The sequence below is a fragment of the Cytobacillus oceanisediminis 2691 genome (assembly GCF_007678455.1).
In the GTDB taxonomy this organism is placed as follows: Bacteria; Bacillota; Bacilli; order Bacillales; family Cytobacillaceae; genus Mesobacillus; species Mesobacillus oceanisediminis_A.
The window spans coordinates 230687-345010 of the sequence record NZ_VEEP01000004.1; the positions used below are offsets into that span (position 1 = coordinate 230687).

Below are 114324 nucleotides of genomic sequence, written 5' to 3' on the forward strand. Positions count from 1 at the left end.
AGGAATGTTTAAGTCTCAGAATAAGAACTCCTTTTCTCTCCTCTTAGCCATAACCGCAAGCAGAGCCATGCAAGGAGACTTAATAAGACCAGCAAACTTTCCAGGGAAAAAATATACCATGGATAGGGACCGAGTAAATCCATGAAACTGGGGCTATCAGGTTTATGGCGCAAAAACCAATAGTTCCCGTCAGCGGTTTTATTAATTAACAGGATTACGGGCAGAAGCAGATTGATGAATAGAATGACCTTTAAAACTGAACTGAATGTAGGGTGAAATCCCTTTGCCAGAGTGAAATAAAGGGTCACCCATACAATCATCATATGGGCATAGAAAAAGTGGAAAAAGCGAAAATGAGGGAAGCCATAGGTTAAAGCAGGTGTGATGATCGCCTGGGTCGCACCCAATAAGGCAATGAAAAACAATAGCTCAAAAAAGAGTTTCTTTCTGGTTAACAGTAAACCAATAGCCAGGAAGAGACCTATATTACATAGTTCCAAGGGCATGGAGCGTCCTAGCTTCCAGACAGCATGTTTATACATCCAGTAATGATTGAAGAGCTCGATCAATATTAATGAGAATGCTGTCAGCAGCTCAGCTTTCCGCCACTTTTCATTACTTAATTTCCGCCTGTTTAAAAAAATTGCCGTATTTACAAATATGAAGATCGCTAAAATGGCAAGATGGCTCTCTGAAAACATGGCAAAGCTGAATGTCTTGTTGCTGTGTCCGAACCATCCCATACCTTTCACCTCTGTTTAGTTAATAAGACAAATATAAGTTTTCCTTTTCAGGATTTTTTTATGTGAAAAGGTGAAACCAATCTTTGGCAGATACGTAAAAGAAGTATAGTTAAAAAAAGGGAGTTGGAAGACAATGACCGACAAAGGGTGCATAAAATGCGGGAGCACGGACGCAGCACAGAAGGATGTCGCGATGACTGGTACGGGATTATCCAAGATGTTTGATATCCAGAATAACCAGTTTACTGTTGTGTATTGCAAGAAGTGCGGATACTCCGAGTTCTATAACAAAGAGGTATCTGCAGGCTCGAATATCCTTGATTTCTTTTTTGGAGGTTAAACAAAAGGCCCGCCATGTAACAGGCGGGCCTTTTTGATCAGCAATTTTCTACATCGATTTCGGTGATTGGCCACCAGAAGAATCCATCTTTTTCGAGCAGCTTGTCTGCTGCATCAGGACCCATTAAGCCAGATTCATAGTTCGGGAAGGTCGGTTCTTTCGTGTTTTCCCATACTTCTGAGATGTTATCGACGAAACTCCAGGAGAGTGCCACTTCATCCCAATGAGTAAAGTTTGTTGCGTCACCGCGCAATGAATCATACAGAAGCTTCTCATATGCTTCCGGTGTATTCAGTCCATCGATCCCTTTATTGGCATAATTCAGTTTCACAGGTGTAGCATCTGTCCCCTGGCCGGATTTCTTGGCGTTCAAATGAAGCGTGATTCCTTCTTCAGGCTGGATATGGATCACAAGCAGATTTGGGTTGACCGTTTTTTCTGGTTTGTAATACAAATCCATCGGGATATCTTTGAATTGAATCACGATTTTTGTTGATTTTGCCTTCATTCTTTTGCCTGTCCGGATATAGAAAGGTACTCCAGCCCAGCGGAAGTTATCAATCATCAGCTTGCCAGCTACGAACGTCTCGGTATTGGAATCAGGGTCAACCATTTCCTCCTGACGGTAAGCAGGAACATCTTTCTCATTCATCGTGCCTTTACCATATTGGCCACGGACAAAATAGTCGTTTACTGCCTCTCCCGTGATCGGTCGGAGTGCACGGAACACTCTTACTTTTTCGGAACGGATTTCATCCGTTGTCAGCTTGATAGGCGGTTCCATCGCCAGCAAAGAGACCATCTGAAGCATATGGTTCTGGACCATGTCCCGGAGTGCACCGCTCTTTTCATAATAGCGGCCGCGTTCTTCTACTCCAAGTGTTTCACTGGATGTTACCTGGATGTTGGAAATGTAACGGTTATTCCAGAGTGGCTCGAACATCGCGTTCGCAAAACGGATGACTTCGATATTTTGAACCATTTCCTTTCCGAGGTAATGGTCGATCCTGTAGATTTCATCCTCGGAAAAAGCAGTTCGGATTTGCTTGTTCAGCACTTTTGCCGATTCAAGGTCATGTCCGAATGGCTTCTCGATGACGAGTCTCTTGAAACCAGGAACATTCGTCAGGTTGTCATTCTTTAAATGTTCAGCAATCGTTCCGAAGAATTCGGGTGCCATTGCCAGGTAGAAAATTCTATTGCCATCAAGTCCGTAATGTCCGTCGAGCTCTTCTGCCAGCTTGCCAAGTGCGATATAGGAGCTTGAGTCAGTAACATCATGGGAATGATAATAAAACTTGGAGACGAACTCATCAAGATTTGCTTCTGATTTTCCATGTTCAGTTACAGACTCTTTTACCCTAAGCTGAAATTCTTCATTTGTCAGTGAACGACGGGCAACGCCAACGACCGCGAACTTGTCCAGTTTCCCTTTTGCATACAAATTGTAAAGGGAAGGAAATAGTTTTCGGTTTGCCAGGTCTCCTGTAGCCCCGAAGATCATGATTAAAGCTGTTGGTTTTTCGGTGTGTGCCACAATATAGAACCTCTCTTTTATGTGAATTTAGAAATATGTAGAAGGCTTTTTCTGTTAACTTTTCCGCTTTCTCGCCTGGAAAATGGAAAGCAACAATCTCTGAGAATAAAAAACACTTTACAAATACAAAATTGTATCGGTTTCGAGAACAATTAGCAACTCTTTTGGCCTGTATTAGTTTCTGCAAATTGTATCGGACTATCCCATTCTCATCAAATCAACGATCTGTTTAGATGGACGCTGATACATATGATATATTGAAAGGAATAATGAAATGGATTTGCGTTTGCAAGCGTATTGACAGGAGGATGTAAGGGATATGGATGTTTTTTTTCTGGGGACAGGTGCAGGGGTTCCAGCAAAATTAAGGAATGTGACTTCAATTGCACTGAAGTTACTCGAGGAACGGGGAGTTGTCTGGCTGTTTGACTGTGGGGAAGCAACCCAGCACCAGATTTTACATACAAGCATAAAGCCGAGAAGAATCGAGAAAATTTTTATCACCCATTTGCATGGTGATCATATCTATGGATTGCCGGGCTTGCTGTCCAGCCGTTCCTTCCAGGGAGGGGACTCATTGGTTACTGTATACGGGCCGCCGGGGATCAAGGAGTATATTGAAGTATCCCTGAAGATTAGCAAATCGTATTTGAAGTATCCTATCGAAATTATTAAACTGGAAGAAGGAATCATATTCGAGGATGATCAGTTTATTGTGGAAGCAAGGCTGCTTGAGCATGGAATTCCTTCATATGGGTATAGAATCATTGAAAAGGACCGACCGGGCACCCTCCTTGCAGATAAGCTTCAGGCTGCAGGTGTAAAGCCTGGACCTGATTACAGGAAAATCAAAAATGGCGAAGAGGTCATATTGGACAACGGTACGGTGATTGACCCTGCTGAATTCGTCGGTCCCCCGCAGAAAGGCCGAATAATCTCCATTTTAGGAGACACAAGAGTTTGCCAAAATGCTCAATTACTTGCCCATAAGGCGGATTTACTTGTCCATGAGGCCACTTTTTCAGCAGGTGAAGAGTCGCTTGCTCATGAGTATTTCCATTCCTCTACACTGCAGGCAGCTGAAACTGCCTTGAATGCGGATGCAAAAAAACTGTGTCTTACCCATATAAGTTCGAGATATGACCGCAATGACTGGCAGCAGTTAGAAGCGGAAGCCAAGACGATTTTTGCCAATACTGTCATATCAGAGGACTTCATGGAAATCACGGTTCCGTATGACCACGACTGAATAAAAGGGGTGTGACGATTGAAAACAATCTATCTAGTACGTCATGCTAGTGCAGCTGGACAGCCAGTAGACTCGCCATTGACCGAACATGGCCGGAAGCAGGCGCTGGCGCTGGTTGACTTTTTTAAACATAAGGAAATAGATAGCATCTATTCAAGTCCATTTAAAAGAGCGATCGATACAATAAAGCCTTTGGCCAATTCCAAAGGAATAGAGGTTCTTGAGGATGAAAGACTTGGTGAAAGAGTGCTGAGCACAGTGAATCTGGAAGACTGGCGGGAAAAGCTGAAACAAACCTTCGAAGACTTCGAGCTTGTTTTTGAGGGTGGAGAGTCTACTTCTGCCGCGATGAAACGGGCTAAATCCCTGATTGAAGACTTACTATGTTCGGACGATGGTCATATCCTCCTTGTCAGCCATGGAAACATGACCACATTGCTCATGAGATATTTCAACGAAAGTTTCGGATACGATTGCCTGATGGAAATGACCAATCCAGATGTTTTTGAACTGGTTGTTTCAAGTGAAAGCACACTCCTGAATCGAATATGGGATGACCGGATTTAAAACCGTTTAAAAAATGACCCAGAGGGAAATGGAAGGTGATGGAACTATTTCCATCCATTCTTTCTATACGAAACTGGGGGAGTACGCTTGGAATTCTTACTTTTATTCGGTCTTCATTTTTTCATTATGGGTTCACTGGTCATGTTGTTTAGCGGGATTATCACTTTTCTCCTGCCGAGAATGCATTTCCTGATCACTATTTCCTTATTCGGGATTGTTGGGTTACTGTATGCTGTCATTTTTGAAGTGATGGATCTTGCAATATTCGCGGTTTTCTACAATATGATCTTTTCCCTGATCGCGGTTGGTCTCGTTAAATTAGGATTTTATTTTAAAAAGGTTGCTGACCGGCAGAGAGAAAAAATAGCCTAATCTTTAAAACCAGGAGAGAATCCTGGTTTTTTTATTGACATTCAAACGGCGGTTTGAATATTATATACTCAAATGATTATTTGAATGAGGTGGATGATAAGTTGAAGGAGCAGGATGTCTGTCAGGTCAATTGTGTCCATAGTGATAAGGTTGAAGAGGTAGCTGGGAAGTTTAAGGAACAAAATACTGCAGATTGTTATTCCTGGAGAAAAGATTGCTCTGGATGGAGAAGTGGTTGCTGGCTGCTGGGCTGCTTTTAGAGTCAAAAGTAATTAGAACTTTGCATTTGGGATCAGATTGGGGTGGACGCTATTAATAATTCCTGGAATAAGATCATTTACAAAGGCTGGGCGCCGATTTATGATGCGATTTTCAATGCCGGCCCTTTTTCCAAGGCGAGAGAGAAACTTTTTAAAGACTTACACTTGCAGCCTGGGGACAAAGTGCTTTTTGTTGGTGCAGGCACAGGAGCAGACATCGAGCGCTTGCCCTATGAACAGCTGGATATCACTGCAATCGATTATTCAGAGGATATGCTTCAGAAAGCAAAGGATAAATTCCAGGGCTCAAAGATTACTTTTTTAAAAATGGATGCCCAGCAGCTGGACTTTGCTGATGATGCCTTTGATTATGTTGTGGGAAGTTTAATTTTATCCGTCGTCCCCGACCATAGAAGGGCGTTTGCCGAGATGGTAAGAGTATGCCGGGAGGATGGCCTGGTGCTGGTCTTCGATAAGTTTGCTCAGCCAGGGAAAGGACTTTCCTTCGTCAAGAAAGCCTTCAGGCATGTGATCAAGCTGCTTGGGACCGACATCGGCGTATCCTTTGAGGAAGCCTGCTCAACAGAAAAAGACAGAATCCGATTGATTGCTGATGAAGGCGTTATGTTCGGGGATATGTACCGCAGGATTTTGCTGGTGAAGGGCAGTTAAATAAATGATTTCATGGAAAGAGGGGCTGTTTTGATGACAGTCTCTTTTTCTATGGGGTTACTGTATTAGTAAACTGATCTAAGACATATGACGGACAGAAATTCATGAAAAGCGCACGAAAGTGTCCGTCATCAAGGCTATGACGGACAGAAATTGGTGAAAAGCGCAGGAAAGTGTCCGTCATTCATATTAAACTCGTTTTAAGCAAAAAGAGGCATCCAGAGTATTATTCTGGATGCCTCTTTAGACACAATGATTATTTTAGTTTTGCTTAAAATATCCATCCTCGTTCATATTGCTTAGGCGATTCGATGCTTGTTCCAAGCTCTTTGGCCGCAGTTCTTGGCCAATATGGATCGCGAAGCAGTTCTCGGGCTATGAAAATCAGATCGGAGCGATCATTCTGCAGGATTTCTTCAGCCTGGATACCGGTTGTGATCAACCCGACAGCTCCGGTAGCCACATCGGCTCCATGTTTGATTTTTTCAGCAAACTTGACCTGGTAGCCTGGGTAGGCGTGGATTCTTGCTGGCACAACCGCGCCGGAGCTGACATCAATTAAATCAACCCCAAATTCTTTCATGGATGCACCAATTTTTACATAATCATCGGCAGTCAGGCCATCTTCCTGATAATCGCATGCAGAAACACGGACAAACAGAGGGCCGTCCCACACTGTTTTTACCTCTTCAAGGATTTCGCTAAGGAAGCGGAAACGGTTCTCGTCAGTGCCGCCGTATTCGTCTTCCCGTTTGTTTGTAAGAGGGGAGAGGAACTGGTTGATCAAATACCCGTGTGCCGCATGAATTTCTATCACATCGAAGCCTGCACGCTTAGCTCTTTCAGCAGCCTTCCTGAATGCCTCGACAGTTTCCTTGATTTCTTCCGCCGTCATTTCCTTTGGTTCCTTATACTTTTCATCAAAAGCGATTGCAGAAGGGGCGATGATTTCATCACGCAATGCTGCTTTTCGGCCGGCATGTGCCAGCTGGATACCAGCTGCGGCGCCGTTCTGCTTGATTTGTTCAGTCAGTCTTGTAAGCCCGGGAACATGCTCATCGCTCCAGATACCCAGGTCCTGATGCGAAATCCGGCCCTGCGGTGTGACTGCAGTTGCTTCGAGAATGACCAAGCCTACCTGGCCGACAGCACGGCTTACATAGTGAGTCATATGGAAGTCTGTGACGGTCCCGTCTTCTTTTTCACATGAATACATGCACATCGGTGCCATGACAATCCTGTTTTTCAGGGTTAAATCTTTGATTTTATAAGGGGAAAATAATTTCTTTTCCAATCCAGCAGCCTCCTTTTATTTCGCTATCCAAAATATATTTTTAGTATAACAGGGCTTTAAGAGGAAAGGAAAAATTGTACTCACCGTAATGTGTTTTTTCTTAATTCCGCCAGCGTATATTTCGTTCCGCGCCAGATGATGCCGCCTCTTTTCATAGTCAGGTAGCTTGCTCTTAAGATGGAGAAAATGAACAGCAGGGCCGTAAAGGGCAGGACAAGGAACAGCCATGGTGAAAATTGGGTCATTTTCTTGGTTACCATCACATACAGAACAGCCAAGAATGCGAGATTAACAGCACTAAGGATTGCAACAGACTGGTTACCCGAAAAAACAGTGAAGAACGGTAAGACCTGTGAAACAAAGACACCGAACACCGAAAACAGCACCATGCTGATCCTGTAGTGAAGGCCGGCGAAGGTGTTTTTCTCCAGCCCGCCTAAAGCCTCGCCGAGGGTTTGGTACCATTCCACTTCAATTAACGTCATAGCCGTGACAATCCGCTGCTTAAGACCCTGGCGCTTTACCATCATCCCCAGCTGCAAATCATCATCAGGCCGCATTTTTATATATTCATGGGTACCGACTTTTTCATAAGCCGACCGGGTGATCATATTGAATGCACCGATGCCGACTCCCGTTTTCGACCGGGGGTTATTGCCGAGCCACGGTCGCTTGTAATAAGAAAAGCCAAATAAGAAAAACGCTACGAAGGCCTTCAGCCAGAAGGGCTTTGCACTAAGGTTCGGGGCGGCGGTCAAATGATCGAGGCTATGTTCCTCAAAATAACCGACCGCTCTTGAAAAAGCCTCGGGATGATACATGACATCAGCGTCGGTAAATAAGATCAGGCGGCCCGACGCGAGCTGAAACCCTTTATAGAGAGCGTGGTTCTTGCCGAGCCACCCTTCTGGCAGACTCTCGATATGAATCACTTGAATTCTTGAATCCGAGCCTTTCAGGTTTTCCATCACATTTCCGGTACCATCCTCGGATCGGTCATTGACGAGGATCCACTCGGTATTTTTATAGGTTTGCGCCAGCTGGGTGAGGACGCTTTGTGTAATATGTTCTTCTTCATTCCTGGCAGCCACGATTACGCTGAGGAGCGGTTCTTGGTCAGCACCCCCTGCTTTTTCGAGTGAATCCAATTTCCTGAAGCCAATCAAGGCATCGATTGTTGCCAATATCCAGATGACTAAAGTTAAAGACAGTAAAATTAAAAGCACCATTCACACGTCCCTGTGTTTTTTCTCCATTGTAGAGAAACAGGGGACCGGTTTGCAATTTTAAAGAGGCCGGTTTGCGGCTGCCAGTTCATTGCCCAGCAGACGGCCAAGCTTTTTTGATTGGGAGGTGGCTTCCTTGATGCAGGATACAAAAGCGGACTGTACTCCGTGCTGTTCAAGTACCTTGATGCCTGCCTCAGTCGTTCCACCTGGGCTGGTTACCTCAAAGCGGAGCTGTGCAGGTTCCTTATCAGAGTGTGTCAGCATTTCCGCTGCGCCCAGCAGCGTCTGGATAATCAGCTGCTTTGCTGTCTGTTTTTCAAGACCTATTTCGGCAGCGCTTTTTTCCATTGCTTCGACAAGGTAATATATATAGGCTGGCCCGCTGCCAGATAATCCTGTAACGGCGTCCAGCTGATATTCCTCAACGATTGTCGTCAGGCCGATTGTGTTAAAAAGCTCCTGAACAAGCGTCTTCTGTACTTCACTTACACCGGAATTCACGGCCAGGGCTGTTGCCGATTTGCCAATCGCAGCTGAGGTGTTTGGCATTGCCCTGACCACGGCAAGGGACTTTTCGGCAGCCGTTTCAATGGCGTCAATCGAAACGCCAGCTAGGACGGAAATGATCAGCATCCCTTCAGATAAATATGGCTTAATCTCCTCTATCGCTCCTGCTGCATCCTTTGGCTTCATTGCCAGGACAATAGCATCCGCGTCCTTAAAAAGAATTCCACTATCATATGTCGCCTTTATTCCATATTTCTGCTCCAATGTTTTCAATCTGTCACTATCTTGTTTGTTTGTAACCCATATTTGCTCTCCCGGAAGAAGCCCGCTTGCCCCTATCCCGGAAATCATTGCTTCCGCCATCGATCCTGCTCCAACAAAAACAAGCTTCTTCATCAGATTCGCCTCCATAAGTTTATGTTTTCGGTTATTGAAATACAAAAAGGCCCTTCATCCATAAAAGGACGAAAGGCCATGCTTCCGTGGTACCACCTTCATTCACTTTTTCGGCGTTTGCCGAATAAGTGCAGCTCAACATCCGTTAACGCCGGTATACGTCCAGGTTTGCCTGGCAGCTCGCAAGGTAGGTTTCAACATGAAGAGGGCCGCGGAGCCTTTCAGCCGGTGGACTCCACTCTCTAACACCATTCCTGTCTACTCGTCTTGCTCAAGTGCTTTTGAAAAGTTTACGAAATTTTAATAGTGATTATGCAAGAAAGACAACCTCTGTGTCAAGAGAAAATTAAAAAGTTTTTAGTTTTTTCTGAAAGTAAAAGTTGAAAATAATGACTTTTGTTCATTTTAAAGGTAAACTTTATTTTATATTGAAAAAATACCAGGACCAATAAAGTTGAATGATTTCTTGAACAAACAATCACTTTACCTTATAGAAAAATAATGTTTTGGGGTGTATAGATAATATGGCTGAATGGAAAGATGGAATTGCCAAACTGACTTTGCCGACTCCTTTCCCGGTCGGTGATGTGAACGCATATTTAGTAAAAGGGGACAGGTTGACACTTGTTGATGCGGGTACAAAAACGGAAGAGTCCTGGGAGTCGTTCAAATCCCAGCTGGCTGATTTGAAACTGAAGCCGGAAGATATCGAGCAGGTCATCCTGACACATGATCATCCGGACCATGTTGGAATGCTGGACTACCTTTCACAAGATCTTGAGGTCTATGGACATCATCTGAATGAAAGGTGGATTAACAGGACTTCGGAATTCGAGAAGAAACATCAGGAATTCTATGAGAATTTCTTCTTGCAGTCGGCAATACCTGATCATTTTTTTGTGCCATCGATGAAAATCATGAAAAAGACATTAGTATTTTCTTGCAATCGCTCGTTGACCGGGACTATTTCAGAAAATGACATTCCCCCGGCACTGCCGGGATGGAGGGTGATCGAGACACCGGGACATGCACAGAGCCATATTGTGCTGCTGCGTGAAAAAGACGGCACAATGATTGCTGGTGATACGATTCTTGCCGGAATTTCGCCAAATCCATTGCTCGAACCGCCGCTGCCAGGTGAAACAGAAAGACCGAAGCCGCTGGTCCAATATAATGCAACCTTGAAAAAACTGCAGCAGTACCCGATAGGACTGGTATACACTGGTCATGGAACGGAGATAACGGATTTGCACAACTTGATTGAAAAGAGGCTCGCCCGCCAGCACGACCGTGCCATGCAGGTCAGAGGAATGCTCGGGGGCAGGGAGCTTACTGTTTTTGAGATCTGCAAATTGCTTTTCCCGACGGTATATGAACGTGAACTGAACCTGACGATTTCGGAAACCGTCGGACAACTTGATTATTTACAATCCCTGGATGCCATTTCAGCCAGGGAAGAAGGAACCTCCTTCGTTTATACAGCAAAATGAGGTGAAAGTGGATGCAATCTTTAAAAGGGAAAAATATTATTATCACCGGTGCCTCGGGCGGAATCGGGGCTGAGATTGCCAGGCTTTGCGCTGCGCGTGGAGCGAATCTTGTCCTTTTGGCCCGGAGTATCGATAAACTGGAAATATTAAAAAAAGAATTGCAATCGAAGTACGCCATTAATATCCATGCACGGCAGCTGGATGTTTCAGACCCAGAAGCAGTCAAGAAAGTTTTTTTTGAGGTGCTTTCTGACATCCGCTATGTCGACATATTGGTCAATAATGCAGGGTTCGGCGTTTTTGATTTTGCCCACGAAGTGAAAATGGATGAAATAAAATCGATGTTCGATGTCAATGTGGTCGGCTTGATTGCATGCACTTCCATGGTTCTTCCAGGCATGAAGCAGCGGCAGAGCGGCCATATCATCAACATCGCTTCCCAGGCAGGCAAAATAGCTACGCCAAAATCGAGTGTCTACTCGGCAACAAAGCATGCGGTGCTCGGCTACACGAACAGTCTTCGCATGGAGGTTGCTGATGACCGAATCTTTGTCACTTCTGTCAATCCGGGACCGATTGAGACCAACTTCTTTAATATTGCGGATAAGCAGGGGACGTATGTGAAAAGTGTCAAAAGGTTCATGCTCAAGCCGGAATATGTGGCGAAGCAGGTAGTCGACCGGATGATGACAAAGACAAGGGAAATCAATCTGCCGCGATGGATGAACGCAGGCAGCAAATTCTATGCCCTGTTTCCCCGGACTTTTGAATTATTTGGCAAAAATATCTTCAATAAAAAGTAAACTTCCAGACCGCCAGATTTTTTGGCGGTTTTTTAAATTGATGAACGGACGGTATTAAAGATTAATCTATTCTATGTTGGCCCTATTTTAGGTAACAATAAATTCATAAACCGCATCATTGATGATGTCATGTAAATCCGCCTCGGGATCCTCGTTTTTCATTCCAGCGATCTTTTCATATATTTCTTCGAATTCAGCTTCTCCAAATGGGAGCGATTCATCATGCCGATACTGCACAAAGCACTTTTGGACCATTTTGCGAATGAGTTTTTTATCCATCGTCATACACCTCTTTCCCTGATTATAATCGGAAATCCTCATGGGAAACACCCTTCGCAAAAATCTCCAATCCTGGGACGACTCCCCATTTTCACCTTAATTAAGTCAGTCACCCGGAAAATTTCCATTGAAACCGAACGCATATTCGCTTAATATAATGGGTATAACGATACGGAACAAACGTTCTTATTTTTTGAAAACTTGCCGAAAGGAGAGGGAAGACATGCTCGATTACAGCGAAATGCCGCAAAACAAAATTTTATGTGTGGATATGAAAAGCTTCTATGCGAGCTGTTCTGCCGTGATGCTCGGCCTTGATCCTCTTGATTGTTACCTGGCTGTCGTCGGGAATCTCGATCGTCCCGGGAGTGTCGTCCTCGCAGCCTCACCTCGTTTGAAAAAGGAGTTTGGCATCAAGACCGGATCACGCAAGTTTGAAATTCCCGACGATCCGCGAATTGTCGTCGTTGATCCGCAAATGTCAACATACCTGCGAATCTCCACTGAAATCTCCCGCGTATTCAATCGCTATGTCCCAAAGGAAGCGATCCATACCTACAGTGTCGATGAAAGCTTCATAAAAGTGGACGGTGCCTCTAAGCTTTGGGGTGACGCTGCTTCCATCGCAAAAAAAATCAAAGATGATATCGAGCGCGAGTTCCAGCTTCCGTGCGCAGTCGGGATCGGCCCGAATATGCTGATGTCGAAATTATGCCTTGACCTTGATGCCAAGCACAAAGGGATTGCTGAATGGACCTATGATGATGTCCAGACAAAGCTGTGGAATGTCTCACCGCTGAGGGATATGTGGGGAATTGGCCGCCGCGTCGAAAAAACACTGAACAGCATGGGGATTTTCACAGTCGGCCAGCTCGCCCGTTATGACCTTGAAATCCTGGAGAAAAAATTCGGCATCATGGGCAACCAGATGTACTGGCATGCATGGGGAATCGATTTTTCCGATATTGGCGCTCCGATCATGGAAGGGCAGATCAGCTTCGGGAAAAGCCAAATCCTGCTTCGGGATTACAAAGAAGAGGAAGAAATCAAGCATGTCATCCTCGAAATGTGTGAAGAAGTCGCACGCAGGGCCAGAAGCCATGGAAAAGCAGGCCGGACAATCAGCTTCGGGGTCGGCTACAGCCAGGATGAATTTGGCGGCGGCTTCCACCGGTCAAGGACGATTGAGGAGCCGACCAATATTACGATGGACGTGTATCGTGTCTGCCTTGAACTTTTTGCAGAGAACTACGTTGGAAAAACGGTGCGGAGCATCTCGATATCGATTGGGAATCTCGTTACGGACAGTGAGTTCCAGCTCGATTTATTCGAGAAGAATGGCTGGAAAAAGAAAGAACTTGGCTATGCGATGGACCGGATCCGCAGCCGTTATGGATCCACGGCTCTCCTGAGGGCGGTTTCCTATACGGCAGCCGGAACAGCAAGGCACCGGGCTGCACTCGTTGGCGGACATAAGGGCTGATAATTTGAAGGAGGAGAAAAGATGATACGTGACCGCGGAAGAATCAAGTGGACATCGATGATGCTGCCTGAACATGTGAAAATGCTCCGTGACTGGGCCCAGGAAGATCAATATGAAAAAGAGAAGCAGCTGGATGAACAGCAGCTTGAACAATTGAATGAAACGATTCTCGAAGCGATGGAATATAACCGGCCCGTCAGCATCACTTATTTACGCCACCGCAAGTATGAACTGGTGATCGGGAAAATCCATTACTGGAACGAGCTTGGGCAGAAACTCCATATTATCGATCGTTTTGAGGAGATTCATCGCATTGGAATCTCGGCAATTGCGGATGTCAGGCTTGCAGACGAATGGTAGCCAGCAACCCACCCCACAAAAAAGAGCAATGGATGTCCATTGCCCTCAGTACATTATTCCGTTTCTTCAGCTTGCGGCGCGCGCACAGCCGACTCGAATTTCCCTTTATGAGAAGCATCGCAGAACGGCATATTTTTGCTCATACCGCAGCGGCAAAGCGAGAACGCCGGCTTTGTCTCATACTTATTTCCGGCTCCATCCAGCAGCTCTACATCGCCGGAAATCCTTAAAGATCCATTATCATTCACCTTAATTGTCACTTTTGACAAAAAAAAGCACCCCTTTCAAGTTGTCAGAATTATCTTTGATACTAAAAGTTAAACAGAAAAATTGCAAGACATTTTCACATAAGGGCTGTGAAACGTAAAAAAGTCACCTGTATGGTAAAATGAAATCTCGGAAAGGGAGTGCAATCATGAAATTGAAAATCACCGAAGCAGCATCAAATAAACTGAGCGAAAAAATCGCAGACAAAAAAGGGTATGTGAAATTAAAATACGATATAGACGGATGCGGCTGTGCAGTGAATGGCGTGGCTGCCCTCTGGTTTGAAAGTGAAAAAGAAGGGGAAGAGCACCGAATAGAAACAGGAGGTATCCCAATCTATATCGAAAAAGCGAAGGAAGTCTTCTTTGCTGAGGAAATGACGCTGGACTTCAAAGAAACCAACGGATGCTTCCAGTTGAAAAGCCCGAACGAGTATCTGAATCCAAGAATGAGTTTTTATGATAAAACAAAACTATAAGTTTACAAAAAATTGAAAAAAAGGGTAAAATAGAGAGAGAGTTGTAGAATTACATAGAAGTTTGGTGCAAAGGCAGGGGAGAGAGATGAGGAGATTGTGGAAAGCAGCCATGATCATGATCTGCACGTTTGTACTGTCAGCGTGTGCTTATAAAACTGCAGGAGAAGCAATCGAAAACGATATTCCGTTCAACATCAAACAAATCATCCACAAAGAAGAAGTGGAGGATGGCTGGCTCCTCTTTTACACAACAGAACAAAAAGAGGGCTCAAAAACATTCGATGCGCTGGCCGTCGCCTATATCAAGGGCAGCGAAAAAGAAGGCTGGGAAAATGCAGGGCACAACCACTGGACTTATTATAAAAATGATTTCATGCTCCTGTATGTCGATGCCTTCACGGTTTTTAAAGAAGATGGCAATTTGGATGTAAAAATTCCGGTTATTTTCGGGAAAGTATTGAATCCGGATATCAAAGCAATTGAAGCTGCAGGACCAGACGGCAAATTCACCAAAATAGAAATCGTTGAAAAAGAAAACGAACGCTACTATTACGCCATTGGCGACTATAAAGAAGTCAGGGCATTGAACGCTGAAGGCAAAGAAATCGACCGCCAGGGAGAAAAGCAGTAAAAGATTGGCTCCAGTTGAGCCAGTCTTTTTTTATCGGCCAAACGGAAGCCAGAACGAGAGAAAAGTGTCCGATAGAAGGGCTCTAACGGCCAAACGGAAGCCGGAACGAGAGAAAAGAGTCCGATAAAAGGGCTCTATCGGACAAATGGAAGCCGGAACGAGAGAAAAATGTCCGATAGAACAGAGCTATCGGACATACAGAACCCGAAAACGAACAAAAGTGTCCGAGACAGGCGAGTTATATCATGTTATCAGTCCGCAGCAACAATTCCATCACCCGCAAAGACGTATTCCTCAAGGAATTCATCGAGTACCTTTTCGTATTGGTCCCGATTTTGGCTGTAGGATTGGGCATGGAGGCCGTTTTCGGCCATGAACAGCTTCTTTGGTCCTTGTTTCTGTTCAAACAAAGCCTCGGTCATGGATGGCAGAATGAAATCGTCCATGCGGCTGTGGATGAACAGGATTGGGTTCTTGATATTTTCGATAACCGCAATCGGCGATACCTCACTCAAGGAGTATTTATCACGGATGCGGACAAACAGATTGGCAACCGGCAGCAATAGTTTTGGCGGCAGCAGCTTGACTTCTTCCTTGATGCGGTAGGCGAGCTGTTCGCTGAAGTCGGAAAATGGGCAATCAGCTACATAGAAATCGGCACCATCCTCAAGCATCCCGGCATACAGAAGCAAGGTCGCAGCACCCATGGATTCTCCATGAATGCCAAGCAGGAGGTCCGGTCCTTTTTCTTTTCTTAGCCAGTTTACCACTGATTGTAAGTCGAATTTCTCGTAATAGCCATAGCTTGTGGTTTTTCCGCCGGATTCACCGTGGCGGCGATGGTCGTAAATAACCGCGTTGAAGCCTCTGTTCAAGAACAAATTCATATATTTTACGGAATTCGTCTTGCTCTGGGTAACACCGTGGGCAATGATAATATAACGGTTTGTGTCATGCGGTTCAACAAGGACAGCCTTCAATGCATAGCCAAAGGATGAAGGGATGGTAACTTCCCTTTTTGGCAGGGCATCGTACTCGTCAGGCACCAAATGGCCGGCCTCCGTTTCCCGGTTGAAAATCTCCTCGTCATCCTTCTTTTTTAAAAACATGACTTTATTTGATATGAATACGCCAAGTGAGGCAAGTAACAGTAAAAATGAAAATAACACACGGAACGCCTTCTTCATGCTAACCCCTCCGATCAACGGATATTCCCAGATGAACCAATGCCGATAAAGGCAGGCATTCCTGTTGTTTCGACTTTAAAAGGAACACTTCTTTATTTTACCATTATATGTGAAATACAAACATGAAAAAACCGCCGGCCAGGGCGGTCAGAAAAATCTTATTAATTACGCTTATTGCTGGGAATTTTGTCCCTTTGTCGGATGGATGGCTTTTTCGAGATCCTCAGCAGCAATTTGCTGCTTGACTGTGTCAGCATTTGGTTTGCCTTGCTGGCTGTAACCCTTGTCACGTTTTTGGCTCATGTTAAAGGCTCCCTTCATCAAAATGACTTCATCTAATAAGATGGATTCAGGGACAGGAGCTTATGCAAAAAAGTTAAACATTGACGGAATTGAGCTTGAAATAACTGCTTTCGATCGGCCTCGATATATGAGGCTGAATGACTTCTATTGCCTGGGTGAGTTTATCAAGATCAACACCGGTTTGGATGCCCATCCTTTGAAGCATATAGACAACATCTTCCGTCGCAGCATTTCCGGCAGCGCCAGGGGCGAACGGACAGCCGCCAAGTCCCCCGGCAGACGTATCAAAACGAGTGACACCAGCCTGAAGTGCGGCCAGGATATTGGACAGCGCGAGTTTCCTTGTATCATGGAAATGCGCGGTCATGAGCACATCCGGATACACATCAATCAATTTGGAAAATAAAGAATAAGACTCGTGGGGAGCCGCCATGCCAATCGTGTCGGCAACACTCAGTTCATCCACTCCAGCTTTAACGAATTCGCCGCACAGTGCGAGAACTTCTTCTTCAGCAATCTTGCCTTCATATGGACAATAAAAGGCGGTAGAGATGCAGGCGCGTACAAAATAATCCTTTGCTTTCAGCTCAGAAATCAGCGGGAGCACTTCGGCAAGGCTTTCGGCCGTTGTTTTATTGATATTCTTTTGATTGAAAGTGTTGCTGACACCGACGAATACAGCAACGGCTTTGCAATCCGTCATATAGACACGTTCAATTCCCTTTTTATTTGGAGCGAGCACAATATTCCTGGTGTTTTCATCAAGGCAATCTGCGACAATCTCCGCCGCATCCCCCATTTGCGGTACCCATTTGGGAGATACAAAGGATGTAAGCTCCATTTCTTTGATTCCGGCATCCTTCAAGGAACCGATAAATACTTTTTTAACTTCAGTCGGAACGAAATTCTTCTCATTTTGCAGCCCGTCTCTTGGGCCGACTTCAATAATTTCTACCTTCTTGGGAAGCTGCAGCATTAGACATACCCTCCTCTTAAGATATCTTAATTGTAAATAGAATATTTTTAAAAATGCAAGAATAAATAAAATTTTGATAAAATAAAAGGGATTTGATTCAAATCAATCGAAGTAATAAAAATGTGAAGATCTGAGAAAGGGTGAGCACTTTGAGCAAGACTGAAGCAGTAATCGTGGCTGCAGTAAGAACAGCAATTGGCAGCTTTAATGGAAGCTTGAAAAATATCTCCGCTCCGGAGCTAGGGGCTGCGGTCATCAAAGACGCATTGAAGCAGGCAGGAGTCAAACCGGAACAGGTAGATGAAATCATCATGGGTAACGTGCTCCAGGCTGGACTTGGACAAAACCCTGCGAGACAGGCAGCCATTAAGGCGGGAGTTCCTGAGAGCGCTTCCTCTATGACCATCAATAAAGTCTGTGGTTCAGGCTTGAAGGCTGTCCATCTGGCTGCACAGGCGATTATCGCCGGAGATGCTGATGTTGTCGTAGCCGGCGGTATGGAGAATATGAGCCAGGCGCCTTATTTACTGAAAAATGCCCGGGATGGGTTCAAGATGGGCGACCAGAAGCTCGTGGACAGCATGATTTCCGATGGTCTGTGGTGTGCGTTCAATGACTACCATATGGGGGTTACAGCTGAAAACCTTTGTGCCAAGTATGAGATTGGCAGGGGAGAGCAGGACGAGTTTGCCGCTTCCAGCCAGGAAAAGGCAGCCAAGGCCATTGAGGAAGGCAAATTTAAGGACGAGATTGTCCCGATAGAAATTCCGCAGCGAAAAGGCGATCCAGTCGTATTTGACACAGATGAATATCCGAAAAAGGGGACAACGGCCGAAAAGCTTGGCGGACTGCGTCCTGCATTCAAAAAAGATGGCAGCGTAACAGCAGGTAACGCGTCAGGAATCAATGATGGAGCTGCTGCTCTGGTTGTCATGAGCCGGGCAAAGGCGGATGAACTTGGACTTAAACCGCTTGTCGTGATCAAAGGGAACGCAAGCGCGGGTGTCGACCCAAGCATCATGGGGATCGGTCCGGTTGAAGCGGTAAAGAAAGCATTGAAGAAATCGGGCATGACAATGGACCAGATGGAGCTGATTGAAGCGAATGAAGCGTTCGCTGCCCAGTCACTTGCAGTTGACCGCGAACTGAATTTCAATAAGGAAATTTTAAATGTCAACGGAGGCGCAATCGCATTGGGCCACCCAATTGGGGCGAGCGGCGCGAGGATCCTTGTTACGCTGATTCATGAAATGAAACGCAGACAGGCAAAGACTGGCCTTGCGACACTATGCATTGGCGGCGGACAGGGTGTCGCTACTGTAGTGGAACTCGTCTGATTCTATCACTTTTTAAAAGATTAATAGTCATTCCGGCACGAAAATAGTGCAGGTGCGAACATAGTCAAAAGGGGGAAGAACGATGAAAAAAATTTGTGCATCCTTTCAAGACGCCATAGCGGATATCCATGATGGTGCAACCTTAATGGTTGGCGGCTTTGGTCTCTGCGGGATTCCTGAGAACGCAATCCTCGCGCTTGTTGAAAAAGGGGTAAAAGACCTGACCGTCATTTCGAATAACTGCGGAGTTGACGATTGGGGGCTTGGACTGCTCCTTAAAAATAAGCAGATCAAAAAAATGGTAGGTTCATATGTTGGCGAAAACAAAGAATTCGAGCGTCAGGTGCTGTCTGGCGAAATCGAGGTCGAATTGATTCCGCAGGGTACGCTTGCTGAGAAAATCAGGGCCGGCGGTGCCGGTATACCTGCTTTTTATACGCCGGCTGGTGTGGGAACGCCAATCGCTGAAGGAAAAGAAACCCGCATGTTCAATGGCAAGGAATACCTCCTTGAAGAAGCGCTGACAGCGGATTTCAGCATTGTACGTGCCTGGAAGGGCGATAAAATGGGCAACCTCGTCTACCATAAAACCGCTAGGAACTTTAATCCGATGATCGCTGCTGCCGGCAGAGTCACGATTGCCGAGGTAGAGAACCTGTATGAAGTGGGCGAATTGGACCCAAACAGTATCCATACTCCAAGCATTTATGTCCAGACACTGATTGAGGGCAATCAGGAGAAAAGGATTGAAAGGCTGACAGTGAGAAGTTAAATCTGGCTGATCATGAAAGGAGAAGGCATATGATTAAAAATAAAGGGAATGTCCGGGAAAAAATCGCGCGCCGGGCTGAAAAAGAAATCGAGAATGGTTTTTACGTAAACCTCGGGATCGGGATGCCGACATTGGTGGCAAACTTCATTTCTGACGATAAACAGGTTGTGCTCCAGTCCGAAAACGGACTGCTTGGAATCGGGCCTTATCCGTCAGAAGAAAGCGTTGATCCCGATCTGATCAACGCTGGAAAAGAAACGGTCACAGCCATTCCAGGATCAGCTTATTTTGATTCTGCAGAGTCCTTTGCGATGATCCGCGGAGGGCACATCAATATTGCCATCCTTGGCGGCATGGAAGTTTCTGAAGCTGGTGACCTCGCGAACTGGATGATTCCGGGGAAGATGATCAAGGGAATGGGAGGCGCCATGGATCTGGTCCACGGTGCACAGAAGATCATCGTGATCATGGAACATGTCAACAAAAATGGGGACGCGAAAATCCTCAAGGAATGCAGCTTGCCGTTAACAGGCAAAAACGTGGTGAACCGCATCATCACCGATATGGCGGTCATCGATGTGACGCCATTCGGGCTGAAACTCGTTGAGGTAGCAACAGGATACACAGTGGAGGATGTTATTAAATCAACTGGACCAGAACTGCAGGTGGATGATGCGGTAAAACTGGACGCATACTGATTATCGGGAACGCCCTTTAATATAAAGGGGCGTTCCTTCTTTATTAGCGGCAGCTGATTTCAAAAATGAGCTTCCGGTGGTATAATCTTTTAACAAAACGGCTTTGCCAAATGAGCCGAACTCAGTAAATGCATAGAACCGGGGGATCAATCATGAAGAAAAAACAAAAACGCCAGCAGCCAGTAAAAAAAGACGAGAAACCGGCAACATTAGGTGACCTGCTGAATCAGGATATCATGCAAAAACTAAAAGCTCAGCAGCAAGAGCTGAAAGAAGAAGAAGAAAAGAAAAAGCAGGCCGACTTGCAGCGGAAAAAAGAAGAACAACGGTTAAAAGAGAAGAACAAGTCCTTTGAAGAACTGCTTTCCGAAAGTGATATGGATTGGAAAAAGTTCAAATGAAAAAACGAAGGGTAGAAGTTGTCCCGTATCGTGCCGAATGGAAAACTCTTTTTGAGAAAGAGAAAAACCTGATTGCCGAAGTTTTTAACCAGACAGAGGCTGAAATCCACCATATTGGCAGTACCTCTGTCCCCGGGCTGAGCGCCAAGCCAATCATTGACATCATGCTAGCTGCAGAAAGCCTCGAATCAGTAGAAAAGGCCACCCCTGCACTTGAGACTGCCGGATACGATGCCCGGGGAGAAAATGGCATTCCAGGCCGGCGATATTTTCAAAAATGTGATGAAAAAGGGATTCGAAAAGTGCATCTGCATGCGTTTGAAAAAGGCAGCCATCAACTATACAGGCATTTAGTTTTCCGTGATTACTTGAGGTCCCATCCAGAAGAAGCAGCCAGGTACGCAAGTGTGAAGGAAGAAGCAGCCCGTCAATATGAATATGAGATTGAATCCTATATTGCTGCAAAGTCTCCAACTGTATTGGAGATAGAGGAAAAAGCGAGACTCTGGAAACCCTTGTAAAGAACATGTTTTGCTTCCAATGCTAAAGGGCAACTAAATAAAAAGCGGCAAAGGAGCAATAACATGATTTTTACAACTTTCATCCTGGCAGCAGGTTTTGTTGCCGTTCATCTATTTTCTAGATATTTACCATTTCTTGATAACGTACCGAGAAGCAGGCTGCTGTCAGCAGCCGGCGGCATTTCGGTGGCGTACGTCTTCATCCACTTGCTTCCTGAACTGAATAAGCATAATGAGATACTGGATCGTAATATTCAGTCACAAGCCCTCATGTTCTTTGAGAACCATACATATATTGTCGCAATGCTTGGTTTGGCTTTTTTTTATGGACTGGAGCGCATGGTTAAAACATCAAAGAAAAAACAGCAGGAAGAGAATAATCTGAACCGGACATCAAAGGGTGTGTTCTGGATTCATATAACCTCCTTTTTCCTTTACAACGGATTGATTGGATATCTATTGCTGCATGGAGAACAAGAGTCCATCAAAGGGCTGGTTTTGTACTTCATCTCCCTTGCGGTACACTTCATCACAAGTGATCATGCTCTCAGGGAGGCACATAAGGAGATTTATGATAGGATTGGAAGATGGCTGCTGGCTGGTGCAATCATAACTGGATGGGCGATTGGCGTAATGGTGGAAGTGCATGAAAATATCATTGCCGTCCTCTTCGCATTGCTGGCCGGCGGTGTCATTCTGAATGTCATGAAGGAAGAGCTGCCGGAAGAGAGGGAAAGCAACTTTTGGTCCTTTGCGGCAGGCCTGGCAGCTTATACAATCTTGCTGCTGCTGGCTTAAAGAAAAGCTAGAATTTAAAAAGGACATACTCGCCGAAAAGACGAATATGTCCAAAACTTTATTGTTTATCTATGCTGATCATACTGGTTTGCTTTCGTAAGCGATTTGATTAAACGGATTTCTTCCGGAGAAAGTGGATTAGCTCTTGCTGCCCGGGCGTTTTCTCTTATTTGCCCGGGGCTGCTTGCGCCGGCGACAATCGAAGCAACAGCGGGGTCTGCCAGGTTATACTGAATCGCTGCTTCTGTAAGAGAATGGGAAGATGCCAGTTTTTCCTTCAATAACGGCAATACTTCCTGCAATTCATCATAGCTGTAATCAAGAAATCCTTTGGGAGGGGCCTTTTCAAGCAGCCTGTCGCTGAGCATCCCTTTTGCGACGGTTCCTCGGGTTACAACGCTGATCCCTTTTTCATCAAGAAGCGGAAGTGCTTCTTCTTCCGGACGTCTGTCGAGCATGCTGTATTGCATCATGACAGAGACAATATTGGATTTTTGTGCATATTCGCGGATGACATTGGGTCTGATCGAGGAAATGCCATAATGCTTTATAAAGCCCTCAGCTTTTAACTCTTCAAAAGCCTCGATCGTTTCGTCAATAGGATCCTCAATCGTCCCGCCATGAAGCTGATAAAGGTCAATATAATCGGTATCCAATCTTTTCAGACTTTGTTTGACAGCCTCTTTGATATGGCTTTTTGAGGGGTCCCAGGTCCAGCTGTCCTTCGTCTCGGTCCAGCGATTGCCGGCTTTCGTTGCAATGACAACCTGGTCCCTGACACTCCTCAGTGCCTGTCCGACAATCCTTTCATTTTCTCCAAAGTCATATAAATCGGCGGTATCGAAATAATTGATCCCTTCCTCGAGGGCAGCTTCGACCACTGCCTGTGCCTTGGAATAATCTGTACCAAGCGACATGCAGCCAAGACCAATTTCACTAACAAATAATCCAGAAGACCCTAATTGCCTTTTTTTCATTCCATCACTCCGTTCCACAATAATATCTCCATTTTATCGGAATGGAAGGAGCGGGTTCAACTAATCTGGACGGCCCACCGACTGACTGACTGCTTCAACCCAGTCTTTCACAAGATGATGCTTTTTGCCATACTCTTTTAAAATCGCTTTGATTTCCCACGCTTTGCCAGCAATCGTGAAGCCTTGACCATGCACGTACACTTTCATCGCCATACCCCTTTCAGATAAGTATGGTAAAATGTATGAGCATTTGATCTCGGATTAGAACAGGAGTGGACATGTATGAAATCTCTTGAAGAAAAAACATTGAAGACAGAACAGATTTTCACAGGAAAAGTCATCAGCCTGCAGGTAGACGAGGTGGAATTGCCGAACGGGAAAACTTCTAAACGGGAAATCATCAAGCATCCCGGTGCAGTGGCGGTGATTCCGGTTACTGATGACAATAAAATCATCATGGTCGAACAATACAGAAAGGCGCTTGAAAGGACCATCGTCGAAATACCGGCAGGAAAGCTCGAGGCTGGTGAAAAGCCGGAAATATGCGCTGCCCGTGAGCTTGAAGAAGAAACCGGTTATGAATGCGCCAGCATGGAGTGGATGATCTCCTTCTATACGTCTCCAGGGTTCGCAGATGAAATCATCCATGTCTATAAAGCAACCGGACTTGCGAAAAAAGCCAACCCGGCAGCAGCAGACGAAGACGAATTTGTCAATTTGATTGAAGTAAGTCTTGAAGAAGCCATCCAACTGGTAAAAGAACAAAAAATATATGATGCAAAAACGGCATATGCTGTACAGCATTTGCAATTGCAAGAGGCATTGGGTAAATAAATGCGGGAATACTTTGTCGATCTTCATATCCATATAGGCAGGACGAAATCGGGCAGGGCAGTGAAAATCACCGGAGCAAAGTCATTGACCTTCAGCAATATTATCCGGCATGCCAGGGATTATAAAGGGATGGACATGATCGGGATCATTGACAGCCATTCACCTGAGGTACTTGATGAAATGCAGAATTTGCTAATCGCAGGTGAACTTGAGGAACATCCCGATGGCGGCTTGAACTATGGCGGGATGAGCATCATCCTCGGGTCGGAACTTGAGATCAATGATGAGAGCACACAGGGGCCACTCCATGTCCTGTGCTACCTGCCAACCCTAAAAACCATGAGGATGTTTTCGATGTGGCTGGAGAATCACTTGAAAAACATTACCTTAAGCTCGCAGAGAATATATGTTACCGGGCGTGAATTGCAGAGGAAAGTAAAGGAACTTGGGGGGATTTTCATCCCTGCACATGTTTTTACTCCTTTTAAAAGCTTGTATGGAAAAGGTGTAAAACATTCTTTAACAGAAGTATTTGATCCCGAGATGATTGATGGCATCGAGCTGGGGTTAAGCTCAGATACAATGATGGCCGATCAGCTTTCCGAAATCCATCGTTATCCTTTTGTCACGAACTCGGATGCCCATTCCCTAGCGAAAATCGCTAGAGAATACCAGAAGATTGAAATGAAAGAGCCTTCTTTTGGCGAATTGGCACTAGCACTAAAGGAATCTGCAGGAAGACGGATAAAAGCAAATTACGGCCTGGATCCGCAACTCGGAAAATACCATCGTACCGTCTGTGCAAACTGCCTGACTCCTATTCCGACCATTGATGAGGTCTGCAGGCAATGTGGCTCTGGCAAAATCGTCAAAGGGGTTGCTGACAGGATACGCGAACTCAAGACAGCAGATGGGAATAAGCCTGGGAGGCCGCCATATATCCATCAGGTTCCACTAGAGTTCATTCCTGGTCTTGGGCCGAAAATGCTGGAAAAGCTAATGGATCATTTCGGAACAGAAATGGCAGTCCTTCACTCTGTCCCTCTAGACTCCTTGAAACAGCTGATTCCTGAAAAGACGGCAATCACAATAGACAAGGCAAGAAAAGGACAACTTGGCTTCCTGGCTGGGGGCGGAGGAAAGTATGGGAAAATAGCAGATATGTAAATCCGGTCCAGACAGGCCGGATTTTTGTTTCTATTAAATAAAGCGAAAATTCTTCTTCCAGAGTCATAGACTTCCCGTCCAAGCATATGATGGTAGTAACCAATATGCAGGAGGAAAAGAGATGAAGAAACGAAGGTACCAGGACGTCGCAGTAAGCCATTTACGAGAATATTCCTCAATCTATCTTTTTGTCGTTGTCCTTTTTCTGATGGGCGTCATCTTTGGGGCAGTAATTGTGAATAGCCTCAGTTTCACTCAAAAGGAAGATTTATTCTATTATCTATCACAATTTTTTGGCCAGGCTGCTTCCAGTAAAGTAGCTGATGGACAGGATTTGTTTTTGCAAAGCTTTATGCATAATGGAAAGTTCATAGGCCTGATCTGGATTTTGGGGGTTTCCATCATCGGGCTTCCGGTTATCCTGGTTCTTTTATTCATGAAAGGAATGGTGGTCGGTTTTACAGTCGGCTTTCTTGTGAACCAGATGCAGTGGGACGGTTTCATGCTGTCATTTGTATCCATCCTGCCGCAAAACTTCATCATCATTCCTGTTTTCATCATTACTGCAGCGATGGCAGTCACATTTTCCTTGAAAATGATCAGGAATCAGTTCATGAAAAAAATCAGCCAGCCGATCATGCCTCAATTTTTTAGATATATCTTTTCTTTTTTAGCCGCACTTGTGTTTCTGGCAGTGGCAGCCGGAATCGAAGCATATTTATCCCCGTCATTATTGAAGGCTGTTATCAACTCGCTAAATTAAAATTATTATCAGTTTAAAATAACTGTTGTTTCTTATTTGTAATAATTTTATTTTGAATCTCATTTCCGTTCTGATATAATAAAAGAACAGTGGCGGGGGAGTGAGTACTATCGAAATGGAAAACAGGATCGAGAGAATTAAGAAACAGCTGCATTCGTCCAGCTATAAATTAACGCCGCAGCGCGAGGCTACCGTCCGCGTATTGCTTGAACATGAAGAAGACCACTTAAGTGCTGAAGATGTTTATTTGCTTGTCAAAGAGAAATCTCCTGAAATCGGACTGGCGACAGTTTACCGGACACTTGAACTGCTGACTGAACTGAAAATTGTTGATAAAATCAATTTCGGGGATGGTGTGTCCCGATATGATCTCCGCCAGGAAGGCGCTGCCCATTTCCATCATCACCTTGTCTGCATTGAGTGCGGAGCTGTAGATGAAATCCAGGACGATCTTCTGGAGGATGTTGAAGAAATCGTTGAAAGAGACTGGAAATTCAAGATTAAAGACCACCGCCTTACTTTCCACGGCATTTGTCACAGATGCCAGGAGAAAGATACGGCAGAAACAGAATAATTCGAGGCCCTTTTTCCGAATGGAGAAAGGGCTTTTTATTTATAATGGGAGCTGTTTCGCATGTTATGCGCTTGATCCTAACTAACCGCCTGCTTAATGGTATCAAGAAGGCTTACGAATCAGATAAGCCAAAGGTCCGTATTGTTTGATACTGAACGCAAAGAGCCACAATTATCCACTTATCTCAGGTATAATTCTTGTCCAAATTGGCATACAGATTAATAAATAAGTATAGCCGTGTGGACAGGGAATCTCTCTGTTACAACGAGTATGGAGGCAAGAAGATGAAATCGTGGTTCGGAATGGTCATGCATACATTAAAGGTGTTCATTTTGTTCACTGGATGCACAATTCTATTTTATTATGGTATCATGTGGATTAACGAAGAATATGAAAGTTATCATCGGTATGATGCACCTGAAGGGGCAGCCATCAAGGTGTCAGGAACCTTTGATGAAAAAGAAGGAAGCATGCTTGAAAGGCTGATACTGTTTTATCTGAATGGAGAGTAATAGAAATGGAAGACAGGCTTGACGACTTTATCCACTTTCTGGTTGTTGAAAAGGGACTATCAAAGAATACGATTGTCTCCTATAAACGCGATTTGAATAGTTATATTCACTATCTGAAAAATGTTGAACAGCTTGGGGAATTAAATGGAGTCCAGCGGCCGCAAATTGTACACTTCCTTAAGTTTTTAAAAGACTCGGGTAAATCCTCGAAGACCCTGGCCAGGCATATTGCCTCCATCCGGGCTTTTCATCATTTTCTCCTGCGGGAAAAGGCGGTCGACCATGATCCAACCGTCCATATTGAAAGTCCACAGCATGAGCGTTCTTTGCCTAAGGTGCTGAGCATGGAAGAGGTCGAGACGCTTTTAGAAAGCCCGAAACTTTCCGACCCTTTTGGGTATCGGGACAAAGCGATGCTTGAGATGATGTATGCTACGGGTATCCGTGTCAGTGAACTGATCGGACTAAAGCTGTCCGATGTGCACCTGACGATGGGATTTGTCCGCTGCATGGGCAAAGGGAGCAAGGAAAGGATCATTCCGATAGGGAAGACGGCTTCAGATGCGATCGAAGAGTACCTCGAAAAAGGAAGGCCAAAACTGGCTTCGAAAAAACATAAGGATGACTCTTTATTCTTAAATCATCATGGAAAAGGGTTGTCACGACAAGGGTTCTGGAAAATCCTCAAGCGGCTGACAGCAGACGCAGGAATCGAAAAAGAATTGACACCGCATACGCTGAGGCATTCATTTGCAACCCACCTGCTTGAAAATGGAGCAGATCTTCGCGCAGTCCAGGAAATGCTGGGACATGCAGACATATCAACGACGCAAATCTATACCCATGTTACAAAGACAAGGTTGAAGGATGTTTATACGAAGTTCCATCCCCGAGCATAGTTTGGGTTATTGGACGTGATTTTAAAGAGAACAGACAGATAGTTTCATAGAATTGTCAAAAAAGCCGCCGGAAAAGCCGGCTTTTTTTCTTGTGTTTTTAGATATATCTAGTAAAATGGAGATGTCAGACTTCTGACAAATGTAAACGCACGCATCCGATTATCATAAGCAAAAAAGGGTAACATAAAATTGTAAAATTGTAAGTAACGCATTCATACTTTTTAAGGAGGAGAAAGAATGTCGAATACATATAAAAGAGTATTTTTGATTGTGATGGATTCAGTCGGGATCGGAGAGGCTCCTGACGCAGAGAAGTTTGGAGACAAAGGTTCCCATACACTTGGCCATATCGGAGAGAAAATGAACGGACTGAACATGCCGAATATGGGCAAGCTGGGCCTTAGCAATATCGAAGAAATTAAAGGTATCAGCCCTGCTGCGAAGACAATGGCGTTCTATACAAAGATGCAAGAGGCATCGAACGGCAAGGATACCATGACAGGACATTGGGAAATCATGGGCTTGAACATCCAGACTCCTTTCCAGGTTTTCCCTGATGGTTTTCCTGGTGAACTGATTTCCGAACTGGAATCACGCACTGGCAGAAAGGTCATCGGAAACAAGCCGGCAAGCGGAACCGAGATCCTTGTTGAACTAGGTGAGGAGCATATGAAGACAGGAGCTTTGATAGTGTACACGTCCGCAGATTCAGTGTTGCAGATTGCGGCACACGAAGAGATTGTCCCGATCGAAGAACTGTATGATATTTGCAAGATCGCCCGGGAACTGACACTCGATGAAAAGTACATGGTAGGCAGAGTCATCGCAAGACCTTTCCTTGGTCAGCCAGGTGATTTCAAACGTACTTCCAATCGCCATGATTATGCGCTCAAGCCATTTGGCAGAACGGTCATGAATGAGTTGAAGGATGAAGGTCTTGATGTGCTGGCGATTGGTAAAATTTCCGATATCTATGATGGTGAAGGTGTAACAGAATCCCTTCGTACAGTTTCAAATATGGACGGAATGGATAAGCTGCTCCAGACTTTGGACCAGGACTTCACTGGACTGAGCTTCCTGAACCTTGTTGATTTCGACGCGCTGTTCGGACATCGCCGCGACCCGGAAGGTTATGGTAAAGCGCTTGAAGAATATGATGCACGACTTCCTGAAGTCTTTGAAAAATTGAAAGAGGATGACTTGCTCATCATCACCGCAGATCACGGTAATGATCCTGTTCACCACGGAACAGACCACACGCGCGAATATGTGCCGCTCCTTGTTTATTCAAAGGGAATGAAAGAAGGAAAAGAACTGCCGGTACGTAAGACCTTTGCTGACATTGGAGCGACGGTTGCGGAAAACTTTAACGTAAAAATGCCTGAGCACGGAACTAGCTTCCTGAAGGAATTGAACTAAGGAGTGGAATTCATGGATTATAATCAAATTCAAACAGCAGCATCGTATATCAATGAGAAATTAACTCAGCAGCCTAAAATCGGTTTGATTCTTGGCTCGGGGCTGGGAGTCCTGGCTGAAGACATTGGGAACCCGGTCAAGATTCCTTACAACGAAATCCCGGGATTCCCGGTTTCGACAGTTGAGGGGCATGCAGGACAGTTGGTTTGCGGACAGCTTAGCGGCGTTGAAGTTATCGCAATGCAGGGGCGCTTCCATTATTATGAAGGCTACAGCATGGATAAGGTCACATTCCCAGTCCGTGTGATGAAGGAACTAGGGATAGAAAAGCTCATTGTTACAAACGCAGCTGGAGGAGTGAATGAAAGCTTCGAACCAGGAGATTTGATGATCATTACTGACCATATTAACAATATGGGGACTAACCCACTGATCGGGCCAAATGATTCGCGATTCGGCGTGCGCTTCCCTGATATGAGTGAAGCCTATTCTAAGAATTTAAGAGCGGTTGCGAAAGAAGTCGCTGAAAAGAACAATCTTACAATCAAAGAGGGGGTATATCTTGGAAACCCTGGACCAGTCTATGAAACGCCTGCCGAAGTAAGGATGATCCGTACGCTGGGTGGAGACGCAGTCGGAATGTCCACAGTGCCTGAAGTCATTGTGGCAAAGCATTCTGGACTTGAGGTACTTGGCATTTCCTGCATTTCGAACATGGCAGCAGGAATCCTTGATCAGCCATTAAGCCATGATGAAGTAATTGAAACAACTGAAAAAGTGAAGTCCAGCTTTCTTTTGCTTGTGAATGAAATTGTAAAAACAGTAGGGGAAAAATAATCCATAGCTCTCCAGCTAAATAATGATAAGTGGTGATAATGATGAGAATGGTCGATGTGATAGAGAAAAAACGTGACGGACATGAGTTATCAACGGAAGAAATCCAGTTTTTCATTGACGGCTATACAGATGGCAGCATTCCTGACTACCAGGTAAGCGCGCTGACAATGGCGATTTTCTTTCAGGGAATGACTGAAAAAGAACGCGCAGACTTAACGATGGCAATGGTGAAGTCTGGAGACCAGATTGATCTTTCTGCGATCGAAGGTGTGAAAGTCGATAAGCACTCTACAGGGGGTGTAGGTGATACAACGACACTGGTACTGGGCCCATTAGTAGCGGCTTTAGGTGTGCCGGTAGCAAAAATGTCAGGGCGCGGGCTCGGACATACAGGCGGAACCATCGACAAGCTGGAAGCAGTAGAAGGTTTCCATGTCGAGATTGATAATGAGGAATTCATCAATCTTGTGAATAAAAATAAAATTGCGGTCATCGGTCAGAGCGGGAATCTGACTCCAGCTGATAAAAAGCTCTATTCATTACGTGATGTAACTGCAACTGTGGACAGCATCCCATTGATTGCCAGCTCGATCATGAGCAAAAAAATCGCTGCTGGTGCAGATGCAATCGTCCTCGATGTAAAAACAGGAGCAGGCGCATTCATGAAGACGCTTGAAGATTCTCGTGAACTGGCAAAAGCAATGGTTAGAATCGGGAACAATGTCGGCCGCAGGACGATGGCTGTCATTTCTGATATGAGCCAGCCGCTGGGCTTTGCAATCGGGAATGCCCTTGAGGTCAAGGAAGCAATCGATACCCTGAAGGGAGAGGGTCCTGAAGATTTAACTGAACTTTGCCTGACACTTGGAAGCCACATGGTCTTCCTGGCCGGAAAGGCAGAGTCCCTTGGAGACGCACGAAGCAAGCTTGAAGAAGTCATCAAGAACGGCACTGCTCTCGAAACCTTCAAAGTATTCCTTGCATCCCAGGGCGGAGATGCATCGGTCGTCGATCATCCCGAAAACCTGCCACAGGCGAAATACAAGTTTGAACTTGAAGCGAAAGAGGCAGGCTATGTATCCGAAATCGTCGCTGATGAAGTAGGAACAGCCGCCATGCTTCTTGGAGCAGGAAGGGCAACGAAGGAATCCGAAATCGATCTGGCAGTAGGGCTTATGCTGCACAAAAAAATTGGCGACAAGGTAGAAAAGGGAGAATCCCTTCTCACCATCTACAGTAACTTTGAAGATGTGAATGAAGTAAGAGAAATGCTGTATGAGAACATCAAAATCTCGAGTGAACATGTTGAAGCACCAATCCTCGTACATGGAGAAATAACAGAATAAAATCTTTGAACGAAAGCGGAGAGCTGACTCTCCGCTTTTTTATATGCAAAAAATACCGGTTTTATCTGCCTTACCTGTATAAAAGTGGATTGGTTGGATAAAAATAGAGCCTATAAAGATAGGAGGGTTATGGCCATGAATCTAAAAAAGTTTACGAGTTTACTGCTTGTTTTTATGCTGGGTGCAGCATTTATATCCCCTAAAGGATATGCCAATGAAGGAGACAAAGGACTGGCCAATGATGCCAGTTCAGCTATTCTGATTGAGCGTGATACAGGGCAGGTACTGTTTGATAAAAACAGCCATGAAAAGCTTCCGCCGGCAAGCATGACAAAAATCATGACAATGCTATTGATCATGGAAGCTTTGGATGAAGGAAGGCTGAAGCTCGACGAAAAAGTCCGCGCAAGTGAATATGCTGCTTCGATGGGAGGATCCCAGATATTCCTGGAGCCAGGAGAAGAGATGACAGTTGAGCAATTGCTAAAAGGAATCGCTATCGGGTCAGGTAATGATGCAGCAGTGGCAATGGCTGAGCGTATCGGTGGATCTGAAGAGGCATTTGTGAAAATGATGAACAAGAAGGTAAAGGAACTTGGCTTGAAGGATACCTTTTTTAAAAATACTACTGGCCTGCCTGTAGATGGACATTATAGCTCGTCATATGATATGGCCATGATGGCAAAAGAGTTGCTTAAGTACGAAAAAATAACCAAATACACGGGTACGTATGAAGATTACCTCCGTGAGGATTCGGAAAAGAAATTCTGGCTTGTGAATACGAATAAGCTTGTTCGTTTTTACCCGGGAGTGGATGGCCTAAAGACCGGCTTTACTAATGAAGCAAAATATTGTTTGACAGCTACTGCTCAAAAGGATGGCATGCGTGCGATCGCGGTCGTGTTTGGAGCACCGACATCCAAGGCGAGGAATGCGCAGGTAACGAAGATGCTCGACTATGCTTTCAGCCAGTATCAGACGCATCCAATGTTCAAAAAAGGGCATCCGCTCGGTAAAGCAGTCATCAGCAAGGGTGACAAAAAGTCAATCAACGCGGTCACCTCTGAAAGTGTTTCCCTCCTTACAAAAAAAGGAGTTGACATCAAGGATGTCAAACAGAAGATCACACTGAACAAAAGCCTTAAGGCTCCTGTCGAAAAAGGGGACAAGGTAGGAACTCTTAAGCTTGTGAAAGACGGCAAAACCGTAGCGGAAACCACACTTGTTGCGGATGCAAAGGTTAAAGAAGCAAGCTGGTGGATCCTGTATAAGCGCTCATTCGGAATGTTCACCAGGGCTGGAAGCCAAAAATAATGTCAGCCAGGTTCATGATTGTGTCGAAAACTCTGCCATTCCATCTAGTTTTAGCGAATTGGCACTAGTTTTGTTCTGAAGAAGGAATTGGCTGATTCAATGGAGAATTTGACTCACTATACCAGATAAGGAGGCTTTGGATAGTGAGTCTTAACATTGATATGGAAGTGAAGCATGACGTCTTATTGATAAGAATCAGTGGTGAATTGGATCACCACACTGCAGACCAGCTTCGCGAGCAGGCAACAAAAGCCATTGAGAACGAAGGAATCCGCCACATTGTCATGAACCTCGAACATCTCACCTTTATGGATAGTTCGGGACTCGGTGTAGTTTTGGGAAGATATAAACAAATCAAACAGCTTCATGGAGAAATGGTTGTTTGCGCAATCTCGCCGCCAATCAAACGGTTATTTGATATGTCGGGCTTATTCAAGATCATCCGTCTTGATCCGACGGAAGAATTTGCATTAGAGAGATTGGGGGTTGCATGATCCATGAAGAATGAAATGAATCTTCATTTTAGCGCGTTAAGTCAAAACGAATCATTCGCCCGCGTTACCGTTGCTGCCTTCATTGCGCAGCTGGATCCAACGATGGACGAATTGACGGAAATCAAAACCGTTGTATCCGAAGCGGTGACAAATGCGATTATCCATGGATATGAAAGCAATCCGGACGGAAAAGTGTTCATTTCCGTATTGCTCCAGGATGGGATGATCGAAATGCTCATTAAAGATGAAGGAATAGGCATTCCTGATATCGATGAAGCCATGCAGCCACTTTATACTTCAAAGCCAGAGCTGGAACGGTCCGGTATGGGCTTTACGATTATGGAAAATTTCATGGACGAAGTACAAGTGAGATCAGAGCCCGGCTTTGGGACAGAGATTCGTTTGAAAAAGCACCTGTCAAAGAGCAAAGCGCTGTGCAATTAAGGGAGTTCTGCCGATGGATGTGGAGGTAAAAAAGGATAATAGCCAAACGTATCTTAAGGACCATGAAGTCAAAGAACTGATTTTGAGAAGCCAGCAGGGAGACCAGGCTGCCAGGGATTTGATTGTCCAGAAGAACATGCGTCTCGTCTGGTCCGTCGTCCAGCGTTTCCTCAACAGAGGATATGAGCCAGACGACCTGTTTCAAATTGGCAGCATCGGCCTCTTAAAATCAGTTGATAAATTTGACCTCTCGTACGACGTAAAATTTTCAACATATGCCGTTCCAATGATCATTGGTGAAATCCAGCGTTTCATCAGGGATGACGGGACCGTGAAAGTCAGCAGGTCGCTGAAGGAGACTGGCAATAAAATCAGGAAGGCAAAAGACGAACTTTCCAAAACCCTGGGCAGGGTGCCGACTGTCAATGAAATTGCCGAATATCTTGAATTATCGCCTGAAGATGTAATCATGGCCCAGGAGGCAAGCCGAAGCCCGGCCTCCATCCATGAAACCGTCTATGAGAATGATGGCGATCCAATTACTCTGCTGGACCAAATCGATAATGGCGAAGAAGGACGCTGGTTCGATAAAATCGCCTTGAAAGAGGCTATCAACGAACTGGAAGAACGGGAAAAACTGATCGTTTATTTGAGGTATTATAAAGATCAAACCCAATCAGAAGTCGCAGCCCGGCTTGGCATCTCCCAGGTCCAGGTCTCGCGCCTCGAAAAGAAAATACTTCAGCAAATGAAAGGCCGTATGGATCTTTGAATCCATACGGCTTTTTGTTTTTCTGAAAATCTTGTAGGTGGGGACGAATTGGTGCCCTAAACACGGGAATTCGAAAAAAAGAGGTCACCCTTAGAGCTGATTGGTGCCCTGAAACACCAGAAACTGGGAATGTATTGCACCAATAAAGCCGATTGGAGCCCTGAAATACCAGAAACTAGGAAAGTGGTACACCAATAAAGCTGATTGGAGCCCTGAAACACCAGAAACTGGAAAAGTGGTACACCAATAAAGCCGATTGGAGCCCTGAAACACCAGAAACTGGGAAAACAGTGCATCAATTAAGCTAATTGGGACTCTGAAATACCAGAAACTGGAAAATTAGTACACCAATAAAGCCGATCGGTGCCCCGAAACACCATTAACTGGGAAACCAGTACACCAATAAAGCCGATTGGAGCCGTAAAAAACCAGTAACTGGGAAACCAGTGCACCAATAATGCTTATAGGCGCTCTGGTACACCAGTAACTGGAAAATTAGTGCGCCAATAAAGCTGATTGGTACCTTAAAACACCAGTAACTGGGAAAACGTGATACCAATAAAGCCAGTTGAAGCCCTAATACACCTGTAACTGGAAAAAGTACACCGATGAGTCCGTTAAATTCCCCAAATAAATCAACATCCCGGATCTATAAAGCACTCCATCTTAACCAATTATTGGACTTCATGAAAAGCACATAGCAATACATACTAAATATACGAGGAAAACACTGTGTTGGAAGTGAATCTGATGGAAAAAACGATTTATATCCGCATGCGGAATCGCGTACAGGTCAAGCCTGAGGAATCACTTTTATTGAAGGATATTGCCCAAATTATTGCCAGCGAAGAAATATACCAAGACCTGGCATCGCTTGAAGTAAAAAGAATTTCTCCAAAGGACCATATCCATATCATCGATGTCATGAAGGTCATTCATTTCATTACAGGGATATATCCGGATCATGAAGTCCAGGCTGTTGGACCGGCTCAAACGATTATTGAGGTGATCTACAAGAAAAAAGGAATGTCGATACCATTTTTTATCCTTGTGTGGTTTTTGCTATTTTTCGGTGCAGCATTAACCATCATGAACTTCCACGAGGATGTCAGCATGCAAACGGTGCATGAGCGGCTCTATTTTATCATGACGGGAAAAGAAGTCGCAAAGCCGCTGTTATTCCAGATACCTTATTCAATCGGCATTGGTGTTGGCATGATCTTATTTTTTAACCATGTATTCAAAAAGCGGCTTAATGAAGAGCCGAGCCCGCTTGAGGTTGAAATGTTCAATTATCAGCAATCACTTGATCAATATGTCATTCTGCATGAAAACAAGGAAAGTGTGAAACATCTCGATGACGATTAACATCTTGTTCATTATCCTTATTGGGCTGGCTAGCGGGCTTGCAGTAGGATCGGGTTTTGTAGCATTCTTATCGGTTCTGGGCGTGATTCCCAGGCTGACCCAGCTCACAAAGACAATGAAGCTGATTTCCTGGTATGAATGGGCTGTTGTCCTCGGTGCTTTGCTGGGAACTGCGGGAAGTTTGAGGGATCCCGTATTGAGCTTTTCTCCATACGTCACCATTCCTCTTGGACTCGCTGGCGGCATATTTGTCGGGATGCTGGCAGCTGCGTTAACAGAAGTATTGAATGTACTGCCTATCCTGGCAAAAAGGGTGCGGGTTGATGACAAGCTTGAAACATTGCTGATGGCCATTGTGCTCGGAAAAGTATTCGGGTCATTGTTTCACTGGATTTATTTTGTAGGGCAATAAAAATGAGGGAAGAGAAAGGACGGCAAATAATGGCCGAAAAAAGGAAGGTAATCCTAATTACAGATGGTGATGACTATGCACGGCGAGCTGTTGAGCGTGTTGCTGCCGATATTGGCGGACGGTGCATCTCTCTTTCTCACGGGAACCCTTCCGTCCTTTCTGGGCCCCACCTTGTTAAGTTAATCAAAAAAGCCACAAAGGATCCGGTGTTGGTCATGTTTGATGATAGTGGTTTTCTTGGAGAAGGAGCAGGAGAAAAGGCACTGAAATACGTAGCTGAGCATGAGGACATCCAGGTTCTCGGCGTTATCGCGGTTGCCTCGAAAACGCATATGGAAGAATGGAGCCGGGTGGATTTCTGCATCGACCGGGATGGTGAACTCACTCCCTATGGTGTCGATAAACATGGCCTTCCAGAGTTGGAAATGGGAAGGATCAATGGTGATACAGTTTATTGTCTGGACACGCTTGATGTCCCGTTGATCATCGGGATAGGTGATATCGGCAAAATGGCCAGGCGTGACCATTATAAAATAGGATCACCCATCACGAAGAAAGCAGTGGAAATCATCCTTGAAAGGAGCGGATTCTATGCCAAAGAAGAATGACAAACAGCCAATCCCGCTATCGTTGGACGAAGCTGAAAAGTACATGAAAGAGAAGGTTGGCCTGGGGGATAGTTTTGATCTGGGTGTCAGGAAGCTGAAGATCCTGAAAAAGGATGTTCACTTTTACTATGTAAATGGGTTGTGTGATACTAGCTTCATCGTACATATCGTTGAAGAGTTGGTGGATATCAATGATAATGAAAAACTTTCGACCCATTTGCAGGCTATTGTAGAAAACAGGATAACCCATCAATCTGTTGAAAAAATCAAAACAATGGATGAGCTCGTCGACCAGGTCCTTTCAGGTCTTATTGTCATCGTAGTGGAAGGGGAAGCGTCCGGATTAGTTGTGGACGTACGGAGCTATCCGGGAAGGCAGCCTCAGGAGCCAGATACTGAAAAAGTAGTGCGCGGGTCACGTGATGGCTTTGTCGAAAATATCATCGTCAATACGGCGTTGACCCGACGAAGAATCAGGGATGAGAATCTTCGTTTTGAGATGATGAAGATAGGCGAAAGGTCTAAGGCGGATGTTGCCCTTGGCTATATTAAAGATATTGCAAATCCAGGAATGATTGAGGTCATCAAAAAAGAACTTAATTCGATAAAAATCGATGGAATCACGATGGCCGATAAAACAATTGAAGAATTTTTGGTCAAGCAAGGATATAATCCATATCCGCTCGTCAGGTACACAGAACGTGCCGACGTCGCCGCTACCCACTTGCTAGAAGGACATATCCTTATATATGTTGACACTTCCCCAAGTGTCATCATCACACCAACGACCTATTTCCATCATCTTCAGCATGCTGAAGAGTACAGGCAGTCACCGGCCGTCGGAACAATGGTCCGATGGGTGCGATTCCTGGGGGTCCTTGCCTCACTGCTGCTTTTGCCTTTATGGTATTTATTTGTGCAGAACCCTGACTTGCTCCCTGAAAAAATATCTTTCATTGGACCCAATGAAAAATCCAATATACCGGTCTTCCTGCAAATCATGATGGCGGATGGCGGCATCGAGTTCCTGAGGATGGCGGCCATCCATACACCGACACCGCTCTCTACAGCGATGGGTTTGATCGCTGCCGTCCTGATTGGACAAATCGCCATCGATGTTGGAATGTTCGTGCCTGAAGTCATACTTTATGTCGCTGTGGCTGCAATCGGTACTTATGCGACGCCAAGTTATGAATTGAGTGTAGCAAACAAAATAGGAAGAGTATTTTTGCTGATTGTAACTGCCATATTCCATGTCCCAGGGTTTATGATTGGTACAACCATTTGGCTGTTGTTTCTGGCACATATAAAATCATTGAACACTCCATATCTGTGGCCATTTATTCCTTTCCATCCTGTTGCTTTTATGCAGATTCTGATTAGAAGGACCGTTCCTGGCTCAAAAATCCGTCCAAGTATTGTGCATGCAAGGAATCGCTTCAAACAGCCTTCGAACTCTTGACGAGATTACGATTGCGCGTTGCCAGGAATTGTGGTAAAGTGTTTTTAATTTACTAAAGTCTTAAAGCGAAAAATAAATAGACAGTTCATCAAATGAACTGTCTTTTTATTTATTAGATGCCCGAAAAGTGCAGGCTTCTTTTGAAAAAATGTGAAAATATTGTACCAGGGAATTGAATATTTTGGCAAGGGATGAGGGGACAACATGGAATTTCATGGAACGGCAAAAACTAACCGACTGGGACATTTGGAGATAGGCGGTGTAGATACAGTCCAATTGGCTGAAAAATATGGGACCCCGCTATATGTTTATGATGTAGCTTTAATCCGGGAACGGGCAAAAGCTTTTAAAAGAACTTTTGAAAATGCTGGAATCACCGCACAAGTAGCATATGCCAGCAAAGCTTTTTCAACGGTGGCGATGGTTCAATTGGCCGCTGAGGAAGGTCTCTCGCTTGATGTTGTTTCTGGCGGGGAGCTGTACACGGCACTTGTAGCCGGATTTCCAACAGAAAAAATCCACTTTCATGGAAATAATAAAAGCTATGAAGAGCTGGTCATGGCTATAGAGCACAATATTGGCTGCATTGTGGTTGATAATTTTTATGAACTTGACATGCTGAAGGATATTTGCAAGGAAAAGAACACGCCCACCAAGGTTTTATTAAGAGTTACACCTGGAATTGAAGCACATACTCATGATTATATTTTAACAGGCCAGGAAGACTCTAAATTTGGCTTCGATTTACAGAATGGACAGGCTGACGAGGCGATGCGCATTTCCCTGGAAGAAAAACTGATCGATGTGCTGGGATTGCATTGCCACATAGGTTCACAAATTTTTGAAACGACAGGATTCATCCTAGCTGCCCAAAAAATCTTTGAAAAATTGCATCAATGGAAGAATGAATTGTCCTTCGAATCCACTGTCCTTAATCTTGGCGGTGGTTTTGGGATTCGTTATACAGATGAAGATGATCCGATTCCAGCAGCGCAATATGTGGAAGAAATAATTGCTGAGGTGAAAAAGCAGGCTTCCCGATATTCAATGAAAACGCCTGAAATCTGGATCGAGCCGGGACGTTCGCTTGTAGGAGATGCTGGTACTACACTTTACCGCATAGGCTCCAGGAAGGATGTTCCAAATGTCCGCAAGTATGTCGCGGTTGACGGCGGGATGAGTGACAATATCCGGCCAGCTTTGTATCAGGCTAAGTACGAAGCAGTCCTTGCAAATAGAGTAATGGATAAACCTGAGGAGACGGTTTCGATCGCCGGGAAATGCTGTGAATCAGGGGATATGCTAATCTGGGACCTTCCGCTGCCAAAGACTGGCAACCACGACATCCTCGCAGTATTTTGTACGGGAGCATACGGCTATTCAATGGCAAACAACTATAACCGCCTTCCAAGGCCTGCAGTCGTATTTCTTGAAAATTCAAAAGATACGCTGGTTGTCCGCCGTGAAACATACGAGGATATGGTGAAATTAGACCTTCCGCTTAAAGAAAAGGTTAACAGTTAAAGCTGCATTTCCGCAGCTTTTTTAGCTGTTCATAGGGTGTTATTTAAAAATTGGCTAAAACCCCGGTCTTATTGTAGAATAACAGATTGGAGGGATTCTGTATGAAAAAGAATAACTGGCTATTGTTTCTGTTATTGCTATTGATGTCTGTTGGATGGGGAGCCTACTACTGGTTTTTTATTGTGCCAGGACAATAGAGCACAGATAAAATTTGAAGTATCTGCCCGGATTATGTATGATTATATCAATTCAATTTATATATGAACCAGAAAATGCAGAAAAACATATAATATCAAAATGGTGAATAGCATTTGATTACTGCGGTACTCGGTCTTGAGTAGCGAAGGTTTAAATTAGAAGGAAAATGGAAAAAATGGTGTTGGTATCATTCCGTTTATTACTGTCAAACCACGATGAGGGATATTTATGTTAATTCGATATAAAAAGGCATTCGAAAAGATTGCAATGGGCTTGTTATCTTTCATGCCAAATGAGAAGGATTTAAAAAAACTTCAGCAGACGATGAGGAATTACGAAACAGATGATTCATGGCAGCTGTTTTTATGGAAGGAAGGTGAAGATATCATCGGGCTTTTGGGTGTTAACTTCGCTGAGGATAAAATGATGCAGCTTCTCCACATATCTGTGAATCCATCCCATCGTCATCAGGGAATTGGGAAACGCATGGTCAATGCATTGCAGGAGATGTTTCCGGAATGGACGGCAATCGCAAATGCTGAGACGGCATCCTTTTTTGAAAAATGCAGCCAGGAAGATAATAGTGTTGAAGGCAGTGGATATTAAATCCCTGCCTTTTCTTACTTTTTGGAGATGAAAACCTTCTATTTTACCTGCTTTTTCTTTCCTCCTGAGCCATCCTGCGTTCGGAGATCACCTCGGTCCGATCCCTTGTTGAGTGCCTGTGGATCAAGTCTGGATTGTCCATATCACTAGTCTTTCCCCATGTAAAACCATTCTGTTTGCATTCTTCAAGGCAAAGCTTTTTCAACTCAGCGTCAATTATGGGCAGATTGAAGCTTGTATATGGTACATTGTTGAGCAAGTTTTTTCTCCTCTTGCCGAGGAATTCGGTCAGCAGATCAGCGTCGATTCCCAAGCGGCGTATTGCCTGCATGTCTGACGAAAATAGCTCGATTGCTTTACCTAAAGTCCTAATAGCCCCTGAAAAGTTTTTCCGGCGATGGTGGTAATTAGAAACAGCGAGCAGAATCAGTGCGACCCAGATCGATTTTTTATTTCCAGCATCTGTAGCTTTCCAATATTCCTCTAAAATTTCATGGCATTCAAAATAATCCCTGTCTCCATGGAAATGGGCGAGATATTGTATATAGGAAACTGGATACTTAGTCATAATTAAACCCCCAATCAACTAACAATAGCTTAGCATATATTCCACCTATTCGTAGCATGGAAAAGCTGATTTAAAGAGGAAAATGCCCGGCTTTTGCCGGGCATTCCACAATTTTCACTGTTGCCTGGTTTTATAACCACGCTGCACCAATGATGATGAGCAAAATGAAAAGCACGATGATTAAAGCGAAACCTGCTCCGTAGCCATAGCCTTTACCATCAGACATTTAACATACCTCCTAATAGTGAAATAGCCTAATATACATTTTCAGCATATGCAGCAGGAAAGGAAATGGTTTGGGCGCTTGCGGATTTCTGAACGGAGCTGCTTCTAAATTAGTGATGGATAACATGGAGTTAATCTACTATACTTATATAATGATGCAGTTCAATATAGGAATTTTGGTGGGAAATGATGCAATATAATGTGAAAATCGAGGCCTTTGAGGGTCCGCTGGATTTACTTCTGCACTTAATCAATACTTTGGAGATAGATATTTACGACATACCGGTAGCGAAAATCACAGAACAATACTTAATGTATATTCATGCGATGAAGGAATTGCAGCTTGACGTGGCAAGTGAATACCTTGTGATGGCAGCAACACTTTTAGCAATCAAAAGCAAGATGCTGCTTCCGAAGCATGAAGAAGAGCTGGAAGATGAATTTGAATACGATCAGGAAGATGATCCCCGTAATGAGCTTGTCGAGAGATTGATTGAATATAAAAAATTCAAAGAGGCTGCCAGTGATTTGAAGTCACTTGAAGAGGAAAGAGGGCTTATGTACACGAAGCCTCCAAGTGATCTTACTGAGTACTCTAATGATAGTAAGAGCGATAACGCTGATCTTGATATCTCTTTATATGATATGCTGGGTGCTTTTCAGAAGCTTTTAAGAAGGAAAAAGCTCCAAAGGCCGATGTCCACCAAGATCGCGCGGCAGGAAATATCGATTGAAAAAAGAATGGACGAGGTCCTGACCTTCCTGAAAGAAAGCGGAACAAGGAAAAAATTCAATGATTTGTTCCCTGAATCTGACCGTGAGCATATTGTCGTTACGTTCCTGGCAATACTTGAGCTGATCAAGCGGAAGGAAATCGATGTCGAGCAGGAACAAAACTTTGCTGAAATTTATATGACATCAAGAAAGGAGTAAAGCGGTGGGAATTGTGAAGTGGAAAGGAATATTGGAGAGCCTGCTTTTTGCAGCTGGAGATGAAGGCTTGAGCCTTAAGCAAATCACCTCCGTGCTTGAGGTCGATGAAATCCAGGCCAATGAAATAATTGTCGGACTGCAGAGTGACTATGACCGGGATGAACACCGCGGCATTACCATTGTCCAACTGGCAGGAGTATATCAGCTAGCTACAAAAAAAGAACATGCTGTATACCTTAAAAAGCTGGTTGAATCGCCTGGTACCGCTCATTTATCCCAGGCAGCCCTGGAAACCCTTGCGATTGTCGCATATAAACAGCCGATTACGCGCGCCGAAATCGAGGAAATCCGCGGAGTAAAAACAGAGAGGCCGCTTCATACGCTTTCTTCACGAGCCCTGATCAAGGAAGTTGGAAGGGCAGAAGGAACAGGCCGTGCCATTTTGTACGGGACAACAAAAGAATTCCTCGATTACTTCGGCTTGAAAAACATAAACGAACTTCCGCCACTGCCGGAAAATATTGAAGAAGACGAACTGCAGGATGATGCAGATCTGTTCTTCGAGAAATTCCAGGAAACAATGGAAATGGACCAATAGCAGTTGTGCACAAAGTTTGGAATTTATGATAAAATCAAAATAATCATTCAGGAAGTGCTTTGAATGTGAGACCAGTCTTTAAAGCATTTCTTGCTACATAAGGATTTAAGAATGAATGTCCAACGGGAGGAATAACATGCTTATAAAGCAATGTGTTGGTTATGAACTTGAAAAGGAAAAATCAAACACCTCAGAGGATTTTTTCAACCGGAGTGAAGTCACTTTTGCAGAAGATGGCACAGAGAAAACCCTGCATGTATTGTATGTCAGGTATTTTGATGAGCTGGTTGGAAGCATTACTCCATTCACTGAAAACCCAGTCTTTAAAGCAGGTAATAAGGAAGTATTCATGAAGGACCTGGTAGCACTTGCAGCACTTTTGAAAAATCCGGGATACAGACATCGTAAAAGGGTATATATAAATGAACAGAAAGAGTTCGCGGAAATTTTCAAGGGCCTGGATTTCAGCAAGATTCCCGGAATTTATGAGGGCATCGAGCAAAAAGGCGCATTTGAGGTGCGCTCTCCTTTAGATTATATTGTCCAGCCGGTATAAAGGACGGAGTGCGAAGGGGATAGGTGAAAAACATCACCTTAGCTATAACAGACATGGTCAAAATCCATTGGGGGTGTCATTTTGGGGAATACAATCGTAAAAACACAAATTGAAGAAGTAAGAGAATTCCTGTCCGCTACAGTCGTTAAGCTTGAGGGCTTTCTGAATGGAACAACGCTGGAGGGCTTAAAACAGGGCCAGCCAGCTGATGAGGAATATTATAAGTCCATCCTGTCAAGTCTCCGTAAGCTTGCGGTTTATTGTGAAGAAGGGCTGGATGCCTGCAAGGTAATCCTGCAGGCCGAAGTGTTTTCAAAACCAGCAGCGGAAAAGACATTATACAGAATCTACTATCAGTGCATTGAAGAATTCTTCTCTCCAAAAAATGATGCCTGGTACGAAGACAGCCGATCCGCTTATACCGGCAAGAATGCAATCAAGTTCAGGCAGCCAGTGGCAGCTGAACTAAGCGACTTGCTCGTCAGCCTGGAAAGCGGCTTCCAGAGGATTCGTGAAGAACTTGAATACTATGAAACGGATTACCGGACAAAAATGCTTCAATCAAGATAATCTTTCTAAGGAACAGCCAATATCAGGCTGTTCCTTTTCTTATTCCAACTGCCGAAAGCAGAAGTACAGAGCGTGAACATAGAGTTAAAACACTCCTTTTATGTCATAACATGCCTTGTCCCGCATAAACTTGTACAAACTGCCAAAGGAGACGAGGGTCAATCAATGAAAAGGATTTTGATGAAACTATTAATGATCGTCACTCTGTTGATATACGGCATACCCGGAACAGTCCAGGCCTCTGTTTCCGTAAGTGCCCGGAGTGCTATTTTAATGGAACAGGAATCTGGAAGGGTGTTATTCGAAAAAGATGCGCACAAGGTGAGCAGGATTGCCAGTATTACCAAAATCATGACAGCGATCCTCGCGATTGAATCGGGCAAGTTGGATGAAATGGTAAAAGTAAGTGATCGGGCAGTCCGGGCTGAGGGATCATCGGTTTATTTGAAGCCAGGTGAAAAAATCAGGCTCGAGGACCTGGTGTATGGACTGATGCTGAGATCAGGGAATGACGCAGCCGTCGCCATTGCGGAACATGTGGGTGGCAGTGTCGATGGGTTTGTATTCATGATGAATGAGAAAGCGCAGCAAATCGGAATGACAGATACTCATTTTGCCAATCCGCATGGCCTGGATGATCATGAAAATCATGTATCAACTGCATATGATATGGCGTTATTGACTCGCTATGCGATGAATAATGAGGAATACAAGAAGATTTCGGGAACAAAGATCCACCGGGCTCCAAACCCGACAGAAACCTGGGATAGGGTGTGGAAAAATAAGAACAGGCTCCTGACAGAAAAATACAAGTACAGCACAGGAGGGAAAACAGGTTATACAAAACGGGCAAAAAGGACGCTGGTATCTACTGCAAAAAGAGGCGACTTTGAAATGATCGCCGTCACTCTCAATGCACCCGATGATTGGAATGACCATATCCAGATGTTTGAAACGGCATTTTCCGATTATGATATCGCGGAAATTCTTTCGAAAGGTAAAGTGGATGGAATCAAGGAATCTCAATATAAAACCAAAGTCTATCTGGACCATTCCTTTGTTTACCCGCTTACTTCAGAAGAAGAAGAACTAGTGAGGGTTGAATATCGATTAAAAAAACTGGGGAAGGACCAGCGTGATCTGCAGAATCAGAAGATTGCCGGCCGGGCAAATGTTTTCCTTGATGATAAACAGATTGCCAGTTTGCCTGTTTATTACAAACTTGAAGAAAAAGAGCAAAAGTCATTTTTTGATTTTTTTAAAAATATTTTCACATCAATAGCAGGGGTCAAGGATCATGGTTAACTATATCTGGGTCGTAATGATCTTAATTGGCCTGGGATTTGCGATGATCAACGGCACAATGACAGAGGTGAACGAAGCGGTCTTTACAGGGGCGAAGGAAGCGATCACGCTGAGTATCGGCTTGATCAGCATCCTTGTTTTCTGGCTGGGCATGATGCGGATCGCTGAGGATTCAGGATTATTGTCCAAGCTTTCCAGCTTATTTAAGCCATTTATCTCCAGGCTGTTCCCGGAAGTTCCTCCAAGCCATCCTGCGATGGGCTATATCCTTTCCAACATGATCGCGAATATGTTTGGTCTTGGGAATGCGGCTACACCACTCGGAATCAAAGCAATGGAAGAACTGAAAGAGTTGAATGATGGGAAAAACGAAGCCAGCCGTTCGATGATCACCTTCCTGGCGATCAATACAGCGAGTATTACTCTCATCCCGACCACTGTAATTGCGATCAGGATGAATTATGATTCCGCAAATCCAACAGATATAGTGGGACCTACCCTTGTGGCAACTGCGGTTTCAGCAGTTGCAGCGGTACTGATTGACCGGTTCTTTTACTATAGACGGAGCAAAAAGGGGTAAATCAAAATGGAAATTGTATCCGCAATATCACTATGGTTCATCCCTGTCTTGATCGCTTTCATCCTGATTTATGGAACGTATAAAAAAGTCCCCACATATGAAAGTTTTGTAGAAGGGGGCAAGGAAGGGATCAAAATGGCCGTCTCCATCATGCCGTTCCTGGTAGGGATGATGGTCGCAATCGCAGTCTTCAGGGCATCGGGAGCACTTGATGTGATGGTGAGCTGGATTCGTCCCGGACTGGAGATGGCAGGGATACCTGCTGAAATCGTTCCGCTCGCGCTGATCAGGCCAATTTCAGGGACAGCGGCACTAGGAATAACGAGCGACCTGATTAGTGTCCATGGACCGGATTCATTTATTGGTACCCTTGCTGCCACACTGCAGGGAAGTACGGACACTACCTTTTATGTCCTCACTGTATATTTCGGTGCGGTTGGGATCAAAAAGATGGGTGATGCTCTCAAAGTCGGCCTCCTTGCTGACGCAGTGGCAATTATAACAGCAATCATTGTTGTGACATTAATGTTTTCAAAATAAGATATACGAATATGCAAAAAGAATAGTCAAATAGAAAATAGAGAAGCTTAGAATATATAATGTTCTGAGCTTCTCTATTTTTGTTAGCAATTAGGAACGTTTCCGCTCTTTTTGAATTCCCCACCCTTTTCTGCCTGCCTGTAATGTAATATTTTAACATAGGGAACTCCATGTTTATGTTCCTTTTTTAAATATGGACATAGCTTTGTTTAAAGCTGGATTTTCGCCAATTTGTGACCAAATCGACATTAGGAAGGTGAAGTTAGGGAAACAATGTTAAAAAAGTATTAACATTCCCGATTTATTTTTCGCTTTTTACACCATTGCTTACTTTGAAATAAGCGAAAGTTATGTCATAATTCATAAGGATGGATTAGATATTTACATAACCCACGGTTAATTGATATTAATTAGGAGTGACCTTCATGGAAAGACTGCAAAAAGTGATTGCTCATGCAGGAATAGCATCGAGAAGAAAAGCCGAGGAAATGATCCTCGAAGGCAGAGTCAAGGTAAATGGCAGTGTAGTCAAAGAACTTGGCCGCAAGGTGACTTCCTCTGACCGAGTCGAAGTGGATGGAGTACAAATTGAGGGTGAAGAACCGGTATATTTCTTGTTCTATAAACCTCGCGGAGTCATTTCAAGTGTCCAGGATGACAAAGGGCGAAAAGTCGTGACTGACTTTTTCCAGACCATCGAACAGCGCATATATCCTGTAGGGCGGCTGGATTTTGATACATCGGGCCTGCTTTTGTTGACGAACGACGGGGAATTCGCGAATTTGCTCATGCATCCCAGCAATGAAATTGACAAGGTTTATGTTGCAAAGGTTAAAGGGATTCCGTCGCGAGAAAAGCTGACAAGCCTGGCGCGAGGCATTATGCTCGAAGATGGCAAAACCGCACCGGCAAGAACCAAGATGCTGAGTGTGGATAAAAAGAAAGATACTGCTATTGTTGAAATCACGATTCATGAGGGTCGGAACAGGCAGGTCAGAAGAATGTTCGAGGCAATTGGCCATCCTGTATTGAAACTCAAACGCGAAAAATACGGATTCCTCACTTTGAATGGTCTGAGAACGGGGGAAATCAGGGAGCTTACACATCACGAAGTGAAACAGCTGCGTGTATTGGCAATGAAAAAATCCTGACTTTTCAACATGTAAATAGGTATAATGATATAATAAGGGAGAAATACGGTGGGAGGTTTAGGGAATGAAAAAAAAACGACTAATCACTCGGACAATCATTCTCGCAGTAATGGCTTTGGCTGTCGGTTATACCCTATATGCCAACATGAATAAGGATAAGAATCACAAAATCGTAGTTGGGAAACCTGCTCCAGACTTTGTCCTCGTTGATATGGAAGGCAATAAGCACAGGCTTTCTGAATATAAAGGGCAAGGGGTGTTCCTGAACTTCTGGGCAACCTGGTGCAAACCTTGCGAAAGGGAAATGCCTTATATCGAAAATCAGTACCAGCAGTTCAAGGATCAGGGTGTACAGGTGCTTGCGGTTGATTCAGGTGAAACAGAGCTGGTTGTCAACAGATTCATAGACCGAAAAGGACTGAGTTTCCCTGTCATGATAGACGATGGAGCAGTCCAGGCAGCATACGGAATCAATCCGCTTCCAATCACTTTTCTGATTGACAAAGAAGGCAATGTAGTGAAAAGTCATACCGGGGAATTAACTGAAGAAACAGTCCGTGAATTCATGGAACAGATTAAACCTTAAAGTAAGGGGAACAGGGAGTTTTTACTATGAAAGAAGTAAAATGTGAGTGCGGCCATGTCAATCCGCAGGGAACGATCCTTTGTGAATCTTGCGGAAGAGTGCTTGAGGAAAAAGAGAAAGAAAAGCAGCTTCTTGACATGCGCTATGAGGGAAGCGCCCGTCGTTCACAAACTTATAACAAGACGATAATCGATAAGATCTGGAATTTCTTTTCATCGGTGAAAGTGGGGGTATGGCTGATTGTCATCCTCCTGATTGCATCTTCATTAGGGACAATTTTCCCGCAGGAAATGTACATTCCGCCTGTAATGCCTGCCTCGGAATACTATGAAGAAAAATATGGCTGGCTTGGCAAGCTTTATTATGATCTTGGATTCCATAACTTATACAGTTCCTGGTGGTATTTGATCCTGATCGCTGCTCTTGGCATTTCACTTGTAATTGCTAGTCTTGACAGGGTGGTTCCATTATATAGGTCCCTGAAAAAACAAAGGGTATCAAGACATGAGAGTTTCTTGAAACGCCAGAGAATGTTCAGTGTGCATGAAGCTGAATTGTCCGGTGAGGGAACGGAGAAAATCAAAGGGAATTTAGCGAAAAAGGGATATAAACTGCGTGAGGAAAACGGTGATCTCCTTGCTGAAAAAAACCGCTTTTCCAGGTGGGGGCCTTATGTTAACCACCTCGGCCTGATCATTTTTTTGATTGGCGGTATGCTCCGCTTCGTACCGGGAATGTATGTAGATGAAATTCTTTGGTTAAGGGAAGGCGAAACGAAATCGATTCCTGGTACTGAAGGACGTTATTATCTGAAAAACAATCAATTTATCTTCGAAGTATATGACAAGGATAAAGATGAGAAAGTCTTCAAGGATGCCATCAATAAGGTTGGTACGGTTGTTAAAAACTATCAGACGAATGCCACTCTATACGAGAGGCAGGGGGATATTGTCCCTGGAGAAAAACCTGAGCTTGAAAAGGTCCGTGACCAGGCGATTCAGGTTAATAAGCCTTTGAAAGTAGATGGTTACGCCCTGTACCAGGTGGATTATAAGCTTGGTGAAATGAGCAAGATGGCATTCAAGCTCGAGAATAAAAAGACAAAAGAACAATTTGGCGATGTCCAAGTAGATTTATATGATCCTAAAATGAACTATGATTTAGGAAATGGATACAAGGTTGAAGTCATGAGCTATTTCCCGGATTTTGAGTTCAATGAAGATGGGGAGCCTGCGACGAAATCACGTATTCCAAATAATCCTGCCTTCATCTTCAAAATGTTCACCCCTGAAAAGCCGGATGGCGAAGTCAGCTTCGTTGCGATCAGGCAGAATCTTGAGCCTTTAGGCGAAAATGATTACAAGATGTCATTTGCAGGAATCGAAACGAAGAATGTAACGGCCCTGACTGTCAGAAAAGACCTCACACTGTGGATTATCGGTCTTGGAGGATTGATCTTCATGATCGGCGTCGTCCAGGGTGCATACTGGAACCATCGTCGCCTATGGTTAAGAAGAATCAATGGCCAGATTTGGACAGCCGCTCACACAAATAAAAACTGGCATGGTTTGAAGAGGGAGCTTGATGATGTCTTTGCTGATTCAGGAATCGATGCTCCAGAAGACCAGGACGCCGAAGATAAAAAGGAGTAAGGAGGGAATATAATGGTTGAGTTAAGTTCGAACTTTCTGTTTACAGCTTTTATCCTCTATTTAGTCGGTATTTTGTTTTTTGGGGGAGCGATCAAGGATAAGAGACATGCCGATAAAAAAGGTGGCCCGAATAGATGGGCAAAGATTGGGATCATTGTAACGATTGCAGGTTTCCTCTCCCAGTTGACATTTTTCATCTTAAGATGGATTGCATCCGGCCACGCGCCGGTCAGCAATCTGTTTGAGTTTACGACATTCTTCGGCATGTCATTGGTAGGCGCCTTCATCATTATTTATTTCATGTATAAAACGCCATTGCTGGGCTTGTTCACACTGCCGGTAGCTGCTTTGATCATTGCTTATGGAAGCATGTTCCCAAGGGATGTCACACCATTGATTCCGGCATTGCAGAGTTATTGGCTTCATATTCACGTAACCACTACAGCGATCGGGCAGGCAATCCTGGCAGTGAGTTTTGCTGCCGGCCTGATTTACCTTGTTAAAAGTGTAGACCAGACGAAGAGAACCAAAAGTAACATCTGGCTGGAAGTTGTCTTGTTTGGGTTGATCAGTACACTCGGATTTGTGTTTGTATCAAGCTACTTTGCAGCAACGGACTATTCAGCGAACTTCAACTATGTAAATAAAGAAGGTCAGCCTGCGACAGAGAAATACACGATTCCTGCCATCGTTGGACCTCATCAGTATGAACTTACTGACAAAAATCGTTTTGAACCAATGTTCGAGACACCTGCCATCATCAGTGCGAAGAAATTGAATACGGTTATTTGGTCACTTGCGGCGGGTATAGTATTATATGCTTTAATTAGACTTATCCTGCGTAAGCGCGTAGCAGCTGCCCTTCAGCCTTGGACGAAGAATATCAACCTGGATCTTGTGGATGAAATCGGCTATCGTTCCGTGCTGATCGGATTCCCGGTCTTTACGCTCGGAGGCCTGATTTTTGCCATGATCTGGGCACAAATTGCCTGGACAAGATTCTGGGGTTGGGACCCGAAAGAGGTTTGGGCACTGATCACCTGGCTGTTCTATGCAGCGTTCCTTCATTTGCGCCTTTCAAAAGGGTGGCATGGAGAAAAATCAGCATGGCTTGCGGTCATCGGTTTTATCATCATCATGTTCAATCTTGTAGCGGTTAACCTTGTTATCGCAGGACTGCATTCATACGCAGGTTCCTGATTTGTGTCAAAATATTGACAGCCTTCACTGTTTTAAGTGAAGGCCTTTTTTAAAAAAGCATGGAAAGAATACTCTTGTTTATGTAAAATAATCGCAGGGAGGGATATACCTTATGGAAAAAGAAGTGAAGATTTTAGTAGTTGATGATGAAGAAAGAATCAGAAGATTATTGAAGATGTATCTTGAAAGAGAGAACTATATAATTGATGAAGCAGAAGACGGAAATGAAGCGCTGGCGAAATCGCTTGCAAACGATTACGACGTCATCCTGCTTGATTTGATGATGCCTGGGAAAGACGGAATCGAGGTTTGTCGTGACCTTCGTGAAAAGAAGTCGACTCCTGTCATCATGCTCACAGCTAAAGGTGAGGAAGTGAACAGGGTACAGGGGTTCGAGGTTGGAACAGATGATTACATCGTTAAACCATTTAGCCCGCGTGAGGTGGTATTGCGTGTCAAGGCAATGCTCCGACGTTCTTCCAGCACTAGCTACCTGCAGACTGAAACGACTGCAAAAGATGTGATTGTTTTCCCTCATTTAACCATTGATAATGATGCCCATAGGGTTTTAGCAGATGGCAAAGAGGTTAGCTTGACTCCTAAGGAATATGAATTGCTTTATTTCCTTGCAAAAGCTCCGGATAAAGTTTTTGACAGGGAGCAATTATTGAAGGAAGTATGGCATTATGAATTCTTTGGTGATTTGCGCACAGTAGACACGCATGTAAAAAGATTACGTGAGAAGTTGAATAAAGTATCTGAACAGGCTGCTAAAATGATTGTTACAGTCTGGGGGGTTGGCTACAAGTTCGAGGTAGTCAATGAATGATGTTTTGGCGAAGCGTAGTAGGTAAGCTTTGGATTACCATTCTTTTGCTCGTTTCATTCGTATTGTTCATCCTGACAGTCATGCTGATGGAATTCTTTGAAAACTATCATATAAATGAGACTCGTAAAGATATGACCAATACGGCTGAAAAAATCGCCAGGGTGCTTGAAGACCACCCTGGCAACGAAGAAGGTCTAGGCCTTGAGATCGCATGGGAAATGGTCGATGACAATGCAAGGGTCACGGTCATCAGGGATCAAAATACTTATTTTTATTCCCCTGGCAGTGAGGAAGCAGCTCATGTGCCGATATCCTTTTTTACAAAAGACAAAGATCTTTCTGAAGTTTTCGAAAGAGACAAGACAGTGGATATTATTACTTCATTGCCCGGTGTTTCTAATAAGGTAGATGATACCCAATATTTAATGATTGGGGTACCGCTGCATCAGTATGAAAAAGGAAATGGCGCTGTTTTTATTTATCAGTCCTTAGCTGTCATGCAAGAAACAACACGCCTGACCACGAAATTCATCCTGCTTGCAGCAGGTGTTGCGATTGTCCTTACGACCATCTTTGCTTTCTTCCTATCGACAAGGATTACCTCTCCATTAAGGAAAATGAGAGAGGCGGCCTTTGAAGTCGCCAGGGGTAAGTTTGACACTAAGGTGCCGATCCTCACCCATGATGAAATTGGCGAATTAGCCACGGCCTTCAATCAGATGGGCCGGCAGCTGAAATTCAACATGAACGCACTGAGCCAGGAAAAGGAACAGCTGACAAGCATCCTCAGCTCTATGGCGGATGGGGTAATCACCTTCAATCGCGACGGTACGATCCTGATTACGAATCCTCCTGCGGAGATTTTCCTTAGATATTGGTATTATGAGCAAGGCCTTGCATCAGAGAATACAGATGCAGTCCCTTCCGAAGTCATGGAGTTATTCCAGCTGGCAGTCAATACGGAGAAAGAACAAGTTGGCGAAATCACTGCCCAGGGAAGGACATGGGTCATCATTGTCAGTCCCCTTTATAATAAGCGGTTCATCCGTGGTGCAGTGGCCGTAGTAAGGGACATGACCGAGGAAAGAAAGCTCGACAAAATGAGGGAAGATTTTATCGCAAATGTTTCGCATGAACTGCGAACACCGATTTCGATGATGCAGGGGTACAGTGAAGCGATTGTCGATGATATCGCCCAGACAGATGAAGAGAAGAAGGAAATGGCTAAAGTCATTTACGATGAGTCCCTCAGAATGGGCCGTCTCGTTAATGAACTCCTTGATTTAGCCCGCATGCAAGCAGGACATATCCTGCTCAATGTGGAGTCAGTCGAATTGGAACCATATATCAACCGGGTCATCCGCAAGTTCCAAGGTCTTGCGAAGGATAAAGGAATTGACCTGTCTGCACAGCTTGAAGCAGAGGAACCGCACTTCCGCTTTGACCCCGACAGAATCGAGCAGGTACTGACGAATCTAATCGATAATGCCATCAGGCATGTGCCGGATTCAGCGGCAGTTGATATCAAAGCGAGAACCGACGAACGCGGCTTGTATTTCGAAGTCAGCGACCAGGGGCCAGGCATTCCTGAAGAAGACTTGCCGTTCCTGTTCGAACGCTTTTACAAGGGTGATAAGTCAAGAACACGAGGAGTTTCCGGAACGGGTCTGGGACTGGCTATCGCCAAAAATATCATCGACGCACATCGAGGTATTATCTCTGTAAAAAGCAAACTAGGACAAGGTACGACATTTTCCTTTTTCATCCCTCGAAATATCGAATAACTTGCCGACTATTCTTGATTCACAAGGAACAATGATTGTTCCCGCAAGAGGCTGCCCAAATCTCATCAGATTGTGGCAGCCTTTTTGTATTTTCATCAGCTTATTTCGATCCGTTTTATTCTGGTGTTCGCGTATTGCTCTTGGCGAAGGGGATATTGTCCCACTGCCGGACAGGACCGGGAAAGGATCAGGAAAAGTGTCCGTCATCCAGGCTATGATGGACAGAAATAGCGAAGAATTCTGGAAAAATGTCCGTCATAATGGTGATGACGGACGGAAATACCGGAGAATCCTGCAAAAGTGTCCATCATAAAGGTGATGACGGACGGAAATAGTGAAGAATCCTGAAAAAAGTGTCCATCATAATGGTGATGACGGACGGAAATAGCGAAGAATCATGAAAAACTGTCCATCATGAAGGTGATGACGGCCAGAATTAGCAAAGAATCCAGGAAAAGTGTCCCTCGTCTACGCGCTGACGGACAAAAACACTAAAAAAGCAAGAAAAAGTGTCCGTCATGTATTCAACCACTCACTACAAGACAAATATATTTCCCTTCGGAAAAACCCTTTCATTTCCAATCTAAAAATAATATAGTTAATATGAAACTTTCTTATCTATTTTACGACTAATCTAATGAATGCGGAGGCGAAAAGACCTATGAACTCCGTTTTTGATGAATTGTATCAAAAATATCATCATGACGTTTTTCAATTTTTATTTTATATGGTGAAAAGCAGGGAATTGGCAGAGGACCTTGTTCAGGAAGTATACATCCGTGTTCTCAAGGCTTATGACAGGTTCGAAGGGAAAAGCAGTGAAAAAACCTGGCTGTTTTCTATCGCGAAGAATGTCGCGATCGATCATTTCCGAAAACAGAAGGGCTGGAAGCAGCGATTGCTTGAAACCTTCGATATGTCTGCACGGCAGGTAAGGGATGAGCAGCCGCTGCCGGAGGAAATGGCGCTTCAAAGTGAAGAAATCCAAATGATGTACAAGTGCCTCGATCAATGCACAGTCGACCAGCGTATGGTCATCATCATGCGCTATATACATGAACTGACGATATCCGAGACGGCCGAAGCTTTATCGTGGACGGAAAGCAAGGTCAAGACTACACAGCACCGTGCTTTGAAGACACTGAAAAAGCTTATGGAAGAAATGATTGAAAAGGAAGGGATGACTAGTGAAAAAGTCACAGCTAAGCGATAAGCAGCTAGAAGATCTCCTCGGCCAGATGCCAAAGATAAAAGACCATCGCGACTCTCGTGACATTTATCAGAATATCGCCCATCGAGTGGAAAAAAGAAAGAAAATGCCCGCATGGATCATTCCAGGTGCGGCTCTCGCTGCGGTACTCTTCCTCGCCTTTATTCTTTCCCCAGGATTGTTGGGAAACAATACTTCTGAACAAATGAGCATGGACAGTAAATCTGCTACGGGAGAAAAATCATCCATGGAAATGGATACTGCAATCAGCGATGATTCAGCAAAGAAAAGTGCTGTTGAGAAGGAAAACACACTCTTGAGGGATTCAGCAGATAAGAAAGAAGAGGCTGAGGAATTCATCAAAATGGATAAAGCCAATCCATATGACGGGCTGATTTCTGTATATCCAGATGAGTTCGATACTGAGGCTTCAGAAATCTTCACCTATGCAATTCCCGACCAGCAGGCGCAGGCTGTTGTGCCAGTTACGGTAACAAGGCCGAAGGAAACGGGGAAAACCTGGATCGAGAGCTATACGGAAACAATGCAAATGCTTAAGGAAGTGGACTGGGGGCTTACTGATTATTACCCAATGGATGCTTCCTGGAGCTATGAGGAAGCGACAAAAACATTGAGCATAGATGTTAAAGAAGATCACCCTTTTAGAAATGGAAGTACACCAAACGTAATTTTCGTTGATGCAATGACACAAAATTTTTCTCGAAAAGGCATCGAGAGAATGATGTTGACAACAGAGGGTAACCCGGGGATTGACTTAGGGAACTATGGTCAAATGGAAGAACTTCCACTTAATGCCAAAACAACAAAAAGAAGAGCATACTTGTTCTTGTCGGTGGAAGGGATGTCAAATCCATACCTTGTACCGACAAAAGAACAGCATAAGACAATTACAGAAGCATTTGCGCAGATGTGGAAGGGAGATGAAATTGGGTATCTTTCACCTTCACTTCCGGAAAACTTCAAGCTTGCAAAAACTGAATCTAATGATAAAGTGCTCGAGATTACCTTGAAGGATGAAACGAAGCTGCAGGAAGATTTCATGCCGAATCTCGAGGCAATCCTGATGACAGCGAGCGAGTTTGATTATAAAGGTGTAAGGTTTACTAATGCAAACATTGACCAGCTTGGGCCTTTCAATTTGAAAGAAGTACTACCGCTGCCACTTGCTCCAAACAAAAAGAATATCGAAAGTGAATAAATGAGCTGCTGTCTTTGAAAAAGCAACTGAATATTTTTTTGAAAAAGGAAGGCCGTGCAGGTCTTCCTTTTTTGCGTTGTAGTGAATGTAACTAATTTTCCTTCTTTTGCATAAAAAAGCAGCTAACCACCAATTATAACGAATGTGCTTTTTAGCTGCTGCTTTTCCATACCGCAGTTCTATTTTCGTACAGGCTGTCATAGGGATGGAAAGGGAGTAAAAAGTTAAGGAGGAAGAAAATGCAGGATTATATAAAGCGATTGCTCATTGCCGGGTTAATGGCACTCTGTATCAGCTTGCTGTTTCTTGGCGGAAAGCACTCTCAGGCAGAAATGCTCGATATACCGGAACTGACTTCAGACTGGGTATGGCCGGCAGAAGGGGTCATTACAGACCTTTACGGAACACGCCATGGCCATCATAAAGGAATTGATATCGCAGGTGAGCTCAAAACACCTATACATAGTGTTGATCAAGGGATCGTTACAAAATCATATTATTCTGGTTCATACGGTCATGTTGTATTCATTAAGCACGATAACAACCTGGAAACTGTTTATGCACATCTGAATAAAAGGAATGTTGAGGAAGGACAGGCTGTCAAGCAGGGAGATATCATCGGCCTTATGGGCAATACGGGAGATTCCTCAGGTGTCCATCTTCACTTTGAAATCCATAAGGAAAAATGGACATATGAAAAAGAAAATGCTGTGGACCCCGTTTTGGCGCTGGGAGACACCGCTGTAGGAGAGCCAGTTGACGCTTTGGCGAAGGTGGAAGAAGTGACAATGGAAACAGTCGCCAGACTGAGGTTAGCTGATGATATTGTGATTAATGATCAGCATGGCAGTCTGAAAGCTGAATCTAAGGAAAAGGATCAACAGAAGTCAGCGGAAGCCATTCCGCAGCAACCTGAAATAAAGCATACAGTCAAAGCTGGAGAGACTCTTTGGTCGATCGCAAAAATCTATCATACATCTGTAGATTCAATCAAGCAAAGTAATCAGCTTTATGGGGATCAAATATCCCGTGGTACTGTTTTGGTGATCGGGAAACCTGCTGACAATAAGTACGTCGTAGTTTCCGGGGACACTTTGATTTCGATTGCCAGGAAGACAAATACAACTGTCAGCCAGTTGAAAGCATTGAACAACTTGACTACGGACACAATCAAGCCGCAGCAAATATTGGATACCCGATAAGCAAATTCTTGTTCCTATCATCACTTGAAAGTATAATGGGGAAAAGAGTCGCAAAGGGGATGGGGACGATGCTGACGGATTATCATAATCATCTGGAAAGAGGCACATTGACACTCGATTATTTGAAGCAGTTTACGGATACAGCGAGCTCAAAAGGAATTCAGCATTTCGGGATATCAGAACATGCATATCACTTTTATCAAACAGCGGACATTTTGCGGAATAGCTGGGTGGATGAACGAAGATTTTATGATATGGCTGATTATGTCGGTCTATTTGAAGAAGCCTGGAGAAATGAAATTGACGTGAAGATGTCCATTGAGATGGATTACACCCCAGGCAAACATGAAGAAATGGAACGATTCATCAAAAGCTACGATTTTGATTATGTAATCGGATCGATTCATTGGATTGGCGATTTTGGGATTGACCTGGCTGAATATCGAAAAGAATGGGATAAAAGGGACTTAAAGGATGTATACCGAAACTACTTTGACCAGGTCGTGACCCTTGCGCAGTCTGACTTGTTTGATATTATTGGACATATTGATCTTGTGAAAATCTTTAACTATGTCCCCGAAGATGAAAGTTTTCTATTGGAACAGTATGACAGGGCGACAACAGCACTGGCGCAATCAAAGACTTGCGTCGAAATAAGTACTGCTGGATTACGGAAACCTACTCAAACATTGTATCCAGATAAAAGGCTATTGCAAATGTGCCTTGATAAAAAAATTCCGATCGTATTATCATCGGATGCCCATGTCCCTGAACATGTTGGCGCGGATTTTGATCAGGCTCTTGAGCTTGCGAAAGAGGTTGGCTACAAAGAGATCATGACTTTTTCAAAAGGAGAACGAAAAGCTTTTCCGCTGGGTTAAGCTTGATTGGCGGACGAATAAAAAACAGGCCTCCAATTCAGATTCGAGGCCTGCTTCGTGTATTTAGAGAATAATGCTATTGATTGTTACGATATCTTGCAGTGACCCGAGCTTGGCGATCATATCATTCGAAAGCGGCTTGTCAAAGGATAGGACCATTATCGCTTCTCCGCCAGCTTCCTTTCTGCCAACCTGCATGGTTGCGATGTTCACATCATGGTCGCCAAGTATCCTTCCTACATGGCCGATTACACCAGGACGGTCCATATGCTGGATATATAGCAGGTTGCCTGATGGATGGAAATCAATGTTAAATCCATCGAGACTGACAATCCTTGGGCCGTAGTTTTCTATATAAGTTCCTCTCACTGTAAAATCATCTCCGTCTCCGCTTGCGGTGATGGTCACGGTGTTTGCATAGCCGAACGAGTTTCCGGTCACTTTTTCCCCGACCATGATTCCACGCTCTTTCGCGATATGAATCGCATTCACTTCATTCACCTTCACATCAATTCGATTTTCGAAAAAACCTGAAAGTAGTGCTTTTGTCAAAAAGGAGGTTTCAAGTTCAGCAGCCGTCCCTGAATAGGTGGCTGTCAATTCATTTACGCCTTTGTTATGGCATTCCGATACGATTTTCCCCATTTCCTTTGCAAGCTGGTGGAAAGGCTGTATTTTTTCATAAATTTCTTTGGACATGGCCGGCAGATTAATTGAGTTGGCAACAGGATTATTTTCAAAAAAAGTCCTGATTTCCCTGGCAACCTGAGTAGCGACATTCAACTGTGCTTCTTTCGTTGAGGCGCCAAGGTGTGGGGTGACAATGACGGAATCAAATTTAAGTAAAGGGTGTTCCCCTGGGGGTTCGACTTCGAAAACATCGAGGGCAGCACCTGCTACGTGGCCTTTTTCGATAAAGTGGGCGAGGGCCATCTCATCGATGATTCCGCCTCTGGCGCAATTGAGGAGATAGACCCCTTTTTTCGTCTGGCTCAAAGTCCTTTCGTTAAGAAGCCCTTTTGTTTCTTTCGTCAAAGGAGTGTGGACGGAGATGATATCCGCTTCCTGAAGAACGTTGTCGAAAGTAGATAATTGTACTCCTAAGACATCTGCTCGTTCTTTCGTTAAAAATGGATCGTACACCTTAACGGACATGCCGAAAGCCCTTGCCCTTTTGGCAAGCTCGGATCCGATCCTTCCTAATCCGATGATTCCCAATGTTTTGCTGTGAAGTTCATTCCCGATAAACTGATTTCTTTTCCATTCCCCATTTTTTACGGTTGAGTGTGCCTGCGGGATATTCCTCATCAATGCAGACATCATCGCAAAAGTATGTTCAGCAGTGGAAATCGTATTGCCGTCTGGGGCGTTGACGACGACAATCCCTCTTTTCGTCGCTGCGGCAATATCAATATTATCAACACCGACACCTGCACGTCCGATGATTTTCAGTGAAGGCATGGAGTCGAGCAGCTCGGCCGTCACCTTTGTCGCACTTCTTACTAATAACGCGTCGACTTTTTCCAAACTGACAAGTCCGGAATCAATTCCCCCTGTGTACACTTCTGCCTGCTCCCACTCCAGCAATGGCTGCAAGCCTTGTTCTTTGATTGAATCAGCAGCTAACACTTGAAACATTTTTGCCCACTCCCTTATGTAAATAAAAATAATTTTCTGATTATTTTACAAGACGAATATTCTTTTGTCAAATCCTCTTAATGTTCTTGAATTCAATGTAAACGCTCCCATAAAAAGAAGTCACTATTGGGATTTAAGGTTGATTTTCCGAATTTTGCAGGCTTTTCCTAATCATATTCAGCCAGGAAGGAGTATAGGATTGATTTGGTGCGGACATAAAAACGTCACAAGCAAACATCTTCACAAAAATTCTTTTTTTCAGTATAATAAACATGTTAATTAAATATGGTCTATCTTCGGGGCAGGGTGAAATTCCCGATCGGCGGTAATGAGTATCTTCTCTAAGCCCGCGAGCCTTTTGAGGCAGGATTTGGTGCGATTCCAAAGCCGACAGTATAGTCTGGATGGGAGAAGATGGAGGTTCTGCAGACGTTCAAAAAATGCAGGTTTGAACGTTTATTAAGCATGCCTTAGTCAATTCTCCCTCAAGCATAAAACTTGGGGGATTTTATTTGTCTATGGGTATGTGAATGCTGAACCTTTCTTCTTTATGTGAGATGGATCTCTATAAGGAGAGAGGGAAATGAAAAAATTTAGTGTAAAAGCAATGGTTTCAATTGGAATGTTGAGCAGTATATCTTATGTTTTGATGCTGCTGAATTTTCCGCTGCCGCCGTTTCCAAAATTCTTGATGGTCGATTTCAGTGATATTCCTGCATTGATCGCTGCTTTGATCTTCGGTCCGGCAGCTGGTATTTTAGTAGAACTTATAAAGAATATCCTTGATTACTTCATGACAGGCAGTGAAACTGGAGTGCCAGTAGGCCATGCTGCCAACTTTGCTGCAGGAGTTTTATTCATTCTGCCAACTTACTATCTGTATCAGCGGGTAAAAACTAAAAAGGGAATGACATTTGCCTTAGTGGCAGGGACGATCAGCATGGCCATTCTGATGAGTGTCCTTAATTACTATGTATTCCTGCCTGCTTATACATTGTTCCTGAATATGCCGGCAATGTCTGGTCCAGAAACAAAACAGTTTATTGTGGCGGGTATCCTGCCTTTCAACTTTGTTAAAGGCCTGATGATGTCTATTGTGTTCATGCTAATGTTCACGAGAATGAAAACGTGGATCGAAAGACAGCAAAATTATAAGAGTGCCTAATTTTATAATTGACGATATAAAGCAACGGCCTGCACCGTTGCTTTTTTGGTGCTTTTTCCCAGACACAATAAAAAAATTCCCGCTTAGGAAGCGGGAATTTATGTATGGTCTTATTCGAACTTCGTTGCGTCTCCGTCGAATGGCTCGTCAGCAACCTTGATTGAGTCAGTCGGGCATCCTTCAAATGCATCCATCATGTCATCGATCAATACGTCTGGAATTTCAACGATACCTTCGTTGTCATCAAGTGTTACGAATGCGATGCCTTCATCGTCGTAATCATAGATATCTGGAGCAGCTGCACCGCAAGCTCCACATGCAATACAAGTTTCTTTGTCAACAATTGTGTACTTAGCCATGATATAATTCCTCCCAAGTGTTTAACAATAATATGCTGTTTTCACCAATATCAGTGAAAACGTATTCCTCATATCTATTGTAAAACTGTATCGCCAACATTTCAATAAAAAAAAGTATTGAGAATGCTTATCAGATAAGGCGTTGAATGGATTTTACGCTGAAAATAAAACATTCTGCTCGACATTTTCATGTTAAAATAATGGTATATTATTTTTCTGCTATAGCAGGACAGGAATTTTTTCCGTCAGCTTTGTTTATTATACCCAAAAAATGTGGCAGGCAAATGGATGGAAAAATGTTTTAAGCCATCAAAGCATTAATTTCAAGGGTGATAGTATGAGGATAACCTATTTGGAGTCTGTTATTTTGTCGATATTGAAAAGAATCAATGGTGAGAGGACGATTTATTCTGTGTTTCACCTTTTACAGGGCAAACGCTCATCACAGACTATCCAGGATGCTCATCTATATAAAATCACCCCGTATTTCTCTACATACTCTTCTGTTACCCGGGATGGACTGGAAAAAATGGTCGGAAGGCTGAAGCACAGCGGTTTGGTAGAGGAGATAGCAGAATCGAAAGTTAAATTAACGTCCGGAGGGGAAGAGGTACTTGAACAGCGTTTATCTCAATGTACTCTCCCGAAATTTTTAAATGGCTGGAAGTACCATCAGGTAACTGAGTCCTTCTGGGAAAGATTGACTCTGCTCATCCAGGTGAGTTCGAATCTGATCAATCAAGAACGATCCTATATCCCCATCAGGAATAAACCGGAAACACTTAGCTGGGTGAAGAGATATATCAGACAGCAAAATGAAGATCGCTATTTACTGGCTGAAAGGCTGTATGAAGAACTTATTTCAGCACTTGAGAATGAGGGGACCAGACCGGAATTGGTCGTGTTAAGGTTAACCGGTTTCAAGAAGATCGGCTTGACGATCATGCAGGCTTCTGAACGGACTGGCATAGAACCGGCTCATTATCATTATGAGTTTCTGAATTGTATGCATGCCATGTTCGACAAGATTACCGGTGACCCATACGTATATCCGCTTTTGAGTGGATTGTTGAATAAGGCAGAACGAGAGGTGCCATTGACGCTTTCAACCGACAAAACGTATAAATTTCTTAAAAGGGGCTACAGCCTTGATGAAATAGCCGCTGTCAGAAACCTTAAGCACAGCACGATCGAGGATCATATTGTAGAAATTGTGCTTACAATAAAGGAATTTGATATAGATCACTTTGTACCATCTGATAAAAAGGAAAGAATATTGATGGCTGCACAGCAAAATTCCGCAAAAAAACTGAAACAAATTAAAGAACGCGTGGCTGATGCCTCTTATTTTGAAATCAGGCTTGTTCTCGCTAAATATGGTGATGCCGAATGGAACTGAAACATTATCTGGCTAAATATTTTCATTTTACTGATTTCCGTCCGGGACAGCGTGAAACAATTGAAGCTGTCTTAGAGAAAAATCATACTATATCGATGCTGCCGACAGGTACAGGAAAGTCACTTTGCTATCAGTTACCAGGTTACCTGCTTGATGGTCCAGTTTTGGTTGTATCACCACTTCTGTCGCTGATGCAGGACCAGGTTGAGCAAATGATGGCCATGGGTGAAAAGAGAGTGATTGCCTTAAATTCCTTCTTATCTCCGCGGCAAAAGGCCCAGGGACTTGAGCAACTCGAAAAATTCAAATATATTTTCATATCTCCTGAAATGCTGGGGATTGATTCAATATTGGATCGGCTGATGAAGCTGTCTGTGTCCCTTTTTGTTGTGGATGAGGCCCACTGTATCTCACAGTGGGGTTATGATTTCAGGCCTGACTATCTTAAGCTTGGGGAATACCGCAAGAAGCTTGGACAACCGTTGACGCTTGCATTAACAGCCACTGCCACAAAGGAAGTTCGCAGAGATATTGCTGAAAAGCTTTGTCTTGAGGAATGGAATGAGATAGTCTATTCGGTGGACCGTCCATCTATTTCGCTCACTCTCGAACAAGCATCGTCATTCCAGGAAAAGCTGGAAAGGACAACCGAGCTGGTGAAATACCTAAAAGGGCCTGGGATCATCTACTTTTCAAGCAAGAAAGTGGCTGAACAAACAGCCGCACATTTGAGGGAGAAGGGCAGCAAGAATGTCATGGCTTATCACGGAGGACTTGATTCGGAAAGCCGGGTCCTGATCCAGCAGCAGTTCATCAATGGTCAGCTTGATGTGGTTTGTGCCACCAGCGCTTTTGGAATGGGCATCAATAAAGATAATGTACGGTATGTAATCCATTTTCACATGCCAATGCAAATCGAATCGTATCTTCAGGAAATCGGCAGAGCCGCAAGAGATGGTTTGGATTCCATCGCCGTTTTGCTGTATTCTCCAGGAGATGAACAGCTGGCGTACCAGCTCGCCGAAGCAGAACTTCCAGATCAGTACCAGGTGGAACGATTGTTCGGATTTTTAATTGAACATCAAATACCTTACCATGATTTGGACCATCGGGCCGAAGAGCTATCAATGATATGCGGATTCACGGAGATACAATGGAGGATTGTCGAAGAATACCTGTCCAGTCTTGGGAATGTAAATTATAAAGCCGATTCGGAAAATATGATTCAATTGATTGATAACCGTTTGTCTGTGAAAAAGCAGAAGATCCGGAGCATGCTTGAATGGATCCAGACAAAGGAATGCAAAAGAGCATTTATCCTGGAAACATTCAATGAACAACTGGCAGGAAAGCCTGAGAATTGCTGCAGCTGCTGTGGTATAAATATGGAGCATTATAAAGAAACCAAATCATCCATTGAACATGAGGAAACTGTGATGGATTGGAAGCGTGATTTGGCTTCAATTTTATTGATAAGTGAGCGGATAGAATGAAAGATCGGTATAAGGAAACCGTGGCGGGGCTTACTGAAAAGGAACTGCTTTTCCATCTTGCGGCTACTCAAATTTTACTATTAACGATTTCGTCCATTTTGGGTATGATAGTGTTTGATAGTATAAAAGAATTCACGGAATTATTCGTTTGGGATGATCAGAATATTTTGACGTACGGTTTAGGGGCAGGGGCGGCAGTTGTCGCGCTGGACGTCGTCCTTATGAAATATCTGCCGAAATCGTATTATGACGATGGTGGGCTGAACGAAAGAATATTCAGGAATAGAAGCGTCTCCCAGATCATGCTGATTGCAGCGGTGGTTGCTGCCAGTGAGGAAATACTCTTTCGGGGAGTCATCCAGACAAATACAGGTCTGATCATTTCGAGCATCATTTTTGCAGTCGTTCATTACCGTTATTTGTTCAATTGGTTTTTGTTTACTAATATTATCTTATTGAGTTTCTTGATTGGCTTTATATATATGGTCACGCACAACCTGGCAGTGACCATTATCATGCATTTTGTTATTGATTTCATCTTAGGTTTGATCATAAAATTCAGAACTCATGCAGCAAATGGGGGTACAGGAAGTGAATAAGGAAAAACCGATCAGGGACCAGGCGGAGCGGCTGAGAAAAAGGGTAGAACGCAAGTCTGATAGTAAAGTTGAGAAAAAGGATGCACTGCCGCCAAGAAGTGAGATCCATAGACAAAAACAGAAAAAAACGAAAGTGAAAGTTAAATACCCGGTGATCAGGCTGATGGCATTATTTTTCATTTTGCTGCCCATTACCTTTTTCAGCATCCTTTCCTATCTGGATGGTGAAGGTGGACCCTTGAATAAAACGCTTGAACGGGCTGGCGTGGAAATGATCAATGTTGAGAGTAAAGAAGACTGGAAAGACATAAAACAGGAAGAAGAAGATGCGGCACCGGTGTTAGAAGAAGTTTCCGGACCAACAGATGAAATCGAGGCAGCAGCAGCTGCTGCGCCTTCACCTTCACCTGCATCTTCCAATAACAGCGACAAGGACTCAACAGACACTGGTGCGGGTGGAGAGAAGGAAACGGTGGAGGGACAAGCGGCAGCCACTCCTGATCATAAGGATGAACAGGCATCCCCGACGACCTCATCCAACTCTGATGAAGGAGAAACCGCAAGCGAAGAAACAATCCTCTATCATACAGTAAAACCGAGTGAAACTTTATTCAGGGTGGCGATGACCTATTATAAGTCCCAGGATGGGATTCCGATCATCCAGAAAGCGAACAACCTGAAGGGCAATGAAATCAAGGCAGGACAAGTTCTTAAAATACCGATTAAAAATTAGCCGGAGTGAAAACTTCCGGCATTTTTTATTTCCCAAACTGAAGTAATCCGAAGGCATGATTTTTTTTGCTGAACAACATAACTTCATGGACAAGTTCATAAAAATGTAATGAGGGGAGGGCTTGCCATGGAACAGGAAATCATGAATCTGGATGACCGTACAGATCCTGCGACTAAAAGGATGCTGCAAAATGTAATAGACCGGAAGAAAAAGTTCGAACGGTATAAATCAAGACATCTTTTATCCGTTTGGGCAACTATAGGGTTGATTTCGATTTATTTCTACTATCTTTATATAACGGTGATGAAGCCGTATTCTTATTCATTCGCCGAGATTTTTTCTGTTTATGTACAGAATTCTGCAAATCTATATTTCCTCATTTTTACGGTAGGAACCTACGGATTAATGATTCTGTTGAAGGAGAAACGTGAAAAGGCCGAGAAAGAATATCAGGCTTTACGATGTGAGATTGTTGACCGCAGCAAGGATTTATGGAAAAAAGAAGATGAATGGAAGAGCCGGCATATTGTATTCGATATGATGAAAAAGAAATATGATATTAATCTTTATCATGAAAACAAATAAGAAGCATCCAGTTCGGATGCTTCGGCGTTGTCTAGAAAACTTTCTTTTTGCCCTGGTCCTCCTTGATGATTTCCACTGCCTCACGGAAACGCTGGGAATGGATGATTTCACGTTCCCGAAGGTACCGCAACCCATCATTAAGGTCAGGGTCATCGCTCAAATTGATAATCCACTGGTAGGTTGCTCTCGCTTTTTCTTCTGCCGCTATATCCTCATATAAATCGGCGATAGGATCACCCTTTGCGGCGATATAGGATGCTGTCCAAGGTACTCCTGCAGCATTATGGTAAAAAATAGCACTATCATGATTCGCATAGTGGGCATCAAGTCCTGCCTGTTTCATCTGATCAGGGGTTGCATCCTTGGTCAATTTGTAAATCATAGTCGCAATCATTTCCAAATGGGCGAATTCTTCTGTGCCTATATCTGTCAATAATCCTATTACTTTATCAGGAATGGAATAACGCTGGTTCAGGTATCTGAGTGCCGCGGCCAATTCGCCGTCGGCCCCGCCATATTGTTCAACCAGAAATTTGGCGAGCATGGGGTTACAGGTGCTTACTTTTACGGGATATTGCAACTTCTTTTCATAAAGCCACATTTTCCTTACCCCCTCCTAAGTTGAATTTAAATTTGCCAAGGCCACGGACCTTCTGACCAGTTCCATGGATAACCGGAATAGCTGTTGCCATATTGCTGGAGAGGACCATACATGCTTTCAACAACCTTTTTCAATCTGCGCCTTTCTTTAGCGAACTGGTTGAACTGGTTGATGGCATCATAATCCTCAGGGTGGGTATCGAGATACAGGGTAAGTTCAACAAGAACAAAATCAACCGCCTGAAGTTCTTCCATCGCCGCATAAAATTCCTTCGGCAATTGTTTCATGAGTGGTCCTCCTCCGTTGGAGCCTCGTATGGTGAATACCAGGGATCATAGAACACCTTCCACAGGGTCCCTGTCCTCAATGCTTGCATTGGTGTGAACTGTTCAAGATTGGGCGGCTGGAAGCCCAGGAATAGATTCGGTGGTGTGGAATACGTTTTCGCCTTGATAGGCGGACAAGGATCGAAGGGACTGGCGTATGGGTACCAAACTCTTCTGTATGTTGACAAGCTAAGCCCTCCTCTATATAAACTTCATTTCATTTTATGAGCAAAGTTTCGTTTCATGTTAAATTTATATCTTCAAGAAGGGATTTTTAAAGATATGCAGAAATATATAAGGTATGGCAGTACTTTAAATTTGAGGTGAATGGAATGTTCGTTAAAAGTATCATGATACCGAAGTACAAATGTATAACTGCACAACTTGGTGATACACTGCAAGATGTGCTTGAAAAGCTTGATGGGAATGAAATTGATGGGGTTCCGGTTCTGGATGGCGACAAATATGCTGGTGTCGTCACAAGGTATGGGATTTACCAGGAATACTTCAAGACAGGCGGAGATAAGGACGAATTCCTGCAAAAGAAGGTGGCCGGGGATATACTATGCCTTCAGGATCAAATTCTCCATGGCATCGAGATTTTTGAAAACACCCTGGTCAAATTGAAGGATATCCCGCTTCTGGCTGTTATAGATGAACATGGGAAATTCCAGGGAGCTGTAACTCGCTCCGATGCCCTGGACCAATTCCAAAGTGCTTTTGGAGTACAAAGGGAGGGTGTCAGGATTGCGTTCACTTCTGTTGAAACAGAGGGAAGAATTGCTAGACTGGCTGATATTGCCCACCAGTTCCATGAACATATCATTTCATTGGTTACTTTCGATGAGACAGACAAGCTTGTCCGACGGATTGTCATGAAGATTGAAAAGAAAGACAATATAGACAAGTTTATCAAAAAGCTGGAGGATTCAGGTTTCCGGATCCTCGACATCCATGAAGTTTGATTTCCGATACGGAAATAAAGACAAGGGCCTTTCATACATTGAGTATGGGAGGTTTTTGTATGCTTTGGAAAGTGTTAAGGCTGGTAATCGGACTGGTTTCGGGTTACCTGGTGATCAATTGGATGACGACTGTCATTCCTCTCCACTCTGATGAATTTGTGAGTGAGTCCATCTTAAATCCTTTTGGGTTCCTTGCTGGTACGATGATACTGGCAGTCGGCATGCTTTCACTGGGCGGCTTGATTGGTACCGGCATTTTAGCAATCAAGAATATTGTTAAGGGAGATGAAGGATCGGTTACGGATATCACACTGGCAGTTATCTGTTTCGGTGGCTTTTTTCTGCTGTTTACCCTTGGGTGGTGGCAGGCAGCTATTTTTTTCGTTTTCTGTTTGCTTTATGGTATGATTTCACTTAGCTCAACTGGGAACAAAGAAAAAGGCCGGATTTAGTATTTGCAGGAGGAAGAGATGGAGATCATTTATATTCTACTGGGGATGCTGCTGTTTGGCGGCTTCCTTCTACTATATATGTATAGGCAGGCATTTGAGGACAGAGTTTTAAAGCAGGAAATCAGGCTGAAGGATTTCCCGGCAAGTTTTGGTACTGTGAGAATCTTTTTTATTTCAGATATCCATAAGCGTATTATTTCAGATTCAATCATCAATGAAGTAAAAGGAAAGCCCGACCTCGTCATCATTGGAGGGGACCTTGCGGAAAAAGGGGTTTCCCTTGAACGGATTTCCGCAAATCTTGAGAAGCTGAAAACAGTAGGTCCTGTATTTTTTGTTTGGGGAAACAATGATTATGAATTCAATTCCCATGAATTGGACTCTCTTTTGTACCATTCTGGGGTAAAGGTCCTGGACAATACTGCGGTTAAATTTGAATCAGAAGCTGGGGATATCCTGTATCTTTTAGGTATAGACGATTTCGGCCTTGGCAAAAGCAGGCTGGATCTGGCTGTGCGTGATGCTGAAGAAGAAGGGTTTCGCATTCTTGTAAGCCATAATCCTGCCATCGCCAACAGTTTAAAGTCAGAGGATGAGATCAGTCTTTTATTAAGCGGACATACCCATGGAGGGCAAATCAGGATCTTTGGATTCGGCCCTTATGAGTTGGGCGGGATAAAAAAGAAAAATGGCACTACGGTGCTGACAAGCAATGGATATGGCACGACAGGAGTTCCATTCAGGCTGGGAGCAAAGGCCGAGACCCATCTGATTACATTGGCTCCTGACCTTAATCAAGCAGATTGAAGTTTTACAACGAAATATATACCCGGATATAATCGGTACAACAGGTATATACGGAGGTTTTATATGGGGAACAGCACAGGGAAATACAATATTAAAGCAGCAGCCAATATGCTTGGAATCCAGCCTGGGACACTGAGGGCCTGGGAGAGAAGATACCAGATGATTGCTCCTGCCAGGAATGAGTCCGGCCATCGCTTATATACGGAGGAACACTTAAAAATCTTACGTTGGCTGATTTCCAAAGTGAATCAAGGCTTCACGATCAGCCAGGCTGTTTCCCTGCTTGAGAACACTGAGCCATTAATGGGACCTTCTGAAAGGCCGAAAAAGGACAAGCAGGATGAATTCAGGGAAGAGATTTTAACTGCACTTTTGGGGTTCAATAGTTCAAAAGCCCATGAATTGATCAACCAGGCCTTCAGTATTTTTACGATTGATAAAACGGTCATTGATTTATTAGGGCCAATTTTGATTAAAGTAGGCGATTTATGGGAAGAGGGAAGTATAACGACTGCACATGAGCATTTTGCTTCTTCGTTTCTTCGTTCAAGGATTGAAGGATTATCTAGTTCATTTCCGCATAGTTCGTTTCTTCCTAAGGTAATTGCTGTATGCGGACCAGGGGAGAGGCACGAGCTAGGTTTGCTGATCTACACAATGTACCTGAGGAGAAAGGGGTTCGAGGTTATCTTTCTTGGCACAAGTCTTGCTGAAAATGATATTGAAGCAGTGCTGGATAAGGTAAAACCCAGGTTCTTATTCTTATCATGCACATTGGAGGAAAACAGGGAAGCAACCTTGGAACTTGCCGGGACCATAAAGAAGAATTATCCTGGTCTTCATATCGGGCTCGGTGGCATAGCAATTGATTCCATGCCTGAAGGGCTGCAGAAAGAACATCAGGAACGCATTGTAGGGATCACAAGGGCGGAGTGGGAGAAATGGTTGAAAAAGCGCATCGATTCACTTAAATAACTCACCAACCTGCATTATTTTCATAAACTAAAATAAGAGCTTTGTCGATGGCAGGGGGCATGATTTATGCGCTTAGAACGATTAACCACCAATAAAATAAAGATATTCCTTACGATAGATGACTTATCCGACCGGGGTTTGACCAAAGAGGATATTTGGAAGGATTCTTTGAAGTGGCACCAGCTTTTTCACGATATGCTCGAGGAGGCCAGCGAGGAATTCGATTTGGACATAATCGGTTCAGTTGCAGTGGAAATTTTCTCATTGCATACACAAGGAATGGTCATGATTATCACGATGATTGAACAGGATGAAGACGAAGAACAATTTGAAGATGGGATCATTGAAATGCAGGTAACGGTCGATGGAAGCGAAGAGATTCTATTTCAATTCGATAACATCGAGGATGTAATCCAGCTGGCCAAGAGATTGATGCAGTCTGGTATTACGGGAGGCAGCCTGCACTATATGAATGATCAGTACTATCTGCTAATGAATGGAATCTTGCCTGAAGATGCAGAGAAGACCGTGTCTTTATTGGCTGAGTATGGGGTTCCATCCATTTTGAGCATCCACAGACTGCTCGAATATGGGAAGGAAATTATGGAGGAATCTGCAGTCGAAACTCTTGTCCATTATTTTTGATAATGATGGAAAGAGCTTCGGCTTTTTTATTACCTTCGCCCTTGCACAATGTCTTATAATTCAGTCAATTCCAAAGAGGTCAATCGTGATAAGGGCTTGGATGGCAGCGTTTTCATTTAATGGTCAAAAAATGCTGAAAACGGTTTTTTTCTTCTTGCATAAAAAAAACAAAGGTGTATACTAATCCATGAAAGCAGACAACATCCGCAAAAGTGATTTAGGAGGTTTATCAATGGTAGCCGCAAACGGTAATGAAAATCCAAATAAAGAAGACAAACATGACGTCTTACGATCTACACAAACTGTTATTCACAAGGCTTTGGAAAAACTCGGATACCCAGATGAGGTTTATGAGCTTTTAAAGGAGCCGCTCAGAATGATGACAGTGAAAATCCCTGTCAGAATGGATGACGGATCTGTTAAAGTCTTTACTGGCTACCGGGCGCAGCACAATGATGCAGTGGGTCCAACAAAGGGAGGAATACGTTTCCATCCAAACGTAACGGAGAAGGAAGTCAAAGCCTTATCAATCTGGATGAGTTTGAAATGCGGCATCGTCGACCTGCCTTATGGCGGTGGTAAAGGCGGGATTGTTTGTGATCCTCGCGATATGTCGTTCAGGGAACTGGAAAGATTAAGCCGGGGGTATGTTCGTGCGATCAGCCAGATCGTAGGACCAACAAAGGATATTCCCGCACCTGATGTTTTCACGAACTCGCAGATTATGGCTTGGATGATGGATGAATACAGTCGTATAGATGAATTTAACTCTCCAGGATTCATTACAGGCAAACCGCTGGTACTCGGTGGATCACATGGTCGTGAATCGGCAACTGCAAAAGGGGTCACGATTTGTATCCGTGAAGCTGCAAAGAAAAGAGACATCGAACTGGAAGGTGCAAGAGTAGTCGTACAGGGGTTTGGTAATGCCGGAAGCTACTTAGCCAAATTCATGCATGATGCCGGCGCAAAAATCATCGGTATTTCAGATGCATATGGTGCACTCCATGATCCGGATGGACTCGATATCGATTACTTGCTTGACCGTCGGGACAGCTTTGGAACAGTAACTAAATTATTCAATAATACCATTACAAATAAAGAATTGTTGGAACTTGATTGTGATATTCTTGTTCCAGCTGCGATAGAAAACCAGATTACTGAAGAAAACGCCCATAATATCAGGGCAAGCATCGTCGTAGAGGCTGCTAACGGACCGACAACATTGGAAGCAACCCAGATCCTTACGGAACGTGGCATCCTGCTTGTACCCGATGTCCTTGCATCTGCTGGCGGGGTAACTGTTTCTTATTTTGAGTGGGTACAGAACAACCAGGGATATTACTGGACAGAAGAGGAAGTCGAAGAGAAGCTTGAAAAGGTTATGGTGAAATCCTTTGACAGCATCTATGAGACGGCCCAGACACGCAGAGTAGACATGCGCCTGGCTGCTTACATGGTCGGAGTCAGAAAAATGGCAGAAGCAAGCAGATTCAGGGGCTGGATCTAAAGAAAAGGGTTCTTCATTGAATCTGAAGATAAAATCTCCTATCATTTAATGATGGGAGATTTTTTATTTTCCGGTTGATCAGTTAGAGTGATAAGGAGTGTTTCTAATATATGAAAAACGAAGATGTCATCATTATCGGCGGGGGGCCATGCGGACTTGCTGCAGCCATTGCCCTTAAGAAGAAGGGAATGAATCCGCTCATCATCGAAAAGGGAAATATCGTGAATGCGATATATAATTATCCTACTCATCAAACATTCTTCAGCAGCAGTGAAAAGCTGGCAATTGGAGATGTCCCATTCATTACCGAGAATCTGAAACCGAAACGGAACCAGGCGCTGGTATATTACCGTGAAGTGGTCAAGCGCGAAAAGCTCAGAATCCATAAATACGAAAAGGTGACGGAAGTTGTAAAACAAAGCGAATCCCTTTTTAAAGTAACAACAAATAAACAGCAGTACACCGCAGAAAATATCGTCATCGCGACAGGGTACTATGACCATCCAAATCTCATGGGAATACCTGGCGAAGAGCTGACCAAGGTTTCCCATTACTTCAAAGAAGCACATCCTTTCTTTGATATGGATGTCGCCGTCATAGGGGGCAAAAACTCGAGTGTGGATGCAGCCATCGAGCTGGAGAAGGCTGGAGCGCGAGTGACCGTCCTTTACAGGGGGGCAGAATATTCTTCGAGCATCAAACCGTGGGTACTGCCGGAATTTGAAGCGCTTGTAAGAGCAGGGTCAGTCCAAATGGTGTTTAACGCAGAAGTAAAAAAAATCACTGACAGTACAGTGGTTTATGAACATGAAAGGAAAACGGTGAATTTAAAAAATGATCATGTTTTTGCGATGACTGGTTACCGGCCGGACCATGCTTTCCTTAAGAAAATGGGAGTGGGAATCGATGCTGAAACAGGTCGGCCGGACTTTGACCCAGAAACCATGGAAACAAATATACCAGGCATATTTATTGCCGGTGTGATAGCTGCCGGGAACAACGCAAATGAAATCTTTATCGAAAATGGCCGATTCCACGGAGGTCAGATTGCAGAAGCGATATCAAATAAGAGTGAAAAGTGACTTCAATCAAAAATATAAGCTGAATCACTGAAAGAAAGCGGTGCCTGATTGCATGCAAGGCACCGCTTTTTCATATACTTATGTTGTTGTTAAAGGCTGTTTTCGTAAATAGTGTTTTTAAAATCTTAAAGCCGATTTTAACGTGCTATAAAGCCATTTTGCTGTTCGTTTTTAAGTGTGCAAGATCTTTTCTCATAATAGCTTTAATTTTATGAAGAAAACTAGGTCATTCAATCCCATTTAGTAGTCAATATCAACTAAGTTTGAGAAAAGAGCTTTGTTAAAACATGAACATCTCAGCTATTTCATCCATTTTGTCCGTTTTGGCAAGGGCGACGAGCAGTTTGATCCTCGCTTTCTGTCCGTTGAGGCCGTTTGAGAAGATGACACCCATTTCTTTCAGGTGTTTTCCTCCGCCTTTATAGCCGTATACATCCTGGACGATTCCAGCGTAACTTCGGGATACGATCACCACCGGGATATTATTCTCGATGAACTTTTTCACTCCATCAAGAGCAGCCGGGGGGAGATTTCCCTGTCCAAGTGCTTCGATAACGACACCATCCACTTCCAGGCCGAGAATGGCATTCAAGAGAGAGGAGTCCATCCCTGCATGCGCCTTAATCAGGAATACGTTTTTGCTGATATCCTGCACAGGGTAATTTTCATGCTTCGTAGGAGTGTGATGGAAAAGAACCCCTCTTTTCGTCACAATGCCAAGTGGTCCATATTGCGGACTTTGGAAAGTTGAGATATTGCTTGTATGCGTTTTTGTAACGTTGACTGCTGTGTGGATTTCATCATTAAGAACAACAAGTACACCTTGTCCAATTGCCTCGGGACTGGAAGCGACCCGGATTGATGATATCAGATTATAAAGACCATCAGAACCTATTTCATTGCTGGAACGCATCGCGCCGGTTACAACAATCGGGAAGCCTGCCTGGCAGGTAAGGTCTAAAAAATAGGCTGTTTCTTCGAGTGTATCTGTGCCGTGGGTGATCACAGCTCCGTCGATATCCCCTTTTCTGCCATATTCCTCAAGGATAAGTTTTAACCTCATCATCTCTTTTGGAGTGATATGCGGTGAGGGCAAATTAAAAGGTTCTTCGATGATTAGATTGGCAATGCCTGACAGAAGTTCAGTGCCTTGTGTCAAAGGATTGTTTCTGCCAGGTTTTACTGCGCCGCTTGTATCCTCGCTCATGGAAATGGTTCCGCCTGTGTGGATCAATAAAATATTTTTCTTCAAGACTATTACCTCCGAAAAGACCAATCGAGAAAGAATAATAATCCATTTTCTTTCTTCTAATTACATGATACGATTAAAAAAACAAATTGAAAAGAGGACAGCATATGCTGGGAATAGTTACTGCCGGGGTAGCTCCGGGTCTGGCACTGTTAAGCTATTTTTATTTGAAGGACCAATATGACTCAGAACCGCTATCTCTGGTGTTTAAAATGTTTATATTCGGTGCATTGCTTGTATTTCCCCTTATGTTCATCCAATACGTCCTTGCTGCTGAAGGACTGTTCCAGGGGGACTTTTCCAAGGCGTTTGGTACAGTTGGTCTTTTAGAAGAATTTTTCAAGTGGTTTATACTTTACTACACTATTTTCCAGCATATTGCATTTGATGAGCATTATGATGGAATCATTTACAGCGTTTCTGTTTCGCTTGGATTCGCGTCTGCGGAAAATATCTTTTACCTGCTTGCCAATGGACTCCAGGATGCAATAGGGAGAGCGTTGCTGCCGGTTTCCAGCCATGCGCTCTTTGGTGTCATCATGGGGTATTATATAGGGAAAGCAAAATTCGCCCCAGACTCACCAAAGAAATGGGTGTTGCTTTCGTTGTCAGTTCCAGTCCTGCTCCATGGGATTTATGATTTTATCCTGATGACGAGGGAAGACTGGATGGTACTGATGATCCCATTCATGATATTCCTCTGGTGGCTGGGCCTTAGAAAAGTGAAAAAAGCAAGAGTGCTGACACTGCAACACATTGATAAACAATTTCCTATCTAAAAAACTCTTCATTTATAAAAAATGGAGGGTTTTTTTGTTTTGTGGAATAAAAGTCATCTCTTAACAAAAAATAAGAGTAATCTTTTAAGTTCACATCTTTGGAGGTTGGCAAATCAATGAAGAATTATCGGTCTATCTTGAAGGTGATGGCCGCGTTGGCTTTGGTTTTGACTTTAGTGCAATTCAACAAGGTCGATCAACGGGCTGAAGCGTTTACGAGCCAGGTGCTGCAACAGGGGGCTGTAGGAGAGGATGTAATTGAACTTCAATCACGCCTTAAGCATATTGGCTTTTATACTGGCAAAATCGACGGAGTTTTTGGCTGGGGTACCTATTGGGCTCTGAGGAATTTCCAATATGAGTTTGGCATGAAGGTGGATGGGATTGCCGGATGGCAGACCAAAATCAAGCTGGCAAACGCGACTCCTAATGCCAAGATTGCCTGGGGAGGCGAAACTTCCGGCGCAGGAAAAGCAGCAGGCGGCCAAAATCAGGCAGCACCCAAACCAGCAGCGGCGACGAATACTCCGAAGGGGTTTTCACAGAATGATATTCAGCTTATGGCCAATGCAGTATATGGAGAATCAAGGGGTGAACCGTATACAGGGCAGGTTGCTGTTGCTGCAGTGATCTTGAACAGGCTGGACAGTGCAACTTTTCCAAATACCATTTCAGGGGTCATCTTTGAACCTCGGGCTTTTACTGCTGTTGCGGATGGCCAGATTTGGCTGACACCAAATGAGACGGCGAAAAAGGCCGTCCTTGATGCAATCAATGGCTGGGACCCGACTGGAAATGCTTTGTACTATTTCAATCCCGATACTGCGACCAGCGCCTGGATATGGGGAAGGCCGCAAATCAAGAAAATTGGGAAACATATTTTTTGCAAATAGGGGTGAGTTGGAATGCTAAGAGGAATAGCCATTGCAGTCCTCGTCATTGGGATTGCCGGAACTGCGTTTTGGGGTTATCAGGAGCACAGGGAAAAAACAGCCGTACTGATTAATGCTGAGAATAATTACCAAAGAGCTTTTCATGATCTGACCTATCAAATGGATGTATTGAACGATAAAATTGGCACAACACTTGCGATGAATTCCAGGAGCTCCCTGTCACCTCAGTTAGCAGAAGTCTGGAAAATCACATCAGAGGCTCATAGTGATGTCGGGCAGCTTCCCCTGACTCTTCTGCCCTTCAATAAAACGGAAGAGTTCCTTGCGAATATCGGGAACTTCAGCTATAAAACGGCTGTTCGGGACCTGGATAAAGAGCCGTTGAGCGATAAAGAATATGAAACACTAAAAACTCTATACGAGCAATCAGGTGAAATTCAGCAGGATTTAAGAGAAGTTCAGCATATGGTTCTCGAGAATAATCTTCGCTGGATGGATGTAGAGCTTGCTCTTGCTACCGAAAAAGGCCAATCGGATAACACTATCATCGATGGATTCAAGACGGTAGAAAGGACAGTGGAAAGCTATTCTGAAACAGATTTTGGGCCCGCACAGATCAATCTTCAGAAAAAAGATGAAAACTTTAAGAAGCTGCCAGGTAAAAAAATCTCAAAAGATGAAGCGGTCCGGATCACTCGGAAATATGCACCTGTCGGAAATGCGGGTGATGTGAAGGTCACACAAAATGGAAAAGGATCGGACTATGGTTTTTATAGCGTATCGATCCAGGATCCCAAAACAAAGCTTGAGGCAAATATGGATATCACCAAGAAAGGCGGATATCCAATCTGGTTTTTACTTAACCGTGATGTGAAAAATCAAAAATTGAGTCTGAATGATGCATCCAACAAGGCAATCGCCTTCCTGAAAGAGCATAATTTTGAAAACCTGGACCTGTTCGAAAGTGCCCAATATGATAATATCGGTGTCTTTACTTTTGTCGGTGTACAGGATGATGTCAGAATCTATCCTGACGCGATCAATATGAAGGTAGCGCTGGATAATGGTGATATCATCGGCTTCTCAGCCGAGGACTATTTAAAATCCAATAAAGCAAGGGAAATTCCACAACCAGGAATTACGAATGAAGAGGCAAAGAAGAAGGTCAATCCAAACCTGAAAATAATGGATGAGAAAAAGGCCATAATCATGAACGATCTTAATGAAGAGGTGTTGTGCTATGAATTCACAGGAACTCTCGGAAATGATACGTTCAGGATCTACATTAATGCAGAAGATGGCACGGAAGAAAAAGTAGAAAAGCTTCATAATGCAGAACCCGTTTATGAAAATGTAGTATAGGGAAAGCCAAGCTGCTTTCCCTTTTTTTTTGTGGCTCTGTTGAATCTGAATGTTGATTTCTAAATCCTGTTGATTGTAGTGGAAGGCGCGTAGACTCCTCGAAAATGCTAACGCATTTCCTTCGCGCGTGGGCAGGTTCGAGGAAGCTAATCAATAACCTGCGGGCGCAGCTGGTCAGGTGAGACCTAGGTGAAATGATTCACGTGAGGAATCATTTGCACCCCGCAGGAGCAAAGCGGCGAGGACTCAGCGCCAGCCCCAAGGAAGAACTGCTTATGTAAAAAGACGGCATTTGGTCTTTTTCATATTCTTCCAGCGGATAGCGAAGCGACTGGAATGAAAATCAACAGCTTTTTTTAAAAAGTTGATCTTGTCAAATTAATCCAATAAAGGACTATTGCACCAACTCGATGCAGCATGTCATAATAAAAATGATATAGACATAATGAACAACAGCCTAGACAGAATGTGGGGAAGTGGATTAGCAATGATAAAAATCGGTGACAACATAATCCTTGAGCATAAGTATTCCGATAGCTTTGAACAATATAAATGTAAACTTGTAGAAAGAAAAGGAAATGACCTGTATATTGATTATCCTGTGAATATGAAAACAAATAGAACAGTTTTCCTGCTTGAAGGAACGCCATTGAAAGCTAATTTTGTCACTGAATCGGGTTCGAGCTACACCTTTCATACAGAAGTAAAAGGAAGGATCAAGCTCAACATCCCAATGGTGATTCTTTCCTATCCAGGCAAGGACCATTTAATCAAGGTCCAGAGACGGCAATATGTACGGGTGGAAACTTCCATCGATGTGGCTGTCCATTCTGACAAAGGAGAATTCGCTCCTTTTACAACTGTCACTGATGATATCAGCGCTGGAGGATCAGCGCTGCTAATCGATAAGAATAGCAGCTTGAAACAGGGTATGGAGCTTGCGTGCTGGTTTGTCCTGCCGATGCAAAATGGTGAGTATGAATACCGGAAGTTCCGCGGAAGGATTGTGAGGATCATTGAGGGTCAAGGCCATAAGAACAAGGCTTCTGTCCAGTTTTTTGATACTTCTGGCACCGATAGGCAGGTTCTGCTAAGATTCTGTTTCGAACGACAGCTTGAAATGAAGAAAAAAGGACTCCCGATTTAAATTGGAATAAATGTTTCAGTTTGCTCCAATAATAGAATAAAAGTTTTAATACGGGAGCAAAAAGATATGAAAACATTTGAAAGAATCTTAATCAAAATCGCGATCATTCAATTTATCTTTCTCATCATAGCCCAGATATTTTTCCATAAACTCGATGCTTTTCCAGAACTGAAACAGATTACCCAGTACGAGGGAGTTACTGACAATAATCATTCAGAAGTCCTGAATTCAATCCGAAGCAAAGAATAAGCAGGTGGAAAGCCTGCTTATTTTAATGCACAGAAAACGAAACGGGTAAGTTTTCTAAAGTGACTTAAAAAAAGTCATGATGGACGAGGATGAACAGATTTTTGTGTTAAAATATAAGAGAATATAAATGAACAACAAGGAGTACCAGGAGGAAATATGAATAAACGAATTTCAATTGCCATTGATGGCCCTGCTGCAGCAGGTAAAAGCACGGTAGCTAAAATTGTGGCTGAAAAACTGACATATGTATATATTGATACAGGTGCAATGTACAGGGCTCTTACATACAAAGCTCTGCAAAAAGGAGCCCGGCTTGATCATGAAGCCCAGTTGATTGATATCTTAAATAATACGTTGATTGAACTTCAGCCAGGAGAAATGGGCCAGAAGGTGTTATTGGATGGAATCGAGGTCACTAATGACATAAGAAGCTCAGAGGTCACCAACCAGGTTTCTTATGTAGCCGTCCATGAATTGGTCAGGAAGGAAATGGTCAAGCGTCAGCAGGCCTTTGCCCGAGATGGCGGAGTAGTTATGGATGGAAGGGATATTGGCACACATGTACTGCCAAATGCGGAAGTAAAGGTCTTTTTGCTTGCAAGTGTTGAGGAAAGGGCACAGCGCCGACATGACGAAAACATCCAGAAAGGCTTCCCATCCGATCTTGAAAAGCTAAAAGAAGAAATCGCCGCACGGGACAAGATTGATTCCGAGCGGGAAGTAGCTCCTTTGAAAAAGGCAGGCGATGCAGTCGAAATAGATACCACTTCGCTCACGATTGCTGATGTAGTGGAAAAAATAATGAGTTTGGCGCTTGAAAGGATCGGATGAAAGTGACGGTTTATTCCTTTGTTAGGTCTTTAGTGAATGCTGTATTAAAACCAGTTTATCGTATTGAGGTAATCGGCAGGGAGAATGTACCTGCCGATGGCGGTGTACTGCTATGTGCCAATCACATCGACAATCTTGATCCCCCGGTTGTTGGCATTACCGCACCCCGTCCAGTCTATTTCATGGCAAAAGAGGAATTATTCTCCGTTCCCGTACTTGGGAAAATTGTTCCGCACTTGAATGCTTTTCCGGTCAAGAGGGGTATGAGCGACAGGGAAGCGTTAAGGAAGGGTCTTGGAATTTTAAAGGATGGAAAGGTTTTAGGTTTGTTTCCAGAGGGAACAAGAAGCAAGACAGGTGAAATGGGCAAAGGTCTAGCAGGTGCAGGCTTCTTTGCTCTCCGATCCGATGCACATGTTGTTCCGTGCGCGGTCATCGGTCCATACAAAGCATTCAAGAAATTGAAGGTGGTATATGGTAAGCCAATTGATATGGAATCCATTAAGGAAAAAAAATTAAATGCCGAACAGACCACTGATTTGATTATGGGAGAAATCCAGAAACTGATCAACGAGTACAAGTAAGGTTTCTTGCTTGACAAAAATGTCTGTTTGTAAGAAGTTATTAAGAAGAGATATTTTTAGAATTTTCACTTAGTGGCTAATTTAAGGTGTTTTTAAATGGCGTTTTCGCCATAATGCATATATTTGCAGCAGTCATGGATTAAGGAGGAGTACATATGTCAGAAGATATGAATCAAGTAGAAGTAAAGAATTTTGAGGCTGGCGACCGTGTCAAGGGCCAGGTAACAAAAGTGGAAGAAAAGCAGGTATTGGTAGATATCGAAGGAAGCAAGCTCGATGGAATCATTCCGATCAGTGAGCTTTCAAGCCTTCATGTTGAAAAAGCTGAAGATGCAGTTTCGGTAGGGGATGAACTGGAACTGGAAGTACAGAAGGTTGAAGAGGAAGCTTTAATCCTTTCGAAAAGAAAAGTTGACGCCGAGAAAGCATGGGAAGAGCTTAAAGGCAAGTTCGAAAGCGGAGAAGTTTTCGATGCTGAAGTTAAAGATGTCGTTAAAGGCGGCTTGGTTGTCGATCTGGGTGTCCGCGGTTTTGTGCCGGCATCCCTGGTGGAATCCCATTTTGTCGAAGATTTCTCTGACTATAAAGGAAAAACGCTAAGCTTTAAAATCGTGGAACTCGAGAAGGAGAAAAACCGTCTGATCCTTTCTCATCGCGCTGTCGTTGAGGAAGAGCAAGGGAAGAAAAAGCAGGACCTGCTCGCTTCCATCCAATCAGGACAGGTTATCGAAGGTACAGTCCAAAGGATTACTGACTTCGGTGCCTTCGTTGATATTGGCGGAGTTGATGGACTTGTTCATATTTCACAGCTATCCCACGAGCATGTAGAAAAACCATCCGATGTTGTCCAGGAAGGGCAGCAGGTCCAGGTTAAAGTCTTGAGCGTGGACCGTGACAATGAGCGTATTTCTCTATCAATTAAAGAAACACTGCCTGGACCATGGGCTGATATCGATGATAAGGCACCAAAGGGCAGCACACTGGAAGGTACGGTCAAGCGTTTGGTTTCTTATGGAGCGTTTGTCGAAGTATTCCCTGGAGTAGAAGGTCTGGTGCATATTTCACAAATTTCGCATAAACACATCGGGACACCGCATGAAGTTCTCCAGGAAGGGCAGACTGTAAAGGTAAAAGTCCTCGATGTAAACAAGGAAGACCAACGATTATCACTCAGCATGAAGGAGTTCGAGGAAAGAGAAAGCAATGAAGCTTTTGACTACGAACTTCCTGAAGAAACAAAAGGTTTCAGCCTTGGTGATATGATTGGAGACAAGCTAAAGAATCTTAAACAGTAATGGTGATAGATTTGTCGAGATCAAAAAGGAAATGGGACCATATTCAATATGCCCTCGAAACGGGCCAGAAGCTGCTAACCGGTTTTGATGATATTAAGTTTGTAAACCAAAGCTTGCCTGGAACTGATCTTGATTCAGTAAAATTGCAGACACAAATTGGCGAACTTTCTTTAAGTTCGCCAATTTTTATAAATGCAATGACAGGTGGCGGCGGGGAACGGACCTTCAGGATCAACCGTGAATTAGCTATAGCTGCAAGAGAGACAGGGTCGGCTATCGCTGTAGGGTCGCAAATGTCAGCCTTAAGAAATCCGGAAGAGCGGAGGACTTATGAGATTGTCAGGGAAATGCACCCTGACGGCATCCTGCTTGCCAATCTGGGCAGTGAAGCAACGGTCGAGCAGGCAAGAGCCGCGGTCGAAATGATCAAGGCCAATGGTCTGCAAATACATTTAAATGTTGTACAGGAATTGACAATGCCCGAGGGAGACAGAAAATTCATCGGTGCATTGGATAGAATTGCTGAAATTGAACAGAATATCGGCGTCCCTGTGATTGTCAAAGAGGTCGGGTTTGGCATAAGCGCAGAGACTGCAGCCAAACTTTTTGCTCATGGGATTCGTTATATTGATGTAGGCGGTTTTGGCGGTACCAATTTTGCGGAAATCGAAAATAAGCGAAGGGACCGGCTGCTCACATTTTTTGAGGATTGGGGAATCCCGACTGCAGCATCCATCATTGAAGCGAAGTCCGCTGTTCAGGACCTATCCGTCATTGCTTCAGGAGGAATCCAGACAAGCCTCGATATCGTTAAAGGGCTTGCCTCAGGTGCAGCCGCAGCTGCAATGGCAGGATCCCTTCTGAAAATTTTGATGGAGCATGGAACAGAGGGATTGATCAAAGAAATTTCAATGATAAAAGAAGAGATTGCCTTCATCATGACGGCCCTTGGTGTACATACAATCGATGAACTTCATCAGGTCCCTATTGTTATCTCAGGAAAAACACATCACTGGCTTGTCCAAAGAGGAATCGACACAAGATCATATGCTCAAAGAAGAAATTTTTACTAGGGAAGGCCCTCTGCCAATTGGCAGAGGGCCTTTTTTGGTTGCCTTGCATCCAAATTTGAAATTCCAAAAGTCTTAGCTATACTTTCCGTCATTCATAGATCGAGCTTCCTCGGGACTTTGCAATTTTGTCGCTCCAGGATAGTGCAGTGCCTGGTCGCGGTCAGATTCTACTCGTCCGCTTTTTTTCAGTTTCTTTTCCTGTCTATCTCGGCCCATCTAAGCACCTCCTTGTCATGGAATCCATACTACAAACCATAGCAGGGTGCGGCCAGTTTAAAGGACTTTCATCCCTTTGGTTTCTTCGATTCTGCCCGTTTTCCCTGCAGTATTAAAAATACTGCTTTTCTTAACATGGAACAGGCAAAAAATCTTATTCAAAAAAGATTAAAATACATAACAAATTACCATAATGGAAATGATAGGAGGGGTTGAATGGAAGGTCTTTACTTTTACTGGCTGGCCTGGATAGCGTGGATTTGGGTTACATTCATCATGGGTAAGAATCATCCTAACAGGCTGAAATGGGCCATTTGTCTGTTAGCTGTCATTATAGCTTCACCTTATAAAGTTGATTTCCTGTTTTTTAAGTTTCACTTGTCCGCTTTTCCGATCGCCATTTTCATTTTTATGGAAACAAAACGGAAGAAAACTGGTTCATTCCTGTACTTATTTTTAACTTCCTTCATCATTATGCTTGCCTACACAAGTTTTCTGATGTTCGAATTGTTTGATCCTGTCTGGGTATTGTTTGACCGGAAATTGATGCTTGGCGCGGCAGGTTTTTATTTGGCAATCTTGCTGCATAAAGGTGGACAGGATCGAATGCTGGCATTGGTGACAGGTTTTTTGCAGGGTGACATTTTATATTCCGCTGTTTTATGGCGATTTAATTTCCCATATGAAGTCGCTTCGATGACCTTTCTGGACATATTGTTCATTTCCAGTGGAATGCTTATCGCCTGGTCTGCTGTCGAATCACTCATCTCAATCATGTCCAAAACTACATTAAGTGAAGCAGAAGGGGAGGAACAGAAGACTTCATGAATGAATACACGATACCAATTGTTTTTGGAATTGCTATTGGAACAATGTCGAGGCTCCTGATGCTCCGGACTGATTATCGCCAATACCCTACATATTTGCATGGGAAAATCATTCACATAGCTCTCGGTTTCATTGCCGCAGCACTTGGAACGGTTGCAGGGCCTGCGATCATGGAAGAGGAATTTACGGCGGTGACTTTCTTGACCCTTGCCGCATCGCAATTCAGGGAAGTTAGGAATATGGAGAGAAATACGCTTACGGAACTTGACAGCTATGAACTTGTCTCTCGCGGGAAAACGTATATCGAGGGCATTGCGATAGCATTTGAAAGCCGCAATTATCTTGTAATTTTCACTTCGCTTGTCAGCACACTTGCCTATCTGATCTTTAATATTTGGGCAGGGCTCATTGCCGCGGTTTTGGCAGTCCTGATTTCAAAGAAGTTAATGGCGGGCGGCAAACTGAAAGATATCGTCGAGATCGAATATGTAGAACCAAGATTTGATGGTGCAGGATTGTATGTGGATAATATTTACATCATGAACATTGGTCTTCCAGAACGACAAAAAGAAGTGCTTCGCTACGGAATGGGATTTATCTTAAAACCGAAAAACATGAATGCACGGTCCACAATCGCTAATCTTGGCCAGAGGCAGGCTGTTCTTCACGATTTATCCACAGCACTCGGGGTATATCGTGATTCTGGAACACCTGCACTAGTACCACTGGCAAAGAGGGACCTCGATGATGGAAGAGTTGGGGTATTCGTTCTGCCGCAGGAACGGGATATCGAGCATGCCATAACGGTGATCGGTGATGTGCCGACATTGGAGAACGCAATCAGGATGCCTTCTGAGAAAAAAGACCGAGAAGGGAGTGGTTCTCAATGATGCTTGAAAAATTCGTCCTGGCCGCCATTACCACCAATCCAAAAAAGGCGCCTTCCGGTACCGCTGTATTCCATTGTGATTCAAAGGAAGAAATGGATCAGGTTGCGGCAAACTTGGAAGCTATCCTTGATGGTATCGCCCATTCTTTGACCGAGGATCTGTATATTATCGTGAAACATTGACAAGAAATGTTTTCATTGCCTGTTTACGGCATCTTTTGATAAACTGATTAAGCCAGACCCTTCTGTATACTAAAGAAGGGTTTATTTTATAAATGCCGTCCTCCATGATGGTATTTAATTAATAATTGAAAACTATGGATATGTAAGTTTGACATTGTTATGGCCTGGTCTGTGACCTGCAAATAGAATTTTGAAAGGGTGATGTTCATGACGAAACCAGTGGTAGCTATCGTTGGGCGTCCGAATGTCGGCAAGTCTACGATTTTTAATCGAATCGTTGGTGAACGTATTTCGATCGTTGAAGATATTCCTGGAGTAACGAGGGATCGTATATACAGTTCAGCTGAATGGCTGACACATGATTTTAACATTATTGATACTGGCGGGATTGATTTGGGGGACGAGCCATTTTTGGATCAGATCCGCCAGCAGGCAGAAATTGCGATTGATGAGGCGGATGTCATCATCTTCCTTGTCAACGGCAGAGAAGGAGTGACTTCTGCGGATGAAGAAGTGGCAAAGATTCTCTATCGCTCGAACAAGCCTGTTGTCCTCGCAGTCAACAAAATTGACAATCCGGAAATGAGAGACATGATATACGACTTTTATGCCCTGGGATTTGGCGAACCTTTCCCGATTTCCGGCTCACACGGTCTAGGTCTCGGTGATTTGCTGGATGAGGCTGCAAAACATTTTCCAAAGGCCAAGGAAGACCAGTATGATAAAGATGCAATCAAGTTTTCTTTAATCGGAAGGCCAAATGTAGGGAAGTCTTCACTGGTGAACGCAATTCTTGGGGAAGACCGCGTCATAGTCAGTGATATTGCGGGGACAACTAGAGATGCTATTGACTCCCAGGTAACGTATGATGGGCAAAAATATGTCATAATCGATACAGCTGGAATGCGCAAAAAGGGGAAAGTGTACGAAACGACTGAAAAGTATAGTGTTCTAAGGGCCTTAAGGGCGATTGAACGCTCCGATGTCGTTCTTGTCGTTATTAATGCCGAAGAAGGCATCATTGAGCAGGATAAGCATATCGCCGGCTATGCAGAGGAAGCTGGCCGTGCGGTCATCATCGTCGTAAACAAATGGGATGCGATTGAAAAAGATGAAAAAACAATGAAGGAATTCGAGGAGAAAATCCGTGCACACTTCCAATTCCTGAGCTACGCCCCAATTGTCTTCCTGTCGGCAAAAACGAAGAAGCGAATCCACACATTGATGCCGATGATCGATTTGGCTAGTGAGAATCATGCAATGAGGGTGCAGACAAACATTCTCAACGAGGTCATCATGGATGCTGTAGCGATGAATCCAACTCCTACGGACAAAGGAAAGAGACTTAAGATTTATTACGCAACACAGGTGTCGGTAAAACCGCCTACTTTTGTTGTCTTTGTCAATGAGCCAGAATTAATGCATTTTTCTTATGAGCGTTTCCTTGAAAACAGGATCCGGGATGCCTTTGATTTTACAGGCACACCGATCAAGATTTTTGCGAGACAAAGAAAATAAGATAAAGGTTGTGGTTTAAATGGAAAGGAAGAGAGAGAAAGTTGCTGTCCTGGGTGCTGGCAGCTGGGGAACAGCTTTAGCGATGGTTCTAGCCGATAATGGACATGAAGTCCGTTTATGGGGCCATAATCCAGCGCAAATTGATGAAATCAATCAAAATCATATCAACAAGAAATATCTTCCTGAAATTACGCTGCCTGAAACTATCAAGGGATACTCTTCACTTGAGGAGGCATTGCACGGGATCAAAACGGTGATTATGGCAGTGCCTACAAAAGCCATCCGCGAAGTAATCAGGAAAATGACAGAGATAACCACAGAATCTTTGGTCATTGTCCATGTCAGCAAGGGAATAGAACCTGATTCCCTGCTGCGCATTTCTGAAATGATTGAAGAGGAAATGCCAGCTGACCTTCTGGAAAGTGTTGTCGTCCTCTCCGGACCAAGCCATGCGGAAGAAGTAAGCTTGCGCCACCCTACGACTGTGACAGTCTCTTCGAAAAATATGGATGAGGCGGAAAAAGTCCAGGATTTGTTCATCAATAATCATTTCAGGGTATATACAAACCCGGATTTAATAGGTGTGGAGATTGGCGGAGCGCTGAAAAATATCATCGCGCTTGCTACCGGCATATCTGATGGACTTGGGTATGGCGATAACGCAAAGGCTGCCTTGATCACGAGGGGACTTGCCGAAATAGCACGTCTTGGAGTCAAAATGGGCGCCAGCCCTTTGACTTTTTCCGGATTGACGGGGATTGGCGATTTAATTGTTACTTGTACAAGCGTCCATTCCCGTAACTGGCGTGCAGGCAATATGCTTGGCAAGGGGCAGAACCTTGAGGAGGTCCTCGAGAATATGGGGATGGTTGTTGAAGGTGTGCGAACCACCAAGGCAGCTTATCAGCTTGCACAAAAATTTGAAGTCAAAATGCCAATTACCAATGCCCTTCATAACGTTTTATTTAACAACGTCAATCCAAAGGATGCTGTTGATGGGCTGATGTCCCGTGAGAAGACTCATGAGATGGAAGATTTGGCAGATATCCTCGGAGGAAGAAATTAAGCGAAAAATTTTTTTGCAATAATGCGTTCAATATAGGCATTCGAGGATGCGATTCTAACGATGTTTGCATAAGATGCAACGAAGCAAACTGGTGGTTTGAACTGGGTGATAGGGTATTTAGTCATTTAGCTGGAGTAAAGTTGACCGCCCCTTCTTTACTTCAGCTTTTTTTTTGCTTAATCAGAAGCCTGAAGACAAATTTGCAACAGTGATTGCAGATTATGATATAATACTGTTCGAAAAAGGGAGGGGTTCAGTTGTCACCCGCATTATTAAAAATGTATATTTCTTTTGTAGGCATGGGCAGTATGATTTTGTCCCTTGTTGCCATTTATCTTAGCCGTTATAAGTTAAAAGGATTTTTCAAGATTGCCACGGCTGTCATTGCATATATGTTAATGGTCCTGGCAGGCCTGATAATCTTTTTTGTTGTTTTCAGCGGCCCGACGAGCGAATAAAATACATAGAATTAAGGATTGGGATCAATGAATAAGAGCCGATTTTTCCTGCCGGTCATCATTGTGCTGTTTACTTTGACTGGCTGTATGTTTCCAGAAGAAAAATTAATGCAGAACCAGGTGCCCTATAAGGACCAGCTTGACAGTGTCCAGTCTGCAGTCGATCAGTATAAGGAAGCCAATGGCGGTTTGCTGCCAATCAAGACTAGAGATGCAAAAACACCGATTTATCAAAAGTACCCGATCGAGTTTAAGAAGGTCGTCCCTAAATTTATTGCTGAGCCGCCGGGGAATGCATTCGAAAGCGGCGGACTTTTTCAATATGTCCTGGTCGATGCAGAAACAAATCCGACAGTGAAACTGCTTGACTTAAGAATGGCAGATACGATCCGGGAAATCAAAATGCGGATCAAAGCCAATGGCTATCCTCCATTCAAGGACCAAATTGCTGAAAATGTGTATACCATCGACTTCAAAAAGATTGGTTATCAAGAGGAGCCTGTTGCAGTCAGCCCCTTTACAAACCAAAACTTGCATTTTGTCATTTCGACAGAGGGCGAAATCTATGTGGATTACCGAAGTGACCTTTTTCAGGCTATGAAATCCTCCGGGAAAGAACTCAAGGAAGGAGAGGATATCCGGGGCATCCTTGTGGAGAATTCCATGTTCGTGCCGGCATATTCTTTACCTTATACCATTGATAAAGAGACCAATGAACCAGTCTTTTTAGCAAAATAGTCATAACCCTGTTTCTGCAAAATATATTGTAGAGGCAGGGTTTTTTTGTCTTAAAAAAGATATCGACTGTCCTCATAAATGAGAATCGAGGAATCTTTTTATAAGGTTGTTTTGGATTTCGGAGATAAAATAATCAGCAAATAGACCAAAACTCCTTTGTTAAATCAAAATTAAGGAGGTAAAAAAATAAAAAATTGTCATATCGATATAGGACAACATCATAGATATATACTGTCCCAGATTACAAATTTGGATGAATTTATTCCCACTAACTCTATGATCGGGAGGGGATCACTTGGAAAAGGTAGATATTTTTAAGGATATCGCCGAGAGGACTGGCGGCGATATTTACCTGGGGGTTGTAGGTGCGGTCCGCACTGGAAAATCCACGTTTATCAAAAAATTTATGGAGCTGGTGGTTTTACCTAATATCAATAATGAGGCTGACAGAGCCAGAGCGCTTGATGAGCTGCCGCAAAGTGCAGCAGGTAAAACGATTATGACGACCGAACCTAAATTCGTGCCTAACCAGGCAGCATCCGTGCATGTGGATGAAGGGCTGGATGTGAATATCAGGCTGGTAGATTGTGTCGGCTATACAGTTCCTGGAGCAAAGGGATATGAAGATGAGAATGGGCCAAGGATGATCAATACACCTTGGTATGAAGAGCCGATCCCTTTCCATGAAGCAGCTGAAATTGGAACCAGGAAGGTTATTCAGGAGCATTCAACACTTGGCGTCGTCATTACGACGGATGGGACAATTGGGGAGATCCCAAGGCAAGATTACATTGAAGCAGAAGAAAGAGTAATCGAAGAACTGAAGGAAGTCGGCAAACCATTCATCATGGTGGTGAACAGTGCGCAGCCGTATCATCCGAATACAGAAACGTTGCGTGCACAATTGGCAGATAAATACGATATCCCAGTGCTGGCTATGAGCGTGGAAAGCATGCGTGAATCAGATGTTTTAAGCGTCATGAGGGAAGCTTTATACGAATTCCCGGTACTGGAAGTAAACGTCAACCTGCCAAGCTGGGTGATGGTTCTCCGGGAGAATCACTGGCTGCGTGAGAGCTACCAGGAAGCTGTCAAAGAGACAGTGAAGGATATTAAAAGACTTCGTGATGTTGACAGGGTTGTCCATCAATTCAGTGATTTTGAATACATTGACCGAGCCGGCCTGGCAGGTATTGAAATGGGCCAGGGTGTAGCTGAAATCGATCTTTATGCACCTGATGATCTTTATGATGAAATCCTCAAAGAAATCGTTGGCGTGGAGATTCGCGGCAAGGACCACTTGCTGGAGCTGATGCAGGAATTTGCATACGCAAAAGCGGAGTTCGACCAAATTTCAGATGCACTTAAAATGGTTAAGCAGACAGGATACGGGATCGCATCTCCTTCACTGACGGACATGAGCCTGGAAGAGCCGGAAATCATCCGCCAGGGTTCTCGTTTCGGAGTCAGATTAAGGGCTGTAGCTCCTTCCATCCATATGATTAAAGTGGATGTAGAGTCCGAATTCTCGCCAATCATTGGCACTGAGAAGCAAAGCGAAGAGCTTGTCCGCTACTTGATGCAGGATTTCGAGGATGATCCGCTGTCGATCTGGAACTCCGACATCTTTGGCAGAAGCCTGAGCTCGATTGTGAGAGAAGGCATTTCGGCTAAATTAAGCTTGATGCCGGAAAATGCCCGATATAAATTAAAAGAGACACTGGAAAGAATCATCAATGAAGGTTCTGGTGGACTGATCGCAATCATACTTTAATTTGACTCCTTTTTGGGAGTCTTTTTGTTTTTTGCTCTGGGAAGCTAAATGTTGATTTTTAAACCCTGGTGATGTAGTGTAAGGCGCGTAGATTCCTCGAAAATGCTAACGAATTTCCTTCGTGTGTGGGCAGGTTCAAGGTAGTTAAATCAATGTCCTGCGGGCGCAGCTGGTCAGGTGAGACCTAGGTGAAATGATTCACGTGAGGAATCATTTGCACCCCGCAGGAACGAATCGGCGAGGAAGGCTAAGCGCCAGCCCCAAGGAAGAATTGCTCATGAAAAAGACGGCAGTTGGTAATTTTCATATTCTTCCAACGGAAAGCGAAGCGCCTGGAACGAAAATCAAAAGCCTGTTTAACAGATTCTTGTTTTTTAAAGAAATCAGGCGATTTTTCAGGTAAGGTAAATTAATCTTCTAATATAATAAAAATTTCCTGGAACAAGCAAAAAAACTGGCAAGTAAGGGATAAATATATTATTTTATGTTTAAACCCCTCTGACAAGGGTAAGGAAAGAGGGTTAACTTATTACAAATATGTTTCAAAGAAGAAAAGATTCCCATTATTTCTTGAAATTATCTTGATAAGAGGAAAACATTATGATAATCTTTTAACAGAATTAGCGTTGTTGCTTAAAAACCCTTATGTAATAGGGGTTCAAGCGATTTTGGATGAATTTATCAACAAATGATAAATAAAATCTTCCAGCAACGTATAGAATTCATATGTTTTGTTTAGAAATGTAGTAAGATGCTTAATTTCTGAGCAATGGGATCTCTTTGGGAGGAGGTGAATGGCATGAACAAAACAGAACTTATCAATGCAGTTGCAGAAGCTGGTGAGCTTTCAAAGAAAGACGCAACAAAAGCAGTTGACGCTGTTTTTGATTCAATCTTAAATGCATTAAAAGATGGGGACAAAGTACAGTTAATCGGTTTTGGTAACTTCGAAGTTCGTGAGCGCGCTGCCCGTAAAGGACGCAACCCACAAACTGGTGATGAAATCGAAATCTCTGCAAGCAAGGTGCCTGCTTTCAAACCAGGCAAAGCGCTTAAGGATGCAGTGAAATAATTACATACGGCGCACTGAGCGTATGCTAAACCCCAAGGCCGCGACCCGTTCGCGGCCTTTTTCTATGGGGTGAAACATTTAGCTTTGCCTGCTTTGATTTGGTTATGCTAAGATGAAAATATTATAATCAAATAGTTGGAAGACTATACAAGATTATAATGAGATTGATGGACCATAGGAGGAAACGCAGATGTCAAACGTCAATCGTGCCCAAATCGAAGAAGCGGTACGTTTAATATTAGAAGCAGTCGGTGAAGATCCTAACAGGGAAGGGTTGCTCGATACTCCAAAGCGGGTTGCGAGGATGTATGAGGAAGTTTTTTCAGGCCTTAACCAGGATCCAAAAGAATATTTCGAAACCATTTTTGGTGAAGACCATGAGGAGTTAGTCCTGGTCAAGGATATCCCATTCTATTCTATGTGTGAGCACCATCTTGTTCCTTTCTTCGGCAAGGCTCATGTCGCATATATTCCAAGAGGCGGAAAAGTTACCGGTCTCAGCAAGCTTGCAAGGGCAGTTGAAGCGGTAGCTAAACGGCCGCAGCTGCAGGAGAGAATCACGTCGACAATTGCGAATGCGATTATGGAAAAGCTTGATCCGCATGGTGTCATGGTTGTGGTTGAAGCTGAACATATGTGCATGACGATGAGAGGAGTCAAAAAACCTGGCTCTAAAACAGTTACCTCTGCTGTGAGAGGTACACTGGCTGAGGATGTAAATGCTCGTGCTGAAATTCTCTCTTTAATCAAAGACTGATATATTAGTCTTAATCATAATCTATCTCCGTATCGATGATGGCAAGAACTCATGAAAAGATTTCGAAGGCTGAAAGAAACTCTTTTAGCCTTTTGTTTTATATGAACTGAAATTTGATACTTGATTTTGAAATGCAAGTCTCGTCATATTCTTTTTGGGGAAGGGGGATAATAATGGATAAGAAACAAACCTTAAACACCGATTATGTCATAATCAAAGCGATTGAGGATGGCGTGAATGTGATTGGGCTTACAAGAGGGACAGACACTCGTTTCCACCATTCAGAAAAGCTCGATCAGGGTGAAGTCATGATCGCCCAGTTCACAGAACACACTTCAGCTATTAAAATCAGAGGTCACGCCAAGATTGTCACACCTTTTGGCGAAATAGAGAGCGAGAAAAAGTAAAGCGGTTCAAAAAACAACTATTTTGTTACAAAATCATGCTCAATTTGTAGCAAATAGTGTTTAATTTATATTATCACGCCCATGTTTTTATCTTTTGTGATATAATTGTCACTGCTTTGGAATGTTCGGTATAGATTGATCAGGCGTTTTTTTTATGCCTGTCTTAAAATATTCTATTTTTAAAAATGGGCTCTCCAGGCCTGAATGACAAGTATCTATTCTTGACTAAAACCAAGTTATGCCCGCTGCCGGCAATCCAATAAATAAGGGGAACAAGGGTGATTCATTTGCTAGATTTACAAAACAAATTAGACGGCATCAGGGAGCTTCTTATAGAAAAACTTTCACATCCTTACTTGCAGAAGCATGTAGAATCTCCTTTTATTGATGATGATCGACTCTTGCTGCTTACTTCATTGCTTGAACAGCAAGAAGGCAACCAGGAGAGAGCAACCAGTTACACCCTGACCACCATGCTCCTGCAAATCGCCCTTGATACCCATGAGCATGTTCGCAACTCCCTGCCAGGTGAAGGGGATGAAAGCCATAAGCAGCGCCAATTGACGGTTCTTGCCGGGATATATTACAGCGGTCTGTATTACAAGCTGCTTGCGGACCTTGAAGATACTGATATGATCAAACAATTGGCATCTGGTGTAAAAGAAGTGAATGAGCATAAAATATCCTTGTATCAGAAAGATCCTGTAGCAATCGATCAATTGATGGAAAGCTTAAAACTGATCGAATCTTCTCTCCTGGGCAAGGTTGCTGACCATTATCATGCGGCAGAATGGTATGAATTCGCTTCAAACTGGCTTTTCGTCAAAAGGCTGCTTTCTGAAGAAGCAATTTACATGAATACAGGGCATTCTCTGCTATTCAATGCGCTGAAGAAGATCGCACTCCCAAAAATGGATCAAAAGGCTGCTGAACTTTCTGCTGAGCAGCAAAAATACCTTTTGTCGATCTGTACAAGATACATGGAATTTTCAATGACAAAGATAAAAACAGCTTCGAAAAAGCTTTCTGGGATGAACAGCTTGCTGCTGGAACGGTTAGACCTGACCGCCGGGCAGTATCAGACCATGTCTAAAAAATTCGCGGAAGAAGGGTAATGCAATGCAGCAATCGAAAGAAGAACGTGTTCATGGAGTCTTTGAAAAAATCTATGAAAATTACGATCAAATGAACTCTGTCATCAGCTTTCAGCAGCATATTAAATGGCGCAATGACACAATGAAGAAGATGAATGTCCAAAAAGGGGCTGCTGCCCTTGATGTGTGCTGTGGTACGGCTGACTGGACGATTGCCCTTGCGGAAGCTGTTGGCAAGGATGGCAAAGTGACAGGTCTTGATTTCAGCAAAAACATGCTGAAAATAGGTGAAGAAAAAATACAATCGCGCCACATGGACCAGGCAAACCTGATCCATGGGAACGCCATGGAGCTCCCATTCGATGACAATAGCTTTGACTATGTCACGATTGGGTTCGGATTGAGGAATGTCCCTGATTACAATCAGGTACTGCGGGAAATGCACAGAGTTCTTAAGCCTGGCGGTATGGCAGTATGCCTGGAAACTTCCCAGCCTACCATGCCGGGATTTAAACAAGCATACCGATTATACTTCAGGTTTATCATGCCAATGTTCGGAAAATTGTTTGCGAAAAGTTACGATGAATATTCATGGCTGCAGGAATCTGCTAAGGATTTCCCAGGAATGAAAGAGCTGGCCAAGATGTTCACGGAAGCCGGTTTCGTAAACGTCGAATACAAACCATACAGCGGCGGAGTTGCTGCTGTGCATATAGGCCGTAAATAATCCAATAGATTCTGGCTGCCCTTTTCTCATCGCTCGGCAAGGAAGGTCAGCCTGTTTTCATTTAAGGTCACTCTATTTATCCAGAATAGAACAGGGCCGGATGTAATTCTGTTGAGATTAAAAATGAAACTATTTGCCTGGGCATTAATTGCCCGCATAAAAGAAACCTCCTAATTGTGCAATGAAGCCATGAGGATGAGAAAGTCGCAACAATGGAGATCGAGAATGCAAAAGCTGGGTGGATAATAATGAAGATGAAGCTGTTATATACATATTTGAATTCTGATTTGACGTTAATAGAAAGAGAACTGGAAGAATCAATCCAGGCAGATTCCCATCTGCTTAGACAGGCAAGCCTGCACTTGCTTAAAGCAGGAGGGAAACGGATAAGGCCTGTTTTTGTGCTTCTCGGTGCGAAATTCGGTGATTATGATATCAATGTCATCAAGGATGTCGCGGTCTCTCTTGAACTCATCCACATGGCATCACTGGTACACGATGATGTGATTGATGATGCCGAATTGCGAAGAGGGCAGCCGACGATCAAGGCAAAATGGGATAACAGGATTGCCATGTATACAGGGGATTACATATTTGCGAGGGCGCTGGAGCTTATGACCGAAATTAAAAATCCGGCAGCGCACCAGATTCTCTCAGATACCATTGTCGAATTAAGTATTGGTGAAATTGAACAAATAAAAGATAAATATAATTTCGACCAAAACCTGCGCAATTATCTGCTCAGGATTAAGCGGAAGACAGCTCTTTTGATTGCTGCCAGCTGCCAGCTTGGTGCTGTTGTGGCAGGAGTCCCGAAAGAGGAGCATCACAAATTGTATAAATTCGGCTACTATGTCGGGATGTCCTTCCAGATTACGGATGATGTGCTTGATTTCACAGGAACAGAAAAGGAGCTTGGAAAGCCCGCTGGCGGGGACCTGCTCCAGGGTAACATCACCTTGCCAGTCCTGTATGCTATGCAGGATGAGTACATCAACAGCAGGGTCCGGACAGTCCATGAAGGAATGGAAAGGGCAGACCTGGAGGAAGTCCTGAAGCTGGTCCAGGAATCTGGCGCGATTGAAAAGTCTCTTGAAATCAGTGACCGGTATCTGGATAAAGCACTCGCCATCCTTGAGGAACTTCCGCCAAACAGAGCAAAGAAGTCATTGCGCGACATCGCCAAATTTATTGGGAAACGCAAGTATTAGCAAGTTGCGAATTTTTCAAAAAAATGATACTATTTCTAAGGATTGCTTTTGTAAGCGGTTCACATACATAGTGAAATAGGAGTGGAACTCATGGAAAAGACTTATTTGATGGTCAAGCCTGATGGCGTGCAGCGCAACCTGATCGGCGAAGTTGTAGCACGTTTTGAAAAGAAAGGCTTCCAGCTAGTTGGCGCAAAGCTTATGAACATCCCAAGAGAACTTGCTGAAGAGCATTATGGCGAACACAAAGAGCGTCCATTCTTCGGCGAATTGGTAGATTTCATTACTTCTGGTCCAGTATTCGCAATGGTTTGGCAAGGTGAAAATGTAATCACAACTGCACGCCAGATGATGGGTGCTACAAACCCTAAAGATGCAGCTCCTGGAACGATCCGCGGAGATTTCGGCGTTACTGTAGGAAAGAACGTCATTCACGGTTCAGACTCACCAGAAAGCGCAGAGCGTGAAATCGGACTATTCTTCAAACAGGAAGAGTTGGCTGAATACAGCAAATTAATCAACGAGTGGGTTTACTAATATAACCCCTGGACACTTGCTTATAGCAAGTGTCTTTTTTATTTGCGTCATTCTACTGCATCGGTGTACTGCTTTCGGATTATCGATTGGCATCATTGTGGACCCAACGGGGTTCGAGGCACCGATAGACTTCATTGGAGCAGTTATTTTCTAAAAAATGTAATATAAAGTAACCTACCGCCCTTATTGGGGCACTTGTTTTGCAAAAACTGTAATATCGGGGTACCAATAGCCCTTATTGGAGCACTGGTTATCCAGAAACTGTAATATCATGTCCCAATAGCCTTGATTGGAGCAATTGTTTACCAGAAACTGTAATAACATGTCACCAATAGCCTTGATTGGAGCCCTGATTATCCATAAATTGTAATATCGTGTCTCTAATAGCCTTGATTGGAGCATTGATTATCCAGAAATTGTAATATCATGTCTCTAATAGCCTTGATTGGAGCATTGATTATCCAGAAATTGTAATACCGTGTCTCCAATACCCCTTATTGGAGCTTTAATTATCCAAAAACTGTAATATCGAGTCACCAATAGCCCTTATTGGAGCCCTGATTATCCAGAAACTGTAATATGCTATCTCCAACAGCCTTGATTGGAGCATTGATTATCCATAAATTGTAACACCAGGTCAACAATAACCCTTATTGGATCACTGTATCTCCAAAAAAACTATTAGTTCGGCTCAACAATAGCCATAATTGGGTTTCATGCACAAAGCTCCTTGTATCTAACTGAATTAAGAAAGGGAATTTGTGCTAAATAGGGATAGCAAAAAATAGTGCACCTATCTCAAAGATTTCCGCTATAATGAGATTGTCCAGATTTTTCTAGTACCGATAAGGAGCAAACTGATGCAGCAAGACTATGAAATCTTTATATCGAAAATCTACGAGAAGACAGGTATCAACCTTTCTCTCTATAAAGAAGCCCAGATGAAGAGAAGGCTGACTTCACTCTATCAAAAGAAAGGCTTTTCATCTTTCCAGGATTTTTATCAAGGGCTCGACAAAGATCGGCAGCTATTGAATGAATTTCTCGATCGCATGACCATCAATGTTTCCGAGTTTTACAGAAACGCAAAAAGGTGGGAGGTCCTGGATCAGACAATCCTTCCTGAATTATTGAGCAAAAATCCTAATCCGAAAATTTGGAGTGCCGCCTGCTCGACCGGAGAAGAGCCATATACTCTATCAATGGTGCTTTCAAAGCATATACCACTATCCCGGATTCAGATTCATGCGACGGATATCGACGAAAACGTATTGGCAAAGGCAAGGCTTGGTGTTTATTCAGAAAGGGCGCTGAATGAAGCGCCAAAGGATATGGTTAACAAGTTCTTCAAGAAGGAAGGGCCATATTATACGGTAGCTGATGAAATCAAGAGGACTGTTACCTTTAAAAAACAGAACCTGCTCGCCGACCGCTATGAGGGTCCGTTCGATCTGATTGTCTGCCGGAATGTCCTGATTTATTTTACCGAAGATGCAAAGGAAAGCATCTACCATAAATTCAGCTCGGCGTTAAGGCAGGGCGGCATTTTATTTGTGGGCAGCACAGAACAGATCTTTAATCCTAGTACATACGATTTTGAGACAGCGGAGACTTTCTTTTACAGGAAGAAATAACAGGAGGAGCCGGGTGACCGTGCTCCTTTTGTTATTTGTAAAATAAAATCACCTGATGTCTGCAGACAATAATACATGATGGTTTTTTTGCGAGACTGAAGGGTTCATGATAAAATGGCTTCATTCTTTAAAAGGAATCATACATATTTCGAAATTTTTAATTTATTTATTGGAAACTGTGTGATATAGTAAAACAAATCCTTTAGCGAGTTGAAGGGGGAAAGTATATGAGATATTTAACAGCGGGTGAATCACATGGACCGCAGCTAACAACCATAATTGAAGGAATGCCAGCAGGAATGCCGCTGGTAGCAGAAGATATAAACAATGAGCTTGCGCGCAGGCAAAAGGGTTACGGCCGCGGCAGAAGGATGCAGATTGAAAAGGACCAGGTCCAGATTACTGCAGGAATCAGGCATGGTCAAACTCTTGGCTCACCAATCGCACTGGTGGTTGAAAATAATGACTGGAAGCATTGGACCGGCATTATGGGCCAGGAACCGCTGGATGATCATTCATCCGAAGAAGTGAAAAGAAAGATTTCCAGACCGCGTCCCGGTCATGCTGATTTAAATGGAGCAATCAAGTATGGACATCGCGATATGAGGAATGTCCTTGAGCGTTCATCTGCAAGGGAAACGACGGTAAGAGTCGCAGCGGGTGCAGCGGCTAAAAAACTGCTATCGCTGTTAGGGATTGAGCTAGTTGCACATGTTGTAGAAATTGGCGGAGTAAAAGCAATGAAGCAGGACTTTTCCTCACTGGATGAACTTAGAGAGGTAACAGAGGAATCTCCAGTTCGATGCTTCGACACCGAAGCCGGAAAAGACATGATGGCAGCGATTGATGAGGCAAAGAAAAATGGTGACTCCATCGGCGGTGTCGTTGAAGTCATTGCTGAAGGAATGCCAGCCGGGGTGGGCAGTTATGTCCATTACGACCGCAAGCTAGATGGTAAGCTAGCCGCGGCGATTATGAGCATCAATGCATTTAAAGGGGTCGAAATCGGTATTGGTTTTGAAGCAGCCAGGAAGCCTGGCAGCCAGGTGCATGATGAAATTGCCTGGGAAGAAGAGCGTGGTTATTACCGAAAAACCAACCGGCTTGGTGGGCTTGAAGGCGGGATGACGACAGGAATGCCAGTCGTTGTACGTGGTGTCATGAAACCAATCCCGACGCTTTACAAGCCATTGATGAGTGTTGATATCGATACTAAAGAACCTTTTTCGGCTAGTATAGAACGATCCGATGCCTGCGCAGTTCCGGCTGCTGCCGTCGTTGCTGAAAATGTGATTGCGTGGGAGCTTGCTTCTGCCCTGGTTGAGCAATTTTACGCAGACCGTTTTGACACGCTGAAAGCGACCATCGAGGAACAAAGAAGGACTGCGAGGGATTTTTAAATGCAGCAGGTGAAAATCGTTACAAGTACTAACTTATATCCCGTCTATATTGGGAGCGGTGCGATCCATCTCTTGAACGATTTCATCCAGAAGGCAGCAGATTGCTATACATCAATCATGGTCATAACGGATGAAACAGTTGCAAAGCACCATCTGGATTCTTTTCGGGAGTCGGCCGGTTTAAGCGAGCTCATCGTAAAAATCGTACCTTCAGGTGAGAAAGCTAAAACATTTGATGTTTATTATGATTGTCTTTCTTACGCACTGGAAAACAAACTCGACAGGAAGTCGCTGATTATTTCCTTTGGTGGAGGAGCAGTAGGAGACCTTGCGGGATTTGTCGCTGCATCATATATGCGCGGGATTCGTTTCATTCAAGTACCGACCACGATTCTAGCCCATGACAGTGCAGTAGGAGGGAAAGTGGCTGTTAACCACCCGTTAGGGAAGAATATGATCGGTGCATTTCATCAGCCAGACGCTGTGATTTATGACCTTGATTACTTGAAGACGCTCCCTGCACATGAAGTGCGTTCAGGATTTGCTGAAGTGATCAAGCATTCTCTGATTAGTGATGAGACTTTTTATAGATGGCTAAAGGAACAAATCCATTCACTGGATGCAATAAGCAATTCCCAAATGCTTGAATTCCTGACAAAGGGTATTTCTATCAAAGGTTCCTTTGTTGCAGAGGATGAAAGGGAGAAAGGGATTCGCGCATTTTTAAATTTCGGGCATACGCTAGGCCATGCAATCGAAGCTGAGGCCGGTTATGGAAATGTCACGCATGGTGAGGCTGTTGCGATTGGTATGCTATTTGCCCTCGAATTAAGCAAGGATTTGCTTGGGCTTGATTTTAATTTGGATGAATTAAAGCTTTGGCTTAAAAAGCTTGGATATCAAACGTCCATTCCGAAAGGACTGGAAAGAGGGCAGTTGATCCAAAGAATGAAACAGGATAAAAAATCAGTGAGCGGTACCATTCGTTATGTTCTTTTGGAAGAGGTCGGCAAACCTGCGCTTATTGAAGTAGATGAAAGAACATTGATGACATATCTGAAGAAATTCGAAGAGGAGGTTGGGCTTGATGATTAGGGGAGTAAGGGGAGCCATCACGGTAAGCAGCAATGAAGAAAGGGAAGTTATTCTTGGTGCTGAAAGGCTTTTAAAAGAAATGATCGCTTCCAACAAGATTGCTCCGGGTGAAGTGGCCTCAATATTCATCTCTGCTACTGATGATGTCGATGCGGTCTTCCCGGCAAAGGCATTAAGGAACCTTGAAGGCTGGACCTATGTACCGGTCATGTGCATGAAAGAGTTATCCGTCACGGGCTCGCTTCCAATGTGCATCAGGGTGATGATCCATTTCAATACTGAAAAGAAGCAGGAAGAAATCAGGCACATATATCTTGAGGGAGCAGCTGGGCTGAGACCGGATTTGTAAAATTGTCCTTTTTTACTTTTTCTGCACCGTCAAACAGTGTATGATAAAAACATACTCTTTATTGCTTTAATTAGATAGAGGATTAAAGAATCAGATAGTTGAGGTGGATAAGATGAGATGGAAAGAGCAGCTTTTAAAGCTTAAACCGTACCAGCCAGGAAAATCAATCGGGGAAGTTAAGAGACAGTATGGTTTATCAGAAATCGTGAAACTGGCATCAAACGAGAATCCATTTGGTTCTTCAGAAAAAGTGAGGAATGAAATTGCAGGCTATGCAGGTAAATTTTCGGTGTATCCTGATGGTTATGCTACAGAACTCCGTACAGCTCTTGCAGAGTATTTAGAAGTAAAAGAGGAGCAGATTATATTAGGCAACGGTTCTGATGAAATAATCCAGATGATTGCAAGAGCACTGCTTTCACCACAAACCAGAACAGTGATGGCTGCTCCGACTTTTCCTCAGTATAAACACAATGGAATAATAGAAGGCTGCGAAATTACAGAGATCCCTTTAGTGGACGGTGCACATGACCTGGATGGTATGGCGGCTGCAATCGATGAGAAAACTTCAGTTGTTTGGTTATGTTCGCCGAACAATCCGACAGGGATCCATATAACAGAAGAAGAACTTACTGCATTTATGGCACGGGTTCCTGAAGATGTGCTGGTAGTGCTTGATGAAGCTTATTTTGAATATGTGGATGCTGAGGATTTCCATGATTCAATGCGCCTATTGCAGCAATATAAAAACTTGATCATTCTAAGGACATTCTCCAAAATCTATGGCTTGGCAAGTTTCCGCGTAGGATATGGCATTGCCCATGAGGATACCATCAGGGCACTGGAGCCGGCCAGGGAACCATTTAATGTCAACACATTGGCCCAGGCAGCCGCGATCGCTGCATTGGGAGACCAGAAATTCATAGAAGAATGCAGGCGAGAAAACAGAGAAGGGTTACAGCAGTTTTACGATTTTTGTGATCATGCCGGATTAAAATTTTATCCATCACAAGGAAATTTCATTTTGATTGATTTTAACAGGGATGGCCAGGAAGTGTTTCAGTTCCTGCTTGAAAGAGGATATATCGTCCGTTCAGGCACAGCGCTTGGATTTCCTACAAGTATAAGGGTCACAGTTGGTTCAAAGGAACAAAATGAAGGTGTAATTGGGATTATTAAAGAATTTCTGAATGTGGACACCGCAATATCTAAATAAGGATGTGGATTTTATGGAAGGCCGCGTATTGATCATTGGGCTAGGGTTGATTGGCGGCTCTCTGGGAATGTGTATTAAAGAAAAACATCCGGATTCAGAACTGGTAGGTTACGATTTGGACCAAAACCAGATGAACCTTGCCAAGATGCTTGGTGTAATTGACAGACCGGCAGGAGGCATTGAAGAAGAAGCTTCTGGGGCAGATTTGATCATCATAGCGACTCCAGTCACGATTGCAGGGAGGATCATCGAGACTTTGGCATCCTTGCCGCTGAAAAAGGAAGTCATTATTACAGACACAGGAAGCACCAAGGGGTATATCTCCCAAAAGGCATCCATCCTTTCCGACAAAGGGGTTTCGTTCATTGGTGGCCATCCAATGGCAGGTTCCCATAAAAGCGGGGTAGCAGCTGCCAAGAAAATATTATTTGAAAATGCTTTTTATCTTTTGACTCCTGCCAGCAACGTCATGAATGAGACAGTCGATCGTTTAAAAGCCTGGCTTTCAGGTACGAAAGCCAGGTTTCTGGATGTTTCTCCTGAAGAGCACGATTATCTTACTGGTGTTGTCAGCCATTTTCCTCATATAATTGCTGCTTCGCTAGTGCATCAGGCAGCGCGGGCGGACAAAGAGAAACCACTTGTAAACCGCCTTGCAGCAGGTGGCTTCAGGGATATCACGCGAATAGCTTCCAGCAACCCCAGGATGTGGAGAGATATTTTGCTTCAAAACCGCGATGTCCTGGTTTCTTTGTTGAATGACTGGCAGGCTGAGATGGAACGGGTAAAGGAGTTATTGTCCGCAAAGGATGAAGACAAAATTTATGATTTCTTTGAATCTGCGAAAAAATATCGTGACGGTCTTCCTGTAAAGGATAAGGGAGCGATTCCAAGCTTTTATGACTTGTTTGTGGATGTTCCCGATTATCCAGGTGTGATTTCGGAAGTAACCGGGTACCTGGCAATTGAGAGAATCAGCATAACGAATATCAGAATCATTGAAACCCGTGAGGATATATATGGAGTGCTGGTGATCAGTTTTCAGACACCTGAAGATCGGGAAAAAGCAATGAAATGCATTGGGAAACACACGGAATTCGAGATGTCTGTTGCAGAGTAAATTGAAGGAGCAAAATTATGTCTACAAAAACACTTAAAACAAACAAAACCTCCCTGGAGGGTGAAATTAAAGTACCGGGAGATAAATCCATTTCACATAGGGCAGTCATGTTTGGCTCCATTGCTGAAGGGACCACCCAAATCGAGAATTTCCTTCCCGGAGAAGATTGTTTGAGTACGATTTCCTGCTTTCAAAAACTCGGAGTCGAGATTAACAGGAATGGAAATGAGGTTACTGTTTCAGGCAACGGAATCAAGGGCTTAAAGCCACCGGAAGAAACGCTGGATGTCGGCAATTCCGGAACGACCATCCGGCTGATGATGGGAATCCTTTCTGGACTGCCTTTCGAGTCCCGTTTGGAAGGGGACGAATCAATCGCACGGAGGCCAATGACCAGAGTAACTGTTCCATTGTCAAAAATGGGCGCAAGAATCGATGGAAAGAATAATGGTGAGTTCACTCCGCTGATTGTAAAAGGCGGGAAGTTATCGGGCATTACATATCAATTGCCTGTTGCGAGCGCACAGGTGAAATCGGCTGTTCTCCTTGCCGGTCTGCAGGCCGAAGGTGACACAGTCATCGTCGAACCAGTAAAGACAAGGGATCACACAGAACGAATGATTACGCAGTTTGGCGGCAAAGTCGAACGTGCAGGAGATTCGGTAAAGGTAGTCGGAGGCCAAACACTAAAAGCAGCTAATATAAATATTCCTGGTGACATCTCATCCGCTGCCTTTTTCCTGGTGGCAGGTGCTATAGTGCCAGGGAGTGACATCCTACTTAAGAATGTTGGGCTTAATCCGACAAGGACGGGCATCATTGATGTCCTTGAAGCAATGGGAGCAGATGTCAAGATTGAACCATATGATCAAGAGGCAGCTGAGCCTGCAGGAGATATTAGGATCAAATATTCAAAACTAAATGCTGCAACGGTTGAAGGAGACTTGATTCCCCGTCTGATCGATGAAATACCCGTCATTGCTTTACTTGCCACACAGGCCGAGGGCAAGACGATAATCAAGGATGCAGGGGAATTGAAAGTCAAGGAAACAAACCGAATTGATACTGTGGTAAATGAATTAAAGAAGCTTGGTGCGAATATCGAGGCAACAGAGGATGGGATGATTATTTACGGGCAGCAAAACCTTGCCGGCGGAACCGTTTCTGCTTATGGGGACCATCGAATCGGAATGATGCTGTCAATCGCTGCTCTGCTTTGCCAAAAAGACGTCGTCCTCGAACAAAGTGAGGCAGTCGCCGTTTCTTATCCTGGTTTTTTCGATGACTTGTATAGCTTAGTACAAGAATAAAATAGCAGGAATGAGGGCCATCAAGTAATAAGATGGCCCTCATTCATTTATTAAGGCTCTTTTCTCAAACTTTGTTGCTATTGACTACTAAATGGGATTGAATGATCTAGTTTTATTCATAAAATTAAGGCTTGTTATGAGAAAAGAGCTTGAACACTTAAAAACGAACAGCAAAATGGCTTTATAGCACGTTAAAATCGGCTTTAGGATTTTAACAACAATCTTTCCGAAAACAACTTTTATTAGAGGTAAAAGGAATACAAGCCGTTATATTCCCGGATTTTTTGCATAGTTTGTCATAAGACCGATAAAGGAGTGGTTTTATGGCATACATTATAGAAAATATCCACCTCATGAAGGGACAGGCCCTGATTAATACTAGCATGCTTGTAGAAGGTGACCGGATTATAACGACGACTTCGAGACTCAATCGGCATCAGCATATGAAGATGGATGCGGACAAATATATCATGACCCCTACACATGTCCTCTATGATTCCAATTTGCCTCTGGCAGGTTCCTTTAAAGACAGGAAAGAATATTACTTGAAGAACTTTATCATGAAGGGAAGCACTGTCATCTTCACACCTGTCCGAGTCGAATATGAACGGCAGCTTGAAGAAAAGCTGAAGCAGGCAAAAAGTGATTTGCTGGACAGTCCGATTGACTTTGTTCTTGGAATCTCCATTCCAGTAAGGTTGCTGAAACCCCAATTCATCCGCAAGTGCAAAAAGTTGAAGATACCGGCTATCTTTCTTGAAATCGATGAGATGTGCAGCTTGGAGACCATGCCATGGGGATGGATCAAGGAAGCCTTGTTTCCCTACAACTGTCCGATCATCCCGTTATTTTCAGAAAGCCACCACAAAAAAGAGAAGCAGCAACAGCTGCATGCCTGGAGCAATTTGATGAAAAAGGAGAAGGTTCCAGCCTTATACGAAGAATTGAAGGATGGCTGCCCTGTTTCAAGATCGGTTTTAAAAAAAACCGGTATTTTTCCGGGGAAATCGAATCTGCACAGTGGCGGGGAAGTCAGCTATAACCTTTATAATATTAGTGCAGAAACAAAACATCGTGATGAGCAGGGGTTATTTTTTCAGTCCAAGCATTTAGTGGTGACTGTGGACAAAGGAAAAGTCATTCGTGCAGGAGATGAGGTTTATTATCGTCCAGGAAAGGGAGAGAATGTTATAATCAAGACACCAGGATTTTTTACTGATAACTACTAATTAGACGTTAAGGTACTGCCTGACTAAAAAAACGGACAGTGCCTAATTTTAAGGATAGGATGATAGCAATGGTCGCAGTAAATGAAATAACCAGTCTTATAGAAAATGGACAGCTTGAGAAAGCTATGTCTGCATATAGGGAAATTCTTGAACAAGGCAATGACGAAGAGAAATTCCTGCTTTCAGAGGAGCTTTTCCGTTTTGGGTTTATGGAAGAAACGGAAACTCTGATTGAAAGTTTATTGAAAAACTACCCAGAAGAGGGTGAACTCCATGTCCTGCTAGCAGAAACAAGAATTGAACTCGGTAAAGAAGAAGAGGCTATGCTCACTCTCGAAAAGGTAGACAAAGACGACCCTGCTTTCCCCCAGGCACTTCTTCTGTTGGCTGATTTATATCAAATGGAAGGTCTCTATGAAGTGAGTGAAAACAAACTCCTCGAGGCTAAAAGAATTTTACCGGATGAATCGGTGATAGATTTTGCTCTTGGGGAACTTTACGCTCATCAGGGAAAACTTGCGGAAGCGATTCAATATTACGAAACAGTCCTTAAGGTGCATGAAGAAATCGGCGGGGTAAACATCAACCAGAGGCTGGCTGAAACATTAAGTGCTGGTGGATCATTTGAAGAAGCGCTTCATTTTTACGATATAGCCCTCGAACAAAAGCTGGAAATCAATACTTTATTCGGTTATGCTTTTACAGCACTGCAGGCTGGCTATAATAAAACAGCAATCGAAAAATTCGAGGAATTGAAGACTCTCGACCCTGAATATCACTCACTATATCTCTATCTTGCCAAAGCCTATGAACGGGAAGAAATGGCGGAGGAAGCGTTTGAAGCTGTCAAACAGGGCATTGAGCAGGATGAATACAACAAGGATCTATACTTTTACGGCGGGAAGCTTGCCCTTAAGCTTCCGGATGAGGATACTGCCGAGAAATTGATACGGGAGGCCATTGCGCTGGACCCGGGATTCATGGAAGGAGTTCTTGTCCTGAACAAACTTCTGTTGAAGCAGGAGCGATATGAGGATGTTCTGGAGCTGATCGGTGCGGCGGACTATAATGAAGAAGAAGAACCGCAAATCCTATGGGATGCAGCTATTGCATATCAGCATATTGAAGATTATTCACAGGCATTAAACAAATACCAACTAGCATATACTTTCTTTAAAGACAACAAAGAATTTTTGTCAGACTACGGATATTTTTTAATTGAAGAAGGAAAAATGGGCGAGGCCGCCGAAATTCTAAGTATGTTAGTTGAAAAGGAACCTGGCAATGAAGAATTCCGTGAAATGCTGGAGCGTTTGACGGAAAATCAGTAACCGAAAAAAATTTAAGTTATGCAGAGGAGGGATTCAAAAATGACAACCCCTGTATCTGTCAACGAGAAAAAGGATTTTATCCGCTGGTTTTTGAACCATTATCAGCTGAAAAGGCGGGAATGTGTTTGGATCCTTAACTACTTGATGAGCCATGATCAGCTGATGGAAAAGGTACACTTTGTGGATAATGCCCAGCATTGCCCAAGGGGATTAGTGATGTCGACACATTGCGTGGATGAAGTTCCATTCCGGTTCTTCAAGGAAAATGTGATGACGACCGATGCTGAGAAGTCTTTTCATGATATTCGTTTGAACAGGGAAGAAGAAATCTACATCCAACTGAATTTCCATGCTTCAAACAAAGCCCATCAATTTGCGGCCGTGCTGGAAGAAAACCCTTATATGCCAGGACAGCTCCAAATCAGCGAAAGCGACAAAATGGTGGCAGAAAGATTTCTGGAGGAAAGCATCCACAATTTCCAGAAAGACAAATTGTTATCCCTGATTGACCAGGCACTGGACAGCCAGGACCAGGAAGCCTTCGAACATCTTACAGAGCAATTAAAAAAATTAGGTGCAGTCAACTCTTTATAGCTTGCTAAAAAATAGCAGGCTTTTTATTTTGCCCGTTTTCAAAGTGGTTGGCAGTCTGAGTACGAATGGGTTTTCCCTGGATTATAAGGTTAGACCGTAAAAATAATTTACGCCCCATACGATTCGAAAACAGTATTTAATCATGATATTATAGAATGGATGTAAACAATGGGTTATGATTGCAGAAGATGGAAATCTATGTTTACGATTCTAGCCTAATTGAAAGATGGAGTTGGTATTATGAAATGGGTGGCAGCAGATGTTGAAATGTATCAAAAAGCTGCTGAGTACGTTGACACGGCAATCGTCCCGCTTTTGCCAGTTTCTTTTGGTGAGGACATGAAACAAAATGCTTCAATGGCTGAGTTCACAGGCATCCTTACATCTCAGCTGGAAAAGCAGTTTCGGGGGCGAATTTTCCTTTTGCCTGATTTTGTGTACATAAAGGAAGATGAGGGTAGCCTGGACGCTTTGAAGAATTGGGAAAATAGTCTATTGGACAAGCAGTTCAATCATATCTTTTATGTTACGTCTGACAGCCGCTGGAGGCAGCGAGAAAAAGACCTTAAAGGTAATGTGCTTTGGATGCCGTCCTTGTCCATGGATCAGATGGAGGACCAGCAAAAGGTAGCGATCGTGGATGATCAAGTTAAGCAATTATTATCTTTGTTCACTGAGAAATGGGATGAAAAATAGCCCTCTGTTATTTTTATCACTGCGAAAAATGTTTTCAACATAGTATTATATTGATTTTGTAATGAGATTGATATATCATGGTTATGTCCTAGTTTTAAAATGTGTTTAAATTATGTCCGTTGGGGACTTAACTTGGGAATAGAGGGGGGAATAACGTGAGTAAGCATCGTGTTTCAAGACGTCAATTCTTAAACTATACTCTAACAGGTGTAGGCGGTTTCATGGCTGCGGGGATGCTGATGCCAATGGTTCGCTTTGCCGTCGATCCTGTGCTGAAGGGTGAAGACACGGGAGATTTCATCGCGACTCCATTGAAGATCGCAGAAATCAAGACTGAACCGCAAAAAGTCAACTTTAAATTCAAACAAAAAGATGCATGGTATGAATCTGAAGAAACAGGAACAGCCTGGGTTTTCAAAAATGAAGCCGGGGAAATCGTTGCCTTGTCGCCAGTGTGTAAACACCTTGGATGTGTTGTAGACTGGGGTACAGACAAGGAGCATCCTGAACAGTTCTTCTGTCCTTGCCACTATGGCCGTTATGAAAAAGATGGAACCAATGTTCCTGGTACACCGCCATTAGCACCTTTGGATGTGTATCCGACAAAAGAAAAAGATGGATTCCTTTATGTAGGAAAAGCTCAACCACGAAAGGGGGCGTAATCATTGTTAAACAAAATTTACGATTGGGTAGATGAGCGTTTGGATATTACGCCTTTGTGGCGCGATATCGCAGACCATGAGGTACCTGAGCACGTTAACCCGGCGCATCACTTTTCTGCGTTCGTGTACTGCTTTGGCGGTCTGACGTTTTTCATCACAGTCATCCAGATTCTTTCCGGTATGTTCCTGACAATGTATTATGTTCCGGACATCAAGAATGCCTGGGAATCTGTGTACTACCTTCAAAATCAAGTAGCGTTTGGACAAATTGTCCGCGGAATGCATCACTGGGGTGCGAGCCTTGTCATCGTCATGATGTTCTTACATACACTTCGTGTGTTCTTCCAGGGCGCTTATAAGAAACCTCGTGAATTGAACTGGGTTGTCGGAGTACTGATTTTCTTCGTAATGTTGGCTCTTGGCTTGACAGGATACTTGCTTCCGTGGGATATGAAAGCATTATTCGCAACCAAGGTTACATTGCAGATTGCAGAAGCTGTCCCATTGATTGGGCCATACATTAAAATTCTGCTATCCGGACATTCAACAATCGTTGGTGCCCAAACCTTGACACGATTCTTTGCGATTCACGTATTCTTCCTGCCTGCAGCACTATTAGGCTTAATGGGAGCACACTTCCTGATGATTCGTAAGCAAGGTATTTCTGGTCCATTGTAAAATTTGAATGAAAACGTTGCGCGAATTGAGATTCGTTCAACTATACGGAAAAAGGAGGGGATCGCTCGATGCATCGTGGTAAAGGTATGAAGTTCGTAGGAGACTCACGTGTCCCTGCAGAACGCAAGCCTAATATTCCGAAAGATTACTCGGAATACCCTGGCAAAACGGAAGCGTTTTGGCCTAACTTCCTATTGAAAGAATGGATGGTTGGTGCTGTTTTCTTAATCGGATACTTGAGCTTGACCATTGCTCACCCGTCTCCGCTTGAAAGGATTGCCGATCCTACAGATACGGCTTATATTCCATTGCCAGACTGGTATTTCTTATTCTTATATCAATTGCTGAAATATTCTTATGCTTCAGGTCCATATACTGTAATTGGAGCTATGGTAATCCCGGGTCTTGCATTCGGTGCATTACTGCTGGCGCCATTTATTGACCGCGGCCCTGAGCGCCGTCCATCAAAGCGTCCACTTGCTACAGGATTCATGCTGCTGGCAATCGCTTCTGTTTTCTACCTTACTTGGGAATCAGTTGCGACCCATGACTGGGAAGCTGCAGAGAAACAGGGGCAGATTGTGGATGTGGAAATCGATAAGAATTCTGATGGATACAAAATTGCCCAGGCACAGACATGTACTTCCTGCCATGGCGGGGAACTTGCCGGCGGTGCTGCAGCACCGAGCCTGCTTGAAACAAAATTGAACGCTGAAGAAATCGCAGATGTTGCAAAGAATGGTAAAGGTAACATGCCTGCAGTTTTCAAAGGAACGGACGAGGAACTAAAGACATTGTCTGAGTTCATCGACGGTCTAAGCGAATAATAACGAAAGGAACCTGTAATCAAACTTGCAGGTTCTTTTTTATTGCACAAGAGACATGAAGAACTTGGTTTATTTTCAATAAACTGTAATAATAGTGATAGAAAAAAAGGGAATGGAGTAGTCGTATGATAAAGAAAATATATCCTTTGCTAGGAAACAGGTCCATACTCTGGCTTTTATTCTGGGTAAATGTTCTGGGTACCGCTTACGGATACTATTGGTATAAATGGCAGCTGGTAGATACGCCGCCGCGCTTCTTGCTTTTTGTGCCTGATAGTCCAACAGCCAGCTTGTTTTTTGTATTCGTGCTTGGTGCTTTTTTGTTGGGGAGGAACTGGCCGCTAATGGAAGCGTTGGCAATCGTCAGCCTCGTCAAATATGGCCTATGGGCGGTTGTCATGAATCTGATGGTGTACTTCGTCTCTGGGCAGCTGGATTGGATCGGACTAATGCTGATGGCTTCACATTTTGCCATGGCAGTGGAAGGAGTCCTTTATGCTCCTTTCTATCGGATGAAACCGTGGCATCTGATTGTTGCTGCTGTGGTCGTCCTGCATAATGAAATCATCGATTATGTTTTTGGAATGATGCCAAGGTACCATACGCTAGATTTATACATGGACCAGATAGGATACTTTACATTCTGGCTGAGTATTTTCTCGATTGCGGTGGGATATTACTTCGGACTAAGGCCGGGCCGCTTCTTTCTTTCGCTAAAAAGATCAAGATAACACCTTGAATTTTGGTCTAACCTTGTCCACCCCTTCATACATTTTAATAGTATTTAGAGGGGGGACAGGAATGAAAGCAAAATTTATTATATTATTTTCGGTGCTGATGTTGATCGTGCCGTTCGCAGCATATGCAGAACCACAGTCGCCTGTAGAAGAACTGGACAATATATCAGACCAGGCCTTGCAGATGGTCAAGCTTCACCGTTATGAAGATGCAAACAGGCTGCTGGCCCATTTTTCAGAAGAGTTTTTGCTGGTGACAGGAACTGGCCGTCCGTTTAGCATGGATGAACTGCGCATCATTACAGTCGCACATGATGAGGCATTGGAGGCAGTAGCCAATGGTGATCTTGGACATGCTGAAAGAATGAACAGGGTGACAAAATTCCGGCTGGTGATTGATGCGATCGCTTCTACCCACCAACCGTTATGGGCTGAGATGGAAGACCCGATCATGACTGTTTTTAACAATATGAAAACGGCTGCCTATGAAGGTGACAACGATCAATTCGACAGTAATCTTAATTCCTTCCTTGCTTTGTATAATGTCATCCATCCAAGCATGAAAATAGATATCAATCCGGAAAGAATCCAAAAGGTCGATGCAAAAGTCAGCTTTATTGACCAGTACCGGCCGCAGGTCCTCCAGGAAGCTTCAAGCAGGGAAGAACTGGAGGCTCTAGAATCGGATTTGCAAAATATCTTTGATGATATGACGGAAGATGAAGCAGACCCTTCTCTATGGTGGGTCATGATTTCGACTGGCAGCATCATCATCCTTACATTGTCTTATGTCGGCTGGAGAAAATATAAAGGCAACAGTGAGAAAACAAAGAATGTCCAAAAAGAACGAAAAAATTGACAGCCTATTTAAGTATTAATAAAATAGTAATAACAGCTAGAGTTGTAAGAGGAGGTAACAGATGTATCTCATTTATTTCGCGATTATTATCTTGATCCCGATTTGGGCTCAATTCAAGGTAAAAGGGGCATACAAAAAGTACTCACAAGTGGCTTCTTCATCCCAGATGACAGGAGCGGAAGTCGCACGTAAAATTTTGGACGATAACGGTTTGTATAATGTGGGTGTTGAGGAAACCAGGGGTTATTTAAGTGATCACTATGACCCTCGTGCCAAAGTAGTCCGCTTATCATCAGGCAACTTTTTTGGTCATTCCGTTGCAGCGGCCGCAATCGCTGCCCATGAAGTTGGCCATGCCATCCAGGATGCCGAGGATTATGCATTCCTCCGATTCCGCCATGCGCTTGTGCCAGTGGCAAGTCTTGGTTCAAACTTCTCATGGATATTGATCCTGATCGGAATTTTTGCAAACTTAAGCGGAATGCTTCTGCTGGGAATTCTTTTCATGGCAGCTGCCGTTGTATTCCAGGTCATTACATTACCGGTTGAATTCAATGCTTCCAACCGCGCGATGGATCAAGTGGTGTCAGCTGGAATCATCCGCAATGATGAAGAAAGAGAAACGAAGAAAGTATTGAATGCAGCAGCTTTGACTTATGTAGCAGCCGCAGCTGTAGCGGTGCTGGAATTGTTGCGACTAGTAATGATCTACACTGGGATGACTAGTGAAGACTAAAAAAATCCGGACTTGTCCGGATTTTTTTTAGTGAGATAAGAAAGTATAATATAGACTTTGAGAATAGTCCAGCTCCAGCGCCTAGCCCCTCGAGACGTTTCGGTCCGCCCAATGAAGTCAAAAGAACGACTTCACTGGTCGGCCCTCCAACGCTTGTCGGGGCTGACCAAGGCGCTTGCGCTTTTTATCTTTCTATAGGAAGTTTGTTCTCATCAAGTGTGAATCCTTCGCCAAGGACATCATGGACGACCGTAACAGATACGAAAGCGTGTGGATCCACTGAGTTAATCACTGTCTTTAGGCGGACGATTTCGTTTTTTGCGACAACACAGTAAAGGACATCTCTTTCAGCCTTCGTATAGGAACCTACTGCTTTTAAACTGGTGACTCCCCGGTCCATTTCCTTCATGATTTTCGCAGCAATCTCTTCGTTTTTATCGGAAATGATCATGGCGCCCCTTGCGGCATAAGCACCTTCCTGCATGAAATCAATTACCCTGGCTCCGACAAATACGACGACAAGAGTATACATCGCCTCCCGATAGTCTAAATATGTAATGAGTGATAGGGTGATAACCCCGAAGTCGAACATGAACATCGTCCGGCCCATTGTCCAGCCGAAATATTTCTGCGCAAGCCTTGCGATGATGTCAACTCCGCCAGTCGTTCCACCGTAGCGGAAAATGATTCCGAGCCCGATTCCAATAAAAACCCCAGCAAACAGTGCTGCTAAAAACAAATCTTCATATAAAGGCATGTCGATTTGATACTTTTGGAATATCCCTAAAAATATCGAAACACCAACAGTTCCGATGATTGTGTATATAAAAACACTCCGTCCAAGAAGCTTCCAGCCGAGGAAGAACAAGGGCAGGTTCAGCAGCAGGTTGGTGATGGAAGGGGACCAGCCAAACACGAAATAAAGCAAGAGTGTAATCCCTGTAAAACCGCCTTCTGCCAAATTGTTCTGCATATTAAAATGAACAAGTCCGAACGAGAAAATAGCGGAACCAAGTAAAATGAACAAGATGTTTTTAATTTTCAGGCCATTAAGCAAATGAATTCCCTCCTAGTGCCAGGAATAAAATCTCCTGATTGAAGCGCTTATATTATATAAAATATAGCAAGCAAGGGCAATCTTTTACAGGAGGGGCAATAAGAGTCGGAATTTTCTTTGTTTCCTCCCTTATTTTCAGAGAGTAACCCGAGATCTTTGATTGATAGAGAAAGTAATAGCTGCGAAATGAAAAGCAAATTGTCCAGCAATATACATGCAGCAGAAAAATTAACTCGAAATAAAAATATTTGTCAAAGCTACTCCGTTAAGCTAACATCGATATAGAAAAGCATACATAAAAAGGTTGGGTGAATCTTTTGAGTAACAAGACGATGAAAGAACTCCAGCAGGAAGTCGACGCTTATATAAGCCAGTTTAAAGAAGGATATTTCAGTCCACTTGCTTTGACGGCACGGATGACCGAGGAACTAGGTGAACTGGCCCGAGAAGTCAA

131 protein-coding genes and 1 riboswitch (1 of these 132 running past the window's edge) are annotated in these 114324 nt (G+C 43.7%); of the genes, 108 read left to right on the forward strand and 23 right to left on the reverse strand.

Annotated elements, in window-relative coordinates:
* Positions 1-8 precede the first annotated feature (8 nt).
* On the reverse strand, positions 9-743 hold the full coding sequence (locus tag FS736_RS10275) for a YwaF family protein (RefSeq protein ID WP_144476497.1): 735 nt from the start codon (positions 741-743) through the stop codon (positions 9-11).
* Positions 744-876: 133 nt separating this feature from the next.
* On the opposite strand from FS736_RS10275, the gene FS736_RS10280 reads away from it, so the two are divergent.
* Positions 877-1083 (forward strand): zinc ribbon domain-containing protein, encoded by a 207-nt coding sequence (locus FS736_RS10280; protein WP_144476500.1) that lies wholly within the window; start codon positions 877-879, stop codon positions 1081-1083.
* Positions 1084-1120: 37 nt separating this feature from the next.
* Here the strand turns inward: FS736_RS10280 and zwf are convergent, their stop codons facing one another.
* Positions 1121-2587: a glucose-6-phosphate dehydrogenase gene (gene zwf / locus FS736_RS10285; protein WP_222125067.1), complete on the reverse strand. Its 1467-nt coding sequence runs from the start codon at positions 2585-2587 to the stop codon at positions 1121-1123.
* A gap of 352 nt (positions 2588-2939) precedes the next feature.
* On the opposite strand from zwf, the gene rnz reads away from it, so the two are divergent.
* The 4 genes from rnz (at position 2940) to FS736_RS10305 (ending at position 5740) form a co-directional block, all read left to right on the forward strand.
* Positions 2940-3869: a ribonuclease Z gene (gene rnz / locus FS736_RS10290; RefSeq protein WP_144476506.1), complete on the forward strand. Its 930-nt coding sequence runs from the start codon at positions 2940-2942 to the stop codon at positions 3867-3869.
* An 18-nt stretch (positions 3870-3887) separates the two neighbouring features.
* Positions 3888-4436, forward strand: a complete 549-nt coding sequence (locus FS736_RS10295) for a histidine phosphatase family protein (RefSeq protein ID WP_144476509.1) — start codon at positions 3888-3890, stop codon at positions 4434-4436.
* A gap of 87 nt (positions 4437-4523) precedes the next feature.
* Complete coding sequence (locus tag FS736_RS10300) at positions 4524-4808, forward strand: hypothetical protein (protein ID WP_144476512.1); 285 nt, start codon at positions 4524-4526, stop codon at positions 4806-4808.
* Between the two features lie 302 nt (positions 4809-5110).
* The gene (locus tag FS736_RS10305; RefSeq protein ID WP_313959716.1) at positions 5111-5740 is read left to right on the forward strand and encodes a class I SAM-dependent methyltransferase; all 630 of its coding nucleotides are present in this window, start codon (positions 5111-5113) and stop codon (positions 5738-5740) included.
* A 271-nt stretch (positions 5741-6011) separates the two neighbouring features.
* On the opposite strand, the gene namA is transcribed toward FS736_RS10305, so the two are convergent.
* The 3 genes from namA to proC all read right to left on the reverse strand — a co-directional run bounded on the left by namA (position 6012) and on the right by proC (position 9166).
* Positions 6012-7034 (reverse strand): NADPH dehydrogenase NamA, encoded by a 1023-nt coding sequence (gene namA, locus FS736_RS10310; protein WP_144476515.1) that lies wholly within the window; start codon positions 7032-7034, stop codon positions 6012-6014.
* Positions 7035-7114: 80 nt separating this feature from the next.
* A complete protein-coding gene (locus tag FS736_RS10315) occupies positions 7115-8263 on the reverse strand; it encodes a glycosyltransferase family 2 protein (protein ID WP_260983578.1) in 1149 nt (382 codons plus the stop codon).
* A gap of 57 nt (positions 8264-8320) precedes the next feature.
* Positions 8321-9166 carry a pyrroline-5-carboxylate reductase gene (proC, locus tag FS736_RS10320; RefSeq protein WP_144476519.1) on the reverse strand — a complete coding sequence of 282 codons (846 nt, stop codon included), beginning with the start codon at positions 9164-9166 and terminating at the stop codon, positions 8321-8323.
* 524 nt (positions 9167-9690) lie between these two features.
* Between proC and FS736_RS10325 the strand changes: the two genes are divergently transcribed.
* Together FS736_RS10325 and FS736_RS10330 are read left to right on the forward strand one after the other, a co-directional pair.
* Positions 9691-10656: an MBL fold metallo-hydrolase gene (locus FS736_RS10325; RefSeq protein ID WP_144476522.1), complete on the forward strand. Its 966-nt coding sequence runs from the start codon at positions 9691-9693 to the stop codon at positions 10654-10656.
* Between the two features lie 11 nt (positions 10657-10667).
* The gene (locus tag FS736_RS10330; protein ID WP_144476525.1) at positions 10668-11459 is read left to right on the forward strand and encodes an SDR family NAD(P)-dependent oxidoreductase; all 792 of its coding nucleotides are present in this window, start codon (positions 10668-10670) and stop codon (positions 11457-11459) included.
* Between the two features lie 87 nt (positions 11460-11546).
* Here FS736_RS10330 and FS736_RS10335 read toward each other — a convergent pair whose 3' ends face one another.
* Positions 11547-11738 carry a YqzH family protein gene (locus FS736_RS10335; protein WP_144476528.1) on the reverse strand — a complete coding sequence of 64 codons (192 nt, stop codon included), beginning with the start codon at positions 11736-11738 and terminating at the stop codon, positions 11547-11549.
* A 223-nt stretch (positions 11739-11961) separates the two neighbouring features.
* Here FS736_RS10335 and FS736_RS10340 point away from each other — a divergent pair, with 223 nt between their 5' ends.
* Together FS736_RS10340 and FS736_RS10345 are read left to right on the forward strand one after the other, a co-directional pair.
* Positions 11962-13221: a Y-family DNA polymerase gene (locus FS736_RS10340; protein WP_144476531.1), complete on the forward strand. Its 1260-nt coding sequence runs from the start codon at positions 11962-11964 to the stop codon at positions 13219-13221.
* A 21-nt stretch (positions 13222-13242) separates the two neighbouring features.
* A complete protein-coding gene (locus FS736_RS10345) occupies positions 13243-13581 on the forward strand; it encodes a YolD-like family protein (RefSeq protein ID WP_144476534.1) in 339 nt (112 codons plus the stop codon).
* Between the two features lie 53 nt (positions 13582-13634).
* On the opposite strand, the gene FS736_RS10350 is transcribed toward FS736_RS10345, so the two are convergent.
* Positions 13635-13850, reverse strand: a complete 216-nt coding sequence (locus FS736_RS10350) for a CDGSH iron-sulfur domain-containing protein (protein ID WP_144476537.1) — start codon at positions 13848-13850, stop codon at positions 13635-13637.
* Positions 13851-13996: 146 nt separating this feature from the next.
* Here FS736_RS10350 and FS736_RS10355 point away from each other — a divergent pair, with 146 nt between their 5' ends.
* The gene (locus FS736_RS10355) at positions 13997-14326 is read left to right on the forward strand and encodes an iron-sulfur cluster biosynthesis family protein (protein WP_144476540.1); all 330 of its coding nucleotides are present in this window, start codon (positions 13997-13999) and stop codon (positions 14324-14326) included.
* An 85-nt stretch (positions 14327-14411) separates the two neighbouring features.
* Positions 14412-14957 (forward strand): hypothetical protein, encoded by a 546-nt coding sequence (locus FS736_RS10360; RefSeq protein ID WP_144476543.1) that lies wholly within the window; start codon positions 14412-14414, stop codon positions 14955-14957.
* A gap of 251 nt (positions 14958-15208) precedes the next feature.
* Here the strand turns inward: FS736_RS10360 and FS736_RS10365 are convergent, their stop codons facing one another.
* The 3 genes from FS736_RS10365 to FS736_RS10370 all read right to left on the reverse strand — a co-directional run bounded on the left by FS736_RS10365 (position 15209) and on the right by FS736_RS10370 (position 17423).
* On the reverse strand, positions 15209-16144 hold the full coding sequence (locus tag FS736_RS10365) for an alpha/beta hydrolase (RefSeq protein ID WP_144476546.1): 936 nt from the start codon (positions 16142-16144) through the stop codon (positions 15209-15211).
* A gap of 171 nt (positions 16145-16315) precedes the next feature.
* Entirely contained in the window at positions 16316-16447 is a 132-nt protein-coding gene (locus FS736_RS25150) for a hypothetical protein (protein WP_260983579.1), read from the reverse strand.
* Between the two features lie 73 nt (positions 16448-16520).
* The gene (locus tag FS736_RS10370; protein ID WP_144476549.1) at positions 16521-17423 is read right to left on the reverse strand and encodes a hydroxymethylglutaryl-CoA lyase; all 903 of its coding nucleotides are present in this window, start codon (positions 17421-17423) and stop codon (positions 16521-16523) included.
* 149 nt (positions 17424-17572) lie between these two features.
* Between FS736_RS10370 and FS736_RS10375 the strand changes: the two genes are divergently transcribed.
* The 6 genes from FS736_RS10375 to FS736_RS10400 all read left to right on the forward strand — a co-directional run bounded on the left by FS736_RS10375 (position 17573) and on the right by FS736_RS10400 (position 21950).
* Positions 17573-18760 carry an acetyl-CoA C-acetyltransferase gene (locus FS736_RS10375; protein ID WP_144476552.1) on the forward strand — a complete coding sequence of 396 codons (1188 nt, stop codon included), beginning with the start codon at positions 17573-17575 and terminating at the stop codon, positions 18758-18760.
* Positions 18761-18842: 82 nt separating this feature from the next.
* A complete protein-coding gene (locus tag FS736_RS10380; protein WP_144476555.1) occupies positions 18843-19532 on the forward strand; it encodes a CoA transferase subunit A in 690 nt (229 codons plus the stop codon).
* Between the two features lie 29 nt (positions 19533-19561).
* Positions 19562-20230, forward strand: a complete 669-nt coding sequence (locus FS736_RS10385; RefSeq protein ID WP_144476558.1) for a 3-oxoacid CoA-transferase subunit B — start codon at positions 19562-19564, stop codon at positions 20228-20230.
* Between the two features lie 152 nt (positions 20231-20382).
* Entirely contained in the window at positions 20383-20631 is a 249-nt protein-coding gene (locus tag FS736_RS10390) for a YqkE family protein (RefSeq protein WP_144476561.1), read from the forward strand.
* Positions 20628-21152 carry a GrpB family protein gene (locus FS736_RS10395; RefSeq protein ID WP_144476564.1) on the forward strand — a complete coding sequence of 175 codons (525 nt, stop codon included), beginning with the start codon at positions 20628-20630 and terminating at the stop codon, positions 21150-21152. Before FS736_RS10390 ends, FS736_RS10395 begins: the two co-directional genes overlap by 4 nt.
* A 63-nt stretch (positions 21153-21215) precedes the next feature.
* Positions 21216-21950 carry a ZIP family transporter gene (locus FS736_RS10400; protein WP_144476567.1) on the forward strand — a complete coding sequence of 245 codons (735 nt, stop codon included), beginning with the start codon at positions 21216-21218 and terminating at the stop codon, positions 21948-21950.
* A gap of 65 nt (positions 21951-22015) precedes the next feature.
* On the opposite strand, the gene FS736_RS10405 is transcribed toward FS736_RS10400, so the two are convergent.
* A complete protein-coding gene (locus tag FS736_RS10405) occupies positions 22016-22927 on the reverse strand; it encodes an aldo/keto reductase (protein WP_144476570.1) in 912 nt (303 codons plus the stop codon).
* A 60-nt stretch (positions 22928-22987) separates the two neighbouring features.
* Positions 22988-23134 carry a Z-ring formation inhibitor MciZ gene (gene mciZ / locus FS736_RS10410; RefSeq protein ID WP_144476573.1) on the reverse strand — a complete coding sequence of 49 codons (147 nt, stop codon included), beginning with the start codon at positions 23132-23134 and terminating at the stop codon, positions 22988-22990.
* 75 nt (positions 23135-23209) lie between these two features.
* On the opposite strand from mciZ, the gene FS736_RS10415 reads away from it, so the two are divergent.
* From FS736_RS10415 to FS736_RS10505, 19 genes are all read left to right on the forward strand, one after another.
* Positions 23210-23761 (forward strand): NUDIX hydrolase, encoded by a 552-nt coding sequence (locus FS736_RS10415; protein ID WP_144476576.1) that lies wholly within the window; start codon positions 23210-23212, stop codon positions 23759-23761.
* Positions 23762-24928, forward strand: a complete 1167-nt coding sequence (locus FS736_RS10420) for an endonuclease Q family protein (RefSeq protein ID WP_144476579.1) — start codon at positions 23762-23764, stop codon at positions 24926-24928.
* 121 nt (positions 24929-25049) lie between these two features.
* A complete protein-coding gene (gene spoIIM, locus FS736_RS10425) occupies positions 25050-25691 on the forward strand; it encodes a stage II sporulation protein M (RefSeq protein ID WP_144476582.1) in 642 nt (213 codons plus the stop codon).
* A 115-nt stretch (positions 25692-25806) separates the two neighbouring features.
* Positions 25807-26265, forward strand: a complete 459-nt coding sequence (gene fur / locus FS736_RS10430; protein ID WP_144476933.1) for a ferric iron uptake transcriptional regulator — start codon at positions 25807-25809, stop codon at positions 26263-26265.
* Between the two features lie 284 nt (positions 26266-26549).
* Positions 26550-26777: a YqzK family protein gene (locus FS736_RS10435; RefSeq protein WP_144476585.1), complete on the forward strand. Its 228-nt coding sequence runs from the start codon at positions 26550-26552 to the stop codon at positions 26775-26777.
* Between the two features lie 5 nt (positions 26778-26782).
* Positions 26783-27676: a site-specific tyrosine recombinase XerD gene (xerD, locus tag FS736_RS10440; protein WP_144476588.1), complete on the forward strand. Its 894-nt coding sequence runs from the start codon at positions 26783-26785 to the stop codon at positions 27674-27676.
* Between the two features lie 237 nt (positions 27677-27913).
* Positions 27914-29095, forward strand: a complete 1182-nt coding sequence (gene deoB, locus FS736_RS10445) for a phosphopentomutase (RefSeq protein WP_144476591.1) — start codon at positions 27914-27916, stop codon at positions 29093-29095.
* 12 nt (positions 29096-29107) lie between these two features.
* On the forward strand, positions 29108-29932 hold the full coding sequence (locus FS736_RS10450) for a purine-nucleoside phosphorylase (RefSeq protein ID WP_144476594.1): 825 nt from the start codon (positions 29108-29110) through the stop codon (positions 29930-29932).
* Positions 29933-29973: 41 nt separating this feature from the next.
* On the forward strand, positions 29974-31278 hold the full coding sequence (locus FS736_RS10455) for a pyrimidine-nucleoside phosphorylase (protein WP_144476936.1): 1305 nt from the start codon (positions 29974-29976) through the stop codon (positions 31276-31278).
* Between the two features lie 135 nt (positions 31279-31413).
* Entirely contained in the window at positions 31414-32592 is a 1179-nt protein-coding gene (locus FS736_RS10460; RefSeq protein ID WP_222125066.1) for a D-alanyl-D-alanine carboxypeptidase family protein, read from the forward strand.
* A 143-nt stretch (positions 32593-32735) separates the two neighbouring features.
* Complete coding sequence (gene spoIIAA, locus FS736_RS10465) at positions 32736-33086, forward strand: anti-sigma F factor antagonist (RefSeq protein ID WP_144476600.1); 351 nt, start codon at positions 32736-32738, stop codon at positions 33084-33086.
* A 3-nt stretch (positions 33087-33089) separates the two neighbouring features.
* Positions 33090-33530 carry an anti-sigma F factor gene (spoIIAB, locus tag FS736_RS10470; protein ID WP_144476602.1) on the forward strand — a complete coding sequence of 147 codons (441 nt, stop codon included), beginning with the start codon at positions 33090-33092 and terminating at the stop codon, positions 33528-33530.
* 13 nt (positions 33531-33543) lie between these two features.
* Complete coding sequence (sigF, locus tag FS736_RS10475) at positions 33544-34302, forward strand: RNA polymerase sporulation sigma factor SigF (protein WP_144476605.1); 759 nt, start codon at positions 33544-33546, stop codon at positions 34300-34302.
* Positions 34303-35052: 750 nt separating this feature from the next.
* Positions 35053-35670: a stage V sporulation protein AA gene (locus tag FS736_RS10480; RefSeq protein ID WP_144476939.1), complete on the forward strand. Its 618-nt coding sequence runs from the start codon at positions 35053-35055 to the stop codon at positions 35668-35670.
* Entirely contained in the window at positions 35660-36082 is a 423-nt protein-coding gene (locus tag FS736_RS10485; RefSeq protein ID WP_144476608.1) for a stage V sporulation protein AB, read from the forward strand. Before FS736_RS10480 ends, FS736_RS10485 begins: the two co-directional genes overlap by 11 nt.
* A 29-nt stretch (positions 36083-36111) precedes the next feature.
* The gene (gene spoVAEA / locus FS736_RS10490; RefSeq protein WP_144476611.1) at positions 36112-36690 is read left to right on the forward strand and encodes a stage V sporulation protein SpoVABEA; all 579 of its coding nucleotides are present in this window, start codon (positions 36112-36114) and stop codon (positions 36688-36690) included.
* Positions 36674-38152: a spore germination protein gene (locus FS736_RS10495; RefSeq protein WP_144476614.1), complete on the forward strand. Its 1479-nt coding sequence runs from the start codon at positions 36674-36676 to the stop codon at positions 38150-38152. Before spoVAEA ends, FS736_RS10495 begins: the two co-directional genes overlap by 17 nt.
* A gap of 204 nt (positions 38153-38356) precedes the next feature.
* Complete coding sequence (gene lysA / locus FS736_RS10500) at positions 38357-39676, forward strand: diaminopimelate decarboxylase (RefSeq protein WP_144476617.1); 1320 nt, start codon at positions 38357-38359, stop codon at positions 39674-39676.
* Positions 39677-40102: 426 nt separating this feature from the next.
* Positions 40103-40480, forward strand: a complete 378-nt coding sequence (locus FS736_RS10505; protein ID WP_144476620.1) for a GNAT family N-acetyltransferase — start codon at positions 40103-40105, stop codon at positions 40478-40480.
* Positions 40481-40523: 43 nt separating this feature from the next.
* On the opposite strand, the gene FS736_RS10510 is transcribed toward FS736_RS10505, so the two are convergent.
* Both FS736_RS10510 and FS736_RS10515 read right to left on the reverse strand, forming a co-directional pair.
* Positions 40524-41048 (reverse strand): DUF309 domain-containing protein, encoded by a 525-nt coding sequence (locus FS736_RS10510; RefSeq protein ID WP_144476623.1) that lies wholly within the window; start codon positions 41046-41048, stop codon positions 40524-40526.
* 130 nt (positions 41049-41178) lie between these two features.
* Positions 41179-41274 carry a YjcZ family sporulation protein gene (locus FS736_RS10515; protein WP_144476626.1) on the reverse strand — a complete coding sequence of 32 codons (96 nt, stop codon included), beginning with the start codon at positions 41272-41274 and terminating at the stop codon, positions 41179-41181.
* 188 nt (positions 41275-41462) lie between these two features.
* On the opposite strand from FS736_RS10515, the gene FS736_RS10520 reads away from it, so the two are divergent.
* From FS736_RS10520 to FS736_RS10600, 17 genes are all read left to right on the forward strand, one after another.
* Positions 41463-42206, forward strand: coding sequence for a segregation/condensation protein A (locus FS736_RS10520; protein WP_144476942.1), 744 nt, complete (start codon positions 41463-41465; stop codon positions 42204-42206).
* Positions 42207-42210: 4 nt separating this feature from the next.
* Positions 42211-42804: an SMC-Scp complex subunit ScpB gene (gene scpB / locus FS736_RS10525; RefSeq protein WP_144476629.1), complete on the forward strand. Its 594-nt coding sequence runs from the start codon at positions 42211-42213 to the stop codon at positions 42802-42804.
* Positions 42805-42940: 136 nt separating this feature from the next.
* Complete coding sequence (locus tag FS736_RS10530) at positions 42941-43360, forward strand: hypothetical protein (RefSeq protein WP_144476632.1); 420 nt, start codon at positions 42941-42943, stop codon at positions 43358-43360.
* A gap of 81 nt (positions 43361-43441) precedes the next feature.
* Positions 43442-43930, forward strand: coding sequence for a YpuI family protein (locus FS736_RS10535; protein ID WP_144476635.1), 489 nt, complete (start codon positions 43442-43444; stop codon positions 43928-43930).
* A gap of 165 nt (positions 43931-44095) precedes the next feature.
* On the forward strand, positions 44096-45235 hold the full coding sequence (locus FS736_RS10540) for a D-alanyl-D-alanine carboxypeptidase family protein (RefSeq protein WP_144476639.1): 1140 nt from the start codon (positions 44096-44098) through the stop codon (positions 45233-45235).
* Positions 45228-45815, forward strand: coding sequence for a nucleoside recognition domain-containing protein (locus tag FS736_RS10545; protein WP_144476642.1), 588 nt, complete (start codon positions 45228-45230; stop codon positions 45813-45815). Before FS736_RS10540 ends, FS736_RS10545 begins: the two co-directional genes overlap by 8 nt.
* Before the next feature lie 6 nt (positions 45816-45821).
* On the forward strand, positions 45822-46355 hold the full coding sequence (locus FS736_RS10550) for a spore maturation protein (RefSeq protein ID WP_144476645.1): 534 nt from the start codon (positions 45822-45824) through the stop codon (positions 46353-46355).
* Between the two features lie 425 nt (positions 46356-46780).
* Entirely contained in the window at positions 46781-47506 is a 726-nt protein-coding gene (rluB, locus tag FS736_RS10555) for a 23S rRNA pseudouridine(2605) synthase RluB (protein ID WP_144476648.1), read from the forward strand.
* Positions 47507-47570: 64 nt separating this feature from the next.
* Positions 47571-48092 carry a thiol-disulfide oxidoreductase ResA gene (gene resA / locus FS736_RS10560; RefSeq protein WP_144476651.1) on the forward strand — a complete coding sequence of 174 codons (522 nt, stop codon included), beginning with the start codon at positions 47571-47573 and terminating at the stop codon, positions 48090-48092.
* Between the two features lie 26 nt (positions 48093-48118).
* On the forward strand, positions 48119-49744 hold the full coding sequence (resB, locus tag FS736_RS10565) for a cytochrome c biogenesis protein ResB (RefSeq protein WP_144476654.1): 1626 nt from the start codon (positions 48119-48121) through the stop codon (positions 49742-49744).
* A 12-nt stretch (positions 49745-49756) separates the two neighbouring features.
* Complete coding sequence (gene ccsB / locus FS736_RS10570) at positions 49757-50944, forward strand: c-type cytochrome biogenesis protein CcsB (protein ID WP_144476657.1); 1188 nt, start codon at positions 49757-49759, stop codon at positions 50942-50944.
* 112 nt (positions 50945-51056) lie between these two features.
* Positions 51057-51773, forward strand: a complete 717-nt coding sequence (locus FS736_RS10575; protein WP_079509602.1) for a response regulator transcription factor — start codon at positions 51057-51059, stop codon at positions 51771-51773.
* A complete protein-coding gene (locus FS736_RS10580) occupies positions 51770-53557 on the forward strand; it encodes an ATP-binding protein (RefSeq protein WP_144476660.1) in 1788 nt (595 codons plus the stop codon). The genes FS736_RS10575 and FS736_RS10580 overlap by 4 nt, the downstream gene beginning before the upstream one ends.
* A gap of 661 nt (positions 53558-54218) precedes the next feature.
* Complete coding sequence (sigX, locus tag FS736_RS10585; protein ID WP_144476663.1) at positions 54219-54770, forward strand: RNA polymerase sigma factor SigX; 552 nt, start codon at positions 54219-54221, stop codon at positions 54768-54770.
* The gene (locus FS736_RS10590; RefSeq protein WP_144476666.1) at positions 54745-55986 is read left to right on the forward strand and encodes a hypothetical protein; all 1242 of its coding nucleotides are present in this window, start codon (positions 54745-54747) and stop codon (positions 55984-55986) included. The genes sigX and FS736_RS10590 overlap by 26 nt, the downstream gene beginning before the upstream one ends.
* Before the next feature lie 239 nt (positions 55987-56225).
* Positions 56226-57188, forward strand: a complete 963-nt coding sequence (locus FS736_RS10595; protein ID WP_144476669.1) for a M23 family metallopeptidase — start codon at positions 56226-56228, stop codon at positions 57186-57188.
* A gap of 68 nt (positions 57189-57256) precedes the next feature.
* Complete coding sequence (locus tag FS736_RS10600) at positions 57257-58069, forward strand: histidinol-phosphatase (protein ID WP_144476672.1); 813 nt, start codon at positions 57257-57259, stop codon at positions 58067-58069.
* A 63-nt stretch (positions 58070-58132) separates the two neighbouring features.
* Here the strand turns inward: FS736_RS10600 and serA are convergent, their stop codons facing one another.
* Positions 58133-59707 (reverse strand): phosphoglycerate dehydrogenase, encoded by a 1575-nt coding sequence (serA, locus tag FS736_RS10605; protein ID WP_144476675.1) that lies wholly within the window; start codon positions 59705-59707, stop codon positions 58133-58135.
* Positions 59708-59995: 288 nt separating this feature from the next.
* A riboswitch (FMN riboswitch) is annotated at positions 59996-60127 on the forward strand.
* A gap of 163 nt (positions 60128-60290) precedes the next feature.
* On the opposite strand from serA, the gene FS736_RS10610 reads away from it, so the two are divergent.
* Positions 60291-60872, forward strand: coding sequence for an ECF transporter S component (locus tag FS736_RS10610; protein WP_144476679.1), 582 nt, complete (start codon positions 60291-60293; stop codon positions 60870-60872).
* Between the two features lie 110 nt (positions 60873-60982).
* Here the strand turns inward: FS736_RS10610 and FS736_RS10615 are convergent, their stop codons facing one another.
* Entirely contained in the window at positions 60983-61231 is a 249-nt protein-coding gene (locus FS736_RS10615; protein WP_079509594.1) for a ferredoxin, read from the reverse strand.
* A gap of 367 nt (positions 61232-61598) precedes the next feature.
* Here FS736_RS10615 and FS736_RS10620 point away from each other — a divergent pair, with 367 nt between their 5' ends.
* The 5 genes from FS736_RS10620 to FS736_RS10640 all read left to right on the forward strand — a co-directional run bounded on the left by FS736_RS10620 (position 61599) and on the right by FS736_RS10640 (position 66040).
* Positions 61599-62630 carry a YpbB family protein gene (locus FS736_RS10620; RefSeq protein ID WP_260983580.1) on the forward strand — a complete coding sequence of 344 codons (1032 nt, stop codon included), beginning with the start codon at positions 61599-61601 and terminating at the stop codon, positions 62628-62630.
* Positions 62621-64123 (forward strand): RecQ family ATP-dependent DNA helicase, encoded by a 1503-nt coding sequence (locus tag FS736_RS10625; RefSeq protein WP_144476684.1) that lies wholly within the window; start codon positions 62621-62623, stop codon positions 64121-64123. Before FS736_RS10620 ends, FS736_RS10625 begins: the two co-directional genes overlap by 10 nt.
* Positions 64120-64722 (forward strand): CPBP family intramembrane glutamic endopeptidase, encoded by a 603-nt coding sequence (locus tag FS736_RS10630; protein ID WP_144476687.1) that lies wholly within the window; start codon positions 64120-64122, stop codon positions 64720-64722. The genes FS736_RS10625 and FS736_RS10630 overlap by 4 nt, the downstream gene beginning before the upstream one ends.
* Complete coding sequence (locus FS736_RS10635; RefSeq protein ID WP_144476689.1) at positions 64715-65455, forward strand: LysM peptidoglycan-binding domain-containing protein; 741 nt, start codon at positions 64715-64717, stop codon at positions 65453-65455. Before FS736_RS10630 ends, FS736_RS10635 begins: the two co-directional genes overlap by 8 nt.
* Before the next feature lie 126 nt (positions 65456-65581).
* On the forward strand, positions 65582-66040 hold the full coding sequence (locus FS736_RS10640; protein ID WP_144476692.1) for a YpbF family protein: 459 nt from the start codon (positions 65582-65584) through the stop codon (positions 66038-66040).
* Between the two features lie 31 nt (positions 66041-66071).
* Here the strand turns inward: FS736_RS10640 and FS736_RS10645 are convergent, their stop codons facing one another.
* From FS736_RS10645 to FS736_RS10655, 3 genes are read right to left on the reverse strand one after another with little or no spacing between them, the layout of a single operon-like run.
* Entirely contained in the window at positions 66072-66641 is a 570-nt protein-coding gene (locus tag FS736_RS10645) for a manganese catalase family protein (protein WP_144476695.1), read from the reverse strand.
* A gap of 26 nt (positions 66642-66667) precedes the next feature.
* On the reverse strand, positions 66668-66928 hold the full coding sequence (locus FS736_RS10650; protein WP_144476697.1) for a spore coat protein CotJB: 261 nt from the start codon (positions 66926-66928) through the stop codon (positions 66668-66670).
* On the reverse strand, positions 66925-67155 hold the full coding sequence (locus FS736_RS10655) for a spore coat associated protein CotJA (protein WP_144476699.1): 231 nt from the start codon (positions 67153-67155) through the stop codon (positions 66925-66927). Before FS736_RS10655 ends, FS736_RS10650 begins: the two co-directional genes overlap by 4 nt.
* 144 nt (positions 67156-67299) lie before the next feature.
* Between FS736_RS10655 and FS736_RS10660 the strand changes: the two genes are divergently transcribed.
* From FS736_RS10660 to FS736_RS10690, 7 genes are all read left to right on the forward strand, one after another.
* Positions 67300-67932 (forward strand): CBS domain-containing protein, encoded by a 633-nt coding sequence (locus FS736_RS10660; RefSeq protein ID WP_144476701.1) that lies wholly within the window; start codon positions 67300-67302, stop codon positions 67930-67932.
* A 59-nt stretch (positions 67933-67991) separates the two neighbouring features.
* Positions 67992-68384, forward strand: coding sequence for a hypothetical protein (locus tag FS736_RS10665; protein WP_144476704.1), 393 nt, complete (start codon positions 67992-67994; stop codon positions 68382-68384).
* Between the two features lie 18 nt (positions 68385-68402).
* Positions 68403-69191, forward strand: a complete 789-nt coding sequence (locus FS736_RS10670) for a metallophosphoesterase (RefSeq protein WP_186326751.1) — start codon at positions 68403-68405, stop codon at positions 69189-69191.
* Positions 69192-69254: 63 nt separating this feature from the next.
* A complete protein-coding gene (locus FS736_RS10675) occupies positions 69255-70166 on the forward strand; it encodes a MerR family transcriptional regulator (RefSeq protein WP_144476707.1) in 912 nt (303 codons plus the stop codon).
* A 66-nt stretch (positions 70167-70232) separates the two neighbouring features.
* Complete coding sequence (locus FS736_RS10680; RefSeq protein WP_144476710.1) at positions 70233-70811, forward strand: genetic competence negative regulator; 579 nt, start codon at positions 70233-70235, stop codon at positions 70809-70811.
* Positions 70812-71043: 232 nt separating this feature from the next.
* Positions 71044-72321: a Glu/Leu/Phe/Val family dehydrogenase gene (locus tag FS736_RS10685; protein ID WP_144476713.1), complete on the forward strand. Its 1278-nt coding sequence runs from the start codon at positions 71044-71046 to the stop codon at positions 72319-72321.
* A 110-nt stretch (positions 72322-72431) separates the two neighbouring features.
* On the forward strand, positions 72432-73403 hold the full coding sequence (locus tag FS736_RS10690) for a YpdA family putative bacillithiol disulfide reductase (protein WP_144476716.1): 972 nt from the start codon (positions 72432-72434) through the stop codon (positions 73401-73403).
* 280 nt (positions 73404-73683) lie between these two features.
* Here FS736_RS10690 and FS736_RS10695 read toward each other — a convergent pair whose 3' ends face one another.
* Positions 73684-74655 carry an asparaginase gene (locus FS736_RS10695; protein ID WP_186326752.1) on the reverse strand — a complete coding sequence of 324 codons (972 nt, stop codon included), beginning with the start codon at positions 74653-74655 and terminating at the stop codon, positions 73684-73686.
* Positions 74656-74759: 104 nt separating this feature from the next.
* Here FS736_RS10695 and prsW point away from each other — a divergent pair, with 104 nt between their 5' ends.
* From prsW to fni, 9 genes are all read left to right on the forward strand, one after another.
* A complete protein-coding gene (gene prsW / locus FS736_RS10700) occupies positions 74760-75431 on the forward strand; it encodes a glutamic-type intramembrane protease PrsW (RefSeq protein WP_144476720.1) in 672 nt (223 codons plus the stop codon).
* A gap of 146 nt (positions 75432-75577) precedes the next feature.
* On the forward strand, positions 75578-76324 hold the full coding sequence (gene sleB / locus FS736_RS10705; protein ID WP_260983585.1) for a spore cortex-lytic enzyme: 747 nt from the start codon (positions 75578-75580) through the stop codon (positions 76322-76324).
* A gap of 12 nt (positions 76325-76336) precedes the next feature.
* Positions 76337-77686, forward strand: a complete 1350-nt coding sequence (gene ypeB, locus FS736_RS10710) for a germination protein YpeB (RefSeq protein ID WP_144476726.1) — start codon at positions 76337-76339, stop codon at positions 77684-77686.
* A gap of 487 nt (positions 77687-78173) precedes the next feature.
* On the forward strand, positions 78174-78833 hold the full coding sequence (locus FS736_RS10715; RefSeq protein WP_144476729.1) for a flagellar brake protein: 660 nt from the start codon (positions 78174-78176) through the stop codon (positions 78831-78833).
* 66 nt (positions 78834-78899) lie between these two features.
* Positions 78900-79082, forward strand: coding sequence for a YpfB family protein (locus FS736_RS10720; RefSeq protein ID WP_144476731.1), 183 nt, complete (start codon positions 78900-78902; stop codon positions 79080-79082).
* 156 nt (positions 79083-79238) lie between these two features.
* Positions 79239-79913 (forward strand): (d)CMP kinase, encoded by a 675-nt coding sequence (gene cmk / locus FS736_RS10725; protein WP_144476733.1) that lies wholly within the window; start codon positions 79239-79241, stop codon positions 79911-79913.
* Between the two features lie 2 nt (positions 79914-79915).
* The gene (locus FS736_RS10730) at positions 79916-80497 is read left to right on the forward strand and encodes a lysophospholipid acyltransferase family protein (protein ID WP_144476951.1); all 582 of its coding nucleotides are present in this window, start codon (positions 79916-79918) and stop codon (positions 80495-80497) included.
* A 155-nt stretch (positions 80498-80652) separates the two neighbouring features.
* Positions 80653-81792: a 30S ribosomal protein S1 gene (rpsA, locus tag FS736_RS10735; protein WP_144476736.1), complete on the forward strand. Its 1140-nt coding sequence runs from the start codon at positions 80653-80655 to the stop codon at positions 81790-81792.
* A gap of 11 nt (positions 81793-81803) precedes the next feature.
* Positions 81804-82865: a type 2 isopentenyl-diphosphate Delta-isomerase gene (gene fni / locus FS736_RS10740; protein ID WP_144476739.1), complete on the forward strand. Its 1062-nt coding sequence runs from the start codon at positions 81804-81806 to the stop codon at positions 82863-82865.
* A 72-nt stretch (positions 82866-82937) separates the two neighbouring features.
* Here fni and FS736_RS10745 read toward each other — a convergent pair whose 3' ends face one another.
* The gene (locus FS736_RS10745) at positions 82938-83081 is read right to left on the reverse strand and encodes a YpzI family protein (RefSeq protein WP_144476742.1); all 144 of its coding nucleotides are present in this window, start codon (positions 83079-83081) and stop codon (positions 82938-82940) included.
* Between the two features lie 216 nt (positions 83082-83297).
* Here FS736_RS10745 and FS736_RS10750 point away from each other — a divergent pair, with 216 nt between their 5' ends.
* The 13 genes from FS736_RS10750 (at position 83298) to FS736_RS10810 (ending at position 94592) form a co-directional block, all read left to right on the forward strand.
* Positions 83298-83909 carry a YphA family membrane protein gene (locus FS736_RS10750; RefSeq protein ID WP_144476745.1) on the forward strand — a complete coding sequence of 204 codons (612 nt, stop codon included), beginning with the start codon at positions 83298-83300 and terminating at the stop codon, positions 83907-83909.
* Positions 83906-84799: a YIEGIA family protein gene (locus FS736_RS10755; protein ID WP_144476748.1), complete on the forward strand. Its 894-nt coding sequence runs from the start codon at positions 83906-83908 to the stop codon at positions 84797-84799. The genes FS736_RS10750 and FS736_RS10755 overlap by 4 nt, the downstream gene beginning before the upstream one ends.
* Positions 84796-84981, forward strand: coding sequence for a capping complex subunit for YIEGIA (locus FS736_RS10760; protein ID WP_144476751.1), 186 nt, complete (start codon positions 84796-84798; stop codon positions 84979-84981). Before FS736_RS10755 ends, FS736_RS10760 begins: the two co-directional genes overlap by 4 nt.
* A 207-nt stretch (positions 84982-85188) precedes the next feature.
* Positions 85189-86499 carry a ribosome biogenesis GTPase Der gene (gene der / locus FS736_RS10765; protein WP_144476754.1) on the forward strand — a complete coding sequence of 437 codons (1311 nt, stop codon included), beginning with the start codon at positions 85189-85191 and terminating at the stop codon, positions 86497-86499.
* A gap of 19 nt (positions 86500-86518) precedes the next feature.
* A complete protein-coding gene (locus tag FS736_RS10770; RefSeq protein WP_144476757.1) occupies positions 86519-87565 on the forward strand; it encodes an NAD(P)H-dependent glycerol-3-phosphate dehydrogenase in 1047 nt (348 codons plus the stop codon).
* A 257-nt stretch (positions 87566-87822) separates the two neighbouring features.
* Positions 87823-88023 (forward strand): DUF2768 domain-containing protein, encoded by a 201-nt coding sequence (locus FS736_RS10775; protein ID WP_144476760.1) that lies wholly within the window; start codon positions 87823-87825, stop codon positions 88021-88023.
* A gap of 27 nt (positions 88024-88050) precedes the next feature.
* Entirely contained in the window at positions 88051-88761 is a 711-nt protein-coding gene (locus FS736_RS10780) for a hypothetical protein (protein ID WP_144476763.1), read from the forward strand.
* A gap of 295 nt (positions 88762-89056) precedes the next feature.
* Positions 89057-90535, forward strand: coding sequence for a stage IV sporulation protein A (gene spoIVA / locus FS736_RS10785; protein ID WP_144476766.1), 1479 nt, complete (start codon positions 89057-89059; stop codon positions 90533-90535).
* A 799-nt stretch (positions 90536-91334) separates the two neighbouring features.
* A complete protein-coding gene (locus tag FS736_RS10790) occupies positions 91335-91607 on the forward strand; it encodes an HU family DNA-binding protein (protein WP_079509561.1) in 273 nt (90 codons plus the stop codon).
* Between the two features lie 190 nt (positions 91608-91797).
* Complete coding sequence (folE, locus tag FS736_RS10795; protein ID WP_144476769.1) at positions 91798-92364, forward strand: GTP cyclohydrolase I FolE; 567 nt, start codon at positions 91798-91800, stop codon at positions 92362-92364.
* Positions 92365-92537: 173 nt separating this feature from the next.
* On the forward strand, positions 92538-92771 hold the full coding sequence (mtrB, locus tag FS736_RS10800; protein ID WP_144476772.1) for a trp RNA-binding attenuation protein MtrB: 234 nt from the start codon (positions 92538-92540) through the stop codon (positions 92769-92771).
* 278 nt (positions 92772-93049) lie between these two features.
* Positions 93050-93886: a heptaprenyl diphosphate synthase component 1 gene (locus tag FS736_RS10805; RefSeq protein WP_144476775.1), complete on the forward strand. Its 837-nt coding sequence runs from the start codon at positions 93050-93052 to the stop codon at positions 93884-93886.
* Between the two features lie 4 nt (positions 93887-93890).
* Complete coding sequence (locus FS736_RS10810) at positions 93891-94592, forward strand: demethylmenaquinone methyltransferase (RefSeq protein ID WP_144476778.1); 702 nt, start codon at positions 93891-93893, stop codon at positions 94590-94592.
* A gap of 26 nt (positions 94593-94618) precedes the next feature.
* Here the strand turns inward: FS736_RS10810 and FS736_RS25155 are convergent, their stop codons facing one another.
* Complete coding sequence (locus FS736_RS25155) at positions 94619-94750, reverse strand: hypothetical protein (RefSeq protein WP_260983581.1); 132 nt, start codon at positions 94748-94750, stop codon at positions 94619-94621.
* Positions 94751-94840: 90 nt separating this feature from the next.
* Here FS736_RS25155 and hepT point away from each other — a divergent pair, with 90 nt between their 5' ends.
* From hepT to FS736_RS10905, 19 genes are all read left to right on the forward strand, one after another.
* The gene (hepT, locus tag FS736_RS10815) at positions 94841-95803 is read left to right on the forward strand and encodes a heptaprenyl diphosphate synthase component II (protein WP_144476782.1); all 963 of its coding nucleotides are present in this window, start codon (positions 94841-94843) and stop codon (positions 95801-95803) included.
* Between the two features lie 90 nt (positions 95804-95893).
* Positions 95894-96340, forward strand: coding sequence for a nucleoside-diphosphate kinase (ndk, locus tag FS736_RS10820; RefSeq protein ID WP_144476785.1), 447 nt, complete (start codon positions 95894-95896; stop codon positions 96338-96340).
* An 860-nt stretch (positions 96341-97200) separates the two neighbouring features.
* The gene (locus FS736_RS10825) at positions 97201-97974 is read left to right on the forward strand and encodes a CheR family methyltransferase (protein ID WP_144476788.1); all 774 of its coding nucleotides are present in this window, start codon (positions 97201-97203) and stop codon (positions 97972-97974) included.
* A gap of 227 nt (positions 97975-98201) precedes the next feature.
* The gene (gene aroC, locus FS736_RS10830) at positions 98202-99374 is read left to right on the forward strand and encodes a chorismate synthase (RefSeq protein WP_144476791.1); all 1173 of its coding nucleotides are present in this window, start codon (positions 98202-98204) and stop codon (positions 99372-99374) included.
* Positions 99375-100469 carry a 3-dehydroquinate synthase gene (gene aroB, locus FS736_RS10835; protein WP_144476794.1) on the forward strand — a complete coding sequence of 365 codons (1095 nt, stop codon included), beginning with the start codon at positions 99375-99377 and terminating at the stop codon, positions 100467-100469. It abuts the gene before it with no gap.
* The gene (gene aroH / locus FS736_RS10840) at positions 100462-100818 is read left to right on the forward strand and encodes a chorismate mutase (RefSeq protein WP_144476797.1); all 357 of its coding nucleotides are present in this window, start codon (positions 100462-100464) and stop codon (positions 100816-100818) included. The genes aroB and aroH overlap by 8 nt, the downstream gene beginning before the upstream one ends.
* A gap of 112 nt (positions 100819-100930) precedes the next feature.
* Positions 100931-102034, forward strand: a complete 1104-nt coding sequence (hisC, locus tag FS736_RS10845; protein ID WP_144476800.1) for a histidinol-phosphate transaminase — start codon at positions 100931-100933, stop codon at positions 102032-102034.
* A 13-nt stretch (positions 102035-102047) separates the two neighbouring features.
* Positions 102048-103154, forward strand: a complete 1107-nt coding sequence (locus FS736_RS10850; protein WP_144476803.1) for a prephenate dehydrogenase — start codon at positions 102048-102050, stop codon at positions 103152-103154.
* Positions 103155-103171: 17 nt separating this feature from the next.
* Positions 103172-104464 carry a 3-phosphoshikimate 1-carboxyvinyltransferase gene (aroA, locus tag FS736_RS10855; protein WP_144476806.1) on the forward strand — a complete coding sequence of 431 codons (1293 nt, stop codon included), beginning with the start codon at positions 103172-103174 and terminating at the stop codon, positions 104462-104464.
* 323 nt (positions 104465-104787) lie between these two features.
* Positions 104788-105693 (forward strand): hypothetical protein, encoded by a 906-nt coding sequence (locus FS736_RS10860; protein ID WP_144476808.1) that lies wholly within the window; start codon positions 104788-104790, stop codon positions 105691-105693.
* Between the two features lie 68 nt (positions 105694-105761).
* Complete coding sequence (locus tag FS736_RS10865; RefSeq protein ID WP_144476813.1) at positions 105762-107024, forward strand: tetratricopeptide repeat protein; 1263 nt, start codon at positions 105762-105764, stop codon at positions 107022-107024.
* Positions 107025-107063: 39 nt separating this feature from the next.
* Entirely contained in the window at positions 107064-107618 is a 555-nt protein-coding gene (locus tag FS736_RS10870; protein WP_144476816.1) for a ReoY family proteolytic degradation factor, read from the forward strand.
* Between the two features lie 240 nt (positions 107619-107858).
* The gene (locus FS736_RS10875) at positions 107859-108314 is read left to right on the forward strand and encodes a YpiF family protein (protein ID WP_144476819.1); all 456 of its coding nucleotides are present in this window, start codon (positions 107859-107861) and stop codon (positions 108312-108314) included.
* A gap of 155 nt (positions 108315-108469) precedes the next feature.
* A complete protein-coding gene (locus FS736_RS10880; RefSeq protein WP_144476822.1) occupies positions 108470-108976 on the forward strand; it encodes a ubiquinol-cytochrome c reductase iron-sulfur subunit in 507 nt (168 codons plus the stop codon).
* A 3-nt stretch (positions 108977-108979) separates the two neighbouring features.
* Entirely contained in the window at positions 108980-109654 is a 675-nt protein-coding gene (gene qcrB / locus FS736_RS10885) for a menaquinol-cytochrome c reductase cytochrome b subunit (protein WP_102263395.1), read from the forward strand.
* 68 nt (positions 109655-109722) lie between these two features.
* Positions 109723-110481, forward strand: coding sequence for a menaquinol-cytochrome c reductase cytochrome b/c subunit (locus FS736_RS10890; protein ID WP_144476825.1), 759 nt, complete (start codon positions 109723-109725; stop codon positions 110479-110481).
* A gap of 128 nt (positions 110482-110609) precedes the next feature.
* A complete protein-coding gene (gene lhaT, locus FS736_RS10895) occupies positions 110610-111212 on the forward strand; it encodes a lipoprotein heptaprenylglyceryl N-acetyltransferase LhaT (protein WP_144476954.1) in 603 nt (200 codons plus the stop codon).
* 70 nt (positions 111213-111282) lie between these two features.
* Complete coding sequence (ypjB, locus tag FS736_RS10900) at positions 111283-112077, forward strand: sporulation protein YpjB (protein ID WP_144476828.1); 795 nt, start codon at positions 111283-111285, stop codon at positions 112075-112077.
* A 61-nt stretch (positions 112078-112138) separates the two neighbouring features.
* Positions 112139-112813: a zinc metallopeptidase gene (locus FS736_RS10905; RefSeq protein WP_144476831.1), complete on the forward strand. Its 675-nt coding sequence runs from the start codon at positions 112139-112141 to the stop codon at positions 112811-112813.
* Between the two features lie 184 nt (positions 112814-112997).
* Here the strand turns inward: FS736_RS10905 and FS736_RS10910 are convergent, their stop codons facing one another.
* Positions 112998-113870, reverse strand: coding sequence for a YitT family protein (locus tag FS736_RS10910; RefSeq protein ID WP_144476834.1), 873 nt, complete (start codon positions 113868-113870; stop codon positions 112998-113000).
* 317 nt (positions 113871-114187) lie between these two features.
* Between FS736_RS10910 and FS736_RS10915 the strand changes: the two genes are divergently transcribed.
* Positions 114188-114324, forward strand: the 5' end (the start) of a protein-coding gene (locus FS736_RS10915; RefSeq protein ID WP_144476837.1) for a nucleotide pyrophosphohydrolase. Its footprint extends 193 nt past the window's final position; the window shows 137 of its 330 coding nt (coding positions 1-137); its start codon is at positions 114188-114190; its stop codon lies beyond the right edge, outside the window.

Excerpts from the sequence above, each read along its gene's own strand:
- FS736_RS10275 (WP_144476497.1), bottom strand. The coding sequence starts at position 743 with ATGGGATGGTTCGGACACAGCAACAAGACATTCAGCTTTGCCATGTTT.
- FS736_RS10280 (WP_144476500.1), top strand. The coding sequence starts at position 877 with ATGACCGACAAAGGGTGCATAAAATGCGGGAGCACGGACGCAGCACAG.
- zwf (WP_222125067.1), bottom strand. The coding sequence starts at position 2,587 with ATGATCTTCGGGGCTACAGGAGACCTGGCAAACCGAAAACTATTTCCT.
- rnz (WP_144476506.1), top strand. The coding sequence starts at position 2,940 with ATGGATGTTTTTTTTCTGGGGACAGGTGCAGGGGTTCCAGCAAAATTA.
- FS736_RS10315 (WP_260983578.1), bottom strand. The coding sequence starts at position 8,263 with ATGGTGCTTTTAATTTTACTGTCTTTAACTTTAGTCATCTGGATATTG.
- proC (WP_144476519.1), bottom strand. The coding sequence starts at position 9,166 with ATGAAGAAGCTTGTTTTTGTTGGAGCAGGATCGATGGCGGAAGCAATG.
- FS736_RS10325 (WP_144476522.1), top strand. The coding sequence starts at position 9,691 with ATGGCTGAATGGAAAGATGGAATTGCCAAACTGACTTTGCCGACTCCT.
- FS736_RS10330 (WP_144476525.1), top strand. The coding sequence starts at position 10,668 with ATGCAATCTTTAAAAGGGAAAAATATTATTATCACCGGTGCCTCGGGC.
- FS736_RS10335 (WP_144476528.1), bottom strand. The coding sequence starts at position 11,738 with ATGGATAAAAAACTCATTCGCAAAATGGTCCAAAAGTGCTTTGTGCAG.
- FS736_RS10340 (WP_144476531.1), top strand. The coding sequence starts at position 11,962 with ATGCTCGATTACAGCGAAATGCCGCAAAACAAAATTTTATGTGTGGAT.
- FS736_RS10345 (WP_144476534.1), top strand. The coding sequence starts at position 13,243 with ATGATACGTGACCGCGGAAGAATCAAGTGGACATCGATGATGCTGCCT.
- FS736_RS10355 (WP_144476540.1), top strand. The coding sequence starts at position 13,997 with ATGAAATTGAAAATCACCGAAGCAGCATCAAATAAACTGAGCGAAAAA.
- FS736_RS10360 (WP_144476543.1), top strand. The coding sequence starts at position 14,412 with ATGAGGAGATTGTGGAAAGCAGCCATGATCATGATCTGCACGTTTGTA.
- FS736_RS10365 (WP_144476546.1), bottom strand. The coding sequence starts at position 16,144 with ATGAAGAAGGCGTTCCGTGTGTTATTTTCATTTTTACTGTTACTTGCC.
- FS736_RS25150 (WP_260983579.1), bottom strand. The coding sequence starts at position 16,447 with ATGAGCCAAAAACGTGACAAGGGTTACAGCCAGCAAGGCAAACCAAAT.
- FS736_RS10370 (WP_144476549.1), bottom strand. The coding sequence starts at position 17,423 with ATGCTGCAGCTTCCCAAGAAGGTAGAAATTATTGAAGTCGGCCCAAGA.
- FS736_RS10380 (WP_144476555.1), top strand. The coding sequence starts at position 18,843 with ATGAAAAAAATTTGTGCATCCTTTCAAGACGCCATAGCGGATATCCAT.
- FS736_RS10385 (WP_144476558.1), top strand. The coding sequence starts at position 19,562 with ATGATTAAAAATAAAGGGAATGTCCGGGAAAAAATCGCGCGCCGGGCT.
- FS736_RS10390 (WP_144476561.1), top strand. The coding sequence starts at position 20,383 with ATGAAGAAAAAACAAAAACGCCAGCAGCCAGTAAAAAAAGACGAGAAA.
- FS736_RS10395 (WP_144476564.1), top strand. The coding sequence starts at position 20,628 with ATGAAAAAACGAAGGGTAGAAGTTGTCCCGTATCGTGCCGAATGGAAA.
- FS736_RS10400 (WP_144476567.1), top strand. The coding sequence starts at position 21,216 with ATGATTTTTACAACTTTCATCCTGGCAGCAGGTTTTGTTGCCGTTCAT.
- FS736_RS10405 (WP_144476570.1), bottom strand. The coding sequence starts at position 22,927 with ATGAAAAAAAGGCAATTAGGGTCTTCTGGATTATTTGTTAGTGAAATT.
- mciZ (WP_144476573.1), bottom strand. The coding sequence starts at position 23,134 with ATGAAAGTGTACGTGCATGGTCAAGGCTTCACGATTGCTGGCAAAGCG.
- FS736_RS10415 (WP_144476576.1), top strand. The coding sequence starts at position 23,210 with ATGAAATCTCTTGAAGAAAAAACATTGAAGACAGAACAGATTTTCACA.
- FS736_RS10420 (WP_144476579.1), top strand. The coding sequence starts at position 23,762 with ATGCGGGAATACTTTGTCGATCTTCATATCCATATAGGCAGGACGAAA.
- spoIIM (WP_144476582.1), top strand. The coding sequence starts at position 25,050 with ATGAAGAAACGAAGGTACCAGGACGTCGCAGTAAGCCATTTACGAGAA.
- fur (WP_144476933.1), top strand. The coding sequence starts at position 25,807 with ATGGAAAACAGGATCGAGAGAATTAAGAAACAGCTGCATTCGTCCAGC.
- FS736_RS10435 (WP_144476585.1), top strand. The coding sequence starts at position 26,550 with ATGAAATCGTGGTTCGGAATGGTCATGCATACATTAAAGGTGTTCATT.
- xerD (WP_144476588.1), top strand. The coding sequence starts at position 26,783 with ATGGAAGACAGGCTTGACGACTTTATCCACTTTCTGGTTGTTGAAAAG.
- deoB (WP_144476591.1), top strand. The coding sequence starts at position 27,914 with ATGTCGAATACATATAAAAGAGTATTTTTGATTGTGATGGATTCAGTC.
- FS736_RS10450 (WP_144476594.1), top strand. The coding sequence starts at position 29,108 with ATGGATTATAATCAAATTCAAACAGCAGCATCGTATATCAATGAGAAA.
- FS736_RS10455 (WP_144476936.1), top strand. The coding sequence starts at position 29,974 with ATGAGAATGGTCGATGTGATAGAGAAAAAACGTGACGGACATGAGTTA.
- FS736_RS10460 (WP_222125066.1), top strand. The coding sequence starts at position 31,414 with ATGAATCTAAAAAAGTTTACGAGTTTACTGCTTGTTTTTATGCTGGGT.
- spoIIAB (WP_144476602.1), top strand. The coding sequence starts at position 33,090 with ATGAAGAATGAAATGAATCTTCATTTTAGCGCGTTAAGTCAAAACGAA.
- sigF (WP_144476605.1), top strand. The coding sequence starts at position 33,544 with ATGGATGTGGAGGTAAAAAAGGATAATAGCCAAACGTATCTTAAGGAC.
- FS736_RS10480 (WP_144476939.1), top strand. The coding sequence starts at position 35,053 with ATGGAAAAAACGATTTATATCCGCATGCGGAATCGCGTACAGGTCAAG.
- FS736_RS10485 (WP_144476608.1), top strand. The coding sequence starts at position 35,660 with ATGACGATTAACATCTTGTTCATTATCCTTATTGGGCTGGCTAGCGGG.
- spoVAEA (WP_144476611.1), top strand. The coding sequence starts at position 36,112 with ATGGCCGAAAAAAGGAAGGTAATCCTAATTACAGATGGTGATGACTAT.
- FS736_RS10495 (WP_144476614.1), top strand. The coding sequence starts at position 36,674 with ATGCCAAAGAAGAATGACAAACAGCCAATCCCGCTATCGTTGGACGAA.
- lysA (WP_144476617.1), top strand. The coding sequence starts at position 38,357 with ATGGAATTTCATGGAACGGCAAAAACTAACCGACTGGGACATTTGGAG.
- FS736_RS10505 (WP_144476620.1), top strand. The coding sequence starts at position 40,103 with ATGTTAATTCGATATAAAAAGGCATTCGAAAAGATTGCAATGGGCTTG.
- FS736_RS10510 (WP_144476623.1), bottom strand. The coding sequence starts at position 41,048 with ATGACTAAGTATCCAGTTTCCTATATACAATATCTCGCCCATTTCCAT.
- FS736_RS10515 (WP_144476626.1), bottom strand. The coding sequence starts at position 41,274 with ATGTCTGATGGTAAAGGCTATGGCTACGGAGCAGGTTTCGCTTTAATC.
- FS736_RS10520 (WP_144476942.1), top strand. The coding sequence starts at position 41,463 with ATGCAATATAATGTGAAAATCGAGGCCTTTGAGGGTCCGCTGGATTTA.
- FS736_RS10530 (WP_144476632.1), top strand. The coding sequence starts at position 42,941 with ATGCTTATAAAGCAATGTGTTGGTTATGAACTTGAAAAGGAAAAATCA.
- FS736_RS10540 (WP_144476639.1), top strand. The coding sequence starts at position 44,096 with ATGAAAAGGATTTTGATGAAACTATTAATGATCGTCACTCTGTTGATA.
- FS736_RS10545 (WP_144476642.1), top strand. The coding sequence starts at position 45,228 with ATGGTTAACTATATCTGGGTCGTAATGATCTTAATTGGCCTGGGATTT.
- FS736_RS10550 (WP_144476645.1), top strand. The coding sequence starts at position 45,822 with ATGGAAATTGTATCCGCAATATCACTATGGTTCATCCCTGTCTTGATC.
- rluB (WP_144476648.1), top strand. The coding sequence starts at position 46,781 with ATGGAAAGACTGCAAAAAGTGATTGCTCATGCAGGAATAGCATCGAGA.
- resA (WP_144476651.1), top strand. The coding sequence starts at position 47,571 with ATGAAAAAAAAACGACTAATCACTCGGACAATCATTCTCGCAGTAATG.
- resB (WP_144476654.1), top strand. The coding sequence starts at position 48,119 with ATGAAAGAAGTAAAATGTGAGTGCGGCCATGTCAATCCGCAGGGAACG.
- ccsB (WP_144476657.1), top strand. The coding sequence starts at position 49,757 with ATGGTTGAGTTAAGTTCGAACTTTCTGTTTACAGCTTTTATCCTCTAT.
- FS736_RS10575 (WP_079509602.1), top strand. The coding sequence starts at position 51,057 with ATGGAAAAAGAAGTGAAGATTTTAGTAGTTGATGATGAAGAAAGAATC.
- FS736_RS10580 (WP_144476660.1), top strand. The coding sequence starts at position 51,770 with ATGATGTTTTGGCGAAGCGTAGTAGGTAAGCTTTGGATTACCATTCTT.
- sigX (WP_144476663.1), top strand. The coding sequence starts at position 54,219 with ATGAACTCCGTTTTTGATGAATTGTATCAAAAATATCATCATGACGTT.
- FS736_RS10595 (WP_144476669.1), top strand. The coding sequence starts at position 56,226 with ATGCAGGATTATATAAAGCGATTGCTCATTGCCGGGTTAATGGCACTC.
- FS736_RS10600 (WP_144476672.1), top strand. The coding sequence starts at position 57,257 with ATGCTGACGGATTATCATAATCATCTGGAAAGAGGCACATTGACACTC.
- serA (WP_144476675.1), bottom strand. The coding sequence starts at position 59,707 with ATGTTTCAAGTGTTAGCTGCTGATTCAATCAAAGAACAAGGCTTGCAG.
- FS736_RS10610 (WP_144476679.1), top strand. The coding sequence starts at position 60,291 with ATGAAAAAATTTAGTGTAAAAGCAATGGTTTCAATTGGAATGTTGAGC.
- FS736_RS10615 (WP_079509594.1), bottom strand. The coding sequence starts at position 61,231 with ATGGCTAAGTACACAATTGTTGACAAAGAAACTTGTATTGCATGTGGA.
- FS736_RS10625 (WP_144476684.1), top strand. The coding sequence starts at position 62,621 with ATGGAACTGAAACATTATCTGGCTAAATATTTTCATTTTACTGATTTC.
- FS736_RS10630 (WP_144476687.1), top strand. The coding sequence starts at position 64,120 with ATGAAAGATCGGTATAAGGAAACCGTGGCGGGGCTTACTGAAAAGGAA.
- FS736_RS10640 (WP_144476692.1), top strand. The coding sequence starts at position 65,582 with ATGGAACAGGAAATCATGAATCTGGATGACCGTACAGATCCTGCGACT.
- FS736_RS10645 (WP_144476695.1), bottom strand. The coding sequence starts at position 66,641 with ATGTGGCTTTATGAAAAGAAGTTGCAATATCCCGTAAAAGTAAGCACC.
- FS736_RS10650 (WP_144476697.1), bottom strand. The coding sequence starts at position 66,928 with ATGAAACAATTGCCGAAGGAATTTTATGCGGCGATGGAAGAACTTCAG.
- FS736_RS10660 (WP_144476701.1), top strand. The coding sequence starts at position 67,300 with ATGTTCGTTAAAAGTATCATGATACCGAAGTACAAATGTATAACTGCA.
- FS736_RS10665 (WP_144476704.1), top strand. The coding sequence starts at position 67,992 with ATGCTTTGGAAAGTGTTAAGGCTGGTAATCGGACTGGTTTCGGGTTAC.
- FS736_RS10670 (WP_186326751.1), top strand. The coding sequence starts at position 68,403 with ATGGAGATCATTTATATTCTACTGGGGATGCTGCTGTTTGGCGGCTTC.
- FS736_RS10675 (WP_144476707.1), top strand. The coding sequence starts at position 69,255 with ATGGGGAACAGCACAGGGAAATACAATATTAAAGCAGCAGCCAATATG.
- FS736_RS10680 (WP_144476710.1), top strand. The coding sequence starts at position 70,233 with ATGCGCTTAGAACGATTAACCACCAATAAAATAAAGATATTCCTTACG.
- FS736_RS10685 (WP_144476713.1), top strand. The coding sequence starts at position 71,044 with ATGGTAGCCGCAAACGGTAATGAAAATCCAAATAAAGAAGACAAACAT.
- FS736_RS10690 (WP_144476716.1), top strand. The coding sequence starts at position 72,432 with ATGAAAAACGAAGATGTCATCATTATCGGCGGGGGGCCATGCGGACTT.
- prsW (WP_144476720.1), top strand. The coding sequence starts at position 74,760 with ATGCTGGGAATAGTTACTGCCGGGGTAGCTCCGGGTCTGGCACTGTTA.
- sleB (WP_260983585.1), top strand. The coding sequence starts at position 75,578 with ATGGCCGCGTTGGCTTTGGTTTTGACTTTAGTGCAATTCAACAAGGTC.
- ypeB (WP_144476726.1), top strand. The coding sequence starts at position 76,337 with ATGCTAAGAGGAATAGCCATTGCAGTCCTCGTCATTGGGATTGCCGGA.
- FS736_RS10715 (WP_144476729.1), top strand. The coding sequence starts at position 78,174 with ATGATAAAAATCGGTGACAACATAATCCTTGAGCATAAGTATTCCGAT.
- FS736_RS10720 (WP_144476731.1), top strand. The coding sequence starts at position 78,900 with ATGAAAACATTTGAAAGAATCTTAATCAAAATCGCGATCATTCAATTT.
- cmk (WP_144476733.1), top strand. The coding sequence starts at position 79,239 with ATGAATAAACGAATTTCAATTGCCATTGATGGCCCTGCTGCAGCAGGT.
- rpsA (WP_144476736.1), top strand. The coding sequence starts at position 80,653 with ATGTCAGAAGATATGAATCAAGTAGAAGTAAAGAATTTTGAGGCTGGC.
- FS736_RS10745 (WP_144476742.1), bottom strand. The coding sequence starts at position 83,081 with ATGGGCCGAGATAGACAGGAAAAGAAACTGAAAAAAAGCGGACGAGTA.
- FS736_RS10750 (WP_144476745.1), top strand. The coding sequence starts at position 83,298 with ATGGAAGGTCTTTACTTTTACTGGCTGGCCTGGATAGCGTGGATTTGG.
- FS736_RS10755 (WP_144476748.1), top strand. The coding sequence starts at position 83,906 with ATGAATGAATACACGATACCAATTGTTTTTGGAATTGCTATTGGAACA.
- FS736_RS10760 (WP_144476751.1), top strand. The coding sequence starts at position 84,796 with ATGATGCTTGAAAAATTCGTCCTGGCCGCCATTACCACCAATCCAAAA.
- der (WP_144476754.1), top strand. The coding sequence starts at position 85,189 with ATGACGAAACCAGTGGTAGCTATCGTTGGGCGTCCGAATGTCGGCAAG.
- FS736_RS10770 (WP_144476757.1), top strand. The coding sequence starts at position 86,519 with ATGGAAAGGAAGAGAGAGAAAGTTGCTGTCCTGGGTGCTGGCAGCTGG.
- FS736_RS10780 (WP_144476763.1), top strand. The coding sequence starts at position 88,051 with ATGAATAAGAGCCGATTTTTCCTGCCGGTCATCATTGTGCTGTTTACT.
- FS736_RS10790 (WP_079509561.1), top strand. The coding sequence starts at position 91,335 with ATGAACAAAACAGAACTTATCAATGCAGTTGCAGAAGCTGGTGAGCTT.
- folE (WP_144476769.1), top strand. The coding sequence starts at position 91,798 with ATGTCAAACGTCAATCGTGCCCAAATCGAAGAAGCGGTACGTTTAATA.
- mtrB (WP_144476772.1), top strand. The coding sequence starts at position 92,538 with ATGGATAAGAAACAAACCTTAAACACCGATTATGTCATAATCAAAGCG.
- FS736_RS10810 (WP_144476778.1), top strand. The coding sequence starts at position 93,891 with ATGCAGCAATCGAAAGAAGAACGTGTTCATGGAGTCTTTGAAAAAATC.
- FS736_RS25155 (WP_260983581.1), bottom strand. The coding sequence starts at position 94,750 with ATGCGGGCAATTAATGCCCAGGCAAATAGTTTCATTTTTAATCTCAAC.
- hepT (WP_144476782.1), top strand. The coding sequence starts at position 94,841 with ATGAAGATGAAGCTGTTATATACATATTTGAATTCTGATTTGACGTTA.
- ndk (WP_144476785.1), top strand. The coding sequence starts at position 95,894 with ATGGAAAAGACTTATTTGATGGTCAAGCCTGATGGCGTGCAGCGCAAC.
- FS736_RS10825 (WP_144476788.1), top strand. The coding sequence starts at position 97,201 with ATGCAGCAAGACTATGAAATCTTTATATCGAAAATCTACGAGAAGACA.
- aroC (WP_144476791.1), top strand. The coding sequence starts at position 98,202 with ATGAGATATTTAACAGCGGGTGAATCACATGGACCGCAGCTAACAACC.
- aroB (WP_144476794.1), top strand. The coding sequence starts at position 99,375 with ATGCAGCAGGTGAAAATCGTTACAAGTACTAACTTATATCCCGTCTAT.
- aroH (WP_144476797.1), top strand. The coding sequence starts at position 100,462 with ATGATTAGGGGAGTAAGGGGAGCCATCACGGTAAGCAGCAATGAAGAA.
- hisC (WP_144476800.1), top strand. The coding sequence starts at position 100,931 with ATGAGATGGAAAGAGCAGCTTTTAAAGCTTAAACCGTACCAGCCAGGA.
- FS736_RS10850 (WP_144476803.1), top strand. The coding sequence starts at position 102,048 with ATGGAAGGCCGCGTATTGATCATTGGGCTAGGGTTGATTGGCGGCTCT.
- aroA (WP_144476806.1), top strand. The coding sequence starts at position 103,172 with ATGTCTACAAAAACACTTAAAACAAACAAAACCTCCCTGGAGGGTGAA.
- FS736_RS10860 (WP_144476808.1), top strand. The coding sequence starts at position 104,788 with ATGGCATACATTATAGAAAATATCCACCTCATGAAGGGACAGGCCCTG.
- FS736_RS10865 (WP_144476813.1), top strand. The coding sequence starts at position 105,762 with ATGGTCGCAGTAAATGAAATAACCAGTCTTATAGAAAATGGACAGCTT.
- FS736_RS10870 (WP_144476816.1), top strand. The coding sequence starts at position 107,064 with ATGACAACCCCTGTATCTGTCAACGAGAAAAAGGATTTTATCCGCTGG.
- FS736_RS10875 (WP_144476819.1), top strand. The coding sequence starts at position 107,859 with ATGAAATGGGTGGCAGCAGATGTTGAAATGTATCAAAAAGCTGCTGAG.
- FS736_RS10890 (WP_144476825.1), top strand. The coding sequence starts at position 109,723 with ATGCATCGTGGTAAAGGTATGAAGTTCGTAGGAGACTCACGTGTCCCT.
- ypjB (WP_144476828.1), top strand. The coding sequence starts at position 111,283 with ATGAAAGCAAAATTTATTATATTATTTTCGGTGCTGATGTTGATCGTG.
- FS736_RS10905 (WP_144476831.1), top strand. The coding sequence starts at position 112,139 with ATGTATCTCATTTATTTCGCGATTATTATCTTGATCCCGATTTGGGCT.